Consider the following 108,586-nt stretch of genomic DNA (forward strand, 5'->3'; position numbering starts at 1 on the left):
GTGCCGGTTCACTGCGATTGCTGCCCGGGATCCAGCCTAAAAAACCCGATTATCATCAAAACCTGTGAAAACTTCGGATCTTATTGGGAGCGATGGTCAATGCCAGCATGCCTTTTTGGTCACGGAACTCGTGCCAAGTTCAGGAGGTCAAAGTCGGCACAGGTAAACTCCTGCATATCGAGACGAAATAGAGGAGGCAGTAATGAAGAGATTACTTGCAGCGGGCGTTTCTGCGAGCCTTGCCGTTCTGGTTTCTGGTGCTGCATGGGCCACACCCTTATCTCAGACACTGAACAGTATCGGAGTTTATGGAAACGTCACGGGAGTGAGTAACGATGGCGGCAGCACGACCGGCGGTATCGGTTTTCGCGCTTCCGTTTATCGCGATAACTTTCTGTTTTCTGCCAATTATAGGCACGATTTCGGAGCGGCCTTCCAGAATTCCTCTGGCGGTGATACCAACGCAGTCAATGTCAAGGGCGCTTATCTTGTACCCTTGAACGAAGATTTTGCCGTTGGTCCTTACTTGTCCTATCAGTACACCCGTTTTACCCTGAATGACCCGGTCGGAGCCTTTCACTACACCAACAACGCCATCGGCGGGGGAGGGTATGCAGCCTTTCACCAAGGCCCGCTGACCGTCACGGGAAATGTCGGGTATCTCTCCGGAGTGTCTGCCACGTACAGCTATACCAATGGTGGGTATCGTCAAGCCTTCACCAGTGCGAACGGCTCCGCCAACGTGCTCCAACTGGGTATGCAGGCGGATTACCAGGTATCCGGACCCTGGTACGCCTTCACCGGTTTCAAGTGGGATCGCTATATGCACCACGGCGATTTCAATCTGCTCCAGGGAAATGTTGGGCTCGGTTACAGCTTCTGAGCTCCGGATTTACCCGGCGTAAACCACAGCCTTTACTTCTGCCGCAGGAATGCGGCAGTTTTTTTGCCAATCAGCCCAGGCGTGGTTCACGACGACGATCGGTGTGCCGCTCCGATTCCGGTTCAGACGGACCGTTCGCCCAGAGGCGAATTGCCCATATGAAAGCCACCAACCAGAATACCAGGGTCCATCCCAGCAAGACGTTCATGGCGATAAGTCCAGAACGGGGGCTTCCTGCAGCCCAGGAAAGGAGGCTTGGCAGCAGATAGATGACGATCCCCAAACCGGTGCCCAGAAGCAACAGGACGTCAAAGCCCTGAGGACTATAGAACAGCCAATGTATCATGTTTATCCTTTTCTCTGCGGCTAGTCAGACGGCCCCATCGAGGAGCTTTTCCGCCTGCCGAGCGGTATTCCGATGACCATCTCGCGCCGCCATTTTCCAGTAATGGACGGCCAAGTCGGCATTTTTTGGTACCCCCCAGCCGTGGGCGTAGGCATCGCCGAGTTCGAGTTGTGCCGGAGCACTCAGATGCTTGGCCGCCCGTCGCCACCAATGTATCGCTTTGGCAAGATTCTGTGGTACTCCATTGCCGGCCGCATAGTCGAGACCCAGACGATACTGGGCCGGAGCGTACCCCTCACGGGCGCTGCGCCGAAGCTGCTGCAGTTGCGTGCCCCCCCCAGGGGACACCGGGGTGGCAGCGGGCGCGGCCCAGACTTCCGGTGCACAAAGCAGGCAACACGCAACGCCCCAGGAAAATGCCTTCCGGCTTACTCTGAACATCAGTCCTCCATTTTGTTCCGTGCCGTTCCCCGATGGATCGTGGTCCGACCTTGGTCCGTCACTGCAGTTTCACGTAACGAGCAGCCCGGCACAAGGTAGTCGGGATTGATATCCTGCATACGTGCCTGACTCCGCGTCTGGCAGACATAGGTAGAAACATTGGCATGGGCTATATAACCCGTTTCGGCAACAGCGGCGGCCGAAAATGCCGCCAGAATAAGCGAGACGACCATCGCCAGGTGGCCCCGTGTCCGTCTCATGCGGTGTTCGTTCTGTTTTTTGAGTCTACGGATCATGTCTCCACCAGATATACCTTTGTCCAAAAGAAGGGATACACGCCGATAGGACCATCAAAAATCGCTGTGGTTCGCACATAAAAAAAGGGCCCGGAGGCCCTTTCCGCAGATCCTGTAGGATCAGCTCTTCTTGGCTTCGGCGTGCTTGACCATGGGCTTGTGCACGACCTTCTTGGCGGCCATCTTGTGCATGGGGGCCTTGTGCGCCACCTTCTTCTTCATCGGGGCCTTGTGCATCGGAGCCTTGTGCATTTCGGACTTGGCGGGAGCCTTGGCGGTTTCCTTGGCGGGAGCGGTGGTGGCGGCGAAGGCGGAAGACACGGCAAAGACCGAGATCAGGGCGACAACCACAGCGGAAGTTTTAACGGACATGATACATCTCCTCATGGAAAGTGTGGTACAGCACTCCTTCTTAAGCATACATCGTGCCAATTTCCTTGAACATTGATTTTAATAGAATAATAGGGGTGGTCGTAAGGTTGGAGTGGTGATTTTTTGTCGGGTGCCGGCGACGTCGGCGCTGCGGATGCGCCTATCTGATGTAAAAACCTGATTCCTCCGTGTCGGGAGCTTGCGACAGTGCCCCATGAGAGCCCAAGCCTTGCAACTCGGCGAAGTGGCGGTATGGTTCACACTCGCGCAGGAGCTCCCTATGTGTGCCAAGGGCGATGAGATGCCCGGCATCCAGGACGGCGATGCGATGGGCGTGGACGATGGTCGCCAAGCGATGTGCAGCCACCAGGGTGGTACGGTCGGCAGTCAAGAGCGCCAGCGCTTCCTGTATGAGCCGCTCGTTTTCCGCGTCCAGGGCACTGGTGGCCTCATCCAGAATGAGTATGCGTGGATCGCGCAGAAGCGCGCGGGCGATGGCAATGCGCTGGCGCTGACCGCCAGAAAGCGCCACCCCTTTTTCGCCGACGTGGGTCTGCAGTCCCTGAGGGAGTCGCTCGGCAAACTCGTCCACCCGCGCCGCCTGTACCGCCCGGCGGAGGGCCGCTTCCGTAGCCTCGGGTCGGGCCATGCGGATATTGTCGGCAATGCTCATGGAGAAAATCACCGCCTGTTGGGGGACGATGGCGATCTGGCGACGCAGCTCATGCAGGCGCAAGGCCCGCAGATCCTGGCCGTCCAGCAGGATGTGTCCGGTCTCGGGTAGATAATGGCGCAGGAGCAGGCTGAAGAGCGTGCTCTTGCCGGCTCCGGAGGCGCCCACCAGGGCCAGGGTCTCGCCCGGGGCGACATCGAGGTCGATGTGGTGCAGTGCGGCGATGTCGGGGCGACTGGGATAGCGGAAGGAAACGTCGACGAAGCGCAGACTGGCAGGGGGATTCTTGTGGCTGACGGCGACCGGAATGGGGGGCTCCACGGCGCTGGCTCTGGTCTCCTCGGGAGTTTCGTCCAGCAGGGCCAGGAGGCGTTCCGTAGCGCCAGCCAGGCGCCCCAACTGTCCCCACAGGCTGCCCAGGGTGGACAGGCTCGAGGTGGCCATGAGGGCGTAGATGAGGAAGGCAGCAAGCATGCCCATTTGGGCGCGGCCGTGCACCACCAGCCAGCCGCCCAAGTACAACATGACGCTGAGCAGACCGAATATCAGTGCGCCGCTGACCAGGCTGGCGCCGACCTGAACGCGAATCCGTCGCCGCACCTGCTCCAACAGATGGACGATATCGGCGCGGTAGCGCGCCTCCGCTGCCGTCTCCTGGGTCATGGCTTGTACCACCCGGATACCGTTCAGACTTTCTTCGGTGTGCGCCGACAGGTCGGCAAGGTAATCCTGTTCAAGCCGGCTGTAATGCCGCTGCAGACGGCCTGCACGCAGATTGATCCACACCAGGGGTGGCAGGATCAGGAAGCCCGGCAGCACCAAGAGAGGAAGCGTGGTCACCATCAGCAGCAACGCACCCACCAGGGTCAGACCACTTTGCAGGGCGCCGCCGAGTACACCGGCAAGGCCAAAGCGCAGGATGGTGACGTCGCTGCTGAGCCGGGAGATGACCTCACCGGTACGGAAGCTCTCGTAGAAGGGCGCGGGTAGCCGCAGGACGTGGGCAAAGACCTGCTGCCGCAGATCGGCGACGATACCCTGGCCGATCCAGGTGGCCAGGGCCTCGCGCGCGGCCCGCGCGGTGACGGTAAAAAGGCCGAGAATGAACAGGACGATGCTGGCGATAAGCAGCATCCGGGTCTGGACGATGCCGTGGTCCAGTAGGAACCGAGCGCCTTGCGGCAAGGCGAGACTCCCAGCAGCACTCAGCAGGAGCGATAGCAGATAGAGGGCAAAGAGTCCGTAGCGACCGCGCAGGAAAGGCAGGAGCTTCAGCAGAACCGAAAAGTTCTTGGTGGTGGGTCGTTGCCAGGGGTTGGCAGCCACGACGTCCTAACCTCTCTCGGTAGACGGCGCCACGGGGACACCTGCGGCGCCGTGGCGGCGGTGTTCCCGCCGCGCCACTGTTCAGTGATCCTCGCGGAAGATCTTGTCCACCCGCGCCTGCGCCCGCGGCTTGATCACCAGGCGATCGACATTGACGTGGGCCGGCAGGGAGAGTATCCAGCGCACGGCTTCGGCAATATCCTCGGCATGCAGGGGCTCGAGCCCAGCATACACGGCGCGTGCCCGTTCGCTGTCGCCGGCAAAACGCACCAGCGAAAATTCCGTCTCTGCCAGACCCGGGTCGATTTCCGTCACCCGAATGGGCAAACCGAGCCATTCCAGGCGCATGGTCTCGCTGATGGCGCGCACGGCGTGTTTGCAGGCCGTATATCCCGAACCACCGGGGTAGGTCTCGGAGCCGGCAACGGAGCCGATGTTGATGACCGTCGCCAAGGGTGCAGCGCGCAGTTGCGGCCACAGTGCCTTGGTGACTCGCGCAAGACCGAGGACGTTGCTCTGCCACATCTGCTCCCAGTGTTCCTCGCGGAATTCGGTGATGGGCTCGAGGCCCAAGGCACCACCGGCATTGTTGACGAGTACGTGTACCGGCCCCGGGACGCTGCGCGCGAATTCCGCCACGGAAGCGCTGGAGGCGACATCCAGCACCTTGGGGATGCCGCCGTGCTGGGCGGCCAGTTGCTCCAGACGCTCCCTGCGCCGGGCTGCCCAGATCACCTGGTAGCCCTCCCGTAGCAGCACCTGGGCGATGGCCGCACCAAAGCCTGAGGAAGCTCCGGTCACGACAGCCGTTTTGCGTTCTGGTGTGGTCATGTCTCTTGCCGGTTCAGTGGAGATCTGCGCACAGGGCCTGACGCACGGGCTCCGGCGGCAATACCTGCGTCTGGTACAGCGGATGGTCGACACCAAAGTGCAGGGGCGCGCCATCCAGGGCCTGGCGTTTCTGTTCGGCATTCAGCTGAAAACGCAGAAAATGCACAGCGGAGGTTTTGTCCTCCGTCGCCCGCGACAGGTCTTCGTCGGCAATGGCGTAGACGCGCTCACCTTCACCGATCTGCACCCAAACGCGGTGCTCGATCCCGACGAGTTCGCGGCAGCGCTGCTGGCGTTCTGCGCGATCCGGATATTCCAGCATGAAGGTGGCCTTCCAGTTGTCGCCATCAGGAATCAAAGGATTGTAGGCCGCCAACTCCTCCTCGATGGCCGCCGGCTCGAAGATCCGCTCGACACGCAGCATCTCCTGCACCTGGTATTGGATGCTCAGGCGGTCTTCGAAGTAAAGGGTGGCGTGCTCGCCGAGGGGCAGGCGACGCCGACTCTTGTGCTCCATGACCTGCTGGCGAAATCCGGCGCGCTTTTCGGCGTAGTGCTCCAGGCTCCAGAGATCGGCACGTTGCAGCTTTTCCATGATCAGTCCTCCAATCCGTAAGCATAGGCCAACATACGCCAGGGAGTCTTGGGCCGTGGTGCTTCGTCCATTCCCCAGAGTTCACGAATCTGTTCTGCGGCCAGCGGACAGTCGCTGCCCCAGTGGTCCGGGCCGGCTTCTTTCATCTGCCGGGCGATGGGACGTCCAATCTTGCAGGCATGGGCGTGGAATTCGGCCTTGACGGTGTAGGTGCCATCGTGGCCGGAACAGCGCTCGATCACCTCCACTTCGGTGTCCGGTATGAGACTCAGGATCTCGCGGGCCTTGGCGCCGATGTTCTGTACCCGCTGATGGCAGGCGGCGTGGTGCATCACCCTGCCCAGGCTGTGCTTGAAATCCGTGCGCAGAAGGCCCTCCCTGTGGCGCAGGGACAGGTATTCCATGGGGTCGAAGATGCGACTCTGGACACGCCGCACATCGGCGTCGTCGGGAAAGAGCAGGGGCAATTCCTGCTTGAACATGAGCACACAGGAGGGGATGGGGGCGACGATGTCGAAACCGTCCTCCACCAACCGCAGCAATTGCGGAACATTGGCCTCCTTGGCCCGCCGCACCGCCTCCAGATCGCCCAGTTCCAGTTTCGGCATGCCGCAGCAGCGCTCTTTCTCCACCAGCCGCAGGGCAATACCGTTGTGGCGATAGACGCGGGCTAGGTCGGTGGCAATCGTCGGGTCGTTGTGCTCGCCGTAGCAGGTGGTGAAGAGAGCAACCTTACCGCTGGTCCGCTCACCTGCGCGCACCTCCACCTCGCCGTCTTCGGCCAGGAGTTGGGTGAGTCGCGGACGCGCAATCTCCTCGGCAAAGTCCGGCAGTGGCGCATCCTTGGCGATGCCGATGGCCTGTTCCATGCTGGCGCGTACCCGGGGCGACCGATTGAGGCGGTTGATGGTGGCCGATACCACAGGAATGCCGGCAAGATGGCCCAGCAGGTCCGTGGAGGTAAGGGCCTGATCGCGCAGGGAGGCACCGTGCTCGCGATAGTGTACGGCCTTGGCGCGCAGCATCAGATGCGGGAAGTCCACCTCCCACTCGTGAGGAGGGACGTAGGGGCATTTGGTCATGAAGCACAGATCGCAGAGGAAGCACTGCTCAGCGACCTTGTAAAAATCTTTTTTGTCGACGCCATCCAACTCCAGGGTCGGCGAGTTGTCGATGAGATCGAAGAGGGTGGGAAAGGCTTGACAAAGGCTGACGCAACGGCGGCAGGTGTGGCAGATGTCGAATACCCGTTCCAGCTCGGCATCCAGTTTATCGTGCTGGAAAAATTCCTCGGACTGCCAGGGGATGGGATGGCGATAAGGCGTCTTGTCCGCCGGCGCCTTCGCGCTCGCGTTGGATTGGTCCGCAGCCATGGTGGTGCTCCATAGGTCGGTGCGAGCGCCGTTGCCAGCGCCCGCGGGCACGTGTGGATCAGCCCAACTCGTCGAGGGCCTTCTGGAAACGATTGGCGTGCGAGCGCTCCGCCTTTGCCAGGGTCTCGAACCAGTCGGCAATCTCGTCAAAGCCTTCTTCCCGCGCGACCTTGGCCATGCCCGGATACATGTCGCTGTACTCGTGGGTCTCCCCGGCCACCGCACTCTTCAGGTTGGCGTGGGTATCACCAAAGGGCTCATTGGTGGCAGGATCGCCGACCTTCTCCAGGTATTCCAGGTGGCCAAAGGCGTGGCCCGTTTCGCCTTCGGCGGTGGAGCGGAATACGGCCGAGACGTCGTTGTATCCCTCCACGTCGGCCTTGGATGCAAAGTAGAGATAGCGTCGATTGGCCATGGACTCGCCATGAAAGGCCTCTACCAGGTTGGCCGCCGTCTTGCTGCCTTTGAGTTCCATTGCGTTTCCTCCATAGGTCAGATGGGACATCCCCGTTTTCACAGGTGATCTGAGTCTAGACTGTGTATAAGCGGACGTCAAGGAAGATGGAACCCCCGTGCCAGCCGTCGTCTGATGCTCGGAACGTTCCACGACGTTCCGGCCTGCTTCAGTCAGTCCCAGTGCCCGTGTGGGGTGCCCAAAACGGCGATGACCTCGATTCCCAGGGTGACGGCGACGGTGTTTTTTGTGCTCACAGGGCCGAGTTTGTGGATGCTCGCGGGATTGACGGCCGTTCTGGTCATCGTCCTTGGGATATATCGCGCCGTGGGACCCGGGCGGATGTTGCTGGCCGCCCTTATTGCCTTTTCCTGACCTGCGCGCCGCCGATCACACCCGTCCGCGGGGTGAATCCGGGCCGTCGCTCGGGTACTAGCCACCAACGCTGCGCAGTTGTGCGCGCCAGTTGCGCGCTTTCACCGTTTGTACCTGGCGTCCGGGCAGACCGAAGCTCTCCCGCAGGAAGCACCAGCCATACAGACCCACCATCTGCAGCAGTGCGACGGCCAGTACGCCGATGAAGAGCGCCGCAGGCTCCGTGTGCAGGCGCGCCGTCAGGAACTGGCTCAAACCCTGCAGGGCCAGGCTTGCCAACAAAAACCCAAGCCAGACACGAACGTTGATGAGCACGGCCTGAAAACCCGCCAGCAGGGCGATATAGCCCGTGCGCGTGATTCCTGCCACCACCACGCCCACCGACAGCAGCAGGAAGACGTTACCGAGGAGGACTTGGGCATTCCCGAGGCTATTGCTGATGAGGGACCGCAGCCAGAGGGGGAGGGCGTCCCAGGCTGGGGTATGCAGGTGGTGGAGGCTGGCTGCCGTGGATAGGTGATCCTGGGCCAGAATGGCCCCGAGATACTGCCGCAGCGCCAGCATCAGCAGCAAGAGGACCAGGAGCAGGACGGCCAGATCCAGGATGAGACGCAGCAAGGGCCACCAGGGCACATGACCTAGGCGACGCAGCACCGGAAGCAGGCCCGTCTCGCCGCTGTGCACTGCCATGGTAATGGCAAAGATCAGGGTCATTTCCACACAGGCGATGGGTATGCCCAGCAACAGCGGTTGCCAGGCGGTATTTACGGCAGCAAGGGCGCCGAAGAGCAGAAGGAAGACCGCAGGACTGCTTGCCATGAGATCCCAGGATTCTCGCCACCAACGGCGGATCCATCCGGGCTCCACGGGCTGGGGCTTCAACAGGGCACTCACTCCGGCGACCGTCCACGTACCTGCAGCCGCAGTCTCCCCCGCGCCAGGGTCGCGTCCAGTTCTGCCCCAAGGCCAACGCTACGACTGTCGCGCACGATTTGGCCATCGCCATCTCGAAGAATGGAGAAACCGCGCTGGAGCACCGCCTCCGGATTCAGCAATTGCAGGGCGTTGCGCAATTGCTGCAGGCGCTGCTGCTGGTGTTCCAGGCGCAGGCCCATGGCCCGCTCCAGGGCCTTACGCTGGTTCAGCAGGTTGCGCTCGCCCTGCAAGAGGAGGTGTTGCGGGTGGTGGCTGCGCCGCCGACGGTCAAGATTTGCCAGCCGCTCGCGTGCTTCCCACAAGCGTCGGCGCACGGCTTGGCGCAAACGCTGTTGCAGGCCAGCAAGCCGGTGTTGCCCGTGGTCCAGGGCCTGGCGCGGGTCACGCAGACGCAAGCGCAAGTGATCCAGACGCTGCGTTTCCTCGCGCAGCCGCCGGACCATGGCCCGTGTCAGCTGTTGTTTGAGTTTCTCGATGCGGTCGCGAATCTCTATGCCATCGGGGCTTGCCGCCTCCGCCGCAGCCGTTGGCGTCGGTGCGCGGAGATCCGCAGCAAAGTCGGCGATGGTGAAGTCGATCTCGTGGCCGATACCCGTTACCACCGGCAGGGGACAGGCCCGGATCGCGCGCGCGACGGATTCCTCATTGAAACACCACAGATCTTCCGCACTACCACCGCCGCGGGCGAGTATGACGAGATCTTCCTGCGCCCGCTGCCCTGCGCGCTGCAGTGCGGCACAGATCTGGGCTGCAGCCTGATCGCCCTGGACCAATACCGGGTAGACGACGATTTCCAGCACTGGCCAGCGTCGGGCAAGGGTCACCCGGATGTCGTGCAGGGCGGCGCCGCTGGCGGAACTGATGACCGCCACGCGCCGCGGCCAGGCTGGCAAGGGACGCTTGAGTTCCGGGGCGAAGAGCCCCTCCGCCGCCAATTTTTCTTTCAGGGCGGCAAAGCGTGCCTGGAGATCCCCTGCACCCACCGCCGTGAGGCTTTCGATGAGTAGCTGAAAATCCCCGCGTCCCTCGTACAGGGTGGGCTGGGCCAGCACCTGCACCTGGAGACCGTCTTTTGGGCGCAGGCGGCACAGGGCATTGCGCGCCCGGAACATGGCACAACGGACCTGCGCCCGGTCGTCCTTGAGGGAAAAATACCAGTGTCCCGAGGCCGGCTGCACAAAATTGGAGATCTCACCCGTCACGCGCAGCAGCGGAAAATTACCCTCCAGAATCTCACGCACACTGCGATTCAATTCGCTGACGCTCAGTGCCGGGATTTCCGCCTCATTCGTCATGCTCGATCCTCCAAGCCTTGCCCTTGGCCATCACTAAGCCCGTTTTCGGGTCAGCGCGCCCTTGACCCATACCGATGCAGCATTTATGGTCAGCCTAACACGAATCTTCGGCAAACGACGAGAAAGGAGGCCCCATGGCCGTAGTAGAATTGACCCAGGAAAACTTCGAGGCGACGGTAACGGGCAACGACATGGTACTCGTCGATTTCTGGGCCCCGTGGTGTGCACCCTGTCGCGCCTTTGCACCGATTTTCGAGGCAGCCTCAGAAAAGCACCCCGATGTCGTCTTTGCCAAGGTAAACACGGATGTCGAGCAGGAGCTTGCGGGAGCTTTCCAGATTCGCTCGATACCGACCCTCACCATCTTTCGCCAGCAGATCGGCATCTTTTCCCAGGCCGGTTCACTGCCGGCCAGCGCCCTGGAAGAGGTGATCCAGCAGGCCTTGGCGCTGGACATGGACCAGGTGCGTAAGGAAATCGCCGCCCAGCAAAACGGCCAGGGCGAACCCTCCGCCTGACTGAGCAGCGCGGCTGGGCGCCCGGTGTTTCAGGTGCCCGTGAGTATCTGCACCAGCATCAGGGCCAGCAGAGCGATCACCGCCGAGGTCAGGCCGGTGCGCAGGGGCATGAACCAGGACGGCAGTTGAATTCTGGAACGCAGGCGCCGGTCCGCCAGCCACTGGGCGATGAAGCCCGCGATCAGTATGAGGATGGCGGTGCCGGGCGTCCACCATAGCGCCATGAAGCCCCACAGGGCTGGGATGACGCTCCAGAGCAGGAGCATGGGAGCCTCGCGCTGTCCTTCCCGGTCCAGGGCCAGTCCCCAGTGTATGGCCCCCAGAAAGCTCAGGATAATGGCAGCGTAAAGATTGCCCAGGGTTGCGGCAACGATGCCATAGCCTTTGAAGAAGGCAAGATTCGCCAACACCAGCGGCAGGATGCCGCTCCAGCCCAGGATCCGGGCCATTCCCTTGCTGTCATTCATGGTCGGTGGACTCCGCTGGATGGGCGACCTGCGTCGATTGGCTAGGGCTACTGCTGCCAATCCCGGCCGGCTGGATATTGGTGAAACCGATGACCACCAGTCCCACCATGGCAGCCGCCCACAGTAACAGGAACAGGCCCAGGAGCAGGGTACCCGTCTTGGGACGTTTCATGATTTCCATCTCCCGAGGTTACCAGGCGCTGACATGGCGGACGCCCAGAAAGTGCATGTTCAGAGGGATCTCTATTCGCCGCGTCTGCTTGCGCAACTGCTCCGAGAAGGGCGTGTAGGGAAAGGATAGGCGGATTATACGCTCGGCGGCGGCATCCAGGGCCGGATTGCCGGAGGACTGATCGACCACGATGCGCTCGAGGTCTCCCTTTGGATTCAGTACCACCGTAACCTTCAGATTTCCCACCATCTCACCAGGATAGTTGAGATCCCCAATACGCTCCAGCTTCTGGATCCAGCCGGCAATGTAGAAGTCGGCCACGGGGCCCGTGGGATTCTTGAACTTGGGCAAGGGCGGACTCGCCGTCGCCTGGCGCGCCGCCTGATCCATCTGTTGCTCCAGGGTGCCGAGATTGATGCGTGGCGGAGCCGTTTCTGCCCGGGCGCTGGGAGTGCTGGCGGGAGTCGCGGGCGCCTTGTTGGGCCGCGGCAGGGGTCTCGGAGCCGGGGTATGGGAGATTTGCGGTTGTACCGGCTCCCGACTCTGGACCCGCGGCCTCGGCTTCACCGTGGGCCTGGGCTCGACTTCAGGCCGTAGTTCCGTCTTAGGCGTCGTCCGTGCCGGCGGGACGGCTTTTGGTCGGGCGACGCTGGGCCGGCTGGGTGCTGCGGGCTGCGGCATGATCTGAAAGGTCTTGTTCTGGATCTCGTTGCTTTTCAGACGCAGGGGGTGGGGTGGAGCCACGTGGACCCACAAGGCCAGGAAGAGGGCCAACAGCGCAGCCGAGAGCACGAGCCAAGGGAGCAGGCTCTCGCTCCAGTGCGGTTTTTCTTCCGGAACCAGAAAAAAGAAAGGTCGTTCAGCGCTAAGCAAGGACGCTACACCTCGGCCAGCTGTCGTGGATCTGCATGGTAGCTAGCTTGAGGCATCGTCTCGCGTGAGTAAAGGGAGTATCGGCGTGCACATGCCCATCACTGTGGGCGGCGCAGTTCCCGCAATTCCGGCAGGCGCTGTGCCCAGAGCAGGAAAAAATACAGCGCGATGGCACTACCGATGAGCAGGAGCAGGTGTACCAGCCGATCCCACAGGCCCCAATGCAGCCACTGCGCATGGGCTCCCCGACCCCACCAGAGAAACAGACCCATGGCGCCAGAGGCAAGGCTCGTCTGCCGCAGGAATCTCCACCAACCCGGGAAGGGGCGATAGACGCCATCGCGGCTCAGGCGTCGCGCCAGGAGGATGGAATTCACGAGCGCCGCCAGGGTGGTGGCCAAGGCCAGCCCCAGTTGCCGAAAGTGCCAAGCGAGCATGAGACTGACGACCACGTTGACCAGCACGCTGATGACACCGAAGCGTACCGGCGTCCGGGTGTCCTGACGTGCGTAAAAGGCGGGGGCAAGAACCCGGGCGGCGATGATGGGAACGATGCCGAGGCCGTAGCCCACCAGACTCAGGGCGCTCTGTGCAGCATCCTCGGCGGTGTAGGCGCCGTAGTGAAAGAGGGTGATGAGCAGGGGTTCGGCCAGCAGCACGAGGCCCAGGGTAGCGGGAAAGCCCACGAGCCAGGTCCAGCGCAGACCCCAATCCAACGTTGCCGGAAACTCGGAGGAGCCGCTTGCAGCCTGACGCGACAGCATCGGCAAGACCACGGTGCCCAAGGCTACACCGAAGACCCCCAGAGGGAACTCCACCAAGCGGTCCGAGTAATACAGGTAGGACACGACATTGGCGCCCACCAGGGAGGCGAGGATGGTGTTCAGAAAGAGGTTGACCTGTGCCACCGAGGCGCCGAAGGCGGCGGGTCCCATGAGTCGCAGCACCTTGGCCACTCCCGGGTCGCGTCGGCGCAGGCGCGGCCAGTGCAGATGGCCGATACCGCGCAAGGCCGGAATCTGAAAGAGCAACTGCGCCACCCCGCCCAGGGTAACCCCCCAAGCCACCGCCACCGCCGGTTGCGCGCTGTGCGGTGCCCACAATAGGGCGGCGCCAATGATACCCAGATTCAGAAAGACCGGGCTGAAGGCGGGTACCGTAAAATGTCCATAGGTATTGAGGACTGCTCCCGCGAGGGCTACCAGAGAGACCAGGAAGAGATAGGGAAAGGTGATGCGCAGCAATTCGACGGTCAAATGAAACTTGCTGGCATCCGCTGCAAAGCCGGGCGCAATGAGCAGTACCAGGATAGGGGCGGCGACGATGCCGATGACCGTCACCACCACCAGGGTAAGGGCCAGCCAGCCGCTGACATCCTCCACGAAGGCGCGGGTATCGGCAGGACTGCGCTGGCTGCGGTATTCCCCGAGCACCGGGATGAAGGCCTGCGAGAATGCCCCCTCACCAAATAGACGCCGAAACAGGTTGGGTATGCGTAGCGCAACGAAGAAGGCGTCGGCCATGGGGCCGGCACCAAAGAGGTGAGCCAGGACGATATCGCGGACAAAACCCAGGATTCGCGACAGCAGGGTATTGCTGCCCACTTTGAGAACACTTTTCAGGTTCCGGGACACGAAAGCAGAGACTTAAGGCCGAGGGGTGGTGGCAGTGGCCGCCGCGGGCTCGAGACCAAGGTCCGGCTGCAGTTGCCACAGGGACAGGATGTCCGGTTCCTTGCCCTGGAGCAGGGCGCTGTAGATGGCCGCATTGCTCAGCACCGCCTGCACGTAGTCGCGGGTCTGTTGGTACGGAATGTTGGCTGCGAAAATGGCTCCGCCCCAGGGGCCTGGCTCTGGGCTCCAGCGCTGGAGCCAGCGCTGGACGGCGCCTGGCCCGGCATTGTAGGCGGCCGCAGCCAGTGGCAACGCCCCTTGAAACCGGTGGAGCAGGTGTGCCAGATAGGCACTGCCGATATCCAGATTCCCGCTATTGCTGTGCAGGTCGGCGCCGGCGAGGGTCGGGTCACGACCTTTGATCCAGGCCGCCGTAGCCGGCATGACCTGCATGAGTCCCTGCGCGCCTGCCGACGAGGCAATACCCGGAGCGAAGCCCGACTCCTGCCGGATCAGACCGGCCACGAAGGCCGGGTCCAGGGCATGGTCTTGCGCCGCTGCAAGAATGGCGCGGGGAAAGGGTAGCACATAGCCCTGCCGCCAGTCGCCATCCTTGGGAACCCGAGTGCTGGCATTGATGACCAGTAGCCAGGCCTGTCGGTCCGCAGCGGCAGCCGCCGCCGAGCGAATAGCGTTGGCGTCGGACAAGCCATCGAGGACGTGCTGCCACTCGGCCAGGGCGTCAAAATACAGGCCGAGCTGGTACAGGGTAATGGCGCGTCGGAAATCCCCCCGGCTGGTCAGCGCTGGCGTAGCCTTTGGAGCCGGATCCGCGCTGGGTTCCGGCAAGCGCAGGGGGCGCCCCAGCGCCGCCAGGGAAAGCTGGCCGGCGTAGTCCCAGGGCCATGCCAGCCGGGCAAAGGTTGCCCGCGCCGCATCCACACGCCCCTGCTGCCATTGGGCAAAGGCATTCCAGAATTGCCACTCGCCGCGCTTACGCTGTGCCGTCGACATCCGTGCATAGGCGCGCTCCACCAGGGGCCAATCGCGGGCGCGCAAGGCGGCACGGATCATCCAGGCCAGCACCTCGTCGCTGGGTCGATAGTCGGGATCGCTGCGATAGGCCTCGGCATACCAGGTTGCTGCCTCGAGGTGCAGCTGCCGTGCCCCGCTCCAGGCCGCCTCGTACAGGATTTCAGCGCGCAGCGCCGCGGGCAGCCCCTGCCCCCGACTCGAGGAAATCCAGGCTACGGCGCGTTCCGGTTGCTGATAGGCGAGTTGCAACCAGGCGAGCGTAATAAGCTGCCGAGCGACCGCAGGTTCCGTACCCGCAGCCTCTGGAGCGGTCCGCGTCACGATCCACGCGCCGGGGTCCTGTATCAGTTTCGGCAGGTTGCGCGCTGCCGATGGCGGCAGAAAGGGAGCAAACTGCAAAGCTTGCTGGAAGAACCCTTCGCGAAAAAAGCGTTGCAATTGCTGCCAAAGTGCCGACTGCGGTATCTGGCCGGCGGCCAGCGCCGTTTTCGCCAGGCCGTTGCAGGCCCGGTCGGAGGGCGAGGCAGCACGCCACAGGAGCAAGGGCGGCTCCAGATCCACCGCGGAGCTCAGCAAGGGGTCGCTGGCAGCGTAGCAGCGCAGACTGATGAGCCGCGGCGTGGGCCCCTGGCGATAGACCTTGGCAAAGTCGGCCCAGTCCTGACGCTTGCCCAGTTGCAGGAGCCACTGGCGACGCAACAGTTCTGGTGCCACTCCCGAGGGAAATTGATGAATGTATGCCTCATACTGGCTCTGGGTGAGGGTGGACAGACGTGGCTGCAGAGCCCAGTAGCCCACCCAGGATCCCATGTAGGTCTGGGCGAGGTCGGGCAGGGCGCTCGCCGCTGGTAGATAGTCCTTGTTGGCGAAGCCCTCCGCCGCTTGCCGTAGTAGCTGCTGCTGAGCCGCCGTGAGTTCGGTCCCGGCCGTGACCAGTGCCGGGAGCAACACGGTGCATGTCACAGCAAGGCCGAGAAAGAACTTCAGCGGGCGGCGTGGCCGGGACATGGTCAGCGTTGGCGCAGATGTAACCAGCGGCTGAGGTGCTTGCTGACGGATGCCAAGCGGTTGGGGTGATCCTCGGCCAGGGGGCCGACGTGCAGATTGAGGGGCTCACAGTGGTCCTTGCCGTGGCAGATGACCCCGTGTGACTGACAGTTGGCCCCGGCCGCCTTGAGGATCTCCACCATCTGTTCTTCGGCTTCTGCACCGCAGCGCCCGTCGTATTGAATGAGTGCCAGATGTTTTTCCGGGATGTGGTCGATGTGTCCGCCCATTTCTTCGAATTGCTTGAGTTTTTCCAGAGCGGCTGGGGTCACGCCGTGGAGCGCACCACTGATGATGAAGCGGGGTGGGCGTTTGGGCTCAGCGTTTTGCATCGTGCATGTACCTCCTGGGAGTCACCCGTCGGGTCGGGTTCCCGTATCGGGATCGCCACCATGATGCCACCTTGTGCCTCGCCGAAAAAGCCTCGCTCCGGCCTGTGGCGACCAGAGCGCCGCCGGGCGAGCGCGCAGAGCGATGAAAAGCGCGGCACCCAGTGTGCCGACAAAAAATCCCAGAGGCCAGTTGCTCCAGTAAGACAGCGCGATGGCCGACCAGACCAGGATCTCGGCCAGGACCATGCTGAGCAGGAACGCGCGGGCGGGCTTCGCACTGAGGCGTTGCGCTGCGGCGGCGGGAGCCACCAGCAGGGTGAAGACCAGCAGGGTGCCGACGACGGGCAAAGCCGTTGCCGTGACGATGGCCAGTAACCCCAGGAAGAGCCAGTCCATGCCAGCACGGCTCAACCCACAGATCGCTGCCAGATCCGCGGACGTAGATTGCAGGAGCAGTGGACGAAAACTCAACACGCAGAGCGTCAAAACCAGAACGCAGACCACCGCCGTCGGCGCCAGCGCGCTGTGCGGGATGCCCAGCACCTCGCCGAAGAGCAGGGCGTAGACCGCAGGCGCATAGGCGCCCGAAAGACTCAGCAAGAGCGCCCCCAGGGCGAGAAAACTACTGAGGAGTAGACCGATGGCTAAATCCCTGGGACCGAGGCGCGCCCCCTGCTGCACGAAGAGCACCCCGAGAAAAGCGAAACCGAGCAGGCCCACCAGGGGATTGATACCGGTCAAAACCGCCGCCGCCCCCCCGGGAAAGGCGCTCAACGGTAGGGCGTGGGCAGCAAAGACGGAGCGACGGATGACGGTGAAATAGCCCATGGCCCCTGCCGCCAAGGCGAGAAAGCTCGCGGCTATCCAGGTGGGGAGCATGTAGCTTGCGAACATCAGCAGTCCTTCGCGCAGCCGCTGGGCGGCGGCATCGCTGCCGCCCAGATTTTTCTGCCGCGCTGCGCCGCCCACAGGCTTGCGCCCAGATATTCCAGCAGCGTGAGCAGCACGATGAAAAAGCTGACGGGCCAGGATGCGCCGGAGAACCAGTAGTAGCTCTGCCACGATAAAAAGATTCCAAGGACGACGGCGAGCGTGGCAAGGCCTGCCGCCCAGACAAATGCCCAGACCGGGCGCGTCGCCAATTGCAGAGCGGCACCGGCTGGGCCGAGGAGCAAGGCCGTGGCCAATATCGCGCCGATGGTCATGGCGGAGATGGCGGCGGCGAGCCCGAGGAGGAGAAGGTACAGTATCTCGAGAATGGCGACGGGAATGCCTTGTGCCCGGGCGAGATCCGCGTCCGCGGCGATGAGGAGGAGCGGCCGAAAGCCGAGGGTGATGGCACTTAAGGTGCCCAGGGTAAGCAGGAGCACTGGGGGCACGAGGCCCGGAGAGACGGCAAAGAGCGAGCCAAAGAGTACCGTCACGGTACTGCCGGAGGCGCTGGTCGTGGTCATGGCAAGGTAGAGAAACAGTGCCGTGAGGCCGAGACCCGCCCCCAGCACGATGCCCGTGGCCAGATCGCGCTCGCGTGCCTCGCGCAGACCCAGCCAGCCCATGGCCAGGGCGGCAAGCCAGGCCATGCCGAGAAATCCCCACAGGGCCGAAATACCCAAGAGAAAGGAGGCGGCGCCTCCGGCGCTACTGATATCGCCCAGGGCGTGACCGGCGAAGGCATGGCCGCGCAGAAGGGTGAAAACGCCAAGGCTCGCATTGATCAGCGCGGCGGATATCCCCATCAGCAACGCGGTGCGCACCGCCGAGTTGGCGAAAAGGGCGCCCCAGTCCACCGTCAGTGCTGCGGACATGCGCCGTGTTCCCTCGGCGGTGGCGGCGGCAGTTCGGTACCCGCGTGCCGCAGTTCGCCGGGGCCATCCGGGGAGTCCGGCAGTACCAGATAGCGGCCGTGGTGGCGCAGGACCGACACCGGATAGCCATAAAGGCGACTGAGCACCTCGGGGCGCACCACCTCGTCCACGGTGCCCGCAGCTGCACGCCCACCCACCAGATATACCAGTCGATCCAGCACCGGTAAAAGCGGATTCATGTCGTGTGCCGTGACCAGGACCGTGATCCCATGCTCGCGGACCAGCCTGCCCAAGAGTTGGATCAGGCTCGTGGTGCTGCGGAAATCCAGATTTGCCAAAGGCTCGTCCAACAGCAGCAGCTGCGGTTGGCGCACCAGGGCGTGAGCGATGACGGCGCGCTGCTGCTGTCCCCCGGAAAGTTGCCCCAGGCGTTGTTGGGCAAAGGATTCCGCGCCAACGGCCGCCAGTGCCGCTTCGGTGGCGGCCCGATAGCGTCGGCGCCGCCAGGGTAGACCAAAGTGTCTGCCACTGATGCCGAGTTCCACCAGATCGCGGGTACGCAGCGGCAGTTGCGGGTCGAAGGCAATTTTCTGGGGAACGTAGCCCACAACATCGCGCATCGCCCCCACTGTCCCGCCGGCAAGGCGGATCGCCCCGGAGGAAATCCTCTGAAGACCCAGGATGCTGCGCAGGAGGGTAGTCTTGCCCGCACCGTTCTCACCGATGAGACCGCACAGGACACCCCCCTCCAGACTCAGGCTCAGTCCCTCTAAAACCTGTCGGCCGCCCAGGCGCACGCCAAGGTTTTCGATCTCGAGGAGCGTCTTTCCAGACGCTGGAGGGAGGGAGTGGGACATGCTACATCGCTATGCAACCAAGTTGCGCGATGATTCACCCTCAGGCATCCCGCGTCAAGGTCATTCTCGGCGACGGGAGATCGGCAGGCGGCCCGCTCCCGCCCACTGCCCCTGTTCCCCACTTCCGCTCGTCGGCCTTCCGGCAGCGTCAGGACGCGGCATCCGCAAGCCTGGCGGGCAGGTTGGGCTGTCGCGGCAGGAACGCGGCCAGCAGGCCGATGAGGGGCAGGAAGGCACAGATCTCGTAGACGCGCACGATACCCCAGAGATCCGCCAGTTGCCCCAGTGCTGCGGCACCGATCCCCCCGAGACCAAAGGCGAGCCCGAAGAAGAGGCCAGAGATGGTGCCCACCTTGCCCGGTACGAGCTCCTGGGCGTAGACGACGATGGCGGGAAAGGCCGAGGCGAGCAGGAAACCGATGATCAGGGTAAGCACCGCACTGGCAGTAAGGCCCACATAAGGGAGGGCCAGGGTAAAGGGTGCTATGCCCAGCAGAGACACCCAAATGACGGTCTTGCGACCAATACGATCGCCAATGGGGCCGCCCAGGAGGGTACCCGCAGCCACCGCCGCCAGGAAGAGGAACAGATGCATCTGCGCCTCACGCACCGGTATGGCAAAGCGCTGGACCAGATAGAAGATGAGATAGCTGCTGATGCTGGTGAGATACAGGAACTTGGAAAACATCAGGGCTACCAGGATGGCGAGGCTGCGGCGCACCTGCGCGCGCGGCAATGCCTGCCGATCCTGGCTGGCACGCCGATGGCGAGGCTGGCGATGCTGATGCTGGTACCAGCGCCCGACGAAGCTGAGGATGACGATGGCCGCCAAAGCCACCGCCGAGAACCAGGAGAGACTGTGCTGCCCATTGGGCATGACGATGAAGGCGGCCAGCAAAGGACCGGTCGCTGAACCCACATTGCCGCCCACCTGAAAGATGGATTGTGCGAGCCCGTGCCGTCCTCCCGAGGCCATGCGCGCCACTCTGGACGACTCCGGATGGAAAACGGAAGAGCCCAGGCCAATCATGGCCGCCGCCAGCAGCAGAACGGGGTAGCTGGGTGCCACCGAGAGCAGCAGCAGACCGAAAAACGTCGACACCATGCCCAAGGGCAAGGAGTAGGGCATGGGGTGCGCGTCGGTGTAGCGGCCCACCAGAGGTTGGATGATGGATGCCGTCAGTTGATACGCCAGGGTAATCAGTCCAATCTGCGCAAAACTGAGATCGAAGTGACCCTTGAAGAGGGGATACACCGCCAGCATCAGGGACTGGATACTGTCGTTGAGAAAGTGAGAAACGCTGATGGCGCCCAACACCTCGAAGCGTGTGCGCTCGGCGGGATCGCGGTAAAGCTGGCTCTCCTGGACAATTTCGTTGGTGGACATGCCTTGGCTCGGTGCGAGAGGATGGAACAAAGGGCGCAGTGTAGAACGACCTTTTGATACCGTCCAGTCGGTGTCTTGCGCGTCGGCACGGCCCGTCGCCTTTTGCTGACGACCGCAGCCCGGGACGGGTATCATCCGGTAACAGGACAGGGGAGGACGCCATGGCAGCTTTCGGAACCAGTGGATTGCGGGGTTTGGTGGAAGAGTTGGACGACCGCCTCGTCTACCGCTACGTACGAGCCTTCTTGCGGTATCTGGAGGACCTTCGTGAGTTCGCGCCGGGCAGCGAGGCCATCCTGGGAGGCGATCTGCGACCGAGCACCCCGGCGATACTCGAAGCCGCCTGGGCGGCGGTGGACGATGCCGGCGGCGAGCCCCGCTTCGCCGGTTACCTGCCGACCCCAGCCCTGGCCCTGGCCGGCTTCACGCGAAAGGTTCCGTCCCTCATGGTGACGGGCAGTCACATTCCCTTCGACCGCAACGGCATCAAGTTCAATCGGGTACAGGGTGAGCTCGGCAAGGCCGATGAGGCGGGCATTCTTGCCCACCTTGCGGCCGTCCCTGAACCCGAGAGAGACGGGCGCGGAGCTCTGCGCCACAGGCCGGTTTTGCCTGCACCCGAGTCTTCCTTCACGCTCGACTATCTCCGTCGTTACCGGGATTGTCTGGATTCCCGGGCCCTGGCGGGGCTGCGCATCGGCATCTATCAGCATTCCGGTGTGGCCCGTGACCTTCTGGAAACGCTCCTCGCCGGGTTCGGTGCCCAGATCATCCCTCTGGGACGGACGGAGGACTTCGTTCCCATGGATACGGAAGCCCTGCGGGCGGAAGACCGGGAGCGGGCGGCCCGCTGGGTGCGCATGCACGCCCTCGATGCCCTGGTCAGCACCGACGGCGATGCCGACCGGCCGATGCTGGCCGATGAGTGCGGCAACTGGTGGCGCGGCGATCTTCTCGGCCTGGTCAGCGCCCGTATCCTGGCTGCCGATGCCGTGGTGACGCCCGTCTCCAGCAATACCGCCCTGGAGCGGAGCGGCTTTTTTGCCCATGTCCTGCGCACCCGCATCGGCTCGCCCTACGTCATTGCCGCCATGGACGAGGCGCGGGCCCAGGGTTACCAGCGTATCGTCGGTTATGAAGCCAACGGCGGTCTGCTCCTGGGCTCGGAGATTCCCTGGGAAAAGGGCAGACTCGCGGCCCTGCCGACTCGGGATGCCGTCCTGCCCCTGCTCGCCGTTCTGCGCGAGGCGCGGCGTCGCGAACAGCCCCTCTCCAGTCTGCTGGATACCTTGCCGCAGCGCTTCACCAGCAGTGATCGCCTGCAGGACTTCCCCACCGAGGTCAGTCATCGACGCCTGCAACGCTATCGTGCGGCGGATGGCCGCGCGCTTTTTGGCCGGGATTTTGGTGATCTCTGTGGTGGCGAGCCGCTCCGGCTGGATCACAGCGATGGCGTTCGCGCATTTTTTGCCAGCGGCGACATCCTCCATTTGCGGCCCTCGGGTAATGCCCCGGAGCTGCGTTGCTACACCGAGGCTGATTCGGTCACGCGCGCCGAAGCACTGTTGCAGGGAGCGCTGACGCGACTGGCGCGTTGGCGTCAGCCGGAGGAGGCCTGATTGCCGCGCCGCTCCGGGAGCCTGGTGCTGTACCTCGGTCTGGGTCTGCTGCTACTGGCCCTGTTTCTGATGGTGCTGCGCTATCTGGGCGTGGTTTTTGCCACCAGTGCCAAGGCCCAGCTCGCCCTGCAGGCGGACAATGCCGAAGCACTGGTACTGCTGCACCTGGCGCAGATCCTCAATTGGGTCCGCTGGCGCTGGATTGCCGACATTCTTGCCGCTGGAGTGCTCTTGACCTTGTGGGATAGCCTGCAGGGCCTCCGGTCGCGTTTATGGCCTCCGCGCCAGGACTGAGCCTCGGGGGACGCAGGCAGGTAAACCGACCCCCGCTCAGGCCTGCGGCAGCCGGGATCCGCTTCCCTCCCGCCGCGCCATGAGTGTGGGCAGATCCTCAAGATTCCAGGCGGCGACGAAGGCCGCCAGGGTGAGCGCCGCGGCAATGCCGAAATCCCAGTGCAGAGCGTGGACGATGTGCGCAGCGGCACGGCCATCGGATGCTGCCGACGTGCTCCCCAAAAAGTGGGTGAACACCGCACCAAAGCCGGCCACCCCCAAGGTCCCGCCCAGAGAGCGGAAGAGCGATACCGTCGCTGTGGCCACGCCCAGATGGCGATGGGGGAGCGCCCATTGGGCCGATAGCACCATGACCTGCATGGTCGAGCCCAGCCCCACGCCGAGCAGGATCAGAGCGCCATCGATCTGCCAAAAGGGCGTCTGCACCGCAATGTGCGAGAGCCACCAGAGCGCGATAGCCGTCAACAGGGTCCCGAGGATCGGCACCCACCGGAATTTTTGATGTTTGCTGATCCAACGCCCGCTGAAGATCGAGGTCAAGAGCATACCCACCAGCAGGAAAAGCATTTCCAGACCCGATTCCGTCGGTGTGAAGGCGCGCACCGTCTGATAATAGGTGGGTAAAAAGCTGATGGATCCAAGCATTGCCGTGCCCACGAAAAAGGACACGATGACACTCGCGCTGAAGGTCTTATGCCGGAAAAAACCTAAAGGTAAAATGGGCTCTGGATGGCGCGGGCTCCAGTAAAAAATCCCCCAGAGACTCGCCAGTATCGTCACAAGGAGGATCCAGTGCCAGGGTCCGGTATTTTGCAATTCCGTGAGCAGTACCAGAGCAGACAGGCCCAGGAATAGGGAAGCGGCACCGACGATATCGAAAGGAAAGCGTTTTCTTGGGGTTTTCGGAAATGCCCAGTGGATGATGATCAGGCAAAATAGGCCAAAGGGGATGTTGATGTAGAAGATCCAGCGCCAGCCCAGATGCTGGACGACGAATCCGCCCAGAAAAGGCCCGATCAGGGTCGCCAGGCCAAAAGCGGCGCCCACCAGACCCTGGTACTTGCCGCGCTGCTCCAGCGGCAGGAAGTCGGCGATGCTGGCAATGGCGGTGACCAGGATGCCGCCGCCACCAAGACCCTGCAGAGCCCGAAAGCACACCAAGCTTTCGAGACTCCAGGCCAGCCCCGAGAAAATCGAACCCACCAGAAAGAAAGCCACCGCAAAACTCAACACCAGCTTGCGCCCCATCAGATCGCCGACCTTGCCGTAAATGGGCAGTGAAACCGTAGAACTCAGTAGATAAGCGGTAATTACCCAGGGGAGGTGAGCGAGTCCGTGCAAATCCACGGCGATGGTTGGCAAGGCCGTGGCCACGACGGTCTGATCCATGGCCGCAAGGAATATGGCGGACAGTACCGCCAAGAACATGCTCTTTTGCGCCAAGGACAAACGATAAGGTGCAGACATGGACCATCCCGGATCGACAGACAATGACGACGATGCTAACACAAAGGACACGACCGAGAGGATGGAAAGCGGCCTCAGGCTGCAGTCTTTTGGCGCCGAGTTGCTTAACGTCGCCAAGGCGTCACCACGGCGATGGGCATGAGTCGCGCTACCAACGGTGCCGTGGCGTTGGAAGCACGCCCCCGGATTGATCCCGCATAGTGACCGATACGGTCGTGCCATACTCGGCTATAGCTGACTGCGCTGCCGCCGTCACCACAGGATGGCTGGAGTATATCACGACGTCGCGCTGGTGCATTGCGACCGACTGCGTCTGTCCGAGGCTTTGCCAAATTTTTTCATAAGGGTTGCGAGCGCGCCTGGGACCTTGCTCCATCCGACGGGTACGCATAGGTTTGGTCAACCGTTGGCTAGCGCGCAGGACACCATGCTGAAAGTGAACATGTGCGAAGCGAAGACCCAGCTCTCTAAACTCGTGGAACGTGTGCTGGCGGGGGAAAGCGTGATCATCGCGAAGTTTGGAATGCCGGTGGTGCGTCTCGTCCCCACGTCTATCGAACATCGGCAACGACGCCCGGGACTGTTCGAAGGAAAAATTCGTATGGCGCCGGATTTTGACCAAACCAGAGAGGAAATTTCGTCGGGGTTCGAGCGCGAGTGAGTCAGCTGCTGCTGGACACGCATTCTTTTCTTTGGTGGCTCGAAAATGATGCTGCATTGGGGGAGCGGGCTCGCGCGGAGATTGCTTGTGCCGAAAATCCGGTTTTTGTCTCTGCCGCGAGTTTTTGGGAAATCGGTACCAAAAGGTCTCCAGGAAAATTGGAGGCCCCAGGCGATCTGCAAGATGTTTTGTCGGAGGATAATTTTCTGGGGCTTCCACTTCAGGTAGCGCATGCGGCGTTGGCTGGAGTTTTGCCGCTGCACCATCGCGGTCCTTTTGATCGGATGCTCGTCGCGCAGTCGATGATCGAGGACTTACCGTTGGTTACGGCTGATCGTCAACTACACGTTTACGATATTCCTATTCTCGATGCCTGCTCCTGATCCGCTAAAAACACCCCCATTGCGCGTTTGGCTGGAGCGACGCCTAGCCCTGGATGGCTTTTTACGGCATCCCCCAGGGAGGCTCTGAACTGGCCTCCTGATACAATGGGCTGACCGAGTTGCGAGGAGACGCCATCCACGACCGGGCAGATGACCTCTGCCGAAGAACCCAGCCTGTCGCGGCGCCGAAAGCAGACCAAGCGGGAACGCTTTTTGGCTGAGATGGATGCGGTGGTTCGCTGGGCCGGACTTGTGGCCTTGATTGAACCGCACTATCCCACGGGGGCCATCGGTGGTCCTTGCGGACCGGGGCTACGATCATCCTCGTGTGCATGACACGCTGGCGGCCCGAGGCATCCGAAACGCTGTAGCGCGTCGACGTTTTCCTGGTCAGAAAACGGGATTGGCCGCTCTCAAACGCTATAACCGCGCTATTGCCCGGATCCGTGCCCGGGGTGAGCATGTCTTTCGGGCGCTCAACTGACCACGCTCTTTGCCTTGGCCAACTTGCACATGCTGCGCAGATATCCACTGGCCGAGTAGTGAGTGGTGCGTCCAGATTCTAGGAATCTCCCAGAAAATGGTGGTATTTCGATCGGACATGGGCCTCATGGCGTCGTTTTTTGCGATTCCGGATCAGCGACGGTGTCTTTTTCGACTAAATCGGACCTTCCCTCGTCGCTGGGGTACTTCTGCGCTACCCCGTATATATCGGGCGGCGTGGACCCATCGAGGCGGAAACAGCCGTGGCGGAACTCATCTGTTGGAAGCATTTGCGTCAGGGGCGCAGGTATTGGTGGCGCAAGCCCTATCGCTGGATCCTGCGGCGGGTCATTGGCGTGCGTTGAGCCGCGACGCTTCGGTCTTGACCACCCGGATAGGTGCGACAAGGCGCATGGGGCAAGGGGACGGTGTTGCCGTTACGTGAACGCATCTCCGTATTCCTAAGGGCTCTGGGCTCATCGCGCTCTTGGATAGCCAGGAAGCGAGACGCAACAGGACGCTTCGCCGCCTGGCGATCGCTAAAAATTCAGCGATTCAATATGGTGCCCAGGGCCGGACTCGAACCGGCACGGCATAAGCCGAGGGATTTTAAGTCCCTTGCGTCTACCGATTTCGCCACCTGGGCGCGCAGTCAATGACGGGCTTCATTCACGCAGGTACCCTGTGCAGATGGGAGGATACTCGGCACAGAGCAAGTATGATGATGACAGACCGCGATGCCCTTTCCAAGACTTGACCCGGTGTGGCTCGGGTTCTGCGCCGGACAGGGGAGAGGTTCGCCTGCGGTACTTGAGCACGTACCCGGGTACGGTGATATCACTGGGGTATCTACCGTCCGCCGGAGTATGATCATGTCCATGGTATCGCGTGTCGCTGAAAAAACGGGAGTCATTGGTGCTGTTGTGGGCAGTTTCAGTTGTGCTGCCTGTTTTCCTGCCGCGGCGAGTCTCGGTGCGGCCATCGGCTTGGGCTTCTTGAGCCAGTGGGAAGGCCTCTTCATGCACTGGTTGATCCCAAGCTTTGCAGCCTTGGCCCTGCTTGCCAATTTGTTGGGCTGGTTCGCTCACCGGCGATGGCAACGCACCGTGCTCACCTGTCTCGGTCCATTTCTGGTGCTCCTCGGAGTTTTTGGGATGACTCAGCATTTCCTGGTGCGCGACTGGTCTCGCGGACTGTTTTACTCGGGCCTGATCCTGATGATCCTTTTTTCGCTGTGGGATTTCTTCTGGCCTGCTCAGCCTCGCTGCACTTCCGAGGTCTGCAAGAGTCCAGAGCAATCGCGCTGAGAATCCTCGAGTCCTGCCCTGGTTGCGCGGCTCGCGCGGATGCGCAATCAGAGCTTACCGGATACGGGTCGCCTTCACCCAACCCTCTGGAGAGGCGTCCCTTTGCAGAGCGCCTGCCCGGATCGCCGCTGCACCTCGGCCGGTCGTGAGCGTGCTGTCGATCTTTGCTGGGCGTATTGACCAAGCGGCCTTGGTTGTGGATGGTAGCTCGGCGGTCAACGCGCGAGGAATCCGGGGAATACGATGACGAAAAGTGTGCCTTATGCGGATGTCATCATCGTTGGCGGTGGGATAAGTGGTCTATATGCTGCCCGGCTGCTAACGGACCTGGGGGTGGATTGGCGCTTGTTGGAGGGCAGGAACCGAATGGGCGGTCGAATTCTGTCCGTGGTTCCTCCACGCGCTGTGAACCCGATCCACCCGACCCAGGCACCCGGTTTTGATCTTGGACCGTCCTGGTTTTGGCCGGAATACCAGGGCGATCTGGCTCGACTCGTGGAGCAGCTGCAACTCGAGACTTTTCCCGAATTTGAGACCGGTGAGATGGTGGTCGAGCGCCTTGCGACGCCTGCGCCGTATCGTGTACCCGGCTATTCTTCCGCACCACAATCCTGGCGACTGGCAGGCGGTATGGGTGCACTGGTAACCAGGCTGCAGGACGGACTGAAGGGCGACCGTATGCATCTGGGGCAAGTCCTACACAGGTTGGAAATTTGCGGAGAGCAGATAGTCCTCACCACCCGAAACGAGAAGGGAGAAACGAAGCAGTGGCAGGGTGGTACGATTCTGCTGGCACTGCCGCCGCGCCTTGCTGCCCAGACCCTGGATTTTCAACCCGCGCTGCCTCAGTACCTGGTGGAAGACTGGTCTGCAGTACCCACGTGGATGGCGCCCCACGCTAAATATGTGGCCCTCTACGATAAACCCTTCTGGCGCGAGCAGGGCCTGTCGGGTGAGGCTCGGAGCGTTCTTGGACCGCTGCAGGAAATCCACGATGCCTCTGCGCCCGATGGGCCGTTTGGACTGTTCGGTTTTTTGGGGCTGCCGGCGCGAGATCGTCGCAGTCTCACGGAGCCACTTCTGCTGGAGGCCTGTCGCGAGCAGCTCGGTCGCCTTTTCGGGATGGCGGCAACGGGGCCCGTGACTGAGTATTACAAGGATTGGGCAGCTGACCCATTCACCGCGACCGCAGCCGATACCCACATCGGCGATGGCCATGTGCCAGCTCCCAGAGCCGCTCCCGAGGAAGGTCCTTGGGCGGGCCGTATTTACGCCATCGGAAGCGAATGGGCGAGGGAGTTCCCGGGCTACGTGGCGGGTGCTCTTGAGAGCGCAACGATTGGAGTAAACCGGATCTGCCTGAACCGTGAGGACAGGAACCGGTAGCGCCGGAAAGCAGGTTTTCGTCTTCCCATCTGAGGCCCGGTATACTCGTTTGCCGCTAACTAGCGGGGTACGATTGGTAAAACGGCAACCCCGTTTCCTATTATAGGAGCGCGAAAACCTTGCCTGCCATGACCTTTTTCCTGAAGGTCGCCAGCCGTCTTCTTAAAAGTTCTGTTCGACGCTTTTTTCGAAGCTACGCACTTCGGGACTAGAAGCGCTTTACCGGAGGGCAAGTCAACCCTAACAAATCAGCGAGAGCATATACACCATGGCATTCATATTGCTTGTTGGAGGCGGTCATCGACTCGACAGGCAGGGATGATCATGAACTTTAGAATATTCGTATTATGCTGCGGTATTTTGTTTGGCGTTATGATGGGCGTCGGTCAGGCAGGTACTCTGTCGGATGCGCAGGCGATCTCTGGCCTGCATGCCGCAAAGGCCGTTTTTCTGGTCAATGTAAAAAACCCGGACGCCCTCTACCATGTCGTCAAGGTTATCGAGCTAACACGCAAGCAGCTCGAACAGCAGAAGGTCGCGCCCCATTTCATCGTGGTCTTTATTGGTCCCGACGTCGCCTTCCTGACAAAAGATCGCAGAGGGATTCCATATACCGATGAACGCGCTGTCGCTGGTATACAGCATGAGATTGAACGGTTTGCTAGGAAAGGGATTCAATTCCAGGCCTGTGGCGTCGCTCTAAAAGGCATGGACATACATCCCTCCATGCTCATATCCACGGTGCAACCTGTGGAGAGTGGATTCATTTCGGTCATCGCTTATCAAGAAAAAGGATATGCCTTGGTTCCAGTATATTGATGTGCGATTAGAGAAAATCCAATAGTTGCCCGGGCAGCAGACGCTAAATCTATATACCCGGGCTATTGGTGGAACTCTGCGCTATCAAACAGCTCCGGGTATGCTCTTCAAAGCCGCGATGACCACAGAGTCGATCCGATTTGCAATAGTGTCGGCGGAAGTCTTCTGGGTATAAGCGATCCGTTCCGGATAGACAATCGTCGTCGTCCCGTTCTTCGCGAACACCGTAAGATCCAATGGACAGACGGCCGCGGATTTCCAATGGCTGTTCAGCAACTGGCTGAAGAACATGGGGTTACAGAAGACAAAGGCCTGCACGTCGGTGAACTTGCCCTGGTTGAGATCGGGGATATGCAGCACCTTCTCCTTGGCTTCGATCCGTTTCAGCACGTCCAGATGCATTACCACCTTGAAGTGGTGTGCAGTCAGCGCGCGCTCCAACTCGGGTACGACCCGGCGGAGAGGAGCGTGTATATTTTCTACATACAAGTCGCCGGCAAGGGCTGACGAGCTGAAAGCCATAGCCACTGCGACGCCGGCGATAATCTTTACGGAAAGATGCATTTCGTTCCTCCAGAATATGAGTGGAAAATTATACAACTAACATCTGTTGTTCCCATCTGGGCATGTGCCCAGAGGAACATTGTGCCATTTGGCCCCAACCTCAATGGTAATCTGAGGTTCTGCGTTAGTGGCATAAATCATGCTTTCACGAATTTGCGATTAACACAAGACCAAAGGAGAGGACACCATGAACGTTTCTGTCGTCGCGAAACGACGAGTCGCCGCTGCGCTGGCTGTTTCCTTGATTGCCATGAATGCCGGCACGGTTTCAGCAGCAAACTGGTTCAAGATTCAGGACACCAACGCCAAGAAGGTACCGTTGATCTCGGGTTTCATTGAACCAGACGTATTCGCGATGGCAGGTACTCCAGTAGCGATTTATAATCCGGTTCTCAAAAAATACGTAGAAGCTGTACCACATGTGAATTTGGTAGGCCCAAACTTTACACAAAGTACGACTGGGATCATCCAGCGAGCGCGTCTCATGATTCGGGGCTGGATCGACCCCCATATTTCGTACTTCTTTGCTGGTGAGTTTGGAAACAACGCTGCTACCGACGTGCGTGGGCATTACCAGCCGCAGTTGCAGGACGGGCGATTCACCTTCAGCGGCTATATTCCGGGTATCCGGGTAGAGGCGGGGATAATTCGAGCTCCCAGCGCCGAAGATGCCATGAACGGGTACATGAGTTATAATTACGTTGTTTTCCCAACGGTAATAAATCAACTCATGCTGCAGCCATTTTACGCAGCGCGGCCGTCTTCACCCTATGCTGCAGGCCCCAGCGGCTCAGTTCTCGTACCTTCCAGTGAATCCTTGGGAGTGAATGCCTTTCGTTACCCGGGTATCCAACTGTTCGATTGGAAAACTTGGGGCCATTGGCAGATCGCGTATGCAGCCATGGTTGGCATGTACGGCAGCGTTGCCGCCGGGAATCTTTCCAATAGCCCCCTATATGCTGCCCGATTGCAGGGTTCGTACATCTTTGGTGGGCACGGTCCGTTCCGAAGTGATGTGACGGCGTGGATCTGGTATCAGAACGCCCAGCCAGACTACCTGGGACATGCGTATAATATGCAGCGTGAAGGCGCGGGTTTCCAGTATCTAGATGGTTATATGCATCGCTGGGGCCGTCGCCTTAAATTCGAGTACATGCGGGGGAATGGCTGGATTTCTGCGCCGGCGGCCTTCAGCCAGGCAATTGGCCTCCAACCGGCTCTATACAACAACCAGCTGTATACGAATATCAGCAACTCGGCCTATGGATATTATGTGGAGGGTGGAGTATTTCTTACTAAACGAATTGAAGCGGATGTCCGCTACGATTACTACAATCGCCTCCCCAATCTGGAAGCTGCCGGACAGGAGCGCGTCTTCAAGACGTGGGCACTGGCTCTACAGTATCACTTCACGCCAATCACAAAGTTGATGGCAGGATACTATTTCCGGACCGTAGACGCCCCGGGAGTTGCTCCGAACACGCCGGGAGCCGCCGTAAGTGCCGCTACCGATAATGAATTTGCCATGCAGGCCATGATCAGTTTCTGAACCAGGGAGATCAAACGAATGCAATACCAGTTTGCACAGGCCATGAAAACTCTGATGCTGTAGCGATACTCATGCTCTTGGAGTGGAGTAGCCACGGCGATGTATCGATGATGAAGATTTACTTGACATCCAGCCTTGCTCACGATCATCCTTTGCTAGTCGCAAACTGGTCGTTCAGGTCAGTCAGGATAATCCAGCCCGTTGGGATCTGGTGTTGAATACTACCCAGAATATACTGAATTACTTTGGGCAGGAGAAAGTCCAGATCGTCATCGTTGCCTTTGGGCCCGGTCTCAAGTTTCTGCTGGCCAATAGCCCGGTGAAGCAAAGGATTGCCGCGTTGGATGCGGAGGGCGTCGAATTTGACGCCTGCCACAACACCATGCTGCAGTTCCAGAAGAAGCTGGGGCATATGCCCGAATTGGTCCCATCGGCTGTTGTTGTGCCTGCAGGAATCGTGCGGATCATGCAGTTGGAGAGTCATGGATTTGATTACGTTAAGCCCTGAAATACAGCTGCCTTGGCAGGATTGCCACAGTTAATAGAGTGCCGACCGGTAGAAGAGGCGAGATTGATGTGGGCGCTTTGGAGAGATTGTTGAGATGGAAAAATTTGATTCGGGGCTCGCCATAGATCAGGCTATGCTGGAATTTACACCGCCAGCCGAGGTGATTCGGCCACACGGGCGGAACGTGGACATGCAGCGCAAGACGAATGGCGTCCTGGTTGCCGCATTTCTCTGTTCTCTATGCGTATCAACGGCCTACGCCAATGTATCGTTGACTCCTCAGCGCTGGGATACCTACGCACTGCAGGGATCACACAATGCATATTACCCGTCAGGCTTTCCGGCACGGTCGTGGACATTTGTGGTTCCGGGCGCGAGAAACATAAATCGCAAAATCGTGCGCAGCCCAATCACTATCCGCGACCTCGTGGGGTTTCCGATAGGGGTCTCCGTAGTTGGTGGGGTGGTGTACGCGCCCAACGACAACGGTTACCTCTACGCGCTTAATGCAAAGGATGGCCACCTGCGGTGGGCAGCGAATGCCTACGGGCAGATCATGACGACACCCCTGGTCGAGACCGTAAAAAGTCAGAAACTCGCATATATTGGTGTGGGTAATTCGGTTTTTGCTTATAGCCAAGCCAAGCGGTTTGGTATTCCCGGGGCGCATGTCGTTCGTGGCACGGACGTTTCGGCAATCGAGGCTATTGATACTAACGACGGTATGCTCCGATGGGTGTATCCTACCAAGGGCGAGGATATGCCTACACCAGTGTTCGTGAACGGAAAGATAATTTTTGGTAATGGAGACGGGCACGTATATGCGCTGGGGGCTGAGAATGGCACGCTTTTATGGAAAACGAGCATTGATTCCTTCGTCAGTATGTCCTCGGCGACGCCTGCAGATGGCGGTCAGATCGTTGTTTTGGGTGGTACGCATCCCAGTGCCATCTATGGGATCAGCAGTGTTTCCGGGAAAATACTTTGGAAGGTATACCCGCGCGGAATATATTCGAGCAGCGGAGGCGATGGTACCTGGGCAGCTCAAGGTAATGTGGTAGTAGGTCAGATAGAAATCCACCGCGCGGCTCAAGCAAAGGGGATGTCCTCGTCCGAGGAAATTGCCTTGAACGCCAGGAGTGGGCACGTTCTGTGGTCAAAGGTCCTTGGCTCCGGGAAAGTTCCACCACGCAACAAGGATGCGGTTCCCACAGTCGTGGACGGCACCATTTTCACCGGAAGCCCGGTCACCCACGACGAGTATGCCATGGCCTTGGAATCGGGCAGGATCTTGTGGAAAGTCCATTTGTCGGCGGGCATGAAGGCGGCGCCATTGGTGCTGAAGGATCGCGTGATCCAACCCACGGGCAACGGAGACCTGTATGCCTTGGACAAGCAGACCGGAGCGGTGGAAAACATCTATCGCAATCGGTGCGGTGGATTCGGCCCACAAAATGGCGTTGTGATAGGAAGCACGTATTTTATCGGGTCAAACGCCGGCTGCGTGGAGGCGATACCGACCTCGGAGATTCTGGACAGACACCGAGGGTGATTGCCGTCCACGTTCGGCGAGATTAGGAGGTCGCTGAAAAAATATTGAAAAATCTCTTTTGATTGGGATATTCGGTCACAAAACCCCGGGAAACAGGCGCGGGCGCAGCTGTTTTGTTGTTTTTCTGAGCTTTTGGTAGCCCTTGGACGGATTCCGGACGCACGAATCCCATCAAGCCACTGCCAGTCGCGCCATCCGCACGAGGTTGTACGCGGTGGCCGCCAAGGAGAAGTGCAGACCGACCCGTTCCAAACCACGGAATCGGGTTTTCCGCATCCCTCCCACAGTCTTCATCCAGCCGAAGATGGATTCTATCCGCCGCCGGACGTGGATGCTCATGGCATAGCCCCGGTGGCGAGTAGTCCGGGCATCGATGGCCGAGCCTTTCCGCTTGCGGGCTACATGAGGGGTCACATTCCGGTCCCGGAGATCCTGAACAAAGCCGTGACGGTCATAGCCCTTGTCGGCACCGAGGGTGATGCGCTGGTTCCCGCCCAGATCATCCACCAATTGGGTAGCGGCATCCACTTCTGCCGTGCCATCGGCGGTGGTCACCTGTTCCCCGGCAATCAATCCATGCCGATTATCCATGAGCACATGACCCAGGTAGGCCAGACGGGACGCCTCTCCGGGAGCCTTCTTGTACAGCCGGGCATCGGGGTCCGTCACCGATGCGTGGGTCTCATTGCTGCGCTCCTGGCCCCGGAAGTCGGAGCCATCACCGCTACGATCTTCGGGATCCTTGGGCTGAAAGGATTTCTGCGAGGCCCAGGCCTCCAACAGCGTACCATCGACGGAGAAATGCTCTTCGGAGAGCAGATTCTGGCCGCGAGCCTGTTCCAGTACGGATCGGAAGAATTCCCGTACCGTCCCGTGATCCAGCAACCGATCGCGATTCTTAGTAAAGACCGTGGGCACCCAGACCTCGTCGTCCATTCCCAAACCGACAAACCAGCGGAACAGCAGGTTGTAGTTGAGTTGCTCCATCAGCTGCCGTTCCGAGCGGATGCTGTAGAAGACCTGCAGGAGCAGTGCGCGCAGGAGAAACTCCGGGGGAATGGAGGGGCGACCGTAGCTCGAGTACATCGTGCTGAAGTGGCTATCCATCTCCGCTAGGGACCGCTCCACGATAGCCCGGATCGCTCTCAGCGGATGGTCCTGGGGCACCCGTTGCTCCGGGGAAACGTAGCTGAATAACCCTTGAGTCTCTACCTTGGCTCCACGCATCTTTCCACCCCCCGCTGCACCATTTTGCCCAGTATACCACCGACTTTTTCAGCAGCTTCTTAGACCTGCCATCCCGCGCTCAAAAACGAAGTGCGTCGCCCGCGCCCAGTAGGCCCTCCCAGGCCTGCTGGGCGCGCAGACCCAGGCGTTGCGCCCAGGAACTGGGGCCTGACGCGCGCACGGCCAGGACCCTGCCGCGGTCCGCGGCTTCCTGGATCACGGTATCGCTGGTCGCTAAACGATCCACGAGACCAAGCTCCTGGGCGCGGATGCCGAGCCAAGCCTCGCCGGTGGCGACCTGCTCCAGATCGAGGCTTGGCCGATACTCGGCGACGAAGTGGCGGAACATGGCGTGGATATCCTCTAGTTCTTCCCGGAGCTTCTGTCGCCCAGCATCGGTGTTCTCACCAAAGAGCGTTACGGTGCGTTTGTACTTGCCGGCGGTGAATTGCTCGAAATCGATATGGCGTTCACGCAGCCAGCGGTTGAAGTTGGGGATCTGCGCCACCACGCCAATGGAGCCGACGAGCGCGAAGGGGCTCGCGACGATCTCGTGCGCGGTGACGGCCATGAGATAACCGCCGCTGGCGGCCACTTGGTCCACCAGGACCGTGAGATGCAATTGTGCTGCGCGTAGACGGAGGAGCTGGGCAGCGGCAAGGCCATAGGCATTGACCATGCCGCCACCGCTTTCCAGACGCAGAAGGACGCGATCGCCAGGGCGAGCGGCGGCGAGGATGGCGCTCACCTCCTCGCGCAGACTGGCCACGGCCGAGGCACGCAGATCGCCCTTGAAATCCAGGACAAAGGTACAGTCACCCACCTGCGCGGCTTCGTCCTTGGCGTGGCGCTTACGCGCCTTGGCAGCGGCCTTGGCCGAGGCCTTGTCCAGCCGTTGCTGCTCGACGAGGGCGCCGTTGCGCCGCAATTGGGCACGCAGGTCCGTCACCTGGATCCGCGCTCCGGGTTGCCGCATTCCCTTGCGACCGAGAAAGATCAGCCCGCCGGCGAGTATCAGCAGGGCCAAGACGATGGTCGCCGTTTCTGCCAGAAAGACGAGATAGTGGGTCAACATGGAGTCCTCAGGGGTCGGGTTTGATAAGGGGGGCGGCCGCACGCACCGAACGGGCAAGGAGCGCCTTGCTTGAAAGCCATTAAGGTAGGGTCTACCATCCAGAACATAGCGAGGAGGTTGCGAGAGTCCATGCTGCACGTCAAGTTCTTTGCCAGCGTTCGCGAGCGGGTAGGTCGTTCCCAGATGGACTTGCCCTGGTCGGAGGGGATGACGGTGACCGCTGCCCTGCAGGCTGTGGAAGAGGCCTCGGGGGTGACATTGCACGGGCAACACCTGCTTGCCGCCCGCAATCAGCATCACGTGACCTTTGCCGAGCCCCTTGCCGATGGTGATGAAGTGGCTTTTTTCCCGCCCGTGACCGGAGGCTGAGTGCTGGTCCGAGTGCAGGAAACGGACTTCGATCCCGCCGAGATCCTTACGGCTGAGCTTCCCAACGCCTGCGGCGCCGTGGTCAGTTTCGTCGGCACCGTGCGGGATTACAGCGAGTCCAGCGACATCCTCGCCCTGGAGATCGAGCATTATCCGGGCATGACCGAGCGCGAACTTCAGCGTTTGCAGCAAGAGGCGGCGCGGCGCTTTGCCATTCTCGACAGCGCTATCGTGCACCGTTTCGGTCGCTTGGGGCCCAGTGAGCGTATCGTTCTCGTGGCGGTGTGGTCCAGCCACCGCGCCGCTGCCTTCGATGCCTGTCGCTTTCTCATCGACGTTCTCAAGACCTCGGCGCCTTTCTGGAAGAAAGAGATCACCCCAACCGGCGCGCGCTGGGTGACGGATTGCCCCGGCTGTCGGGCCGGCACGCGCCACGGCCACGTCCATCCCGACGTTCTACAGGAGTCCTGACCCGTGCCCAGCTTTGATGTCGTTTCGGAAATCGACCTCCAGGAAGTGGACAACGCGCTGAATACCACGCGCAAGGAGATCGGCACGCGTTACGATTTCAAGGGCAGCAAGGCCAGTATCGAACGTAAGGATCACGAACTCATCCTGCTGGCGGAAGACGAGTACAAGCTGGGGCAGATGCTGGACCTGCTGGCGGCCCGCCTGGTCAGACGCGGCGTCGATCTGAAGGCACTGGATTACGGGGCGGTGGAAACGGTGGGGGGCGGTCTGGAGCGGCAGGTGGTCCGCCTTAAGGCGGGCATTGCCGCGGAGGTGGGCAAGCGCATGATCAAGCATCTGAAAGACGGCAAATTCAAGGCGCAGGCCAGCATCCAGGGCGAGCAACTGCGGGTCAGTGGCAAGAGCCGGGATGAACTGCAGGCAGCCATTGCCGCCTTGCGCGCCGAGGATTTTGGCCAGCCTCTGCAATTCACCAACTTCCGCGACTGAACATGGACGGCAGCGGTCAGAGCATTCGCCGTTTCCTGCGCGCCCACTATCGGGGAGCCGTTGCTACCCTCGCTGCCGGCGACGGAGTGCCCTACGCGTCGGTGGTGCACTATGCCTGCGATCAGCAAGGAAGGCCCTGGTTTCTGTTTTCGGACCTGGCGGTGCACAGCCACGATCTGGCCGCGGATCAGCGCGCCTCGCTCCTGGTCTGGGAAGATGGACCCGATCTCATGGCCCTGCCGCGTGCGACCTTTCTCGGATGCATCGCTCGTGCCGACCCCGATCCGGCGCTGGAGGGGCGGCTGATGACCCTGCTGCCGGGCGCCGAGTCCTACCTCGACATGCCCGATTTTCGCTTCTATCGTCTGGAATGTGCCCGGGTGCGCTGGATCGGGGGTTTTGGCAGCATGGGTTGGCTCCAGAGCGAGACCGACTTTCTCCTGCCGGTGGCGCGGGAGCTGGAACTGCAGGAGGCGGCGGCCGTCGCCCACATGAACGCTGACCACGGCGATGCCCTCGCCGATTACTGGCGCATGGCCTCGGGACAGACGGCTGGGGCGCCGGTTCGGCTTCTGGCCCTGGACGCCGAGGGTATGGATCTGGGCTGCGGTTCCGAACGGTTGCGCCTGGATTTTCCGAGCCCAGTGGCAACGCCCATGCAGTGGCGTGAGCAGCTGGTGGCCATGGCGCGACAGGCGCGCAGTCCACACCCATGACCGTGGCGGCGCGAGCCACACCATTGCGCGCCTGGCACCTGGCCCAGGGTGCGCGCATGGTGGAGTTCGCCGACTGGGAGCTGCCCCTGCACTACGGTTCCCAGCTTGCCGAGCATGCCGCCGTGCGGGAAGCCGCCGGGCTTTTCGACGTATCGCACATGCGGCCTCTGGACGTTTCCGGACCGCAGGCGAGGGACTTCCTCCGCTATGCCTTGGCCAACGATGTCGCCCGTCTCGACGGACAGGACGGCAAGGCGCTTTACACCGTCATGGTGCAGGAGGATGGAGGGATTCTCGACGATCTCATCGTTACCCGGCGCACCGCGCGGGAGTATCGTCTGGTGCTCAACGCGGCGCGTGCCGAGAGTGATACGGTTCATCTGCGCTGCCTTGCGCGTCGGTGGGCCGGTTCCCAGCGCGCTGCCCCAGAAATTCAGGAACGTCCAGACCTTGGCATTCTCGCCTGCCAGGGGCCCGTGGCGGCTCGGCAGTTGGCCGCAGTGCTGGATTTCCCGGAGTTGCTGCAGCGCAAACCCTTCAGTACCCTGGAACGCGACCAACTGTTTCTCTCGCGCACCGGTTACACGGGCGAGGACGGTTTCGAAATCATCGCGCCTGGGGATCGGCTGCTGGGCCTGGCGGACGCCCTGGTCGCCGCGGGGGTGAAGCCGGCCGGACTCGCAGCCCGAGATAGTCTGCGCCTCGAGGCTGGGCTGAATCTCTATGGACAGGATATGACCGTCGCCGACAGTCCGGCACGCAGCAACCTCGATTGGACCGTCGATCTGCGTGACCCGGAGCGGGAGTTCCTGGGACGGTCGGCCCTGGCCGCCGAGCGCGCTCAGGGGGCTAGGCAGGCCCTGCGCGGGCTTATCCTGAAGGATGGCATTGCCCGTGCGGGTTGTGCCGTTTCAAGCCGCGAGGGCCTTCCCCTCGGACAGGTTACGAGCGGACTTTTTGCCCCGAGCCTGCGCCGTGGTATCGCCCTGGCGCGCCTGACGTCCGACACCCCACTCGGCGCCACGGTCTTCGTATCCCTTCGGGGGCGGGAGCACGTCGCCCTCGTCGTTCAACCCCCTTTCTGGCGGCGCGGCCGCCCCTGTCACGATGTCGAGGAGCGGATACGTGAGCACGATACCTGAGCAGTTGCGTTACAGTGAGACCCATGAGTGGGTGGAAGATCTTGGCTCCGGTCGTTACCGCGTCGGTATCACCCATCACGCTCAGGAGCTCTTGGGTGACCTGGTCTACGTGGAACTGCCAGAGAGCGGTCGCGAGGTCCAGGCGGGCACGAGCTGCGGTGTACTCGAGTCCGTCAAAGCCGCCTCCGATCTTTTCGCGCCGCTGACGGGGGTGGTGGTGGAGCGTAACGAGGCGCTCAGCGAGCACCCGGAATGGCTCAATGAAGATCCCTATGGCCGCGCCTGGCTCATGGTGCTGGAAGCCCCGCCCGGTTCCACCGCCGAGCTGCTGGATGCGGCAGGTTACCGGCGGCTTATCGAGGGGCAGTAAATGCCGTACATCCCCCACGACGCGGAGGAGACGGCGGCGATGCTGGCGGCTATCGATGCGGGCAGCATCGATGCGCTTTTCGACGAGATTCCGGAGCACCTGCAGGGTATTCCTCAGGGCTTACCCGAGGGGCTCTCGGAGATGGCCCTGGCGCGGGAGTTCGAGGCGCTGGCTGGAGCTCAGCCGCTCCTGCGCTGTTTTGCGGGGGCCGGCGCCTACGCCCACCACATTCCCGCCACCGTAGCGGAGCTCATTGGACGCGGTGAGTTCTACTCCGCTTACACGCCCTATCAGGCGGAGGCAAGTCAGGGTACGCTTCAGGTCATTTTTGAGTTTCAGACCTACATCTGCCGGCTGACTGGGATGGAGGTCGCCAATGCCTCCCTCTACGATGGTGCCAGTGCGCTCTTCGAGGCCTGTCTCATGGCCCTGCGCTTGCGGCCGGAGCGGCGCAGCATCCTCGTGCCAAAGCACTTGTTACCCAATTGGCGTGAGGTGCTGGACAGCCTGCTGCCTCTGCAGAACATCCGCTGCATCGAGATGGACGTCGATCCGCATCGGGGCACTATGCAAGTACCGGCGCAGGCCCCGGCCGATGCCGCTGCCCTCATCATTCCGCAGATCAATGCCTTGGGTCTTCTGGAGGATGTCGACGCTCTGCAACGCTGGGCCAAGACACAGGGCCTGCTGAGCATTGCCGTCGTTCAGCCGCTGAGCCTTGCCCTGCTGAAGGAGCCCGGCCTCTGGGGTGAGGGTGGTGCCGATATCGTGGTCGGTGAGGCGCAGGCCCTGGGGATTCCCCTGAGTGGCGGTGGCCCCTACTGCGGCATCTTTGCCTGTCGCCGGGGGATGGTCCGGCAGATGCCGGGGCGGCTCGTGGCGAGGACCCGCGATGGATCCGGCAGGGTCGGATATTGCCTTACCCTGCAGGCGCGCGAACAGCATATTCGCCGTGGTCAGGCAACGAGTAATGTCTGTACCAATCAGGGCTTGATGGTGACAGCCGCGACCATCGCGATGGCTACCCTGGGCGCTCGCGGATTACAGGAGGCCGCCATCCAGAGTCACGAAAAAGCCAGTGCCTTGCTCTCTGCCCTGCTGCGTTTCGAGGGTGTGGAGCGTGTCTGGGATGGGCCCTTCTTCAACGAATTTGTGCTGCGTTTCCCCAAGCCCGCCGCCCAGCTGCGCGATGCGCTCTTGGCGGACGGAATCCTTGCTGGAGTACCTCTGGCAGATCTGGGCCTTGGCGAGGCTGGTGATCTGCTCATCGCTGGTACCGAGATGGTGACGGACGAAGACATCGATGCCTACTGCGCGGCGCTTGGCCGATTTCTGGAGCACTGAGTCATGGATACGATTTTTCATCTCAGCGAACGGCGCGATGCGACGCCGCCGGAGGTGGACATCCCCGCGGCCTATCGGCGGCAGGAGCCCCTCGACCTGCCCAATCCCAGTGAACTGGAGGCCCTGCGTCATTACACCCTTCTGAGTCAGAAGAATTTTGCCATCGATACCCACTTCTATCCCCTGGGTTCCTGCACCATGAAGTACAACCCACGGATAGCCCATCGTCTGGCGAATCTGGCCGGTTTCGCTCGCGTCCATCCAGCTACGCCCGCGTCCGCACAGCAAGGTCTTTTGCACCTGCTCTGGGATTTGCAAAATGGTCTTGCACAGCTCACTCAGATGGCGGCCGTGAGTCTGACACCGGCAGCGGGCGCCCAGGGTGAGCTGGCGGGCGTCGCCATGATCCGCGCCTATCACCATGCTCGCGGCGACCTTGGGCGTCGGCGCATGCTCATCCCGAGCGCCGCCCACGGCACTAATCCGGCCAGCGCGCGCATGGCGGGTTTCACGGTCACCGAACTACCCACCCGTGCCGACGGCGATCTGGATCTGGCCGCGCTGGAGCGTGAGCTGGGTCCGGATGTGGCCGGGATCATGCTCACCAATCCCTCCACCCTGGGGGTCTTCGAACGCCAGATCGAGACCATCGCCGAACGGGTCCACCAGGCTGGCGCGCTGCTCTATTACGATGGCGCGAATCTCAATGCCATTTTGGGACGGGTGGCACCAGGGCGCATGGGGTTCGATGTCATGCATCTCAACCTGCATAAGACCTTTGCCACTCCCCATGGAGGCGGTGGGCCCGGCTCGGGCGCGGTGGCTGCCGCCGCCCATCTGGAGCCATACCTGCCTCTGCCGCGGGTGCAGCGTGAGGCGGATGGTAGCTGGCGCTGGCTCGATCGCGTCGATTGTCCCCAGAGTATTGGGCGTCTCAGCGCCCATGCCGGCAATATCGGAGTCCTGCTGCGTGCCCAGGCCTATCTGCGGCGCCTGGGTGGCAGCGGGGCACATCGCGTCTCTGCCTACGCCGTCCTCAACGCCAATTATCTGTTCAAGGAGTTGCAGCGAGTGGGATATCGAGCCGCTTTTCCGCAGCGCCGCGCCAGTCACGAGTTCTTGCTGACGGTGGAGGACCTTCGCCAGCAAACGGGTGTGCGCGCCCTGGATGTGGCCAAGCGCTTGCTGGATTTTGGCATCTACGCGCCGACCATCTATTTCCCCCAGCTCGTGCCGGAATGCCTGCTCATCGAGCCAACGGAAACGGAAAGCAAGGCGACGCTGGATCGTTTTGTCGCGGTGATGGCGCAGATCCGGCAGGAGGCTTTGGAGCAGCCGGAACTGCTCAAGGATGCCCCGCACCAGTTGACGGTGGGACGCCTGGATGAGGCCTGGGCGGCACGCCATCTGGAACTGGTCCAAGGCCGATGCTGAGCGCACAGACCGCAAGCTCCCCGAAGGAGCTTCTGCAGCAGCTGGCTACCGCCGTTCTCGACAAGGAACGGGCCCTGCGCCTGGTGGTGGCTGCCTTGCTGGGGGATGGTCACGTCCTGCTGGAAGACCTGCCGGGGGTGGGCAAGACGACCCTGGCCCTGGCCCTGGCCCGCTCCCTGGGTCTTGCCTTCGCGCGCATTCAGATGACCTCCGATCTGCTTCCGGGCGACATCTTGGGAGGCACGACCTTCGATCCCAACGCGCGGCGGTTCGTTTTCCGCCCCGGGCCCATTTTCCACTCCGTGGTTTTGGTGGACGAAATCAATCGGGCCTCGCCCCGGGCGCAGTCAGCGCTTCTGGAGGCCATGGCCGAGGGACAGGTATCCCTGGATGGCCAGACCTATCCGCTGCCGGATCCTTTTTTTGTCATAGCCACCCAGAATCCCATGGAACATCAAGGGGTCTTCCCCCTTCCGGAAAGTCAGCTGGATCGCTTCAGCATCATTCTTTCCCTGGGCTACCCCTCGGCGGCGGCGGAGGCTCGCCTCTTGGCGGGGGAACTCACGCGCGTCGATGCGCTCGCGCCGGTGGCCGATGCCGTCACCGTGCAGGTCTGGCGACAGGCGGTGAGCCAGGTATTCCTGAGCACGGAGATCCGGCAGATGCTGCTGGACCTTGCGCACCGCAGTCGTGGCGATGGGCGTATCCGCCTGGGTCTCTCGCCGCGGGGACTGCTGGCCTTGCGGCGCATGGTGCAGGCCTGGGCCTTTCTGGATGGGCGCGATTTTGTCGAGCCGGGAGATCTGCGTGCCGTAACGCTGCCCGTGCTCGCCCATCGTCTGCTGCTGCGGGAACCAGGCTCGGCAGCGCAGATGGCCGTTGCCCTGATGCAGGAGTGTTGGGGTTTCGGGCCGTGAGTCGTCCGCCGCGCGAGGTACGCCTGTCGCGTGCCGGCAAGGTCTTCGTGGTTTTTACCGTGGCGGTGGGCTTCGCCGCCGTCAATACCGGCAACAATATCCTCTTTCTCCTGGTCTCCCTGATGCTCGCCATCATGATCCTCTCGGGTCTGGCGGCTCTGCTGAATCTCTGGCGGATCGATGTGCACGTCCCTCCCGGCCAGCTGCTGAACGCAGGTGAGGCGGCGGTGCTGCAGATCGAGCTGCGCAATGACCGGCCTTGGGGGGCGTGGCTGTTGGAGCTTCAGCTTGGTCCGGCGCGGGTTTCCTGGCCGTACCTGGGGGCAAGGACGACGGTGTCCATTTCCCTGCCCTGGACGGCCGCGGAGCGCGGCCAACCGCCTTTGCCGGACCTGCTGCTCGGCTCATCCTTTCCCTTCGCCTTCGTCTGGCGGGGACGCTACCGTGCCATCCCCAGCGCCCATTGGCCCTGGGTTGCCCCGGCGCCCAGCCGCTGGGATGTCACGCTGCCAACGCAGGACGTGGATGGTGCACAGCTGGACCATGGTGCTGGAGGGCAGGGGGATCTGCTCTGGTTGCGTCCCCGCGAGGAGCGCGAACCGCTCCAGCGCGTCTTGTGGCGGCGCTGCGTCTGGCGGGATCCGGAGATCGGGTTGGCGGCTTATCTTCCGGTCGTGGTGCGGGAGCGGGATGCGGACGAGGAAGTCTGGGTCCTCGACTGGAATGCACCGGCGCTGGCGGCATGGAATACGGAAGAACGGCTGCGGGCTTTGCGTGCCGGCCTGGATCGCGCCGTGGCCGAAGGTCGGGCGTGGAGCCTGCGCTTGCCGGGTTTTTCCGTGGATGGCCGTGCCGGGCAAGGGCAGCTGCGCGCGTTGGAAGCACTGGCGCGCCAAAGGCCCTTGCCTCCTTACCCACCGGTGGATCGCCGGCGCGCAGCAGCGCCCTGGTCACGACTGTCGGCGTGGCAGCGGGGTGCGCGTGCGTCCTGACGGGCGTGGCCGGATTCCCCCCGCGCTCGTGGCGGGCATCGCCCTCGTGCTGTTTCTGGCCATTGGTAGCGATGCCCTGCAATGGCCCTTGCTGCTGTGGCTGCCAGCAACGCTCTGGAGCCTGTGGGCAGGCCCCTCGGAGCGTCCTTTTCCGCTGTCCGGGCGCCTGCGTTTCGTCGCCCTCCTCAGCCTGATGCTGGTGGCCGTCGCTGTGGCGGGTCTGGGCAACTGGCTGGTCATGGCCAGCCAAATCCTCATCCTTGCCCTGACCTTCAAGGCATTGGAGCTGCGCGAACTGCGCGACGTCTATCAAGTCGCCGCCCTGGTCCTGCTGGGTCTGGGCATTGCCGCCTGGCTGCGGGTCGATCTTTCCCTCGGGCTCTATCTGCTGCTGGAGGTGCTGCTCGTTCCTCTGGCGCTGCTCTGGCAGGGTTACTGGGATGCCTGTCGGGGGCAACTTGCCCGTGTCGTCGGTTCCAGCCGGGAGCAGCTCGTACCCTTGCGCCGCCTGGTCCTTTTCGACCTGGGCTTCATGTTCCTGTTGCTCCCGGTGCTGGCGCTCTTCTTTCTACTGCTGCCGCGCACCCCCACGCCGCTGTGGCACTGGGGAGCGGCAGCGGGCACGGCGGTATCGGGTTTTCAGGCAAGGCTAGATCCCCGTGACATCCGCGAACTCAGTCTGGATCCGGCCGTTGCCTTTCGCGCGCGCATCCAGGGTGCGGTTCCACCTCCCGCCGAGCTCTACTGGCAAGGGGCCATTCTCTGGCGCGACGATGGCGGCGCCAACTGGAGTCGTGGACTGCCGCCAAGGTCCGATTTTGCCGGCGTGCAGCAAGCCGATCCCCGACTGGGCGGGGCCTCGTGGCGGGAGACTATTTTACTGAGCTCTGGGGAGCATGAGTTTCTCTTCAGTCTGGGGCAGATGCAGTCTGTGCAGAGTTCGCGCCCCGTGGAGCGTCTGCCCGATGGGGCCTGGCGTCTGCGCGAGCCGAGTCACGAGCCACTGCGCTACGAGGCATTGGCAAGCCCCGACACTGGGGCTTCCACCTTACCGGACTCCTTGCGCAAGGTCGCCCTACAATTGCCAGCCAGGGTGGATCCGCAGGTGCTTGCCCTGGCCCGGCGCTTGCGCGGTGCCGATGCCGGGGCCAGTGTTGCCCACATACTGCACTGGTTTGCCACCGCCGACTTCCGCTACAGCCTGAAGGCGCCGGCAGCGTATCCCCATGGGCAGAGTCTTAGCGATTTTCTGCTGCGAACCCACGAAGGCTACTGCGAATACTACGCTGCCGGTTTGGCCCTGCTGTTGCGCCTCGATGGTGTGCCGGCGCGCGTGGTCGTAGGGTATCGGGGCGGTGAATACAATCCGGTGGGCGCTTTTTGGGTGGTGCGTCAGAACATGGCGCATGCCTGGGTACAGGCTTGGCTACCGGGGCGTGGTTGGGTCCGCCTCGACGCAACCCCTGCGGCACCCAGCGGTACCACGGCGGGCGCTGCCGCGGCGGGCCGGGACCGGGCGTTGTCCGGCACCGATTCCCTGTGGAACTGGCTGCAGTGGCAGTGGCTCAACTGGGTGATTCAACTCACGCCTGCCAAGCAGCGCAGCCTCTGGTCTGCCGGGGGCAGCGTGCTGCAGGGCCTTGCCCACTGGCAGACGCCAAAACTGCGGAAGATGCCCACCCTCTGGCAGCACGGTGGTCACGACACGCTACGGGCTTTGGGACTGCTGACGGTGGCGGGCATGGTGCTCATACTTGCCCTGGTATGGCGCCGGATTGGCAGGAGAGGCGTCGAGTTCTGGCAGCAGCGCGCGCGCCGACGACTGGCGCGGGCCGGTTTTGGGGACTCCCGACCGGGCACGGAGTTCGTCGCCCTGGCGCAAAGGTCGATCCCAGCGCCGCAGCGGCAGGCGCTGGTAGAACTCATTCGTCGGCAACGCTACGGACCGCGAGCCGACCGTGCCGGAGATTTGGCCTTGAAGCGTGGGCTAAGGGCCATTCGCCGCCATCCGAGCGCAGATCCGCAGTAGCGCAAAGCCCTTGCGGTCAGTCTTCGCTGGGAGCGTGTTCCAGGCGTCGACCGCCTTCCAGATAGATGCGTTGATCGGCAAGGCGGGTCGTGCGCGGGCGGTGGGCGACGATGATGATGGTTTTCTGGCCATGCAGGGCCTCGATGGTCTCGGCGATGCGCTCCTCACTCTCGCTGTCGAGATTGCTGGTCGCCTCGTCGAGGACGAGGACCGGGCGCTCCAGATACAGAGCGCGGGCAATGGCAAGGCGTTGCCGCTGCCCACCGGAAAGGTTGCTGCCCTGACCCTGGATGACGGCATCGAGCCCGCCTTGGGCCTGCAAAAAATCCCAGGCATGGGCAGAACGCGCCGCCCGTTCGGCACGTGCGCGATCTGGCTCGGGATCGCCGAAGCTGATGTTTTCCAGGGCCGTTCCGGAAAACAGGATGGGTTCTTGGGCAACAAAGGCGAAGCAGCGGCGATAGGCGGCGAGGGACAGCTGCTCCAGATCTTTTCCCCCGAGCCGGATACTGCCGGCCGTGGGCGGAATCAGGCCCAGCAGGACGCGGACGAAACTGGTCTTGCCGCTGCCGCTTCGGCCGAGTAGGGCAACGGTCTGTCCCGGTGCAATATCCACGTCCAGGCCGCGCAGCACCAGTTCATCGCCGAGGCGCAGTTGCAGACCGCGACATTGCCAGTGACCCCAGGAGGGAAGCGGTGTCTTGTCGGTGTCGAGCGTTTCCGGCTCTGGATCCTGGTCGAGCCAGGCAAACAGGCGATCGGCAGCGGACAATCCCTGTTGCAGCTGATTGTTGGCCGAGGACAGCTGCCGCAGCGGTTCGTAGATCATGCCCAGCGCCGCAAGAAAGCTGAAAAAGGCACCGGCGCTCATGGCCCCGCTGACCACTTGGCTGCCGCCGAGGTAAATGATGGCGGCAATGCCCAGGGCCGCAATCATCTCCATCACCGGCACACTGGCCTTCTGGATGCGCACCATCTGCATCATCAGGCGATAGTAGCGCTCGGCCAGTTCGTGGAATCCCCGTGCCGCGAAGCTCTCGGCACCGGTGGTCTTGATGACCTCGATGCCGCGCAGACTCTGGGAGAATTGGTCCAGAATCTCGCCCATCTGCACCTGTTGATGTTGCCCGCGCTGGCGCAGTTTCTGACCAAAGCGGATCAAGGGGTAAAAGGCCAGGGGAAGTGTGGCCAGGCTGATGAGGGCCAATTGCCAGCTCATGTACAGCACCACCGCGATGAGCGCGAGGATCTGAAAGGCCGACAGGAAGAAGCGCGCCAGTACCGTCAGACCCTGCTGCAGCAGGGTGAGGTCGAGACTCATACGCGACAGAGTGGCGCCGTGGCTTTGCTGGATGATCTGGCGCAAGGGCAGACGCAGGGTGTGGTGGAACAGGGCTTCGCGCAGTTGGCGCAGGATCTGTTCCTCGATGCGTGCAAGTACCACGGCCTGAAAATAATCGGCGAGGCCCTTGACGGCGTAGATCACGACGACTCCCGCTGGCAACCAGAGGAGCATCTGGGCCTGCCGGTCGATGAAGATGCGATCGAGGACCGGCTTGATGTAATAGGCGAGGGCGCCGGTGGCCAGGCCCGATATGGCCATGAGCACCATGGCCCCGGCGATGGCGCCGCGGTGAGGTCGCAGCAGGCGGATGAGGCGCCGAAAACTCGGCGAGTGCAGCGCCCCGGGCGCCGGAGCGTTCACTCTTCCAGGAGAGCGCGCTTGTCTTTTACCTTGGCCCAGTCGTCGGCATCCGCCGGTGCCGCCTTTTTCTGGATGATGGGGGGCCAGGTTTTAGCCAGGCGGGCGTTGATCTCCAGGAATTCTTCCTGGCCCTCGGGGAGGTCATCGTCCCGGAAGATGGCCTCTGCCGGGCATTCCGGCTCACAGAGGGTGCAATCGATGCACTCATCGGGATCGATCACCAAAAAATTGGGTCCCTCGCGAAAACAGTCCACGGGACAGACATCCACACAGTCGGTGTACTTGCACTTGATACAGGACTCGGTAACCACGTAGGTCATGGATGGAAACTCCTGAGCATGGGCCTGGGCCCGGACCGGCAACCCGGGCGAGCCCGTCATTCTATCCCAAGGGTTGCCCGCGGCGCATCACCTGGGGCGAGGTGTGCGCCCCGAAGGTCAGTAATAGACCGGGATCACCCCGCTGGCCAGGGTCTGGATGGCCTCGCCAGCGCTCACCATCTTGGCCTCTGGAATGAAGTGCTCCGCCTCGAGGCCGCGCTTCTTGAAGCAGCCGGCGCAGATCCAGATGCGCGCACCTTGATCCACCAGCGCCTGCCGCAATGCTTTCAGGGCCGGGAAGGTGGGTTCCTGCAGCCCGTCCAGATAGCCATCGCCGCGGGCCAGGTGCACCCCATCGAGGCTCAGGAACAGGGTAACTTCATGGCCCTCGGTAAGGGCATTCTTGGCCAGGACCATGCCGACGGTGGCGCGATCGAGGTCGTTGGCGCCGTGGGTGACGTTGACAAAGAAGTGTGCCATGGGAGCTCCTTGGAGGTTGCGTAAGTGTATTAGACTAACCTGATGTTGTTGCCGCCGCAAGGGAGACAAACGCTGCCGTTTGCGCTATAAATGGTTTCCCCAAAAAATGGCAAGGAGAGTATCCATGGCAGTATTGGTCAGCAGAAAGGCACCGGATTTCGTCGCCCCGGCGGTAATGCCCAACAACGAAATTCAGGAGCAATTCCACTTCTCTCAGTATATTCACGACAAGTATGCGGTGCTGTTTTTCTATCCCCTGGATTTTACTTTTGTCTGTCCTTCCGAAATTCTTGCCTTCCACCATCGTCTGGCCGAATTCAAAAAGCGCAATACGGTGGTCGTCTCCTGCAGCGTGGACTCGCACTATACCCATCTTGCCTGGAAAAAGACGCCAGAGTCCGCCGGCGGCATCGGTGCCGTGGAGTTTCCCATGGTGGCGGATCTGACCAAGAGCATTGCCCGCGACTACGACGTGCTCATCAACGATAGTGTGGCCTTGCGTGGGTCCTTTCTCATCGACCGTCAAGGTATAGTGCGCCACCAGGTGGTCAACGACCTGCCTTTGGGTCGGAACATCGATGAGATGATCCGTATGGTGGATGCCCTGCAGTTCTTCGAGGAACATGGCGAGGTCTGTCCGGCGCAGTGGGAGAAGGGCAAGCCCGGCATGAGGGCGAGCTCCGAGGGCGTGGCCGAGTTCCTGGCCAAGCACGCCAAGGAGCTTTGAGCCGCCAATCGTGGCATTGATCGCCGAGCTCCGCTGACGTGCTGCTGCTGCGCCGGTCCCTGGCGTCGGTGCGGGAACCCCGCCTGTACCTGAGCATGGAGCGGAGCTATTTGTCTCTGGTCAAGTTCCTGTTCATAGCCTTTGCCACGGGTATTCTGGCCAAAAAATTCACCTTTCTGTTGTTGGTTCTGCGTTTGCCGAGCTTGCTGCATTTTTTTGATGATCTCTACACCCTTTTGACCTGGCCGTCGTTATTATTGTTGTATGCGGTATTCCTGCTCTTTGCCTCGGATTTGCGTTATGTCGACCGTGGTGGTGTGGTTGCCGCGCGCGAGGTCGAGGATCCTCGCGTCTATTGCTCTGCGGAGCGGACTCTGCTGTCCTGGCTGCGCACGGGCATCAGTATCATCGTCTTTGGCTTCGTCATCGAGAAGTTCGATTTCTTCCTCAGCAAGCTTGCGTATATCCTGCATCGCAAAATAGCCTTGGCCAGCACCTTCGCGGGCATGGATCTTTTTTTCATCGGTCTTGGCATGATCACCCTGGTCTGTGGCTTCTGGAGTTTTTTTGCGACCTTGGCGCAGGTGGAGGCCGGGGTGTATCGCCCGCATTTCTGGATCTATGGCGTCTATGGTCTGGCGCTCTTGCTGACCTTGCTGGGGATGACCCGCCTGTTGTGGATTCTGGGCTTTTCGGCATGACCGCCGTGGTATCGGCGCCGCTCGCGGGCAACTCGGCCAAGACCCTGTCCGTCGCCCCCATGCTGGATTGGACCGACCGGCACTGTCGCTATTTTTTGCGTCTGATCTGTCCAAGCTGCGTGCTGTATACGGAGATGATCCACACCAGCGCCCTGGTGCTGGGCAAATCGCCCGAGCGTTATCTGGCCTTCACCGCTGCGGAGCAGCCCCTCGTCCTGCAACTGGGAGGGGACGATCCCGAGGCCATGGCTCGGGCGGCGATCTTGGCGCGGGATTACGGATATACCGGCGTCAACCTCAACGTAGGCTGCCCCTCAACCCGGGTACAGCGCGGAAATTTTGGTGCCTGCCTCATGCTCACGCCGGCTCTGGTGCGGGAGATCATCGACGCACTGGCGGGCAGTGGCCTACCCGTCAGTGTCAAGCATCGCCTTGGCCTGGATCGGCAGGAAGACTACGGCCAACTTGCGGATTTTGTCGCCCAGGTGGCTGCCGGCAGTTGCCGCCACTTTGTCGTCCACGCCCGCAATGCCTGGTTGCGTGGGCTCAGCCCCGCTGCCAATCGCACCATTCCACCCCTGCGCTGGGACTGGGTGGCGCGCCTGAAGGAAGATTTTCCGGGCTTGCGCTTCGAGCTCAACGGTGGTCTGGATACGGTGCCCAAGGTAGAGGCGCAGTGGTCACGGGTGGATGGCGTCATGATCGGACGGGCCGCTTACCACCGACCCCTCTTTCTGACGGAGTTGGAGCTTGCTCTGGGGCGGCGGCAGGCGCCGGCGCGGCGTGCCGAGGTGTTCGCGGCCCTATTGGCCTACACCGAGGATTGGGGTGCGGCGCTACCGGCACCGCGCCTGACCCGCCATCTGCACGGGTTTTTCTTCGGTGAGCCCGGTGCCAATGCCTGGCGCCAATTCCTGGGCTGCGCCCGACCGGATCAGAGTGCGGCGCAGTTCTTTCGGGAAAACTCCGCGCGCCTGGCCCAGTTTGGCCTTACGCTCGCGTAGCTCGAGGTCTGCGCCTTGGGCTGGACGGGCAGTGGTCCCGGGCGCAGAATCGCCGGCCATGGACGCAACACCCCCCCACACCCGTAAATGGGTAGCCTTCGACCTCGACGGCACCCTGACCCGGCGCGAGACCATGCCCTTTTTCCTTCGGGAGGCACTGGGAACCCCGCGCTTCCTGGCTCTGGTGCTGCGCAGCCTACCGGAGCTCGGAGCCTATGGGCTTGGGCGTCTGCGCAACGATGCCGTCAAGGAGATCGTCCTGCGCCGCAGTCTTGGCGGGCGCGCGCTGGAGGACCTGCGGCCGGTGGCGGCGCGTTTTGCCGAACAGACCTTGCCCCGATTGCTGAGTGGCCCGGTGTGGGCGCGCGCGCAGGAGCATCGGGCGCGCGGCCATGGTCTGATCCTGGTGACCGCGACCCTCGGCCTCTACGCCGAAACCTGGGCGGCGGCCGCCGGTTTCGATGCCACCATCGCCACCGAGCTGGAGTTGGATGATGCCGGGTGCATCACCGGTCGCCTGCGCGGCGCCAATTGCTATGGCCCGGAGAAGGCGCGCCGTCTGCAGGATTTTCTGCGCGGACGGTCGCTGCACTGGGCGTACGGTAACAGCCGCGGCGATGCGGAAATGCTCGGTATGGCCAGGCAAGCCGTGTGGGTAGGGCCGCAGCAGCACCGCGGGCAGGCCCTGCCGCCGCTGGCCGACACGGATTAAGTCTCGGGTTCGGACCGATCGCGCAGCAGAAAGGAAAGAAAGCGCTCCGCGACCGCTGGCAGCCGTTTGTTGCGGCGATGGACGACATGCCAGTGACGGCGAATGGGGAAACCCGCGACATCGAGGATGGCGACATCGCCAGCGGCCACCTCGGCAGCGACAGTGTTGCGCGACAGCACGCTGAGTCCCAGACCACCGGCCACCAGTTGCTTGACCGCCTCGTTGCTGCTCATGGTCATGCGCACCCGCAGTGAATGCCGCGCTCGCGAAAGAAGTTCTCCGCCGTCATGCGGGTGCCGGAACCTTCCTCCCGGAGGATGAAGGACTCTTCGCCTATGCGTTCGGGCGCGATGGCCGAGGCCCGGGTCAGGGGATGATCGGCGGGTGCGATGAGGACGATGGGATTGTCCAGGAAGGGATACGCCGTCCCCGGGAAGCCCTCGGGAACCTGCCCCATGATGTACAGATCGTCCAGATTCTGTTTGAGACGCTCGAGGATGCTGTCGCGGTTGACGATCTCCAGGCGCACCTCGATCCCGGGATACTCCTGGCAGAAGGCACCCACCAGGCGCGGCGCGAAGTACTCCGCCGTGGTGATGATGGCCAGACGCAGGAGCCCCCGTTCGACGTTGCGATGGGCGTCCAGTTCCTGGGTGAGGCTTTCGAGCCGGCGCAGGATATCGCGTCCGGCCCGCTCCACCGCCTCGCCGCTGGCGGTCAGAAAAAGCTTCTTACCCACCTGCTCGTACAGGGGTGCGCCCGCGTACTCCGCCAATTGCTTGATCTGGATGGACAGCGCCGCCGGCGTCTGGTGCAATTCCCGAGCGGCGCGGGTCATGTTAAGGTGACGCGCAAGCACCGTGAAGATACGCAACTGGTGCAGGGTGACGTGGCGAAGGGACATGATTTTGTTATACCAAAAGGTAACGTTAACTTCTTTTTACTTTACCTTAGGTATTGGCCTTTGTACATTCGCTGGTGGATGCAGTTTCGCAGGTCGATTGGATTGATATCTTAGGAGGGATCTATGGCTGGTAAATATGAAGCCGGCGTCAAGGAGTACCGCCACACGTACTGGGCTCCTGACTACGTGCCTTTGGACTCGGACATCCTGGCGTGTTTCAAAATCGTTCCACAGCCCGGAGTCGATCGGGAAGAGGCGGCCGCTGCCGTAGCCGCAGAATCCTCCACCGGTACCTGGACCACGGTCTGGACCGACCTGCTGACGGACATGGATTACTACAAGGGCCGGGCCTATCGCATCGAGGACGTGCCCGGCGACGACACCGCCTTCTACGCCTTCATCGCCTACCCCATCGATCTCTTCGAGGAAGGTTCCGTCGTAAACGTCTTCACCTCCCTCGTGGGCAACGTTTTCGGCTTCAAGGCGGTGCGCTCCCTGCGTCTGGAAGACGTGCGCTTCCCCCTGCACTACGTGATGACCTGCAATGGTCCGGCGCATGGCATCCAGGTAGAGCGCGACAAGATGGACAAGTACGGTCGCCCGCTGTTGGGCTGCACCATCAAGCCCAAGCTCGGTCTGTCGGCCAAGAATTATGGCCGCGCCGTCTATGAGGCCCTGCGCGGTGGCCTGGACTTCACCAAGGACGACGAGAACGTCAACTCCCAGCCCTTCATGCGCTGGCGCGATCGCTTCCTCTTCGTGGCCGACGCCATTCGCAACGCTGAGGCCCAGACCGGTGAGCGCAAGGGGCACTACCTCAACGTCACCGCGCCCTCTCCGGAGGAGATGTACGAGCGCGCCGAGTTCGCCAAGGAACTGGGCATGCCCATCATCATGCACGACTTCCTGACGGGTGGCTTCTGCGCCAATACGGGTCTCGCCCGCTGGTGTCGCAAGAATGGTGTGCTTCTGCACATCCACCGCGCCATGCACGCCGTCATCGATCGCAACCCCCACCACGGCATCCATTTCCGCGTGCTGACCAAGGCCCTGCGCCTGTCCGGCGGCGATCACCTGCATACCGGTACCGTGGTGGGCAAACTGGAAGGCGACCGCGCCTCGACCTTGGGCTGGATCGACCTGCTGCGGGAATCCTACATCCCCGAAGACCGCAGCCGTGGCATCTTCTTCGATCAGGACTGGGGCTCCATGCCCGGCGCATTTGCCGTTGCCTCGGGCGGTATCCACGTTTGGCACATGCCCGCTCTGGTGAACATCTTCGGTGACGATTCCGTGTTGCAGTTCGGCGGCGGTACCTTGGGCCACCCCTGGGGCAATGCCGCTGGCGCGGCGGCCAACCGTGTCGCCCTGGAGGCCTGCGTCGAGGCCCGTAACCGCGGGGTGGAGATCGAGAAGGAGGGCAAGGAGGTGCTCATGAATGCGGCGCGCCACTCCCCTGAGCTCAAGATCGCCCTGGAGACCTGGAAGGAAATCAAGTTCGAGTTCGACACTGTCGACAAGCTCGACGTCCAGAACCGCTGATTGTCCCCATTCGCCTAGCTAGTCAGGAAGGAGTTTGTCATGGCCGAAGTGCAAGAATACAAGCAGGTCCGGCGGTATGAGACCTTTTCGTACCTGCCGCCCTTTTCCGCGGAGCAGGTGCGGGCCCAGATCCAGTACATCATCGCCCAGGGCTGGAATCCGGCGGTGGAACACATCGAGCCCAACCGTCCCTTTACCTACTACTGGTACATGTGGAAGCTGCCGATGTTCGGCGAGCGCAATGTCGATGCCGTCCTGGCGGAGTTGGAGGCCTGCCGGCGCGAGTACCCGAACCACCTGATCCGTCTCATCGGTTACGACAATTACACCCAGAGTCAGGGTTTGTCTTTCGTCGTCTATCGCGGTTCCTGAGGTCACAGGTAGGGGTCGCGGGTAGATCTACCGTCGCGGTGTCTGCCCGCTGCCCAGAAAGGGGGCATCATGTCTGATTCATCCGCAAGAGGCCGTCTGCAGGGCCGTGCGCTGGCCCAGCAAAGGCGGCGTGAGCAGGCCCTGCGTAAGCAGCACGGCCGGCTAGAAGGGGCGCGCCCTTCAGCAGCGCCCAAAGTTCAGCCGACGGTGGCCGTGACACCGGTGGTGCCCTCGGGCCCTGCCGACGCCGATCTCCGAGTGGAGCCGCAGTTGCAGGCGGCCAAGCCGGGCGGACGGGAGCGTGCGCAGCAACACCGGGCACAGCGTTGTGCTGGCGCCCTGTGCTGGTCGGATCCCGAGCAGCGTCGGCGCCACCGCGGTCAGCGCGCGGCGGCCAATCCGGTTCCGCGCGCTGCGGACACGGTGGGCGACGGTGCTGCGGATTCGGTTCGCGAAACCGTGCCACCCCTGGTCCCAGGTGTGGAAGAGCGCTTTTTGGACGCCGTCTGCGAAATGGGTGAGGCCCAGCCCGATAGTTTTGGCTGGCGGCAGAATTCCGTGCGTAAATTGTGCAAGGCGCGGCGTCAGTCCCTGGCGCAGCGCGGCAAGGTGGCATTGACGGTGATGCGCGGATTGAGTTCCGCCGCCGCACGGCTGCGTTACCTCGAGACGGGTAACGCCCACGAGTTCGCCCGACTCCATCGGCAGGAACTGGCGCAGAAGGGGCGGGGTGCCCTGCCTCCGGCAAAGCCCACGGGGCAGCAGCGCTCGCGCAAGTATCGGGTGCCTGCCAAGGTGGAGGTGGGTACCACCCTGGCCGGGAGCGAAGTGACGGGCACCCAGGTGGAGCGGATCCCCGCCGTCACCGGTAATGAGCCGGGATCGTGTCGGGTCATCACCGGTACGGAATACGTGGGTAGTGAACAGTACTCCCGCTTCTGCGCTACCCAGCCCTCCGCCAACCCAGCCAAGGTGGGTGTGGGACGCACCAGTCGCGGTCTCGGGGTCAGCGGAACGCAGGTCGGTCGCGCCGTTGCCGTTACCGGTGACGAGGCCGGCAGCTGCAAGACGGTGACGGGTACGGAGTATCTCAGTCTGGAGAATTTCCAGAGTTTTTGCCGCAGCGATCTGCCCCCGCGGCCGGAGAAGGTCGTCATTGGACATTCCCAGCAGCGTCAGTTGCCGGTATCCGGATCGGACGAGGCGCGAATCAATCGTGTGACCGGGTCCGAGCCCGGCGCGAATGCCCGCATCACCGGCTCCCAGTATGCCGAAACCGGTGTCGCCCGGATGACCATCAATGGCAAGGCGGCTCCGCGCAAGGTCAGTGAAACGCATACGGTCCGAGGCGAAGTGGTCACGGGTACGGCGGTGGACAGCAGTCCGAAGATCACCGGTCTCGAGCCCGGTACCTGCCGTGTCGTAACCGGCACGGAGTACCTCAGTACCGAGACCTTCCAGACGCTCTGTCGCACGCGCCCAGAGCCGACGGAACCGCCCAAGGTGGAGGTGTCCAGTACGCAGCATGGACAGCGGATTACCGGAAATCTTGTGGATCGGTCGGAAAAGGTCACGGGCAACGAGCCCGGCAGCTGTGCCCGGGTTACGGGAACCGGTTACAGCAATCCGCAGTTGTGCGGGGGCGGTGTAGATAAGGTGCATGCCATGACGAGCCTCAGTGGTAGCGTCATGACCGGTACCGGGATGGATCGCCTCCCAAAAACGACCGGTGACGAGCGTGGAGGGTGCTGGCCCGTCACCGGAACAGAGTACTACGGGCGTGAGCACTACGCCCAATGCGCAAGCACCCCGCAGCCCGAGGCGCCGAAAACCGTTTTGAGCCGCACGGGCAAAGGTCAGTGGGTAACGGGACCCGCCATGGGGCCCGATGAGGCCGTTACCGGCAATGAAGCCGGCGCCAACAGCGTTGTCAGCGGCACCCCCTACAGTGGCGAAGAGCTGGAAGAACGGACCGGACAGGAGGTCGTGAATCCCATGCAGAGCCAAGCGGCCGAAAGCGGCAGCGAACACCCCGGCGCGTCCGGCTGTACCGGCTGTTCCTGCCAGGAGCGCATGCGTGATCTGGAGGCGCGCCTTGCGGCGCTGCAAGAACAGCTTGCCGCGAGTCGTACCAGCGCCGGTAGCGAGCCTGCGCCGGTTGCGCCGGCCAGTCGCCGCTTTGTCCCGGCGCCAGCGGCTCCGGTGTCACCGTCGGCCTCGGAGGTGGGTGCCTCGGACTTCAGTATCGTGACCCCGGCCCGTCAGGGGCGTAGCCGAATCACCGGTAACACCGGTACGGGCGGCAAGGTGACGGGCCCGGTCAATCTCGGTCGTGGTCTCATCACCGGCACACCGGAGTTTCGCAGCGGCACGGAGCTTGCTCGGGCACCGCAGCCCCTGCCCGTTCCCCAGGAGGATGTGTCGGCACCGGCCGCTGGGTCCTGGCGGGTCACGGGCGATGACTGGAGTCGTAACGAACGGGTCACTGGCACGGAAGGCCCCTGGGCGCGAGGGCGCAACCTCACCCAGCGCGGTCCTCTGCGCAGCTGTGTGATGGCGGCGGCGATCAACAAGGGACAGGAGTTGGCCGCTCCGGTGCCCGATAGTCGGATTACCGGCAGCAGCGGTAACTCGCGCAAGGGGTCCACGGTGACCTACTCGGGAGGAGCGCGCGGATGAGTTCCCGAGTCGCCGCCCTCCGGCCCGTCCGCCGTGGTAGACGGATCTGAGCATGGACACCCGGAAAGCCTTTGCCTTGCGGCAAGCGCGGGCCAACGGCGCGCGCCAACCCGCCCCCATCGGAATGGGGATGGGACGGCCGACGCCATCGTGGTTCCCGAGTGGAGCGGCCCACGCCCTTGCCCACGGGCTCGAGCACGCCGCCTGCCCCAGTCTGCCCGAACGTGGTTGTCGGCATGCCCTGGTGCAGCCTTCAGAGAACGCGCGGTTGGCAGAGATCGAGAAAAGCGTCAAGGGCAGTTTCGATGCCATCGTTCCGGCCCTGAAATCCATGGCTGCTCTGGGGCGGGGTCCGGATTTTCCCGAACAGGCACAGCAACTGGCACGGCAGGAGTTGGGCTTTGAGTTTCCGCAGGAGGTTCTGGAGCGGGCCTGGGTACGCGGTCCGGAACTGGGTAGGCTCTACGCCGAGGGGACCTTCATGGCTCTCGAACGGGCGGTGTGCGAGTTCGGCGCGCGGATCCAGACGGAGCTTCGGGCAGCGCAGAACCTGGACGCCTTCCTCGTGGATTGTGGCTTCCACGCCCTCAACGTATCGGCCTGTGCCGATGGCCGGCTCAAGGGGCTGTTCCCCTTCATCCTGCGTCTGCCCGATTCGCCACTGGTGTCGCGCAGTGCCTTTGCCGGGACGCTCTTTGATATCGAGGAAGACGTGCGCCACTGGCAGGCGGCTGAATTACGGCGTTTTCGTGAGGGCTATCCCACTACGGCCGATGCCCAGACGCGCTATCTCAAGATCGCGGTCTACCACGGCAGTTCCGTGGACCCGCAGCACCAAGGCTGTGCCGCCCACGGTAGTAACCTGCATGCGGCCATCGAGGCAGCTCTGGAACGGCTCTACCAGTTCCGCATGGCCATCGAGAATGCCTTTTGCTGCGGTGCCAGTACCGACCTGTTGCTCATTGGCGTGGACACCGATACCGATGCCATACGCATCCACATTCCCGATGCGCACGGTGACCTCAGTCCGCACCGCTACGTAGACAATGCGGAGCTCTATAGGCATACGTTGGGCCTCGACGCCGATCAGGCCCGGCTCGCGGTGTACGAGGCCATTCGTGCCGCTAGCGCCAGCGATGGTTGGGGTAAGGGCGAGGGCATGCCCCACGATGGTATGCGCCGGCTCATAGCCACCCTGCTCATCAACAATATGAGCCAGATCGAGTATGTTGGCGAGTACTATGGTGGCTGGTACGGCGACGGCGGGCACGCAGAGCGCTTCATCGGCGTGGGCAATGGCTTTCAGGAAGTCCAGGTGCGCAACCTTGCCTACTACGCCCACGTCGATACGGTGGAGGAGGGCGCAGCGGACCTGGATGTGGGTATCAAGATCTTTCGCAAACTCAATCTGGAGAAAGGTTTGCCCATCCCCATGGCGCTGCGTTATCGCTTCGACAGCCGTGTGCCTGGTAGTCGTGAGCGGGTGGAGCGCAAGGTGCAGCGCATGGCGGCGGCCTTGCGTAACCGCTACGCGAGCCTGGTGGAGACGGATCGTTTGATCCTATGGGGCGGGATTCAAGACCTGCCCCTGGGGAGTCCCATGGAAGAGGTGGATCTTCGATGAAGATCATGCGTGTGGAAAAAACGCTGGTATCTACCAACCGGATTGCGGAGATGGGCCATCGTCCGCTGCTCGTGGTGCAGGAAAAGGAGGGAGGCCCGCGTTCCGTGGCGGTGGATTCGGTGGGTTGCATTCCGGGTGACTGGGTCATCTGCGTCGGTTCTTCGGCAGCTCGGGAGGCGGCAGGCAGCAAGGAATACCCCTCGGACCTCACCATCATCGGCATCATCGATAACTGGGATCCGAGCTGAGGGGCCATCGTGGAGATCATGCGCGTGGTATCGGACCTGGTGGTCACCCGCCGTATCCCCGGACTCAAGCAAAGCTCGTTGCGGGTGCTGGCGGATGCCAGCGGCAAATTGAGTGTGGCCACGGACCCCGTGGGGGTGCCGGAGGGCAAGTGGGTGTTCACGGTGTCGGGTTCGGCGGCACGCTATGCGCAAGGCGATTTTGAAGTACTGACGGATCTCACCATTGGCGGGATCATCGATTTTTGGGAGCCGTAAGGCATTGCAGTCTGGACAGGAGGGACGGAAATGGCAGATGTAACGGGTATTGCACTGGGTATGATCGAGACCCGCGGTTTGGTGCCGGCCATCGAGGCGGCGGATGCCATGACCAAGGCGGCGGAAGTGCGCCTGATTGGTCGCCAGTTTGTGGGTGGCGGTTACGTCACCGTGCTGGTACGTGGTGAGACGGGTGCGGTGAATGCGGCGGTACGCGCGGGTGCCGATGCCTGCGAGCGGGTGGGTGACGGTTTGGTGGCGGCGCACATCATTGCCCGCGTGCACTCCGAGGTGGAGAACATCCTGCCCAAGGCGCCCAGCGCTTGAGCCTTGGCAAAATTTGCTGACTGACGAACAGGAGATCGGAAAATGGCAGATGTAACGGGTATTGCACTGGGTATGATCGAGACCCGCGGTTTGGTGCCGGCCATCGAGGCGGCGGATGCCATGACCAAGGCGGCGGAAGTGCGCCTGATTGGTCGCCAGTTTGTGGGTGGCGGTTACGTCACCGTGCTGGTACGTGGTGAGACGGGTGCGGTGAATGCGGCGGTACGCGCGGGTGCCGATGCCTGCGAGCGGGTGGGTGACGGTTTGGTGGCGGCGCACATCATTGCCCGCGTGCACTCCGAGGTGGAGAACATCCTGCCCAAGGCACCCACCGCCTGATGGTGGGATCCAGGGCAGGGAGAAGGGCCCGGTGCACGACCATGGGGCCTGTATCCCAAGACCGGTTGTGGATCACCCATTGCGCTGCGTGCCACCCAGCGGTGCACGCACGAGGAGAGTGAGATGGTAGCTGTTACAGGCGTTGCGTTGGGTATGATCGAGACCCGCGGTTTGGTGCCGGCCATCGAGGCGGCGGATGCCATGACCAAGGCGGCGGAAGTGCGCCTGATTGGTCGCCAGTTTGTGGGTGGCGGTTACGTCACCGTGCTGGTACGTGGTGAGACGGGTGCGGTGAATGCGGCGGTACGCGCGGGTGCCGATGCCTGCGAGCGGGTGGGTGACGGTTTGGTGGCGGCGCACATCATTGCCCGCGTGCACTCCGAGGTGGAGCACATCCTGCCCAAGGCGCCCAGTGCCGAGGGAAGCGGTCGCGACGGTGATGTGACCGGCAATCTCAGCTGATCGGGGTGCTCGGGATGCGCAATCATCCACGCATCATCGGTCTTTTGGGACAGGCCCTGAATCACGAATTCACGGCCATCCAGCAGTATCTGACGCAGGCCAGCCTCTGCACGCTGTGGGGTGAAGGGGCTTGGGCCCAGAACTTTCGGGAGGAATCGCGGGAAGAACTGGGTCATGCCGATCTGCTCAGTCAGCGTCTGCTGCTGCTGGGTGTGGCGCCCAACGCGGCGCAGCTACGCCCGCCGCGCCCCGGTCGGGATCTGTGGGAGATGCTGCAGCAGGATGCGGAGCTCGAGTGGCGGGCTGTGGAGCTCTACGCCGAGGCCGAGGCGGTGGCCAACCGTCTGCGCGATCCGGAATCTGCGGCCCTCTTTGCGCGGCTATGCCGGGACGAACAGGAACATCTGCAGCATCTGCAGGAGACCCTGGGCGGGCTCGGCGCGGGAGGTGGAAGATGACGGACAAGGCCAGTGCATCCTGTCCCGAAGGCTGGGAGCTGCAAAAGCGCCCCCTGGCCTGGAACCGGCGGCTGGACTTTGCGGACTACGGTGAGACCCGAGATTTTCTGGATCGTCTCGCTGAGCGCTCCGAGGCCTGTGGCTATTATCCCAATCTCAATTTTGCGCGGACCTACGTGGTGGTATCCATCCAGTTCGACGAAGACGCGGTGGATGGGCCGCGACGCGAGCTGGTCAACGCGGTTCAGGAGTGCGAGCGCAGCGCCCGGGGCAAAGCGTGACTTCCGGAGCTGTCCTGCGGATTGCGGTTTTCAACGGCAAGGGCGGCTGCGGCAAGACGACACTGGCGTGGAATCTTGCCATGGGCCTGGGTCGGCGGGCCGCCACCTTGCTGCTGGATGCCGATCCACAGGGGAGCCTGGCGTACTGGGCAGAGTGGTCCGGGCGGGACGGCATCGCCGTCACGGTGCAAGAGTGGGGCGCGACAATGGATGCCGGTCCATATGCCTTCGTCGTCACCGACTGCGCCCCGCGCCTGGAGGCGGAAGAGCTGGCGGAGATCGTGGCTGGCGCCGATCTCGTGCTGCTGCCGGTCCTGCCCTCGCCCCTGGATCTGTGGGCCAGTCGGCGCAGTGCGGACTGGATTCGGGAGCAGCAGGAGCGGCGTCCGAGTCTGCGCGCCGCCTTTGTCCTCAATCAAGTGGAGGCGCAGAGCGCGCTCTCCCGGGCAGCACAGGTGGCCATCGCCGAACTGGGTCTGCCGGTGCTGCAGGCGGCTCTGCATCGCCGCGCGGTCTATCGCAGTGCGGCCCTGGAGGGCCTGAGTGTCTATCACATGGGTAAGCGCGCCAGTGCCGCGCAGGCGGAGCTGGAAAGCCTCATCGAGGAGATCGTGAAATGAGCAGTCTGGAAGACAAGCTAAGTGCCAGTATGCAGGGTCCACGGCGTAGCAGTACCCGGACCGCGGCCTCGGACAAGGCGGCAGAAGCAGCGCCAGTGAAACCGGCAACGACGACCCGTGCGTCGAGCAAGGCGCCAGCCAAAGGCCGTGTCGAGGTGGAGGATCTCAATGCGGGGGGTGGCCGTAGCCTGAACCCGCCGCGCATCTGGCCGGACTGATGGCCTCGTTGGTGGCACCGACAGCGGCGTCGGCGGCTCGCCGCTTCCCGCTCGTGCATCGCGCTTAGGCCATGGCCATCCAACTCTCGGATTATCCCGATATCCTCGAAGCCCTTGGCGATCACGCCGCCGAGCTTTTGGCCTCGCAGTGGCATGAGGCTGCGCGGGTCTTCAGTCACTCGGCGCTGGAAGCCTATCTCCAGGGTGCCGTCAGCCTCAAGGCCCTGGGGCGGGGTAGCGACCTCGTGCTCGCCTACATCGAGAGCGCCCCGCAGGTGGCGCGGGAGATCGGCGAGCAGGCCGTGTTCGAGATGCTGTCGGCGGCCATCCGTATGTTTTCCAAGACCAGCGCCGAGGTCCTGACGCTGTTCTTCTCCAGCGCTCCCTTCGTTGCCCGCCGTCTGGGGGAGATCGAGCTCTTCCGTGGTTATCTGCTCCTTTTGGATCAGCTTCTGGCACAGGCGCCGCGCGGGGTCCGTCCCATGCTCGGGAAGATCGAGGCGTTGCTGGAGCAGATGACCCTGGGCGGTCTGCGTCGTTGGGCCGCCTGGGGGATTTCCGCCTACCGCAACGATTTTGCCGCCCAGGCCGAGTATTTCGGGCTGCAGAGCGAGCAGTCGCGAGCGGTACTGCAGCAGGAGCGCCGCGGTCTGTTGTTCATCGATGTGCAGCGGCGCCTGATCATGTATCTGCGCGCCCTCTGGGGCCGCGATTTCTTTCTGCGTCCCACCTCCGGTGACTTCGAGACGCGCCAGGGTTATCGACCCTACATCGAGCAGTACTTCATCCACGTCCCGGACGCCTACGACGACTGGGAGAATGCCCATGGGCAGCGGGTGACGGCCCTGGAGCTTTTTCGCGCCGCCGTTGCCCACGCGGCGGCCCATGTGGTGCTTTCCCAATACGACCTGCGTCTGGAACTCGCGCCGGCGGAGCAGAAGCTCTGGATCGGCTTGCTGGAAGATGCCTGGGTGGAACGGGAAGCCATGGCCCGCTTTCCCGGACTCCTGCCCCTGTGGCAGCGCCTCCTGCAGGTGCCGGCAACACAGGAGCGTGAGCGCGAGGCCGCCTTCCCGGCGGTCCTCGATCGCTGTGCCCTGGCCTTGCTGGACCCCGACTACGGCGATGACCACCCCCTGGTCGCCCGCGCCCGCTCGGCCTTTGCCGCCTTGCTCGCCGCACAGCCCCAGGATGCCAGTGCCCGCTATACGGAGATCCTCCAACGCGCTCAGGAGCTTGCCGCGGCGGCGGCAGAGGCCGGATTGGAGCTCCCCGGATACGGCGATGACGGCGCTATCCTATACCGGGACGACAACCGCTATCTGTGGACGGCGCCGGCGTCGCAGCTGGGCGATATCCTTGCCGGAGGCCCGCCCCAGGTGCGCAAGTATGTGAGCCTCATGGAGATGATCAACGCCGTCGACGTCGAGACGGCGGGGGACGATGCCCAGGAAATCTGGGTGCTGGCCACGGAATTTTTTGACGACGACGGGACGACCTTCAACGAGCGCGAGGGCAAGGCGCCGGTCTCCCAGCCCGTGAGTTATCCGGAGTGGGACTATCAGACCCAACTGGAGAGGCCGCTTTGGGTGACGCTTTACGAGAAACGGCCAAAGATGGGCGACCCCGAGGTCATCCATGCCTTTTTGGAAGCGCAGAAGCCGCTGGTGCAGCGACTCAAGAAACTCATAGAGGCGGTGCAACCGCAAGGGGTCATTCGCCAGCGCAAGGTGGAGGATGGCGACGAGATCGACATCAATGCCGCGGTCCTCGCCTTTACGGATATCCGCATGGGGCAGCAGCCCGATCCGCGCATCGGGATCCGCACCCGTCTGCACACGCGCGATCTATCGGTGCTGCTGCTCATCGATCTGTCGGAGTCCACCAACGACCGCCTGCGTTCGCGCAGCGAGGGCGACGTTACGGTGCTGCAGCTGGCGCGGGAGGCGGCGGTACTTTTGGCCGAGGCACTGGAGCGTATCGGTGATCCCTTCATGCTCTGCGGTTTCGATTCCAACGGCCGCCACGATGTGGAGTTCTATACCTTCAAGGATTTTGCCGCGGAGTACGACGACAAGGTCAAAGGTCGCCTGGCCGGCATGACGGGTCAGTTGTCCACCCGTATGGGTGCTGCCCTGCGCCACGCGGGCCACCTGCTGGATCAGCAGCCAAGTCAGAAAAAACTGTTGCTGTTGTTGACCGATGGCGAGCCCTCGGATAACGACGTACGGGATCCCCAGTACCTGCGCTTCGATGCCAAAAAAGCGGTGGAAGAGCTGGCGCGTCGCGGAATTCGGACCTTTTGTCTGTCCCTGGACCCTTACGCGGACGAATACGTCTCGCGTATCTTCGGTGCGCGCAACTATCTGGTTCTGGATCATATAGACCGTCTGCCCGAGCGACTCCCGCAACTGTATCTGGCGATGACCAAATAGTTTTTACGTTTATAAAAGGTATCATTAACTTCTTTTTGCTTTACCTTAGGTATCGCGCTGGTTAGCATAGCTTTGGCGTGGGCCGCTGTCGGCACGGTCCGGAACGACAGGAGGATGTGGATGGACTCCATTGCCCTGGTAATACCGCTGTTGCCCCTGCTTTCGGCCCTTACGATCTTGGCCTTTCTGCGTGGGCGCAAGAAGGCGGCCGCGCGGGTCAGTGTGGCGACCTTGACCCTGGCTTTCCTGCTGGCCGCCTTCTTTTTGGGTCGCCACCTCTGGGGAGCCAAAGATGTGCTCCTGCACTCTCCCGGCCTCTGGGGCAGCCTGTGGCTGGATCCCCTGAGCCTCATCCTGTGGACCTTCGTCTCGGGTATCAGCCTCATCGTGCACGTCTATTCGGTGCGCTACATGGTCGAGGAACCGGGTTACCCGCGCTTTTTCGCCATGCTCGATCTCATGACGGCGGTGATCCTGCTGATGGTGGCGGCGGGGGATCTCATCAGCCTGGTGATCGCGTGGTTTTTGGTGGGTGTGGTGCTCTATTTTCTGCTGGGCCACGATCCGACGCGTCCGGCGGCCGGTCGTTATGCCTTCTGGACCCAGATCACCTACCGGGTGGGCGACGTGCCGCTCTGGTTTGCCGCCCTCATCCTCATCCAGAGCTACCATAGCGTGTCGCTGCCGGTCATTTTTGCGCGCATCGGCGAGGATCCCCATGTGCTGCTCTGGGGTCTGCCGGTGCCGGAGCTCTGCGGTTTTCTTTTAGCTCTTGCCGCCTTCGCCCGGTCGGCGCAGTTCCTTCTGCACACCTGGCTGCCCTACACCATGGACGGACCGACCCCGGTATCTGCCCTCATGCACGCGGGTATCGTCAATGCTGGGGGTTTCCTGTTCAACCGCTTCGCGCCTTTGTATGAGCATGCGGGCTGGGCCTTGCACTGGGCCTTTTTCGTGGGGCTCGTCACAGCGGTGGTGGGTTCGGCGCTCATGCTCATCCAGAACGATATCAAGCGGTCCCTGGGGTACTCCACCATGGGGCAGATGGGCTTCATGGTCATGGAATGCGGCCTGGGTGCCTTCCCTCTGGCGGTTTTTCACCTCATCGCCCACGGCTTCTTCAAGGCCTCCCTGTTTCTCGGGTCCGGTGGTGTCATCGGTGAGGCGCGCCAGCGCGATGGCGTGCCGCCGGATCCCGTCTACACCTCGGTGGTGGAGCGGCGGCCCATCAAGCCATCGCGTCTGCCCTGGCTGGTGGCGGCTTCCTTGACGGTACTGGTGCCGGTCATCGTCATTGGTCTATCGCACTTTTTTGTGGCGGAACGCCTTTTTTACGAGCAGGGCGTCATCATCCTGCTGTTCTTTGGCTGGGTGACCGGTGCCCAGGCCCTGTTTGCCGCCCACAAGCTATCGCAGAAGGACCCGTGGCGGCTGATGAGCGGTATTCTGGTCTCCTTTGTGATCATCGTCATCGGCTACACCCTCATCAGCCATTACTTTGGCGACTTTCTCTATCCCGATCGGGCCGAAAGTCTGCGCCTCTACGAAGCCGCCAGTATTCAGCACCTGTCCTTCGATCTTTTGGCGTTGCTGCTCGCCTTCATTTTCGTGGGCGGCTGGATGTTGACCTTTTTCCGCGAGAGTCTCGACTGGGGAAGGCGCCCGGGCGGGCGTTGGTACGGATGGTACCTTGGCGTGTATGCGCTCCTGTCCCGTGAACTGTACGTTGCCGACCTCTATCAGCGCGCCAGTCAGATCCTCCTGCAGTGGTCCCGTCGCTTCAATGTCTGGCTGGGATGGTGCTGACATGCTCGCGCTGATCACGATCTTCGCGGCCTTTCTGCTGCCGCTCTTTCCCCTGAGCTGGGTATTCAACCGCCTGCTGGACAGTTTGCCCATGGCCGCGGCAAGGGCACTGGCGGTACTGGCTCTGCCGCAATTGGGCCTGTTGTTGTTGCAGCACGGGGTGGCACCCTGGATGCTGGCGGCCTCCCAGCGCCGTGCGCTGGTGGCACTGGCCCTATTCTCGGCACTTTTTTACGCCTTTCGCGCCCTCAGCACCCGGGATCTCTTCATCTGGACCCGGCTGAACCTAAGCTCTGGCCTGGCGGTGCTGTGGGTTGCCTGGGCCATGGGCACGGCCATACCGGTGCTGCAGATCCTGGCACTGACCTGGAGCGTGCCGGCCGCCTTGCTTACCCTTTTGAGCGCTGCCCTGGCAGCGCGTCTTGGGGGTGCCTATCTCGGGCTCGTGGGCAATCTGGTGGAACCGCTGCCACGCCTGACGGCCAGTATCGTGGCTACGGCGCTGGCCCTGCTGGCGACCCCCATTTTCCCGTCCTTTTTCGTGCTCTTCGGCACGGCCATGCAGTTGCCCCTGTCCTGGATCCTACCTTTGCTCCTGCTGTTGCTGCTCTGGGGCTGGTCCTGCGGTCGGCTTTTTCAGGATCTGCTCTTTGGCACCTATCGGGGAGAGGTGGTGGAGGACCTGAGCGTGGGCAGCAGTCTGACGATTGTCGTGGTGCTTTTGGGCCTGCTGGTGCTGGGGCTGTACGGTAGCGGAGGTGTCCTGTGAGCCTGGATCTCGGAGATCGTCTGCGGGTGCGCGCCATGGTCTATGTGGCCAGCGAGCCCATCCCGCGTTTCTGGCCCATGCGCACCTTCATTCACCACAACCCCCTATACGGTCTGGAGGATCGTCCCTTTGCCGAGGCCGTTGCCCAAGCTTCGGAGCTTTTTCACGCCCGAGGTTATCTCCCGCGGAGCCAGTATCGGGAATACCTGGCCGCGGGCAGGGTAGACGCGCACGCCCTGCGCCAGGGCATGCACCGCTTCCTCGCCGAAAAAGGCGCGCAAGTGCCCGGGGTGGACCTGGAGGAGTGGTTGTGGGCCCTGAGTACCCGCTATCCGGGTGAACGCGTCGTCCAGGCGGGTGACTGGATCGATGGTGTCGGCCTGCGGGCGGCGCTGCAGGGGGAAGCGCTGCCGCCCCTGGGGGATGAAGAGGCCGTGGACACGGCCCTGCTGGAGCTGCTGGAGGCACGTCTTCCGCCGCAATTGCCGGTATATCTACAGGTGGACCAGCTCTACGGCAGCCAGATTGGGGATAGCCTCGACGATCTATTGACCAAGAGCTGTCTCGACTTTTTCGACGAGGGACAGTCGGCCTGGCAGGCGCCGGGGCGCGAGGCGGGTTTCTTTCAGTCGTGGAAGGCCATTGCCCGGCGCAATGTGCGCTTTCTGTTGCGTGGCCTGCACCTGCGGCAGTTGCTGGCGCAGGAGGATACCCCCGAGGGCACCATCGCCCAGATTCTGCGGCAGCTGGAGGTGCCGGAGACGGCCTGGCAGGACTACATTACCCGCGAGCTCACCCGCATGCACGGCTGGGCCGGGTTCATCCGCTACCGCAGCACCGCCAAACACTACTACTGGGCGCAACGGTATCCGGCGGATCTCGTGGATTTTCTGGCGGTGCGCATGGTCCTGGGCCTGGCCTTGTTGCAGGAGGCCGGACGCCACCAGGGCAGCCCGGTGAGCTACCGCGCCCTGCGCGCGTCCTGGCAGGAGCGGCCGCGTCTGGCCTATCTGCGCAGTGAGTTGCACTCCGCCAGGATTTTACCCGCCTGGGCGCAGCGTATCGATGGGTTGCTCAGTCGGCCAAGGGCGCACGCTATCGACTCGGTGGCGGCGGAATATATCGGTGCGCGACGCCAGTTTGAGCTGGACAGCCAGCGCAAGCGGCTCATGGAACTGGCCCGGGTGGTGGGAGGCGATGCGGAGCAGGCTCTGCGCGGCCTCAAAAGCGAAGATCTGCAGACACTGCGCCGGCTTCTGCGCGAATGGGAGGCGCGGGAAGGCTACGTCTGGCTGCAGGCCATGGAGTCGCACTACATCACGGCCCTCGTGGACCAGCTGCGGGTGCCGCAGCCGGCCAGTCCCAAACGCCCGTTCGCCCAGGCCCTTTTCTGTATCGATGTGCGCTCCGAGCCCATGCGCCGGCAACTGGAGGCACTGGGCGACTATCAGACCTTCGGTATTGCCGGATTCTTCGGTGTACCCCTGGGCTACCTGGAATTTGGCAAGGGTAGTGAGATGCATCTCTGCCCCGCAGTGCAGACCCCCAAGAATCTCGTGCTGGAGATCCCGGCGGATCTGGAGCTGGAGGAAGAGGCCCTTTACGGCGCCCTGGAGCACGTGCTGCACGATCTGAAGAGCTCGGTGTTGTCGCCTTTCGTGGCGGTGGAGGCCATCGGTCTGCTATTCAGTCTCGGCCTCATCGGCAAGACGCTGCTGCCGCTGGGCTACCATCACTGGCACGCCCGTCTGCACAGCGAAAAACCCATCACCCGGCTGCTGTTGGACAAGCTCAGCCCCGATCAGGCCGACTCCATCGTCCGCGCCATCCAGCGCGCCATGATCGTCAAGGCCCTGGCCCGGGAGCTGCGTATCTCGCGGGATCAGGTCACGGACGGCGAGGTGCGGGAACTGCGCGAGATCGCTCTGGGTCACCAGAGTGGTCCGAGCTTCCTCGTCCGGCAACGGAATCTGTCGCCGGCGGAGGAGGCGGCCTTCGTCGACAAACTGCGCGAGATCTACCGGGTCAACCACGCCGAAACCAGCCTGCAGATGGAGCGCCTGGGTCGTATTGGTTTCAGTCTCGAAGAGCAGGTGCGTTACGTGCTGCAGGCCCTGCTGTCCATTGGTCTCGATCGCAATTTTTCGCGCTTCGTCCTGCTGGTGGGCCACGAAAGCCGCAGCGAGAACAACCCCTACGAATCGGCCCTGGATTGCGGCGCCTGCGGCGGCGGGCGCGGTCTACCCAATGCCCGAGCTTTAGCGCACATGGCCAACAAGCCCGAGGTGCGGCGCCTGCTGCGGGAGCGGGGCGTGGTCATTCCCGAGGATACCTGGTTCCTGCCGGCGGTCCATAACACCACCACGGATGCGGTGGAACTCCACGATCTGGATCTCTTGCCGGCACGGCATCTGCTCTATCTCGAGCGTCTGCGCAATGGGCTGTCGGCGGCGACCCGCCGCTGTGCTGCCCAGCGCATGCCGTTGTTGGGAGCGCCAGCGGAACTTGCCGCCGAGCCCTTTGCGGCGGCGGCGCTGGCGCAGCGCCAGGCCCACGACTGGTCGCAGGTGCGGCCGGAGTGGGGTCTTGCACGCAACGTCTATGCCATCGTCGGGCGCCGTGCCTTGACGGAGGGGGTGGATCTGGACGCCCGCGCTTTCCTGCAGTCCTACGACTATCGGCTGGACCCGCGCGGGCGGCTGCTGGAGAATATCCTGACGGGTCCCCTGGTGGTGGGCGAATGGATCAATCTGGAGCACTATTTTTCGGTGGTGGATACGGAAAGCTATGGCAGCGGCAGCAAGGTCTACCACAACGTCGCTGGACGCTTTGGGGTCATGACCGGCAATCAGAGCGATCTACGCACCGGTCTGCCCATCCAGACGGTCATGAAGGACGGCAAGCCCTATCACGAGCCGGTACGCCTCATTGCCCTGGTGGAGGCCCCCCTGGCCTTTGCCCAGCGCACCGTGGAGCGCATTGCCAAGGTCAAATCCCTCATTGGCGGAGGCTGGGTGCGCCTGCTGATCCTTGACCCAGAGGACGATTACCGGGTACACGTCCTCACGGACGATGGGTTCGTGGTTCATCCCCACAGTCCACTACGGCCGTCATCGGTCCATCCGACATCCGCCCCCATACTGGAGCACATCCCATGAAATCCCTGAATCTCAGTCCGCTCAAGAAACTCGAGATCATTCTCGAGGGCGCCCATAAGGATTTCGCCACGGATCTTCTGGATCGCGCCGGCGTGCAGGGCTATACCATCGTCGGCAATCTGTCCGGAAAGGGCAGCCACGGCATTTACGAGGGGCACGTCATGTTCAATGAGGACGACGTCCTCATTATGATCATCGTAGCTGTGCCCGAGGAACTGGTAGCCCCCATCCTCGAGGGCTTCGCGCCCTTCTTCGACAAACACACGGGGGTGGTTTTCGTCTCCGACATCCAGGTCAGCCGCCTGGTGAAATTCCGGAGCGAACGTTCGTCCACCAGCAACTGAGCACGAGGTATATCATGACCGATTTGGCCAGCGCCTATCTCATCGAGAAGGAGCCCTATTACAAAGAGGTGGACGACGAGATCGCCCTCTACGAGGCGGCCTATGCGGCGCGCCTGCCCATGATGGTGAAAGGACCGACGGGTTGCGGCAAGTCGCGTTTCATCGAATACATGGCCTGGCGTCTGAAACGGCCCCTCATCAGTGTGGCCTGCAACGAGGACATGACGGCATCGGATCTCGTGGGGCGTTTCCTCTTGGACAAGGACGGGACCAAGTGGCAGGACGGGCCGCTGACCCTGGCGGCGCGCATCGGTGCCATCTGTTATCTCGATGAAGTGGTGGAGGCGCGCCAGGATACCACCGTGGTCATCCATCCCCTCACCGATCATCGGCGCACCTTGCCGCTGGACAAGAAAGGGGAACTGGTGCACGCCCACCCCGATTTTCAGCTGGTAATCTCCTATAATCCCGGTTATCAGTCCTCCATGAAGGATCTGAAGCAATCCACCAAGCAGCGCTTTGGCGCCCTGGATTTCAACTATCCGGAGCGCGATCTGGAGATCGAGATCGTCGCCCACGAATCGGGTGTGAGTACCGACGTGGCGGGCAAACTAGTGTCCATCGCCGAGCGCTCCCGCAATCTCAAGGGGCATGGTTTGGATGAAGGATTGTCCACGCGTATGCTCATCTACGCTGGCGCGCTGATCCAGAAAGGTATCGCGCCCATCACGGCGTGTAGCGTGGCCCTGGTGCGACCCATCACCGACGATCCCGACATGCGCGACGCTCTGGACGCCGCCGTCACTACCTTTTTCTGAGCTTTTCCTTCACCTGCACGGCGGCGCGCCCATTCCGCGGATGAGCGCGGCGGCCGCCGGCTCAGGGTTGGGCCTGGACGCGACCCTCGCGAAGGATCCACTCTCGGCTTTTGGCCAGGAGCCGGTGGATGGAGCGTTCGCGATTGTAGGCAGGTACCTGGGTCAGGGGTACCCAACGCAGTTCATGGGATTCGTCGTTGCCGGGAATGGGTATGGCGTCGTCGATTTCCACGAGGAAGCGGATGTCCAGGTGTTGATGCTCCGCCTCGCGCCGGTTGGCGGGGATGCGATGGATATCGATATCGAAGACATCCGCGAGCAGCAAGTGGATCCGTTCCGGCGCCAGGGCTGTCTCCTCACTACACTCCTTGAGTGCCACCCGCAGTATGTCCTCATCGCCGTCGGCGTGTCCGCCCGGTTGAAACCACTGACCGAGCTTGCGGTGGAGCATCAGCAGGACCGCGGAGCGACCGGGGTTGATGACCCAGGTGGAACCCGTAATGTGTAGACCCGGGGTGTCCCTGCGGAAGCAGTCAGCGCCGCTGCGCAGGAGCAGACAGCCGCGTCGGGCATAGGCGCCCTCCTCGGGGTAGCGGCTGCGGTAGTGACAAAGGCGTTCTTGCAGCGTGTGGCGATCCATGGGGCTCAAGTCCAGGAGGGATTTTCGACGGCGTGAATGGCCGCGGCCGCCGCCTCGTCCACGTCGGCTTCGCGTCCGGCAATGATCATACGGCCATAGGCGCCCACGGCGCGGACATCCACGAGGGTGATATTGGCAGCCTTTTCGGCCTGGTTGGCGGCATAGATGATATAGCCGGCGGGTTCCGTCTCGAGAATGAACATGCTCTGCTCCGGTAGGATCATGGAGCCCCGGCGATTCTGGCGATTGATGAGCACGGTGTGGTCGGGCATCATGCCGCGGATGATTTCGTTCCAGGTGATGCGGCAGGCCTTGCGGTCGCGCTGATCGGCACCCATGCGCTGCAGTACCGCCCGACCTGCCTCGCGCACATCGCTCTGGTCGCGATGGTGGATGACCATGGCACCGAACTCGCGCTCGATGACCAACTGCGACAGATGCACCCGGGTGGCCTTGAGGGCTATGTCCGTCAGGCGATGCACGGCCATGCCCGGGGACACCTCCACCCACAGGGCCGCATCCCCCGGCACGGGCAGGAAACCCTGGGAGACCGTAGCGATGTAGGCAGCAAGCTGGGGCTGAAGGGAATCGATGTAGACGTAGGTGCGTAGTTGGATCATGGGCCCTGGTGCGCAATATGCAGGCACTATGATACCGCGTCACGCGCTTGGTCTCCAGAGAATTGGCCTGGCACGCCTATGGATCCGTTCAGGAATGGAAGGAAAAAAGCCGTGTTGCGAAAAAAACGCCTCGTCTTGGAAATACTGTTGTGGTCGGGCCTCGTTTTGGGAGTGTATTTTTTCAGTCAGTGGCGCGGCGCGGCAACGGCGCAGGTGCAGCGGCTGCCGCCCTTGCTGGTGACGAGTCTGGGTGGCGAGCCGCAGGTGCTCGCCCCCCAACCGGGCCAGGCCATGCTCGTCAATTTCTGGTCGCCCGATTGTCCACCCTGTCTGGCCGAGACCCCGGCACTGGTAGCCCTGGACAAAATCTTTGCGGGGCCGCACCTGCGCGTTGTCGGCATTGCCACCGCTGGCAGCAGCGCCGAGGGCGTCCGCGACGTCGCCCGACGCTTCGCCATACCCTATCCTCTCTACCTGGACAGGGAAGGGGAGGCCAGCCGCAGTGTCGGCGGGGTCCTCCTGACGCCAACCACCCTACTGGTGAACGGTCACGGTGAGATCGTCGGACGCTTCGTGGGCGCCATCTCCTTGCCGGTAATCTTTTGGAGACTGCTCTGGCTCGGCTGAGCCGCGCAGCCGTGGACCGGTAAGCACCGGCGGGTGCTTGCGGCTCTGGCCGTCCCAGGCGAAGCGCCCCTGCGCCCGCTCGCGCCGATCGTAGTGACGCAGGATCTCCTGCCAGCGACGCCGGGTACCCTCGGGGTCCCGACGCGCCATGGCGAGCATGGCAAAGCCGTCGTCCTCCCAGCCACAAACTTCTTGAATTTCCGCAGGCCAGCGCTGGAAGTAGCTTTCCCGCATGAGGGTCGAGCCCAGCTCCGCGAGATCCTTGGATACCCCCAGGCTCAACGCCCGTTCCCGCCATTCATCCCATTCCAACTCAGTGTCGTTTTCATTGCCCATAGCCCGCACCCCCGCTCTAGCGTATCTCGCCGTGCTTCCGCATACCTCTTAAGGTGTAGTCAAGAATGGCGCGCAAGTCAAATCAAAGCACCCAGGGGTATTTTTAGTGTTTCCATAGATTGTGTTTATCATTTATTGGCGACGTCATTCAGAAGTTTTCTGACCTTCGACAATTTTCCTTACTATACTGAAAGCGTAGATACCGATGCGACAAAACGGGAGTGTCTGAATGCTTTCCTCTATGAGCTTTCCGCGCTATGGAGACAAGGAGAATTCCGATTTTTTCGAACGCTGGTTGCCACGAATACTGGAAGACAGGGACCGCGAAGGGTTAACGGAGAATATCCGCAGGATAGACGCCTTGATGCTTACGGTGGAGCCAGGGCACTCCGCTGCTTACGTGCATGAGTTGTGTCTGATGACCCCCTACGATTATCAGTCGACTCTGGAGAGCGAGCAACATTCGACCCACATACTGCGCATCGATCAAAATGCCCCGGATCTTTTGGTGAGGGAAGTCAAGGATCCGGAATTGCGCGGGATCTTCCGCAGCCTCAACGAAGTTTATCCCATCGGTGCCAAAAGGCCGAATTCGCGGTACATGGGCGAGGTCTTTCAGGTGGAGGATCTAGACAGCCTGGTCGCCACGCAGAAGGCCCGGGAAGTGCGCTTTTTCAACGCCGATCAGATTCGCCAGTTGGAGCTTCCGACCAACATGGCCATCGTCAAGCCCTCACCCTACACCCACAACATCGTCGCCTACTGGGAGCGGCCCGAGGGCAGCGAGCGGCGCTATGCCTTGGGTAAGGCCGTCGTGCGACCGGACATGGAGCACGCCTACCTCAAGGCCAAGGAGCAGCGTGAGGCCCTGGGTATCCAGCGATTACTGCTGCCCATCGATCATCTGGCCACGCGTATCTACAGCCAGAATCGCGAGGTTGCGATCCTGGAATATTTGACCCTGTCCAGTTACTACTATTGGGGGTCCTACGATATCCCCGATCAAAACTCTTCCACCAATGTGACGAAGAGTGTGCATTACGAGGATGTACTGCGCAGCCCCGCCAAGGTGTTCACCGCAGCCAATCATCCCTATTTCTGCAATCATCTCATCGGTAAGCCCTCGCCAACGGAATCCTTTGCCCGCAATTTTGGACCCCGACTGCACCACATTGCCGTGGCCATCCCCGATGGACGCACGGCAGATCAACTCAATATCGATTACGTCGTCAATTCCCTGCGTGAGAGTGGACAGAAATTCCTGCTGGAAGTCATCGGCTCGGAACGGGAGGGACTCAAGCAGATATTCTCCAGCGCTTCCGAACATTCGTCCCTGATCATTGAATATGTCCAGCGTTTTCACGGTTTTCAGGGATTTTTTGCCAAGGAGAACGTGGCGGATCTCACCGCCGCTGCGGGTGCCGATGAGACCCTGCGCAGCCTCGAGACGGAGTCGCGCGGATGAGCGCGGCGCAATTGGAACCTGCGGTGGAGGACGTCGTGGCCGCCCTGCCACCGGCACAGCGGGACGAGCGCGAGGTGGTCACCCAGCTGCTGCAGGGGCTGGAGGGTCTGGACTGGCAGCCCATCGCCGAGCGTGCCAGGCCCTGGCTCAGGGCCATGCGCGCCGAGGCGACGCCCTTCTGGGCACTGGAATCGCTCCTGAGCGAGTATCCCATCAGTAGCAGCGAGGGTCTGGCGCTGATGCGGCTGGCGGAGGCGCTGCTGCGGGTGCCGGATCAGGCAACGGCGGATGTGCTCCTCACGGATCAATTGTCCCGTGTCGATTTTCGGGAACAGGGCGATGCGAGCCTCATGCATCGGCTCAGCAATCAGGTACTGCGTCTGTCGCGTCGGATTCTCAGTCGGCAGGAGTCGGATCGCCTCAGTGAACGCCTGGGCAAGCGCGTGGTGGTACAGGGTGCGCTGCGCGCCATCACCCTGCTGGGACGGCAGTTTGTACTGGGCGAGACCCTTGCCGCGGCACGGACCCAGGCGGCGCAGACCTGCTCCCATTACCCCAGCCTGCGTTTTTCCTACGATATGCTGGGGGAGGGCGCGCGTAATGCGGCGGACGCGGCGCGCTACACCCAAGCCTACCGCGATGCGCTGCTCGCCCTGGCCAAACAGCCGGCGGGCCGCAGGGGGCCGGAGGACCGCGACGGTATTTCCATCAAGCTCTCCGCCTTGCATCCGCGCTTCGAGGAGAGTCAGAGGCAGCGCCTGTGGCGCGAGCTCCTGCCGGTGCTGGTGGATCTTGCCGAACTGGCGGCGGCTGGCAACTTGGGTCTGACCCTGGACGCGGAAGAAAGTGACCGGCTGGAATTGCAGCTGGACCTTCTCGACGCCCTGCAGGCGCATCTTCATGGTCAGGTACAGACCGCTGGTTGGCAGGGGCTGGGACTCGCTCTGCAGGCCTATCAGAGCCGCGCCGCCGACGCCCTGGAGTACGTGGTGGCCAATACGCGGCGGCATCGCGGGCGGTTGATGCTGCGGCTGGTCAAGGGTGCCTACTGGGATACGGAAATCAAGCGCGCCCAGGAAATGGGACTGGATGGCTATCCGGTCTTTACCCACAAGCACCATACGGATGTCAGCTATCTGGCCTGCGCCCGCCGCATGCTGGGGTATGCCGACGGCCCCGGCGCGCCTCTGTACGCGCAGTTTGCCACCCACAATGCCACCAGTATCGCGGCCGTTCTGGAAATGGCCGCGGGGCTACCGGCGCCACAGTTCGAGATGCAGCGACTGCACGGAATGGGAGAGCGTCTCTACGACCTGCTCATGGATCGGCAGGTCATTCCGCGGCTGCGAATCTATGCCCCCGTGGGACCTTACCGGGAGCTCCTGCCCTATCTGGTGCGCCGGGTGCTGGAAAATGGCGCCAGCACGTCCTTCATCCATCTGCTCGCCAGTGGCACGGGGGATGCCGCCGAGTTGCTGCTGAGGAGTCCTCTCTGGGCCGCCGACGCCCCCGCCTTGCCTTTGCCGCGGGCCATCTACGGCACTCTGCACGGCGAGGTGCGGCCCAACAGCGCTGGCATCGATCTGCCCTATGCCCGCGCCCGCGCCGGAATCGCGGCCAGGGCGCGCAGCATCGTGATTACGCCGCCAGCGGATGTCGACCCCGAGGCGGCGCAAGCCATCGTCCGGGAACTGGATGCGGCCCAGCCCGCCTGGGACGCCCTCGGGGTATCGGCGCGCGCGCAAATGCTCTGGCGTGCCGCCGATCTGCTGGAGGAGCGGCGGGAGTACTTCATCGCCCTGATTCAACGGGAGGGGCACAAGACCCTGGGCGATGCCGTGGCAGAATTGCGCGAAGCAGCCGACTACTGTCGTTACTATGCCCTGCAGGCAAAGCATCTCCTGGCGACACAGAAGCTGCCGGGGCCAACGGGTGAGGAAAACCGTTGGTCCTGCCGCGGTCGGGGTGTTTTCGTCTGCATCAGTCCTTGGAACTTTCCGCTCGCCATTTTCACCGGTCAGGTGGTGGCCGCCCTTGTCACCGGTAATACCGTTGCTGCCAAGCCGGCGGAGCAGACCCGCGCCATCGCCGCGGCCATGGTGGATCTGCTCCGGGAGGCGGGGGTGCCGCCATCGGCTCTGCGCCTCGTGCCCGGCCCAGGCCACAGTGTCGGAGCCGCCCTGGTGGCGCATCCGCAGGTGGCGGGTGTGGTGTTCACGGGTTCTACTTCCGTCGCCAAGGGTATCCAGAGGGCGCTGGCTGCCAAGGATGGCCCCATCGTCCCCCTCATCGCCGAGACCGGGGGCATCAATTGCATGATCGTCGATTCCTCGGCCTTGCCCGAGCAGGTCGTCGATGCCGTTCTACGCTCGGCCTTTCAGTCCGCCGGCCAGCGCTGTTCGGCGCTGCGGGTGTTGTGCGTGCAAAAGGAGCTGGCGGAGCGCCTCCTGCCCATGCTCCAGGGTGCCATGGACGCGCTGTCCATCGGATCGGCCCTGGATTTTGCCACCGACGTGCCGCCCGTCATCGATGCCGGGGCGCAGCGCGCCCTCTGCCAGCAAATGGGGGAGTTGGAGCGCACGGGTGCCCGTCTCCTGCATCGCTGCGCCTGGCCCGAGGCCCTGCGGAAAGGGGCCGAACCCGGTGGGTCTGTCCTGCATTTGGACCATCGCGACGATCGCGGCCAGATCCAGCACTTCGTGGCGCCCAGCCTTTATGCCATCGACGATCTGACCGCATTCCGGGAGGAGATCTTCGGTCCCGTCCTGCAGGTTTGCGTCTGGGAGTCTGGCAAGTTGGAAAACTTGCTGGAGCAGATCCGGTCCCTGGGCTACGGGCTCACCCTGGGGGTGCAGACGCGCATCGACGATCGCGCCCGGACCATAGCGGCGCGCTGTCGGGTTGGCAATGTCTATGTCAACCGCAGCATGATCGGCGCGGTGGTTGGAGTGCAGCCTTTCGGTGGCGAGGGTTTGAGCGGTACCGGGCCAAAGGCCGGTGGCCCTCTTTACCTGAGCCGTATGGTGGCTGAGCAGACCATCGCTATCGATCTCACGGCGGCGGGGGGTAATGCCGGCCTCCTGGCCCAGGGAAAATGGTAGCCGCGACCCTGTTGCAACGCTGGGCACGCTGGAGTCTGCCAAGCCTCGGTGCTCTGCTTGGCTTTCTTGGCAGTTATCTGGCCCTGTATCTGGATCCATGGTGGTTCGTGCTGGCGGCGTTGGGCTGGGGAATCGTTCTGCTCGGCATATACGATGTCTGCCAAAAGCAGTCGGCCCTGCTCGCCAACTATCCGGTGCTGGCGCGGCTGCGCGGGCTTGCCCTGGATCTGCGACCCTTTTTTCGCTCCTACGTCGTGGAGGACGATCAGGAGGGGCGGCCCTACAGCTACGAGTCGCGCAGCCTCGTCTACCGGCGTGCTGCGGGTATATCGAGCACGCATCCCTTCGGCACCCAGCTCGATACCTATCGCGAGGGCTTCAACTGGATCACCCATTCCATGGCCCCTGTCAATCGCCCAGCAGAGAAGCCGCGGGTGTTGGTGGGCGCCGAAGGTACAGAGCTACCCTACAGTGCCTCGGTGTTCAATATATCGGCCTTGAGTTTTGGGGCCATCTCTGGCCGGGCCATCGAATCCCTGGCCCTTGGAGCGCGCCTCGGCAACTTTTATCTGGATACGGGTGAGGGCGGAATCAGCAGCTACCACCGTCGCTCTGGTGGCGATCTGGTCTTTGAGATCGGCTCGGGCTACTTCGGGTGTCGCGACGATGGCGGTCGTTTCGATGCCCATGCCTTTGCCGAGCAGGCCCGCCAGGAATCCGTGCGGATGACCGAGATCAAGCTCAGCCAAGGGGCCAAGCCGGGCCACGGTGGGGTGTTGCCGGCAGCCAAGGTCAGTCCGGAGGTGGCGGCAGCCCGCGGCATCCCGGTACACCGGGAATGTCGGTCGCCACGCGCCCACTCCGCCTTTTCCACGCCCGTGGAACTGGTTGAGTTTGCAGCGGAGATGCGGCGTCTGTCCGGAGGCAAGCCCGTGGGAATCAAATTCTGCGTCGGGCAGATTCACGAGGTCTGAGCGTCTCCAGATCCCGTCCTCTGGATCGCATTTGGGAGTTTCTCCCGGAGGGAGCGCTTCTGGACGAAGCTGGCAAGACCAGTTATGCCTTCTGGTGGCGAGCGGCGGACCCGGAAAGCTTCAAGCCACGCCTGGATCTCTCTGTGGTACGCAATACCGTGCCGCGCCTGGCCTCCCTGCGTTAGCACGGCGCCCCATTTCGCGGGATAATCGAATAGGGATGTGGCTGCGACGGGGGCGAAAATGCGGTGGTTGCGGGGTCGTAGTCTCTTTGCGCAGACGGCCTGGACCTTGGGTCTCGGTATCGTGGTCCTGCAGACCTTTTCCCTCCTGGCCGTGGTCTTCACGGTGCTCTATCCCCTGGCCCAGCGCTCGGCCGAGGACCTTGCCGGGCTGCTGATCATCAGTGCCCAGACCTACGAGCGTCTGCCCTTGCCCGAGCGCGGCAACTTTGCCCGGAGTCTGCGCCAGGACAACGGCATCGTCATCGGCTTGCCGCCGCGCGAGCTGTCCCTTGGTGAAGCCCACGGGCACCTCTACGGCCGTCTGTTGTCGCGCATCCTGTCGCTACGTCTGCAGCAGCGCATCCCCGTCTACACCGTCGATCGCCCCGTCCCGACCTTGTGGGTGAGGATCCCGGGCAAGCAGGGTGCCGTGTGGTTGCACTTCGACCGACGGCGTCTGGCCAGTTCCTTGCCTCTGGCCACCATCGTCATTCTGCTCCTGTCCACCCTGGCGCTGCTGATCCTCAGCATCATTCTCGTGCGTCGGGTGATCCGTCCTCTGGCGGTGCTGGCGGATGCCCTGCGGCGCTCCTGGAAGGCGCCGCTGCCCGAGCTTCCCCCGGGCGGTCCCCGGGAGTTTGCCGACCTGTTGGAGATCTTCGCCAACATGCGTACGCGCCTGAAGGCCATGATCGATCATCAGTCCCTCCTCCTGGTGGGGGTCTCCCACGACCTGCGCTCGCCGCTGGCGCGCCTGCGCATGGCTTGGGAACTTTTGCCCGCCAGCACGCCCAGCAAGCTGCGCGACGGCATGCTGCAGGATATGGAGCGTATGGGGGAACTGCTGTCTCAATCACTGAGCCTCGGCAGGGGCCTGACGGCACGCGTCGCCGACCTCGACCTCATCGCTCTGCTCCATGAAGTGCGTGCCGACTTCGAGCGGGCGGGTGGACGGTGGCAGGAGGATCTGCCCCGACGTTATCCCTTTCGCGGCGATTACGATGCCCTGCGGCGCTTGCTCAACAATATCCTGGACAATGCGCGCCGGTACGGTGGTGGCCAGGTGCGGGTGCGATTACTGCGCGGTGGTGGACGGGGATTACTGCGGATCTGCGATTCGGGGCCCGGGGTTCCGGAGGCGGACCTGGAGAAGCTTTTCGAGCCTTTCTACCGCGGCGACGATGCCCGCGGGCACGAGGAGGGGAGTGGTCTAGGGCTGGCCATCGCCCGCCAGTTGGCCGAGGCACAGGACATGACCCTGCGCCTGTACAATGCGAGCCCCACGGGGGGGCTCTGCGTCGAGTTGGCCTGGCCTGTGGGTTGAGTCCTGACCGGGGTTCAGGGCAGGACGCTGCGGCTCACGGCAAGAAGATTCAGGGTACGCTGATCGCGAATCCGGTAATATACCCGGCTCGCTACCTTACGCGCCAGGACCAGACCGCTGTCCTGGAGCATGGCCAGATGCTGCGAGGCGTTGCTGTGGCTGGTGTTGATGGCCTTGACCAGATTCTGCATGCTCATCTCCCCTTTGCTCAGCAGGCAGATGATCTTGTAGCGCAGCGGGTGGGCAATGGCCTTGATGGCGCTGGCCACGCGCGGAATTTCGCGATCGCTGAGAACGACTTCTTTCATGGCAGACTCCTTTCGTTTCCGGTGACCTCTATTGACCCCTTGGTATAAGCAGTTTTCGTGCCATCTCTGAGGGCTTCGTGCAAGTGGTTGTTTGGACGTCCCGGATTCCGCTTCGGCGATCTTCCTGGAGGGCGGCGACCTGTAGCCCGTCGGCTACGGGATCTGGCTCCGGGCTGCGCGAGGTCCAGAGGGAGCACGCTTTCCGCTGTGGGTTGTGGGCGACAGCGCCATCAGATCTGGTTACGCCAGTACTGGTCTTCCTTGTCCATGATGCGGGTAGCCTCGTCCGGCCCCCAGCTGCCGGCAGGGTAGGTAATGATGTAGTCCACCTCCCGCCCCCAGGCCTTGATGATGGGATCCACTACCCGCCAGGCCCATTCCACCTCGTCAAAGCGGATGAAGAGGGCCTTGTCGCCCTCCATCACATCCAGGAGCAGGGCCTCATAGGCGTCCAGTTCCTCTTCACCGTCACGCCGGTAGGAGGCATTCAGTTGCACCGGCCGCACGCGCATCTCCAGCCCTGGTTCCTTGACATAGATCTCGATCTTGAGGCTCTCGGGCTCCAGGGAAAGCAGAATCCAGTTGGGTTCGATGCGCTCTATGGGGGTTTCGCGAAAGAGCTGCTGGGGGGTGTGGCGAAAGCGGATGGCAACGCTGGAGGTCTTGGCCGGTAGACGCTTGCCCGTGCGCAGGTAGAAAGGCACGCCGCGCCAGCGCCAGTTGTCGATATAGAACTTGGCGGCGACAAAGGTTTCCGTCACCGAGTTCTTGGCTACCCCCGCCTCATCGGCATAACCGGGCACATGCTGCTCCTCGATCACCCCCGGGCCATATTGGGCACGCAGGGCGTGGGCGTGGACGGCGGATTTGGGGATGGGGCGGATGGAACGGAGCACCTTCACCTTCTCGTCGCGCAGGGCGTCCGCCTCCAGGGAGGGCGGCGGCTCCATGGCTACCAGGGTCAGGATCTGCATGAGGTGATTCTGCACCATGTCGCGCAGAGCCCCGGCCTGATCGTAATAACCGGCACGGTTCTCGATGCCGCCGCTCTCGGCCACGGTAATCTGCACGTGATCGATGTAATTGCGGTTCCAGATGGCCTCGATGGGCAGATTGGCAAAGCGGAAGACCAGGAGGTTCTGGACGATCTCCTTGCCCAGGTAGTGGTCGATGCGGTAGATCTGCTCTTCCTTGAAGTGGCGGTGCAACTGCTCATTGAGCTGCATGGCGCTTTCCAGATCGTCGCCGAAGGGTTTTTCGATGACGATCCGGGTGTCGGCCTCCTTGTTGAAACCAGCAGCGGACAGCTGCTGCACCACGGGTACGAAGTCCGCGGGGCGGATGGCCAGGTAGAAGATGCTGGGGTCTGGCTCCGTACTACCCTTGGGCGTCAGGATCTTGCGCAGTTTCTGGTAGGCCGCGGGATCGTGGATTTCACCTTCCACATAGTGAAAATGCGTGCAGAAGTCGGCAAAGTGGTCGGCCGTGAAGCCTTCGGCGTAGTGCTCCAACTGCTCCTTGAGAAACTCCTGCCAGGCCTTGTCGTTCCAGGGACGACGGCCAAAGGCGATGATGCGCATTTCCGGCGGCAGACGACCGGCGCACTTGAGGTGATAGAGTGCCGGCAGGAGTTTCTTGGAGGCGAGATCGCCCGTGGAACCAAAGATGACGAACTGGCAGATGCAGTGCTCGTCCATACGCTCAATGCTCCTTTTCGACGGCGTGGCCGCCAAACCGATTGCGCATCATGGCCAGGAGCTTGGCAGCGTAGTCGTCGCGCCCCTGACTTGCCCAGCGCATCTGCAGGGCAAGGGTGATGACCGGCGCAGGTACTTTTTGTGCCAGGGCGGCCTGGGCCGTCCACAGGCCTTCCCCAGAGTCGGCGACGATGGGGGCGATATCCTGAAGCTCCTGATCCTGGGCCAGAGTCGCTGCCGTCAGGTCCAGCAACCAGGAACGTACGACACTACCGTAACGCCACATTTCGCTGATCTTGGCCAGGTCCAGACCGAACTCCTCCTTGCCCCGGAGGATGGCGAAGCCCTCGGCGAGGGCTTGCATCATGCCGTACTCGATGCCGTTGTGGACCATCTTCACGAAATGGCCGCTGCCCACGGGCCCGCAGTGCAGCCAGCCGCGGTCGCTCGCCGGTGCCAGGATCTTCAGAAAAGGCTCCACCAGGGCGACGGCCTCTTTCTTGCCGCCCACCATCAGGGCATATCCCTCTTGCAGACCCCAAACACCACCGGACACGCCGGCGTCCACGTAGTGAATTCCCCGCGCCTCTACGTCCTTGGCCTCGTTCATGGAGTCCGCATAAAAGGCGTTGGCCCCATTCACCAGAAGGTCGCCGGGCGCGAGCAAGGGTAGCAACTCCTGCACATGCTCAGCCGTCGCTGCACCCGCCGGCAGCATCAGCCAGACGACACGCGGATGGGGCAGGTGCTGCACGAGATCCGCAAGACTCGCCGCCGCCTCCATGCCGGTCTCCTTGGCCAAGGCCTGGGCCTTTTCCGGGTGACGGTTGTAGGCCACGACGCGCGCCCCCCCCCGATGCAGACGTCGGGCCATGTTGGCCCCCATGCGCCCCAGCCCCACCATGCCGATCGCTTCCTTGCTCATCGCTGCTCCTTCGTCGCGCGGACACAAAATCGCTACAAGCTGCTATGATCTGCACCCAGTATAGACAATATCCATGAGGAGAAGCCGAAGATGGCCCTGGTTTTGGGGACGCCGCTCGCCAGCGGCGCAACACGCCTGCTCTTGCTGGGTGCAGGCGAGCTGGGTAAGGAATTCTTGATTGCGGCGCAGCGCCTGGGTCTGGAGACCATTGCCGTGGATCGCTATGCCGACGCACCGGCCATGCAGGTCGCCCACCGTGCCCACGTGCGCGACATGACCGACGCCGATGCCATCCTCGCCGTCGTGCGTCGCGAACGCCCGCACTTTCTGGTACCGGAGATCGAGGCCATCGCTACCGATGCCTTGGTCCGCATCGAGAGCGAGCGCCTGGCGACGGTGGTTCCCTCGGCGCGTGCCGTGCAGCTGACCATGGACCGCGAGGGTATCCGCCGACTGGCAGCGGAAGATCTGGGGCTCCCCACCTCACCCTACGCCTTCGCCGACTCCCGCGAAGGGCTGCAGGCTGCTGCCGACGCCCTCGGTTTTCCCTGTGTGGTCAAACCGGTGATGTCCTCCAGCGGCAAGGGGCAGTCCGTGGTGCACTCCGCCGCGGATCTGGCGGTGGCCTGGGAGACGGCGCGGGCGGCCGGTCGGGTAGCTGGCCAGCGGGTCATCGTCGAGGCCTTCGTGGAGTTCGACTTTGAGATCACCCTGCTCACCATCCGCAGCGCCTCGGGTACCCATTTCTGTCCGCCCATCGGCCACCGTCAGGAAGCGGGGGACTACGTCGAGTCCTGGCAGCCCCAGGCCATGAGCCCTGAGGCTCTGAAGCGGGCACAGGAGATGGCCCGGGCCGTCACCGACGATCTTGGTGGACGTGGACTCTTTGGCGTGGAATTTTTTGTGCGCGGGGATGAGGTACTGTTCAGCGAGCTCTCGCCACGGCCCCACGACACCGGCTTCGTCACCCTTGCCAGCCAGCGCCAGAGCGAATTCGAGCTGCACCTGCGCGCCATCCTCGGTCTGCCCGTGGACCCCGGCTTTCGCCGGCCCAGTGCCTCGGCGGTGATCCGGGGGGAGGGGCTGGGTTGGGGCCCCGCATACGCCGGTGTGCCGGAAGCCTTGCGCGTGCCCGAAAGCGATCTGCGTCTGTTCGGCAAGCCCTTTGCCGGCAAGTTGCGGCGCCTGGGCGTGGCCTTGGCCAGCGCGGAAACGGTCGAACAGGCGCGGGAGCGGGCAGGGCGCGCGGCGGCGGCGGTGCGGGCGCGACCAGCCTGATCCTTGGCAACGGGCTGATGGCCAGTTCCACGGGGCGCCGCCGGCGCCCCATGTCGTATCAGGCGGAAACGAAGGCGGCGATGCGATCCAGGGCGAGGCGTAGATTCTCGTCGCTGGTGGCAAAAGACAGGCGCAGGTGTCCGGGACTGCCGAAGGCCGAGCCCGGCACCAGGGCAACGCCGGCCTCCAGCAGGGCCTCGGCTAGTTCCAGATCGTCCTTGAGTCCCTTGCGGGCGATGACCTGGTGAAATCCTGGAAAGCTGTAAAAGGTACCATCGGAGGGTAGGACCTCGACACCCGGCAGCTCGCGCAGGCGATGGAAAACGTAATCGTGGCGTCGCTCGAAAACCCGCAACATGGGCCGAATATACTCGTCGCCGCTGTCGATAGCGGCCTGGGCTGCCACCTGGGCAATGGAAGTGGGATTGGAGGTACTCTGGGACTGCACGGTGTGCATGGCGGCGATGAGCTCCCGTGGGCCGCCGCAGTAGCCGATGCGCCAGCCCGTCATGGCGTAGGCCTTGGACACCCCGTTGAGCACGATGCAGCGCTCGGCAAGATCCGGGCAGACATTGGCCAGGTTGACGAACTTCCCATCGCCAAAAAGAATTTTCTCGTACATGTCGTCGCTGGCGATGAGAATGCCCGGGTGCTCCCGCAGGACTGCACCCAGAGCGGCGAGTTCTGCCGCGCTGTAGGCCACCCCCGAAGGATTGGAGGGGCTATTGATGACCAGCAGCCGCGTTCTCGGGGTAATGGCCGCAGCAAGCTGTGCCGGGCCGATCTTGAAGTGCTCACGGGCGTTTGTCGCGAGGATCACCGGCTTGCCTTCGGCCAGCAGGACCATATCGGGATAGGACACCCAGTAGGGTGCCGGCACGATGACCTCATCGCCGGGGTCGAGGAGCGCCTGACACAGATTGAAAAAGCTCTGCTTGCCGCCCACCGACACCAGAATCTGCTCCGGCTCGTAATGCAGGCCGTTGTCGCGGGCAAACTTGGCGATGATGGCCGCCTTCAGTTCCGGTGTACCGCCCACCGGGGTGTATTTGGTAAAGCCGCGGTGGATCGCCTCGATGGCCGCCGACTTGATGGCGTCCGGCGTATCGAAATCCGGCTCACCCGCGCCCAGACTGACGATGTCGCGCCCCTGCCGACGGAGCTGCGCGGCGCGGGCCGTGACGGCCAGAGTAGGGGAGGGTCGGACGGCCCCAACGCGGTGAGAGAGGCGGATTTCCACGGTGCAAGACTCCAGTCCCAGGATGAGCGCGGTGACAAGACAAGGGGCAAGATTCTAAGGGACTGTCCCCAAAAATCAACCGCAAATGCTCATCGTGACTGCAGACGGCGGCGCGTGGGCAGTGATCTGGGTTGGCAGCTGCCCTGGACCCCCTACAACACGATAGTCGGAAACGAACTAAAGTATTGAAGCATGGTCCGAAGAACGTAGACGGCGAGCGCGAAGGGGAGGTGGCATGAGCGGTTACGAAGAGAGCGCGGCCTGGTTGCGGCGTGCCCAGACGGATCTGCAGGCCTTCGTGGAGGCCCTCGCCGATCGGCTGGAGGGTGATATGCCTGGGCTCGTGGAGGTGGAGCGCAAGCGCGAGGGGCTTTTCTCGGGCAAACGGCAGGTAGTGGAGATGCGCGTCCACGTCGACGGCTACGACTACATCCTCAGTCGGGATGGGGCGCGAGTGCTGACCCGGCGCTCCCGTGTGGTGCGCGGCGTGGTGCTGCGCCACGAAGATCTGCCGCTGCAGGACTGGTTGCAGGGTCTCGTTCAGGATGTGGGCAAACTTTCGGGCCAGATGCAGGGAGTAAGTCAGGCCCTCCACGATTTTCTGTTGCACTAGGGAGCACGGGCATGTCTCTGTGGGATCGCATCAAGCGCGGTGTGGAAGAGGCGGCACAGGACGCCGAAGCGGCCGTGCACAATCTCGGTCAGCAACTGGCTCCCCAGATCAAGCAACAGAGCGCGGAGGAGATGCAGCGCGCGGGCGAATGGCAGGCCGCCCTGAGCGCCCGCCGCCTACCCAGTTTTGTGGAGGGACGGCTGCGGGCCACGGCAAGCCGCCAGTTACCCTGGATCAGTAGCGGCAGTGTGGCCGCACTCCTCATGGAACGCTCCCACGGCATCAGGCCTCTGGGTATGGTCAGTGGCAACTGTTGGTACCATTTTGGCTACTCCTGGACCCAGGGGCATCACGATGGTTGGCGCAGTGCCGTTGCCCGGATGCAGCTGGAGGCCGTGGCCATGGGTGCCAATGCCGTGGTGGATGTGCGCATGCGCGTGCATCGGGGCGAAAGCCAGGACATGGATTTCGGTCTCGTCGGCACGGCCGTGCGTATTCAGGATCTACCGCCCGCGGCGGAGCCCGCCGTGGCTACGGTACCGGCCCTGGAATTCGTACGCCTGTTGGAGGACGGTGTGGTCCCGGTGGGCATATCCATCGGCGCCTACTACGACTGGTACCAGCCTTTCCTGGGAACGGCCCTGGATCAGGCGGGACAGATGGCACCCTTCGGCGCCGCCTTTCAGAATCTCGAAATCACGGACCTGTCGAGTTTTCAGGAAAACGTGCGGCGGCGCGCCCTGTACGATCTGCAGCAGGATGGGCAGCGGCTCGGTGCTGGAGTGCTCGCGCACACCCATTTCTGGCAGGTACTGCGTTTTGCAGGCGATCAGGATCAACCCCAGCGCTACCTCTGTCGCCACATCGCCATTGGCACCGCTGTGAGCTACGAGCGCCAGCAAGCGCCACGGCACGAGCTGCAACCGGTCTTGTCCCTGGGCGACCGTCCCCTCAAACCTTTCACCCCCACCGTCAAGGATCTCGTATGAGCGAAGACACACTGGCACCCCATGCGGTAGAACGACTCAAGGGGCTACGCTCCCAGGGCAGTCACGAGGGTATTTTTACCTCGGATCTTTCCGTCAACGAGTTTGTCATGGTGCGCAAGGCCGAATTCGAGCCCCTGGGCCTGGTGGTCGGCTCGTGCATCTACCACATGGGTATCCAGTACGGCAACTGGAACCAGAACATGGAGATGGATGTCCTCTCCCAGGCCATGTACCAGGCCAGGGAGCTGGCCATCAGCCGCATGGAACAGGAGGCGATCCTGCTCCAGGCCGATGGCATCGTCGGTGTGCGTCTGGAGGTCAAGCGAATGGAGTGGGATCCGGACATCCTCGAATTCATGGCCATCGGCACGGCCATCGCGCACCGCAGCGGCGCTCCCGGTTTCAAGGGCGTGGGCGGCAAGCCCTTCACCAGCGATCTTTCCGGCCAGGATTTCTGGATGCTGCTGCAGGCAGGCTACCGGCCCATGGAAATGGTGATGGGTTCCTGCGTCTACCACGTCGCCCACCAGGGCGTCCTGCGCTCCATGGGCAACATCGGCCGCAACACGGAATTGGAGCAGTTCACCCAGGCCATGTACGACGCGCGCGAGCTGGCCATGGAGCGGATGCAGCACGAGGCGCAGGAGGCCGAGGCAGACGGTATCACCGGGGTGCAGCTGCACGAGGGCAGCCACAACTGGAAGCCACACATCATCGAATTTTTTGCCGTCGGCACGGCCGTCAAGGCCATGGACGGCGCCGACGCCAAGGTGGACGAACTGCGCCCGCAGTTGGTCCTGCCGGTCAACGATTGAGCCCCAAGGGCAAGGAGCAGCCGGATGTCCCTCTTCAAACACGCCAGTGAAATCCTGCAGGCCAGGATCAATCATTTTCTCAACAATGCCGAGGACCCGTCGGAGACCCTGGACCTGTCCTACGAAAAAATGCTGTCCAGTCTGCAGGAGACCAAGCGGCACCTCGCCGACGTGGTCACCGAAAAGGTCTCCCTGGAAAATCAGATGACTGAAGCCCAGAAGGCCGCCGATCGTGCCGAGGCCGATGCGCGCACGGCTTTGGCGGCCAATCGCGAAGACCTGGCCAAGGCGGAGCTTGCGCAGAAGCAGTCGGCCCTGGAAAAACTGCAGTCCCTCAAGGACGCCCACGACCAGATTGCCGCCCAGGCGGACAAACTGACGGATTACGAGCGCAAGCTGCAGGATCGCATCGAACAGTTCCGCAGCCAGAAAGAGGTCATGAAGGGCGAGATGCTCGCAGCCAAGTCGGAGGTGGCCGCGGGTGAGGCCTTGTCTGGCATTGGCAAGGGCATGGACGACGCCGGCGAGGCCATGCAGCGGGCCATGGATCGGACCAAGCAGATGCAGGCCAAGGCCGCGGCGGTGGACGGACTGATGGCCTCGGGCGCGCTTTCCGATCCGCTGGATCCCCGCAGTCAGACGGATCGCGAGATGGATAAGCTGCGGGAAAGTGGCGGGGTGGATGCCGATCTCGCACGCCTCAAGGCGGAAATGGCCAAAGGTTCGACGCCCGAGGGCAAGGCCGAGGCGGACTCCGATACCGCCTCCCACTGAGACTTTCGCAAAGTGGGCGGCTGTGGCAGGATTTGCGGATGGAAAGCAGAACCATCGCGGGGACAGTGCCATGAGCCAGACGGATCCGGTGGAGATTGGCGAGTTTCTCAAGCAGCATCACCTGGCCAAATCCCTGACCCTCGAGGAAATTCACACCCTCGCCCAGTACGTGACCCACGCCCGCTTTGCGCAGAATCAGGTCATTGCGGAGTGGGGTACCCTGGGCGAGGCGCTCTTTTTCTGTGTCCGGGGAGAGATGGCCATCGTTCACCACAGTGCGGACGGTGGGGAGGTGGAGGTGGTGCGCGTCGGGGAAGGGCAGATGGCCGGTGAGATGTCCTTCTTCGACCGCCAGCCGCGCAGCGCCAGGATCGTTGCCAAAGCGGCGGACACCCAGGTGCTGGCCCTCACCCGGGCACATTATCAGCGGCTCAAGGTGGAGCAGCCCTACATCACCACCAACATATTGGAACAGGTCATCATCAGCCTTGACCACCTGTTCCGCAATCTCTCCCAGGAGTACTCGGACTTTTCCAGCTACATCTACGGTAAAAGCGGGCAGGGCTGAGCGGCAGGCGCAGGGGCTTCAGTCGTCGCGGCGCAGCAGCTGCGCGATTCGGCGCAACCGAACCAGAGGATCGTCCAGGACCAAGAGGCGCTGTTTTTCGGCGGCGGGGGCGGGCAAGGCTTGAGCGAGAATCATGCCGGCGGTGCTGGCATCGAGGCTTGCGGCAAGATCCTCTCCGAGGATTTCCACGAGAATGGGTTTGAGCCATTCGTGCTCGAACTCCAGAGGAAGCTTGGGTTCCTCCACCCAGTAACGCGGTCGTCCCTCACTCACCGGGCTCTCGCGGCGCCAGTCCAGCACCGTGAAGCGGCTGCGGCCCTCCACCTCGATGAGCAGTACCCCGTCATCGCTGTCCCAGTCGACGATGTGGGCCAACGTACCCACCGTCTCCGGCTCACCCTCCGCGCCGCCGGGGGCGTTGAGGCAGATACCGAAGTCCCGCTGCTCGCGCAGACAGCGACTGACCATGTCCAGATAGCGGGGTTCAAAGACGCGCAGGCCCATCCGGGCTCTGGGAAAGAGCACCGTGCTGAGCAAGAATAGGGGGATCCACGTTTCGGAATCGTTTTCCATCATGTCCTCACTCCCGCATCGCCATGACCCTTGATCTGCAAGCACCTGCCCTGTCCGTGTACGTGCATCTGCCCTGGTGTCTGGCCAAATGTCCCTACTGCGATTTCAATTCCTATGCCGCCCCGGAATTTCCGGCGGAGCATTATGTGGATGCCCTCATTGCCGACCTCGAACGGGAGCTGCCGCGGATCTGGGGACGGCCGGTGCACAGCATCTTCCTGGGAGGCGGCACACCCAGCCTGTTTCCGCCCGAGAGCATTGCCCGTCTGCTCTCGGAGCTGCGTGCCCGCCTGCGCCTGATGCCCGGTCTCGAGGTCAGCCTGGAGGCCAATCCCGGAGCCAGCGAGGCGGCGCGTTTCCGCGCCTTTCGCCAGGCGGGGATCACGCGCCTGTCCCTGGGGGTGCAGTCCTTTGACGACGGTTTTCTGGCCCGACTCGGCCGCATTCACGACGGCCGAGCGGCCATGGCGGCGGTGTCCGCCATTTTGGAGGCGGGCTTTGCCAGCTGGAACCTGGACCTCATCTTTGCTTTGCCGGGGCAAGACCTGGCAGCGGCCCTGGCCGATCTGGAGCGGGCACTGGCCTATGCGCCCCCGCACCTTTCCCTGTATCAACTCACCCTGGAGGCCGGCACTCCCTTTGCACGCCAGGCCCCATCGGGGCTGCCCGGGGAAGATCTGGCCGCGGACATGGAACTGGCCCTGCGCGAGCGGCTGCAGGAGGCGGGACTTGCGCGCTATGAGATTTCTGCCCACGCCCGCCCGGGACAGGAATGCTGGCACAATCGGAATTATTGGCGCTTTGGCGACTACGTGGGTATCGGGGCTGGCGCGCACGGCAAGATCACCCTGCCGGGCCAGGGTATCTGGCGCAGCCAGAAGCCGGCGCGACCGGAGTCCTACCTGAGCGATGCCTTGGGTCCTGCTGCACAGATCGGACGCGGCCACTGGGTAGCGCCGGCGGAGCGACCCTTCGAGTTTCTGCTCAACACCCTGCGCCTGCTGGAGGGCTTTAGCTGTGCGCAGTTTGAGGCCGGCACCGGTCTGCCCTGTCTGCAGATCGAGCCGCAACTGCGCCGTGCCCGGAAGGAGGGCCTGCTGACCTTTGAGGACGGGCGCTGGCGTCCCACGCGCTTTGGCTTGGATTGGCACAATGAGCTCTGCGGCCGTTTTCTGCCGCGCAGCCCCAGACGCCCAGCGACCCACGCCCATGAACCGAGCTAGTCGCGGCCCATGGCCTCGGCCTCATGACCGGTGATGGAGCCGTCCTTGAAGAGGTACTCGCGCAATTCCTGGTCCAACCGGGGCAGCTTGCGCCGCAGCCATTCCAGGACCATGGCGGCGTGCTCGATTTCCTCGTCGCGGTTGTGCTCCAGCACCGACTTCAGGCTGGGGTCGGTGCAGGCATCGGCGCGCTGCTGGTACCAGTCGACGGCCTCGAGCTCTTCCATCAGCGAGACGATGGCGCGGTGGATGTCGAGGGTGTCCTTGCTGAGCTTCTCAGGGGCTTCGTGCAGACCTTCGTGCGCCACGGCTTGACCCTCCTGTACAGTGATGAAGTTGCCTCGACAGCATAGACCAAGAAAGGTGCGGGAGACAAAGCCCGACGCTGTGCCGCGCCTGGGGTTGGCGCGGGTGCTGTCCAAATGGGGCCTGTGTTCACGGACGGTGGCAGCGCAATGGATCCGCGCCGGGCGGGTGGCGGTGGACGGGCGCATCGTCCGCGACCCCGAGGCGCCGCAGCGAGGTCTGGATCTGTGGATCAGCATCGATGGGATTCCCCAGCAACGGGCCCGACGCCAGGTGCTCATGCTGCATAAGAAAAGGGGAGTCGTGGTATCCCGCAGCGATGAGCGCGGTCGACCCACCGTCTTCGCCGATATACCGCAGGAGCCCTGGCTCGCGCCCATTGGCCGGCTGGATCGCGCCAGCAGCGGGCTGCTACTGTTCAGCAACGATCCGATCTGGAGTCAGCGTCTGCTTGACCCCGCCGGACATCTACCCAAAACCTACCGGGTGCAGATTCGCCCACCCTTGGCGGCCGAGGCGCTACACCATATCGCCACCGCATCGGTACTGGACGGACGACCTTGCCTGCCCATGGAAGTACGTGCGGTGGCCTGTGGCGGCAAGACGCAATGGCTGGAGTTCGTTCTGCAGGAAGGGCGCAATCGCCAGATCCGCCGCCTCCTGGAGGCCCAGGGGGTAGAGGTGTTGCGCCTCATTCGTATTGCCTTTGGTTCCGTGATCCTGGGAGATCTGGCCCCGGGCAGCTGGCGCTGGCTGAGCGAGGCGGAGATCACCGCGCTGGAATCCATGGGCAATGATGAGCTAAGAAAAACTTATGATACTTGACTATCTCATAATATACCTGTATGTTAGTTACAACTAATGTACTGATGGAATGGAGGTGAACGATGGAACTTTGGGAACTGGAGCGTGAGATGGATTTTGTCCGCGCGGTGCAGGAGGCGGAGGCGCGCGGTGCCGACTTCAGCCATGTCAGCGACGAGGAACTGCGGATGCAGTACCTGGCGGGTAAGGATCTGACCGAGTTGAGCGAAAAGCGCGCCGCCTGATCTTCAGGGACGGGCAGATCCCATCCAGGCCAGCCTTCGGGCTGGCCCTTTTTCTGTGGGCTTGCGGACCGACCGTTCGGTCGGTACACTGGGTGCGCTGAGAATCAGGAGCTTTCTCATGACGCAGACTTCCACGGTTTCCGGTCCAGGCAAGGGATCCGTCGTCACCATCACCATCGCGGTCATGTTGGCGGTGGTCATGCAGGTGCTCGATCTGACCATCGTCAATGTCGCGCTCACCTACATGCGTGGCTCCCTCCAGGCCAACAGCGATCAGATCACCTGGGTTCTGACCAGCTACATGGTGGCCAATGTCGTCATCCTGCCGCTGACGGGACTGCTGGTGGAGCGCTATGGACAGCGCACCGTCATGCTCTGGAGTGTGGTGGGGTTTGTCGTGGCCTCTGTGCTCTGTGGCCAGTCGCATAGCCTTCCGGAGATCGTCCTCTGGCGCCTCTTGCAGGGGGTGTTCGGCGCCTCTTTGGCGCCCGTTGGACAAACCATCATGCTCGGTGCCTATCCTCCGGAAAATCGCGGGCAAGCCATGGCCATCCTCGGCATGGGTATCATGTTGGGACCGATTCTGGGGCCAACCCTGGGTGGATATCTGACGGATACGCTCAGCTGGCGGTGGGTCTTTTACGTCAACGTCCCCTTTGGAATCCTTGCCTTCCTGCTCATGCAGGCCGTGCCCGATGGTGGTCGAAGCGACCATCCGCGGCCGGTGGACTGGCTTGGCTTCGGTCTCATGGCGTTGGGTCTCGGCGCGCTGCAGGCGGTCTTGAGCCTTGGTAATCAGGACGACTGGTTCAGCTCGCACACCATCATCATCCTGACGCTCGTGTCGGTGTTGGGTCTGGCCTTCTTCCTCTGGCGTTCCCTGGACATCCGCCACCCCGTGGTAAATCTGCGCCTGCTGCGCGATCGCAATCTCGCCATCGGCAGTATGGGCATCGCCATCTTTGGTCTGGCGCTCTTCGGCACCATGGTGATCTTGCCCATCATGCTCGAGGACTACCTGCGCTACGAGGCCTTTACCACGGGCCTCGTCATGGCGCCCCAGGGTCTCGGCGCCATGCTGGCCATGATGCTGGCAGGACGCCTTCTGGGACGCGGCATCAATCCGCGGGACATCGTCATCGTCGGGATTTTCTTCGGCGCCCTCGGAACCTGGTTTACCACCCTCTATAACCTCGATATCAGCATGGCCTGGGTCATCTGGCCTGCCTTCATCCGCGGTATCGGTTTCGGTTTTGTCACCATTCCGCTCTTTACCCTGGCCTTCAGTACCCTGGACAAATCGCAGCAGGCGGAAGGTTCGGGCATTTTCAATCTGATGCGGACCCTTGGCGGGAGTATCGGTATCGCCATCGTCTCGACGGTGATGACGGAGCAGAGGCAGGTCGCCTGGAACCAGATGGGCGGTCACATGAGCAATTTCAATCCGGCCATGAGGCATTATCTCAGTGCCGCGGGCCTGGACCGAGATCCCACCACCTGGCACATTCTGGGCCAGATCGTGCTGCTACCGCAGGCGGGCATGCGCGGTATCCTGGACGCCTTCGTTCTGGTGCTCTATGGCTTTTTGGTACTCTTGCCGCTTGTACTCTTTTTGAAAAAGCCAGCGGACAAGGCCGCCACCGCCGCACCTCCGGCGGAGTGAGGCACGTGATGGCGTTGCCCGTATGGATTCAGTGGGCGGCGGTGCGTTCCAGCTGTGGCGCACCCGGTAGCCACAGCGTGCGAGCAAAGCCCCAATCCAGGAGTTTGAGGCTCTGCCAGGATGCCTTCCAGAAACCGCGGGCTTCGTCGTGGAAGGAAGGAACGCCGAGGACCACGGCAATGAGCTTGACGCCATCCTGCGTTCCCGTGGCCACCAGACAGTGCCCTGCGGCATCGGTATAGCCACTCTTCATCCCCGTGATGAAAGGCACACGCCCCACCAAAAGATTGGGGTTGGGGTAGGTGATGCCGCCGTAGGTGAAATGCTCGTGCTGGAAGAAGGGCATGTACTGCGGGAACTGGGTCATGATGGCCCGGGTGAGCAGGGCAATATCGTAGGGGCTGGCGGTGTTGTTGGGATGCGGTAGGCCATCGGGGTCGTAGAATTGCGTGGAGAGCATCCCCAATTGGCGCGCCGTGCGGTTCATCTTGCGGACGAAGGCAGGCACACTGCCGGAAACGAGGTGCGCCGCTTCCACCGCGGCATCGTTGCCCGATGGTACGGTCATACCGAGGATCATCTGGGCGACGGTGAAGGGCACCCCGGCGCGCAGATCCATGGTGGATCCGCCCGTGTGCAGGGCCGCCGGGCAGGGTTTGAATTGCTGCTGCAAGCTCAGGTGCCCGCTCTGCAGATCTTGAAAGAGCAGGTAGAGGGTCATCAACTTGGTGATACTGGCAATGGCGTAGGGCCGATAGGCGTGCTTCGTTGCTAGAATCTGCCCGGTCTCGGCATTCATGAGAATGTAGGCCCGCGCATCGATGACGGGGAGCCCCGCCTGCACGATATTCTGTGCCCGTGCACTGGTGCTATGGAGCAGCATGGCGCAGGCAACCAGGGACAGGAGCAGTGGCACGATATGGGCCATCTGCGCTGCGGTCCAGCGGAGATACGGGACGGGCATGGCGTTTTTTGCTAGCATGGTCTTGCTCCGACCGGGCTTGGAGTAGGTTGGGAAGATGGACGTCCAGGTCTCTGGGATATTAGGCCCTTTTCTCTTTTCTGCCTAGCCCTGAGGGGGCTCAGGCTGGTCCTCGGGATCAAGAACAGGTAGACTGGTCGGTATGTTTACCCAACACTCCCTGGCTTGGTCTTCTCTGTGGCAGCATCCTGAGCTTCTCGGCATGGCCGCCCTCGTCGTGCTGTTGGCCTTTTATGTGCGCGCCGTCATCGGTTTTGGTTCGGGTCTCATTTCCGTCGCCCTGCTTGCGCTCATCTTTCCGGTCAAGGAAGTCGTGCCGGTGGTGCTGCTCCTGGATCTGGTGGGCTCCGTTCTGCTGGGCGCCTACGATTTTCACGAGATCCGCTGGCCGGAGTTGCGTTGGCTCGTGCCCGGCAGCCTCCTGGGTCTGGCCGCGGGCGCCTTCATCCTCGCCGATACCGATGCCCAGAGCCTGACCCGTTTCTTGGGACTCTTCATTCTGGCCTACGTGGTCTACGCCTTGGTTCTGAAGCCCGAGAAACTGCCCCGTCTGAGTCTGCCCTGGGGTTTACCCCTCGGCATCTTCGGTGGAGTCATCGGTAGTCTCTACGGCGGTGGCGGGCCGCCCATCGTTGCCTACCTGCAGATGCGTCATCTGGACAAGCGGGCCTTTCGCGCGACCTTTCAGGGTATTGCGCTTGCGGACAATATCGTGCGACTTTTTTTGTACATCGGATTGTCGCTGCTGACGCTGCCTCTGGCCATCAGCTTCGTGTTCCTCGTGCCACCCGTGCTGCTGGGCTTGTGGGCAGGCAACCGTCTGCACTTTCGTATTCCGCAGCGCGCTTTTTTGCTGTCCACTCTGGCCCTGCTGACCATCGTTGGAATTCAGTACCTCATCTGATATCGGGAGAACCATCGTGGCAAGAACCCCTCTGGATGAATTACGCAAACGCGCCCAGGGCGCACTGTCTCTGGATGTCGCTTTCATCGGCGTCGTCAACGGCCTCTTTTCTGCCCTGCACGACCTGGGCGGCGCGCAGGTTCAGGGCCTGGCAGAAAAAACGGGGATGGATGCCGGCTATCTGCAGCGCTGGTGCGACGCAGCCTACGCCTTTGGCTGGCTGGAGCGCAAAGGCGATGCATTCCTCCTGAGCGACGACGGAGCGGCCATGCGACCGGAGGCAGAGGACAGCACCATGGCCCTGGCCATTGGTGCCGTTTTGTCCGCCCACATGGCTGAGCGCGCAGCGGGGCTGATGCGTAGCGGTGAGCGTCCTGGTGAGAAAGTGCTGGCCGAACGCGAAACCATACTGCCCTGGTTTGGTGCCATGCTCGAGCACAACTTCCGGCGCAGCTTTGAAGAGAAGGTGCTGCCGGCCGTGCCCATTTTTGCGGAAATAAACGAACGCCAGGGGCTTGCCGTGGATCTTGGCTGCGGCAACGGCTGGTATCTGCGCGCGCTTCTGGGGCGTTGCCGCTCCCTGCGCGGCCTCGGGCTCGACGGTTTTGACGAAAACATACGTGAGGCCCAGCGCCTCGCCCAACGGGAGGGCCTCGGCGATCGTCTGCACTTTGCCCAGGGCGACATCCATCGCTTTGCACTACCGGAGCCCGCCGATCTCATCGCCATGAATCGCGCCCTGCACCACGTCTGGGAAGCGCGCGGCAGCCTCTTGGAGCGTTTGCACGGCGAACTGCGCCCCGGTGGGGCTCTGGTCATCTGGGAACCGTCCTGGCCCGAGGATACTGCGGTTTTGCGCGAGCCAGCGTATCGCACCATGGCCTTCCAGAACCTCTCCGAGCACATCCAGGGCAATCATTTCCTGCACCCTGAAGAAATTGCCGAGGCGCTAACCGCTGCCGGCTTTGCCGCCAGCATCCATCGCGTGGGTAGCGATGCGGTGGTGGTCGGCCGACGCCCCTGAGGGAGAGACCCGGGGCCATTGCTTTTTTCTGCCGCGCGCACTATCCTGCGGCGATATGGGGCGGTAGCTCAGCTGGGAGAGCGTCGCGTTCGCAATGCGAAGGTCGGGAGTTCGATCCTCCTCCGCTCCACCATACCTATGTGAGGGCTCGGATAGTCTCCGAGCCATTTTTTCGCCTGCGGTCCCCGCGCCGCGCGGGGTTCCGGCCAGCTGTGCTGCCGGGTGGCTGCCAGCCGGATCGTCGCGAATCGACCACGATCTCTGCCGGGCCCGTCCATATCCTCCGTTTGGCCTGCGGCTAGGACAAGTGCCGGTGTGCCTCCTGCCATTGGGGTAGTAGCGCCTCTACCCGGCTATAAAAACGGTTGTTGTGATGGCGCTCGTGAAAATGGACCAACTCGTGTACCACCACGTATTCCAGGCAGTGCTCCGGGTGGTGGATCAACTCGAGGTTCAGGGTGATACGGCGGGTGCGGGTGCTGCAGCTACCCCAGCGCGTTTTCATGGGGCGAATGTGCCAGGCGACCTCGGTAAGCCCAAGTGGGCGCCGGTACACCTCCACCAGCGGCGCAATGCGCAGCGCCAGTTGATCGTGGTAAAAGCTCTGCAGCAAATGGGCGCGCTCTGCGGCGGTACTGGGTTTTTGGGTCCATAGCCGCAGTTCCCCGTCAACCAGACGTACCGTCGACGACCTCGCACCGGACCGCACGCGCAGGGGATACGGCACGCCAAAGATCCGGATCCGCTCGCCGTCGGTAAAGCGGTTTTGATCCTGCTCTCTGGTAGCCAAAAGCCGCGCACGTTGGGTGTCGATCCACGCCCTGCGCTCATGGAGCAGGGCGAGTACCGCAGAAAGCGGCATCCCGAGGGGTGCGGTGACCTCGATATCGCCGCCAGGCGGGCGTATGCGTAGATAGCTGTGGCGATTGGGTTTGAACAATACGCGAACTTCAAGTCCACGCCAGACCAGGTGATTTTCCCTTCCCCTCCCGCGCAGCATGGGCAGGAAACTAGTCCGGATCGGGTAAGCAGGACCAGGCGACGCTCTCCCCCGCCCGCAGGGGCACCAGACGATCGCCGGCGAGATTCAGGGACTCGGGCATGGTCCAGGGGCGTCGCACCAGCCGGATGTGGTCGGTATTCTCGGGTAATCCATAAAAACGCGGACCGTTACGACTGGCAAAGGCTTCCAGTCGATCCAGAGCGTTGGCGGCAGCAAAAACCTCGGCGTACAGTTCGATGGCGGCCGGTGCGGAATAGATGCCGGCGCAGCCGCAGGCGGATTCCTTTTGCCCGCGCGGGTGCGGGGCGCTGTCCGTCCCCAGGAAGAACTCCGGCGCCCCGCTGGTGGCTGCTGCCACCAGGGCCTGGCGATGGCGTTCACGCTTCAACACCGGCAGGCAGTAGTGGTGCGGACGGATACCACCCTGAAAGAGGGCGTTGCGATTGTGAAGCAGGTGATGGACCGTGATGGTGGCGGCCAGCCGCTGGGAGTGGCCGCGCACGAAGTCCGCCGCCTCTGCCGTCGTGATGTGCTCGAGCACGACCTTGAGCCCCGGAAAGTCCGCCAGCACAGGCGTGAGTATCCGTTCGATGAATACGGCTTCGCGATCGAATATATCCACCTCGGGGTCGGTCACTTCGCCGTGTAGCAGGAGGGGCAGACCGTGTTTTTCCATGGCGGCGAGCACCGGATAGACCCGGCGGATGTCGCGAACGCCGTTCTCGGAATTGGTGGTCGCTCCCGCTGGATAATACTTGATACCGTGGACGAAACCGCTGTGTACCGCGGCCTCGATTTCCCCCACGGGCGTGGCTTCCGTGAGGTAGAGGGTCATGAGGGGTTGAAAATCGGAGGACGCCGGCAGGGCAGCCAGGATCCACTCACGATAGGCAGCGGCCGCAGCCACGGTGGTAACGGGCGGTTTCAGGTTGGGCATGACGATGGCGCGGGCAAAACATCGGGCCGTGGCCGGCAGGACGGCGGCGAGGAGTTCGTTGTCGCGTAGATGCAGATGCCAATCGTCGGGACGGATGAGCCGCAGTTGCTCCGTACCGGCGGACTCGTCTGCGGGTGGCACGGACGCAATCATGGCTGCGGGGGGGACGACTGCGCCGCCTGCGCGCGCAACTGTTGCTGGATCGCTTCCTGCTGGATCTGCAGCTGGTTGTCCTTCAGTCGCTGGGCCTCACGCCGTTGTTCCTGCTGCAGGGCGGATTCCTGCTGATCCAGCTCCATCTGATTCAGCTGCAACCGTTGCTCGTTGATGGCGCTTTGCAGCGCCAGTTGGGCCGGATCGTTCTGCGTGGCGGGCGCTATATACACCGATGCCTGCGTCATGCTCACCATACCGGCCACGAGCAGGGGAAGGGCTGCCCAGCAATGCCTACGTCCCATGGCTCTTCTCCCGAAGCGTGCACAGCCCCGGAGTATACCAGATCCCGACACCACCGAGATAAGCCCTCACTGCCTACGGCTCGCCGTCCGCAAACCGTTAGGCGCGACACGCTTCCAGGGTGGCTGTGCCTGGTGCTGGGCGAGCGCTTATCCCGAGAAAGTCGCACGGTTTACCTCGACTCCGTACCGGGCACCAGAAATACCGGCTCTTGGTCGGCGGGCATGGTGGCGAGCTCTTCTTCCGTCATCCGAGCGTAAATTTCGAGGAGATAACCCGTGGGATCGCGCAGCCAGAGTTCGTGCAGAGGTGTGCCGCGCCAGGTGCTGCGCGGCGGCTTGACCACCTCGGCACCGGCGGCCACGGCGCGATGGTAGGCGGCGATCACCGCTTCCTTGCTCCGCACTCCCAGGCCCACGTGGTAGAGGCTGTAGGTGTCGAGGGGCTCGTCCCGGTCGTTGACGAGAATCACCAGATTCAGGCAGAGATCGGGGACGATGAAGGTGCTGAAGCGCGCCGTCTGTTGTCTGGGCTCAACCCCGAAAAAGTCCCGATAGAAGGCCGTGCTGCGGGCAAGATCGGTTACCCGGAAGCTCAGATGAAATTCCTGGCGAGCGGGCACCAGGGGAGACAACTCGGTGGACATGCAGTAATCCTCAGGGTTCACTGTGACCAATGCGTTCCAGTTCCGTGCGCAGGCGACTGGGATCTTCGGCTAGCCATTCGGCGACGGGCAGTTGCAAAAGCGCCTCGATGCGATGGCGCAGGATTCGATAGGCTTTCTCGAAAGCGGCCTCGATTTCCGCCTCGCTGCCGGTCGCCTTGGCGGGATCGTCTACCCCCCAATGGGCGCGCAGGGCAGGGCCGAGATAGGCCGGGCAGGTCTCGCCAGCGGCACTGGCGCAGACGGTGATGACGATATCCGGGGTAGTGGGCAGATCGTCCCAGGACTTGCTGGCGAGACCTTCGGTAGAGAAGCCTTCCCGCTGCAGGAGGGCAACACTGCGCGGATGCACATAACCTGCCGGATGGCTGCCGGCGCTGCCGGCGTGGAGCCTGCCCTGGGCAAGGCCGTTGAGGGTGGCTTCGGCCAGGATGGAACGACAGGAGTTGCCGGTGCACAGAAAGAGGATCTCGGGGGTTTTCATCGGTGTCACCTCGGTGGGGCGGCGGAAGCGGTGGCTGCTGCGCTGGATTCGGACTCGTCGGGGATAGTGCAGGATTGGGTGCCGCGACAGCAGTTTTCGGTAAGGTAGGCGACCAGGGAGCGCACCACGGGCATCTGCGCCCGGTAGCGCTGGAAACGTCCCTCGCGGTGGACGATGACGAGATCGGCGTGCTGCAGAACCTTGAGGTGAAAGGATACGCCGTTGTGCAGTTGCCCGATCCGTTCGGCAATCTGGCCGGAGAAAAGGCCTTCCGGCTCGTGCTCCACCAGTAGGCGAAAAATGGCGAGCCGCACCGGCGAGGCCAGGGCCTCGAGGCGGGCGACAATGCGATCGCTGTGCTCTTCGGTCATGGGATTCCAATGGTTCAAGTTAGATTGAATTATTGACAAATGTTTTTGGCTCGTCAAGACTACCGGCAATTTCACCCAAGGAGTACAGGATGCTTGCCCTGGCCATCTTCGTTGTGACCCTGATCCTCGTCATCTGGCAGCCCAAGGGACTCCAGATCGGTTGGAGTGCCATGGGCGGTGCGGTCGTCGCCCTGGCCACCGGGGTCATCACCTGGAGCGATATTCCTGTGGTCTGGCATATCGTCTGGGATGCTACCTTTACCTTCGTCGCCCTCATCATCATCTCCCTGATTCTGGACGAAGCCGGTTTCTTCCATTGGGCGGCTCTGCACGTGGCGCGCTGGGGCGGTGGGCGTGGGCGTCGGCTCTTCCCCCTCATCGTCCTGCTGGGGGCGATGATTTCTGCCGTATTCGCCAACGACGGGGCGGCGCTGCTGCTCACCCCCATCGTCATGGCCATCCTGTTGCGGCTCGACTTCTCACCCAAGGCCACCTTCGCCTTTGTCATCGCCACCGGTTTTGTGGCCGATACCACCAGTCTGCCGCTGATGATCTCTAACCTCGTCAACATCGTCAGCGCCAATTATTTCAATATCACGTTTGATCGCTATGCCCTGGTGATGGTACCGGTGGATCTGGTGGCACTGGCGGCCACCCTGGGGGTGCTCTGGCTTTACTTTCGTCGCTCCGTGCCCGCGTCCTATCCTACCGCCCACCTCGACGCTCCGCGCACGGCCATCCAGGATCCTGTGGTCTTCCGTGCCGCCTTTCCGGTGCTGGTTTTGCTACTAATCGCCTACTTCGTTACCGCGCAGTGGCAGGTACCGGTATCGGTGGTGACGGGGGCTGGGGCGCTGATCCTCCTCGCTTTGGCCGGACGTTGGTTGCAGGGCGGGCGCGGCGCCCGCATTCCCGTACGCAAGGTCTTGCACGAGGCCCCCTGGCAGATCGTGATTTTCAGCCTCGGGATGTATCTGGTGGTCTATGGGCTGCGCAATGCCGGTTTGACCAACTATGTGGCCATGGCCCTGGCGTATCTGGCGGCACAAGGTACCGTTCTGGCGGCGATTGGGTCAGGCTTCCTGGCCGCGGCGCTGTCCTCGGTGATGAACAACATGCCGGCGGTTTTGGTGGGCGCCTTGGCCATCCACCAACTGCCGGTGGCCACGGATCCGTTGATACGGGAAATCTTCGTCTACGCCAACATCATCGGTTGCGATCTTGGCCCCAAGTTCACGCCCATCGGCAGTCTGGCCACCCTGCTCTGGCTGCATGTGCTGGGCCGCAAAGGCATGACCGTGACCTGGGGCCAATACATGCGCACCGGACTCCTCATCACCCCGCCGGTACTGTTCCTGACGCTGCTGGCCTTGGCGGCTTGGTTGCCACTACTCTGAAAAAGGCGTTTGAGAAATTTTGTCTTCCCTCGGGTCATGCGCGAACGGTTCGGCCATGGCCGGATGTTGCGACCCGGTGAGGTCCGCCACCGCAATCCCTGCCAAACGCGGCACACCTGCGCTTCCATGTTGCGGACTGCCGGGGAAGATCCTAGGTGGATTGCCGGCCAGATGGGGTATGAAGACGGGGTACGACTCGACTGGGGTAGGCTCATCAGGTGCCCCATGTCAACCCATCTGCCTAGAGCAGGACTCTCGCCCTTTGGTCACCATTGGATCAAAAGAACGGGGCGGCGAAGCATAGGGCTGGAAATGGCAATCTCATGGATGGTGCGAAAGGGGAGACTCGAACTCCCACGCCTTGCGGCGCTGGAACCTAAATCCAGTGCGTCTACCAATTCCGCCACTCTCGCCTTTACGCTATCTTAAGCACTAACCGCTCTTTTCACAACGACGAGGATCCCATGGCCAAGTCATCATCCCAACCCTCTCGGTTGCGTCGCCTTCTGGCTGTCGAGTCGGCGCGGATCATGGCGGAGGAGGGCATTGCGGACTACCGCTTTGCCAAGGAGAAGGCGGCCCGCCGCCTGGGTAGCGGCAGCACCCAGCAAGATTGGCCCAGCAACTCGGAGATCCAGGCCGAACTCAAGGCGCGGTTGCAGCTGTTTCACGGCGAATCCCAACCCCTCGAACTGCGCCGCCTTCGGGAGGTTGCGCTGGAGGCCATGGTCTGGCTCAAGGATTTTCGTCCCTTGCTGGCAGGTGCGGTACTCAACGGCACGGCCACGCGCCATAGCGCCATCGTTCTGCATCTCTTTGCCGATACCCCGGAGAGCGTCATCTTTTTTCTCATGGATCAGCAGGTGGCCTATGAAGAGGGCTGGCAGCGGCTGCATTTCGGCGACGAAGCGCCCCAGGAGTATCCCCAGATCCGCATGACCCGTGGGGGGGCAAAATTGCGTCTGGTCATCTTTGCTCCCGACGAGGATCGGCGCCGTCCGGCATCGGCGGTGGACGGTAAGCCTCTACAGCGGGTCAACGCCCAGCAGTTGCAACGTTTGCTGGATTCCGAGGCATCACTGCCCGCTTATTCCTGAGGTGTCGGTAAAACCTCTGGACTGGGCGTTGGACGAAGGTGCTGCCAACTTACCAGACTGAGGGCGATGAAGATGGCGATCATGCCCAGGCTTTCCCAGCCGCCCGGTACCTCGTCCAGCTGCCACCAGGCCGCGAGGACGCCGATGAGCGGCGCCAGCAGCATGGCCATGCCGGCTACCCCCGACGGTAGATGCTTGAGGGCATAGGCCCAAAGCAGGTAGGCAATGGCCGTACCCGGTATGACATTGTAGACTAGGGCGGCGGTGAAGAGCGGGCTCCACTGGATACGCAGGGGGTCTATCCAAAGGCTTACGACAATGAGACCGACGGCGCCCAAGGCCGTCTGCCAGAAAGTCGCGTTGAGGAGATCCTGGCCCGGTGGCATGTGGCGTTTTTGCCAGATGGCGGCCCCCGCCCACAGTAGGCCCGATAACAGCGCAAAGGCCGGTCCTTGCCAGGCGCCATGAAAATCCCACGGGCTCAATATGCACAAGAGCCCCAGTAGCGCCAGAAGGAGCGCTGGCCAATGCAGTCCGTGCAGACGCTCCCCCAAAAGTGGCCAAGCCAGCAGCATGAGCCAGATGGGCATCATGTACACGAGGATGGCCGTCTTTCCCGCGCCGCCATATTCCAGGGCCCAGAGGGTGAAACCCACAAAGCCTGTGCTCTGCAGCAGGCCAAAGGGCAGGACGTAGCGTAGGGGAGGTCGCCGCAGGGGACGTTTCAGGAGCAGTAGCAAGGGGAGGAGCACGACCGCCCCCAGGGCCACGCGTAGTGCCGCAAAGATCAGGGGTGGGCAGTCCTCTATGGCTACCTTCATGACCACCCAGTTGTAGCCCCAGATCAGGGCAATGGTGACGATGGCGGCAAGGGGAAGCCAGGGAGCAGGGGTCGGGGAGTGAGTGCGCATGAAAGTCCGCGGGCGGCCAAAAAAGATCGGGAAAGACCACCGCGCCGCTACGGTGGCCTCTCCCGTATCTTAGAATAGCCTAATGATGCACTTTGGCGCGATCGTAGGCAGCCGGCCACGGCCAGTCGACGCCCAACCGTGCGGCCGCCTGCAAGGGCCAGTATGGATTACGCAGCAGTTCCCGCGCCAGAGCCACGGCGTCCGCCTGTTCCGTGACGAGAATGTGCTCTGCCTGCATGGCCTCAGTGATGAGGCCGACGGCGACGGTAGGAATGCCGACGGCCCGACGGATGGCTGCGGCGAAGGGCGTCTGGAAGCCGGGGCCAGCGGGGATTTTCGCGTCTGGAGTCAGGCCGCCGCTACTGCAGTGTACGACATCCACGCCGCAGGCCTGGAGTTCCCGACTGAAGGCGATGGACTGCTCCAGATCCCAGCCTCCCTCCACCCAATCCGTGGCCGATATGCGCACCCAGAGGGGGAGCTCCTCGGGCCAGACGGCGCGTACCGCGGTCGCCACCTCCAGCGGAAAGCGCACACGTCCGGAAAAATCGCCGCCGTAAGCGTCGTCCCGTCGGTTGCTGATGGGGGAGAGGAAACTGTGCAGGAGATAGCCATGGGCCATGTGCAGTTCCAGCACCTGAAAGCCGGCCCGGTGCGCACGCCGGGCGGCCGCCACGAAGTCCGCCTTCACCCGCTCCATATCCTCTGTGCTGAGGGGACGGGGGATGGTGTGGGAAGGGCTGAAGGCCAATGCACTGGGGGCTACCGGCTGCCAGCCCAGTTCCGCCTCGGGTGGGATGGGTTGACCTCCATGGAAGGGGGCTGCCGTCGAGGCCTTGCGGCCCGCATGGGCGATCTGTATGCCGGCAACGGCACCTTGCTCCTGCAAAAAGCGAACGATGGGCGCCAGGGCGTCGGCCTGGACATCGTTCCAGATGCCCAGATCTTGTGGCGATATGCGACCTTCCGGACTTACCGCCGATGCCTCCACCAAAATGAGGCCTGCTCCGCCCACGGCACGACTGCCCAGGTGCACCCGGTGCCAGTCTCCGGCGACGCCATCGGGAGTCGAATACTGGCACATGGGGGCCATTACGATCCGGTTGCGTAAGGTGACGGAACGCAGTGTCCAGGGGGTGAACAGACGCTGGGTCACGCCTGCACTCCCAAGCCGCGCCCGAGATGCGCCAGGGTCATTTCCCAGCCCTCCTGCGCCGGTCCGGCGCGGTAGCTGTCGCGGCGGTCACTGAAGAAGCCGTGCGGGGCCTCCGGAAAGACCGTGAGCGTATAACGCTTCTTGGCGGTGCTCAGGGCCGCAGCGATGCGGCCATGCTCTTCCGGGGTAATGGAGCTGTCCTCGGCGCCGTAGAGCAGGAGCAGGGGAGCCTGCATCTGGTTCACGTGACCCAGGAGCGGCGGACGTCCGGCAGGGTCTTTATCCGGGGCGATACCGCCGCCGTAAAAAGCTACGGTCGCCGCCACGCGCTCAGCGAGCTGGGCATTGGCGAGGAAGGCATAGCGCCCACCCATACAAAAGCCCAGCACACCGACCTTTGGACCACGTACCTCAGGACGCTGGAGTACACTCGCCACGGTGGTTTGGGCTTCCGCCATGACCTGGTCGTCCTTGAGCGTGCGCAGGTGCCCGATGGCGCCGTCGAAGTCCGTGTATTCATAGACCTTGCCGTGATAGATGTCGGGCACGATGGCGCAGTAACCGGCCTTGGCGAGGCGCTCTGCCAGCTCTCGAAAATGCTCGTTCACGCCAAAGGCCTCGATGAATACGAGTACCGCGGGGTGCGGTCCAGGATTCGTGGGGCGCGCGTACCAGGCGCGAAGCGAAGGGTTCAGTTCCAGCCACTCGGATTGTATTGCAGACATGGAATCTCCTGTTGCTATTCACGGGGTGGGCGACACCATTATCCTACCGACCGATCGGTACTTTCGTAAAGTCTCTGGAGAGGGCTCGAATCCAGGACTCAGGGACGCAAGGAGCCCAGGTACAGGCGGAGCTGCCCAAGGCAGCGCCGGTACGCATCCACCGACTGGGCATTTTTGCCAAGACCGACGCAACCCTCGACTCCGGCAACGATGAACAGGGCCGCCTCAGCGGCGACGACATCGCCACGCACGTGACCCGCCTCCTGACCGCGTGCCAGGGCTTGGGCAAGCACCTCCGTCCAGCGCTCGAGGATCACCTGCAGGGCTTGGCGAAATTGCTCGTCCAGCGGGCTCATTTCTTGAATCAGGTTGTTGAGGGGGCAGCCGTAGCGCAAAACCCGTTCGTCCGCGCTGGCGATCTTGTCGCAGAGGATTTTGTCCAGTTGCTCCAGAGGGTCATCGCCCTCGCTGAGGGGCGCAAACCAGCGTCTTGCCAGATCGGGAGCGATTACGTCGTGCACCACCGCAAGGCCAAGTTCCTGCTTGGTGCCGAAGTGGTGGTACAGCGCGCCCTTGCTCACAGAGGTCTTGGCCAGGATGCGCTCCAGACTTGCCGCCTGAAAGCCGCATTCCAGTATCTCAGCGTAGGCTGCTGCGAGCAGGTCGTTGCGCGTCTGCTCCGGATTACGAGATTTTCTCAGTGTGTCCACCATGGTCTGATCAAAATACCGACCAATCGGTATTTCGTCAAGACCTTGTATGCGTCCACCACCTTTGGCACTGGGGCTGATGTTGCAGGAGGAAGGATAGCGGTGGTTGTTGGCCGAGTCGATGGTGTGGTCGTTCGGCGTTGTAGAAGACGAGCCACTCGGCGAGTTTTTGGTTGAAGCGGGCGAGGTCGGTGAAGAGCAGGTCTTCGTGGTAGTCGACGAAGGATTCCTGGATGGTGCGATTGAAGCGTTCGGCATGGGCATTCATTTTTGGGGTCTTGGGGTAGGTATACCAACGGGCGATCTGCTGTTCCGTGAGGGTTTGGGCGAAGCCCGCCTCAAACTCGGAGCCGTTGTCGGAGAGCAGCACCTGGGGCTTTTGCGGGAGCAGATCCAGGACGGCGGCGAGGGCCGCCTGGGTGTGGCGTGTGGCTTTGCTGGGTAAAGCGACGGCCAAGGCAAAGGCGCTGGCTGGATCGATGAAGGTGACGAGGTAGCGTTTCAGCCCGTCGCGAACCCGCTCGATAGTGTCCACCGCCAGGCACTGCAAGGCAGTGGTGGCCACCCCCTTGGGCTTGCGCGGCTTGCGAGAACGCCGCACAGGCTTGGGGCGACCACGGGCATCGAGGCGCGCGGGGCTGTGGCGCATTTTATCCGGTGCACGGGCGATGATTCTGCCGAGGGTGGACACCGATGGCAGCGCGATACCCTTCTCCGCACACCAGGGGCGCAGCAGGACGTGCAGCTTGTCCTTGCCGAGATTGGGGTGAAGGGTACGTAGCCGCCGAATTTCCGCTACCAGCCTGGGGTCGGTCTTGGGGCTGCGTCGGCGTTTGGGCGCGCTGGACTGGCTGGCCAGGGCGGCGGGATTGCCGCCTTCGGCCTTCAAGGCCGCTCGCCACCGATAGAGCGTCCTTCGGGACACCCCAAAGGCATCGCAGGCGGCCACCAAACCGTGTTTGTCCCAGAACTGTACAATTCTGAGTCGCTCTTGCGCATCTTTCGGAGTCATCTCCCAACGATGCCCCAAGCCCGCTACCCGGTAAAACCCTCGGATCCGGTACCCGACATGTTGAACCTGCATGGCACTCCTCCCTCGCCAAAGAAGTGCCAAAGGTTTGTGAACTTATGCACGCCTGCGCGGAGATCTGTTCCTACCGCTCCGCTGTTCGCAGAGGCGAGCATCCGGATACGTGGACGATTTCCGTCGGAGTGGTGCTTACGCCCTGAGCCTTCGTTCTCCCAACAGTCTGGACCGGGAGGAGGGATATCGGCTACCGACGCGGGAACTCGGGCGTGACATTTGGGTCTGTGCCTTTGAAGAGGCGCGGGAGCCGACACCGTGAGCGATAAAGAGCAATCACCCCAGAGCGAGTACGTGCAGGCACGCAGAATTCTCGGCGTCGCCCTGATCAGCGGTGCCGTCACCATCGGCAGCGCGCTATTGCTGTTATTGCTGTGGTGGCTGCGCTGATCGTCGCCAAGGCTACCCTATTCAACGCATCCCAACCCCCGTTTTTTGCGTATTAACAATGACCTCTTATTAAGAACTGGATCCAGGCGTCTTCCAACGCTTGCAAAAAATGCGTGTGGCCACCGTCCATAGTCGCTGGAGTGTGTTCAGGAGGTGAGCTGTGGCTGCGGAACGCGGTGGCG

General features: G+C 62.6%; 118 protein-coding genes, 3 tRNA genes and 3 pseudogenes (1 of these 124 only partly in view). 72 read left to right on the forward strand and 52 right to left on the reverse strand.

From position 1 onward, the window contains the following. Window positions 1-202 precede the first annotated feature (202 nt). Complete coding sequence (locus ACAty_RS04220; protein WP_226047682.1) at window positions 203-883, forward strand: hypothetical protein; 681 nt, start codon at window positions 203-205, stop codon at window positions 881-883. Between the two features lie 70 nt (window positions 884-953). Here the strand turns inward: ACAty_RS04220 and ACAty_RS04225 are convergent, their stop codons facing one another. The 9 genes from ACAty_RS04225 to ACAty_RS04265 all read right to left on the reverse strand — a co-directional run bounded on the left by ACAty_RS04225 (window position 954) and on the right by ACAty_RS04265 (window position 7,611). Continuing rightward, a complete protein-coding gene (locus ACAty_RS04225; protein ID WP_004867836.1) occupies window positions 954-1,229 on the reverse strand; it encodes a superinfection immunity protein in 276 nt (91 codons plus the stop codon). A gap of 24 nt (window positions 1,230-1,253) precedes the next feature. Next, the gene (locus ACAty_RS04230) at window positions 1,254-1,670 is read right to left on the reverse strand and encodes a tetratricopeptide repeat protein (protein WP_014002514.1); all 417 of its coding nucleotides are present in this window, start codon (window positions 1,668-1,670) and stop codon (window positions 1,254-1,256) included. After that, complete coding sequence (locus ACAty_RS04235; protein ID WP_038471658.1) at window positions 1,670-1,966, reverse strand: hypothetical protein; 297 nt, start codon at window positions 1,964-1,966, stop codon at window positions 1,670-1,672. The genes ACAty_RS04230 and ACAty_RS04235 overlap by 1 nt, the downstream gene beginning before the upstream one ends. 120 nt (window positions 1,967-2,086) lie before the next feature. Then, on the reverse strand, window positions 2,087-2,338 hold the full coding sequence (locus ACAty_RS04240) for a hypothetical protein (protein ID WP_004867830.1): 252 nt from the start codon (window positions 2,336-2,338) through the stop codon (window positions 2,087-2,089). A gap of 160 nt (window positions 2,339-2,498) precedes the next feature. Then, a complete protein-coding gene (locus ACAty_RS04245) occupies window positions 2,499-4,337 on the reverse strand; it encodes an ABC transporter ATP-binding protein (protein WP_004867826.1) in 1,839 nt (612 codons plus the stop codon). A gap of 81 nt (window positions 4,338-4,418) precedes the next feature. Beyond that, a complete protein-coding gene (locus ACAty_RS04250; protein ID WP_014002516.1) occupies window positions 4,419-5,168 on the reverse strand; it encodes an SDR family NAD(P)-dependent oxidoreductase in 750 nt (249 codons plus the stop codon). Between the two features lie 13 nt (window positions 5,169-5,181). Then, window positions 5,182-5,763, reverse strand: coding sequence for a DUF3501 family protein (locus tag ACAty_RS04255; RefSeq protein WP_004867820.1), 582 nt, complete (start codon window positions 5,761-5,763; stop codon window positions 5,182-5,184). Window positions 5,764-5,765: 2 nt separating this feature from the next. After that, a complete protein-coding gene (locus ACAty_RS04260; protein ID WP_004867817.1) occupies window positions 5,766-7,136 on the reverse strand; it encodes a heterodisulfide reductase-related iron-sulfur binding cluster in 1,371 nt (456 codons plus the stop codon). A 58-nt stretch (window positions 7,137-7,194) separates the two neighbouring features. Beyond that, window positions 7,195-7,611, reverse strand: coding sequence for a rubrerythrin family protein (locus ACAty_RS04265; protein ID WP_004867815.1), 417 nt, complete (start codon window positions 7,609-7,611; stop codon window positions 7,195-7,197). A gap of 114 nt (window positions 7,612-7,725) precedes the next feature. Here ACAty_RS04265 and ACAty_RS04270 point away from each other — a divergent pair, with 114 nt between their 5' ends. Continuing rightward, a complete protein-coding gene (locus tag ACAty_RS04270; protein WP_038471661.1) occupies window positions 7,726-7,965 on the forward strand; it encodes a hypothetical protein in 240 nt (79 codons plus the stop codon). 57 nt (window positions 7,966-8,022) lie between these two features. Here the strand turns inward: ACAty_RS04270 and ACAty_RS04275 are convergent, their stop codons facing one another. Then, a complete protein-coding gene (locus ACAty_RS04275; RefSeq protein WP_004871146.1) occupies window positions 8,023-8,859 on the reverse strand; it encodes a hypothetical protein in 837 nt (278 codons plus the stop codon). Then, window positions 8,856-10,196, reverse strand: a complete 1,341-nt coding sequence (gene xseA, locus ACAty_RS04280) for an exodeoxyribonuclease VII large subunit (protein ID WP_004871148.1) — start codon at window positions 10,194-10,196, stop codon at window positions 8,856-8,858. The genes ACAty_RS04275 and xseA overlap by 4 nt, the downstream gene beginning before the upstream one ends. A 134-nt stretch (window positions 10,197-10,330) precedes the next feature. Between xseA and trxA the strand changes: the two genes are divergently transcribed. After that, window positions 10,331-10,714, forward strand: a complete 384-nt coding sequence (gene trxA, locus ACAty_RS04285; protein WP_004871150.1) for a thioredoxin — start codon at window positions 10,331-10,333, stop codon at window positions 10,712-10,714. Between the two features lie 29 nt (window positions 10,715-10,743). On the opposite strand, the gene ACAty_RS04290 is transcribed toward trxA, so the two are convergent. The 10 genes from ACAty_RS04290 to ACAty_RS04335 all read right to left on the reverse strand — a co-directional run bounded on the left by ACAty_RS04290 (window position 10,744) and on the right by ACAty_RS04335 (window position 20,302). Beyond that, on the reverse strand, window positions 10,744-11,181 hold the full coding sequence (locus tag ACAty_RS04290; RefSeq protein WP_004871152.1) for a DUF3429 domain-containing protein: 438 nt from the start codon (window positions 11,179-11,181) through the stop codon (window positions 10,744-10,746). Beyond that, window positions 11,174-11,353 carry a hypothetical protein gene (locus ACAty_RS04295; RefSeq protein ID WP_004871154.1) on the reverse strand — a complete coding sequence of 60 codons (180 nt, stop codon included), beginning with the start codon at window positions 11,351-11,353 and terminating at the stop codon, window positions 11,174-11,176. Before ACAty_RS04295 ends, ACAty_RS04290 begins: the two co-directional genes overlap by 8 nt. Before the next feature lie 18 nt (window positions 11,354-11,371). Further along, window positions 11,372-12,226 (reverse strand): TonB family protein, encoded by an 855-nt coding sequence (locus ACAty_RS04300; protein ID WP_004871157.1) that lies wholly within the window; start codon window positions 12,224-12,226, stop codon window positions 11,372-11,374. Window positions 12,227-12,324: 98 nt separating this feature from the next. Beyond that, entirely contained in the window at window positions 12,325-13,860 is a 1,536-nt protein-coding gene (gene murJ, locus ACAty_RS04305) for a murein biosynthesis integral membrane protein MurJ (RefSeq protein ID WP_081254322.1), read from the reverse strand. Between the two features lie 12 nt (window positions 13,861-13,872). Continuing rightward, the gene (locus tag ACAty_RS04310; protein ID WP_226824521.1) at window positions 13,873-15,882 is read right to left on the reverse strand and encodes a lytic transglycosylase domain-containing protein; all 2,010 of its coding nucleotides are present in this window, start codon (window positions 15,880-15,882) and stop codon (window positions 13,873-13,875) included. A 2-nt stretch (window positions 15,883-15,884) separates the two neighbouring features. Next, window positions 15,885-16,253 (reverse strand): hypothetical protein, encoded by a 369-nt coding sequence (locus ACAty_RS04315; RefSeq protein ID WP_004871162.1) that lies wholly within the window; start codon window positions 16,251-16,253, stop codon window positions 15,885-15,887. A 21-nt stretch (window positions 16,254-16,274) separates the two neighbouring features. Then, the gene (locus tag ACAty_RS04320) at window positions 16,275-17,222 is read right to left on the reverse strand and encodes a metal ABC transporter permease (RefSeq protein ID WP_238323814.1); all 948 of its coding nucleotides are present in this window, start codon (window positions 17,220-17,222) and stop codon (window positions 16,275-16,277) included. Then, window positions 17,147-18,058: a metal ABC transporter permease gene (locus ACAty_RS04325; RefSeq protein WP_004871166.1), complete on the reverse strand. Its 912-nt coding sequence runs from the start codon at window positions 18,056-18,058 to the stop codon at window positions 17,147-17,149. The genes ACAty_RS04320 and ACAty_RS04325 overlap by 76 nt, the downstream gene beginning before the upstream one ends. Beyond that, window positions 18,043-18,915, reverse strand: coding sequence for a metal ABC transporter ATP-binding protein (locus tag ACAty_RS04330; RefSeq protein WP_226824522.1), 873 nt, complete (start codon window positions 18,913-18,915; stop codon window positions 18,043-18,045). Before ACAty_RS04330 ends, ACAty_RS04325 begins: the two co-directional genes overlap by 16 nt. 148 nt (window positions 18,916-19,063) lie before the next feature. Beyond that, window positions 19,064-20,302, reverse strand: a complete 1,239-nt coding sequence (locus tag ACAty_RS04335; RefSeq protein ID WP_004871170.1) for an MFS transporter — start codon at window positions 20,300-20,302, stop codon at window positions 19,064-19,066. A gap of 161 nt (window positions 20,303-20,463) precedes the next feature. Here ACAty_RS04335 and ACAty_RS04340 point away from each other — a divergent pair, with 161 nt between their 5' ends. Further along, the gene (locus tag ACAty_RS04340; protein WP_004871173.1) at window positions 20,464-21,921 is read left to right on the forward strand and encodes a phosphomannomutase; all 1,458 of its coding nucleotides are present in this window, start codon (window positions 20,464-20,466) and stop codon (window positions 21,919-21,921) included. Next, window positions 21,922-22,215 (forward strand): hypothetical protein, encoded by a 294-nt coding sequence (locus tag ACAty_RS04345; protein ID WP_004871174.1) that lies wholly within the window; start codon window positions 21,922-21,924, stop codon window positions 22,213-22,215. It begins immediately after the preceding gene. 36 nt (window positions 22,216-22,251) lie between these two features. On the opposite strand, the gene ACAty_RS04350 is transcribed toward ACAty_RS04345, so the two are convergent. Further along, the gene (locus tag ACAty_RS04350) at window positions 22,252-23,682 is read right to left on the reverse strand and encodes an MDR family MFS transporter (protein WP_004871175.1); all 1,431 of its coding nucleotides are present in this window, start codon (window positions 23,680-23,682) and stop codon (window positions 22,252-22,254) included. Window positions 23,683-24,109: 427 nt separating this feature from the next. Here ACAty_RS04350 and ACAty_RS04355 point away from each other — a divergent pair, with 427 nt between their 5' ends. The 4 genes and pseudogenes from ACAty_RS04355 to ACAty_RS16840 all read left to right on the forward strand — a co-directional run. Next, the gene (locus tag ACAty_RS04355) at window positions 24,110-24,343 is read left to right on the forward strand and encodes a type II toxin-antitoxin system Phd/YefM family antitoxin (protein ID WP_038472603.1); all 234 of its coding nucleotides are present in this window, start codon (window positions 24,110-24,112) and stop codon (window positions 24,341-24,343) included. After that, window positions 24,340-24,726, forward strand: coding sequence for a type II toxin-antitoxin system VapC family toxin (locus tag ACAty_RS04360; RefSeq protein WP_014002528.1), 387 nt, complete (start codon window positions 24,340-24,342; stop codon window positions 24,724-24,726). Before ACAty_RS04355 ends, ACAty_RS04360 begins: the two co-directional genes overlap by 4 nt. A gap of 150 nt (window positions 24,727-24,876) precedes the next feature. Continuing rightward, a pseudogene (locus tag ACAty_RS16355) lies at window positions 24,877-25,035 on the forward strand (IS5 family transposase); the annotation flags it as partial. Beyond that, window positions 25,022-25,269, forward strand: a pseudogene (locus tag ACAty_RS16840) (IS5 family transposase); the annotation flags it as partial. The pseudogenes ACAty_RS16355 and ACAty_RS16840, both read left to right, overlap by 14 nt. Window positions 25,270-25,770: 501 nt before the next feature. Here ACAty_RS16840 and ACAty_RS04370 read toward each other — a convergent pair. Beyond that, a tRNA-Leu gene (locus ACAty_RS04370) sits at window positions 25,771-25,855 on the reverse strand. Window positions 25,856-26,081: 226 nt separating this feature from the next. Between ACAty_RS04370 and merC the strand changes: the two genes are divergently transcribed. From merC to ACAty_RS04385, 3 genes are all read left to right on the forward strand, one after another. Further along, a complete protein-coding gene (gene merC / locus ACAty_RS04375; protein WP_004871179.1) occupies window positions 26,082-26,516 on the forward strand; it encodes an organomercurial transporter MerC in 435 nt (144 codons plus the stop codon). A gap of 243 nt (window positions 26,517-26,759) precedes the next feature. Further along, the gene (locus ACAty_RS04380; RefSeq protein ID WP_004871180.1) at window positions 26,760-27,902 is read left to right on the forward strand and encodes a flavin monoamine oxidase family protein; all 1,143 of its coding nucleotides are present in this window, start codon (window positions 26,760-26,762) and stop codon (window positions 27,900-27,902) included. 324 nt (window positions 27,903-28,226) lie between these two features. Beyond that, on the forward strand, window positions 28,227-28,721 hold the full coding sequence (locus ACAty_RS04385; RefSeq protein WP_038472609.1) for a DsrE family protein: 495 nt from the start codon (window positions 28,227-28,229) through the stop codon (window positions 28,719-28,721). Window positions 28,722-28,805: 84 nt separating this feature from the next. Here ACAty_RS04385 and ACAty_RS04390 read toward each other — a convergent pair whose 3' ends face one another. Then, the gene (locus ACAty_RS04390) at window positions 28,806-29,285 is read right to left on the reverse strand and encodes a DUF302 domain-containing protein (protein WP_038471664.1); all 480 of its coding nucleotides are present in this window, start codon (window positions 29,283-29,285) and stop codon (window positions 28,806-28,808) included. Between the two features lie 187 nt (window positions 29,286-29,472). Here ACAty_RS04390 and ACAty_RS04395 point away from each other — a divergent pair, with 187 nt between their 5' ends. The 3 genes from ACAty_RS04395 (at window position 29,473) to ACAty_RS04405 (ending at window position 32,894) form a co-directional block, all read left to right on the forward strand. Beyond that, the gene (locus ACAty_RS04395; protein WP_004871184.1) at window positions 29,473-30,834 is read left to right on the forward strand and encodes a hypothetical protein; all 1,362 of its coding nucleotides are present in this window, start codon (window positions 29,473-29,475) and stop codon (window positions 30,832-30,834) included. A 211-nt stretch (window positions 30,835-31,045) separates the two neighbouring features. Continuing rightward, window positions 31,046-31,342, forward strand: a complete 297-nt coding sequence (locus ACAty_RS04400) for a DsrE family protein (protein WP_004867408.1) — start codon at window positions 31,046-31,048, stop codon at window positions 31,340-31,342. Window positions 31,343-31,436: 94 nt separating this feature from the next. Beyond that, window positions 31,437-32,894 (forward strand): outer membrane protein assembly factor BamB family protein, encoded by a 1,458-nt coding sequence (locus ACAty_RS04405; protein ID WP_004867410.1) that lies wholly within the window; start codon window positions 31,437-31,439, stop codon window positions 32,892-32,894. A gap of 171 nt (window positions 32,895-33,065) precedes the next feature. Here the strand turns inward: ACAty_RS04405 and ACAty_RS04410 are convergent, their stop codons facing one another. Further along, window positions 33,066-34,121: an IS5 family transposase gene (locus tag ACAty_RS04410; protein WP_014002136.1), complete on the reverse strand. Its 1,056-nt coding sequence runs from the start codon at window positions 34,119-34,121 to the stop codon at window positions 33,066-33,068. Window positions 34,122-34,200: 79 nt separating this feature from the next. After that, on the reverse strand, window positions 34,201-35,196 hold the full coding sequence (sohB, locus tag ACAty_RS04415) for a protease SohB (RefSeq protein WP_004871194.1): 996 nt from the start codon (window positions 35,194-35,196) through the stop codon (window positions 34,201-34,203). 129 nt (window positions 35,197-35,325) lie between these two features. On the opposite strand from sohB, the gene ACAty_RS04420 reads away from it, so the two are divergent. Genes ACAty_RS04420 through ACAty_RS04470 form a run of 11 tightly spaced genes read left to right on the forward strand, consistent with a single transcriptional unit; the run spans window position 35,326 to window position 45,469 of the window. Beyond that, window positions 35,326-35,565, forward strand: coding sequence for a MoaD/ThiS family protein (locus ACAty_RS04420; RefSeq protein WP_004871196.1), 240 nt, complete (start codon window positions 35,326-35,328; stop codon window positions 35,563-35,565). Beyond that, window positions 35,566-36,036 (forward strand): molybdenum cofactor biosynthesis protein MoaE, encoded by a 471-nt coding sequence (locus ACAty_RS04425; protein ID WP_004871198.1) that lies wholly within the window; start codon window positions 35,566-35,568, stop codon window positions 36,034-36,036. 3 nt (window positions 36,037-36,039) lie between these two features. Further along, window positions 36,040-36,525: a YajQ family cyclic di-GMP-binding protein gene (locus tag ACAty_RS04430; protein WP_004871199.1), complete on the forward strand. Its 486-nt coding sequence runs from the start codon at window positions 36,040-36,042 to the stop codon at window positions 36,523-36,525. Between the two features lie 2 nt (window positions 36,526-36,527). Next, the gene (locus ACAty_RS04435; protein ID WP_004871201.1) at window positions 36,528-37,241 is read left to right on the forward strand and encodes a HugZ family pyridoxamine 5'-phosphate oxidase; all 714 of its coding nucleotides are present in this window, start codon (window positions 36,528-36,530) and stop codon (window positions 37,239-37,241) included. Further along, the gene (gene gcvT, locus ACAty_RS04440; protein ID WP_004871204.1) at window positions 37,238-38,383 is read left to right on the forward strand and encodes a glycine cleavage system aminomethyltransferase GcvT; all 1,146 of its coding nucleotides are present in this window, start codon (window positions 37,238-37,240) and stop codon (window positions 38,381-38,383) included. The genes ACAty_RS04435 and gcvT overlap by 4 nt, the downstream gene beginning before the upstream one ends. Continuing rightward, complete coding sequence (gene gcvH, locus ACAty_RS04445; protein ID WP_004871205.1) at window positions 38,367-38,753, forward strand: glycine cleavage system protein GcvH; 387 nt, start codon at window positions 38,367-38,369, stop codon at window positions 38,751-38,753. Before gcvT ends, gcvH begins: the two co-directional genes overlap by 17 nt. Continuing rightward, window positions 38,754-40,097, forward strand: coding sequence for an aminomethyl-transferring glycine dehydrogenase subunit GcvPA (gene gcvPA, locus ACAty_RS04450; RefSeq protein WP_038471668.1), 1,344 nt, complete (start codon window positions 38,754-38,756; stop codon window positions 40,095-40,097). It begins immediately after the preceding gene. Between the two features lie 3 nt (window positions 40,098-40,100). Further along, the gene (gene gcvPB, locus ACAty_RS04455) at window positions 40,101-41,531 is read left to right on the forward strand and encodes an aminomethyl-transferring glycine dehydrogenase subunit GcvPB (RefSeq protein ID WP_004871209.1); all 1,431 of its coding nucleotides are present in this window, start codon (window positions 40,101-40,103) and stop codon (window positions 41,529-41,531) included. Beyond that, the gene (locus ACAty_RS04460) at window positions 41,525-42,448 is read left to right on the forward strand and encodes an AAA family ATPase (RefSeq protein WP_004871210.1); all 924 of its coding nucleotides are present in this window, start codon (window positions 41,525-41,527) and stop codon (window positions 42,446-42,448) included. Before gcvPB ends, ACAty_RS04460 begins: the two co-directional genes overlap by 7 nt. Then, window positions 42,445-43,440 carry a hypothetical protein gene (locus tag ACAty_RS04465; protein WP_014002544.1) on the forward strand — a complete coding sequence of 332 codons (996 nt, stop codon included), beginning with the start codon at window positions 42,445-42,447 and terminating at the stop codon, window positions 43,438-43,440. Before ACAty_RS04460 ends, ACAty_RS04465 begins: the two co-directional genes overlap by 4 nt. Beyond that, window positions 43,424-45,469, forward strand: coding sequence for a transglutaminase family protein (locus ACAty_RS04470; protein WP_238323815.1), 2,046 nt, complete (start codon window positions 43,424-43,426; stop codon window positions 45,467-45,469). Before ACAty_RS04465 ends, ACAty_RS04470 begins: the two co-directional genes overlap by 17 nt. Before the next feature lie 16 nt (window positions 45,470-45,485). On the opposite strand, the gene ACAty_RS04475 is transcribed toward ACAty_RS04470, so the two are convergent. The 3 genes from ACAty_RS04475 to ACAty_RS04485 all read right to left on the reverse strand — a co-directional run bounded on the left by ACAty_RS04475 (window position 45,486) and on the right by ACAty_RS04485 (window position 47,974). Further along, window positions 45,486-47,174, reverse strand: a complete 1,689-nt coding sequence (locus ACAty_RS04475; protein ID WP_004871217.1) for an ABC transporter ATP-binding protein — start codon at window positions 47,172-47,174, stop codon at window positions 45,486-45,488. Further along, the gene (gene fdxA / locus ACAty_RS04480) at window positions 47,171-47,494 is read right to left on the reverse strand and encodes a ferredoxin FdxA (RefSeq protein ID WP_004871218.1); all 324 of its coding nucleotides are present in this window, start codon (window positions 47,492-47,494) and stop codon (window positions 47,171-47,173) included. The genes ACAty_RS04475 and fdxA overlap by 4 nt, the downstream gene beginning before the upstream one ends. Before the next feature lie 117 nt (window positions 47,495-47,611). Continuing rightward, complete coding sequence (locus tag ACAty_RS04485) at window positions 47,612-47,974, reverse strand: DsrE family protein (RefSeq protein ID WP_004871220.1); 363 nt, start codon at window positions 47,972-47,974, stop codon at window positions 47,612-47,614. Between the two features lie 124 nt (window positions 47,975-48,098). Here ACAty_RS04485 and ACAty_RS04490 point away from each other — a divergent pair, with 124 nt between their 5' ends. From ACAty_RS04490 to ACAty_RS04505, 4 genes are read left to right on the forward strand one after another with little or no spacing between them, the layout of a single operon-like run. After that, a complete protein-coding gene (locus ACAty_RS04490; protein WP_004871222.1) occupies window positions 48,099-48,701 on the forward strand; it encodes a peroxiredoxin in 603 nt (200 codons plus the stop codon). A gap of 38 nt (window positions 48,702-48,739) precedes the next feature. Beyond that, window positions 48,740-49,402, forward strand: a complete 663-nt coding sequence (locus ACAty_RS04495; RefSeq protein ID WP_004871224.1) for a YidH family protein — start codon at window positions 48,740-48,742, stop codon at window positions 49,400-49,402. Then, entirely contained in the window at window positions 49,399-50,406 is a 1,008-nt protein-coding gene (gene dusA / locus ACAty_RS04500; protein ID WP_004871225.1) for a tRNA dihydrouridine(20/20a) synthase DusA, read from the forward strand. Before ACAty_RS04495 ends, dusA begins: the two co-directional genes overlap by 4 nt. A gap of 58 nt (window positions 50,407-50,464) precedes the next feature. Further along, complete coding sequence (locus ACAty_RS04505) at window positions 50,465-51,118, forward strand: HAD-IB family hydrolase (protein WP_226047701.1); 654 nt, start codon at window positions 50,465-50,467, stop codon at window positions 51,116-51,118. On the opposite strand, the pseudogene ACAty_RS04510 reads toward ACAty_RS04505, so the two are convergent. Beyond that, a pseudogene (locus tag ACAty_RS04510) lies at window positions 51,115-52,022 on the reverse strand (LysR substrate-binding domain-containing protein). The gene ACAty_RS04505 and the pseudogene ACAty_RS04510 sit on opposite strands and share 4 nt — an antisense overlap. A gap of 123 nt (window positions 52,023-52,145) precedes the next feature. Here ACAty_RS04510 and ACAty_RS04515 point away from each other — a divergent pair. From ACAty_RS04515 to ACAty_RS04605, 19 genes are all read left to right on the forward strand, one after another. Then, window positions 52,146-53,564 (forward strand): form I ribulose bisphosphate carboxylase large subunit, encoded by a 1,419-nt coding sequence (locus tag ACAty_RS04515; protein WP_004871237.1) that lies wholly within the window; start codon window positions 52,146-52,148, stop codon window positions 53,562-53,564. Window positions 53,565-53,603: 39 nt separating this feature from the next. Continuing rightward, the gene (locus ACAty_RS04520) at window positions 53,604-53,936 is read left to right on the forward strand and encodes a ribulose bisphosphate carboxylase small subunit (RefSeq protein ID WP_004871240.1); all 333 of its coding nucleotides are present in this window, start codon (window positions 53,604-53,606) and stop codon (window positions 53,934-53,936) included. Between the two features lie 69 nt (window positions 53,937-54,005). Continuing rightward, window positions 54,006-56,615, forward strand: coding sequence for a CsoS2 family carboxysome shell protein (locus ACAty_RS04525; protein ID WP_226824282.1), 2,610 nt, complete (start codon window positions 54,006-54,008; stop codon window positions 56,613-56,615). Between the two features lie 52 nt (window positions 56,616-56,667). Beyond that, window positions 56,668-58,239 carry a carboxysome shell carbonic anhydrase gene (locus tag ACAty_RS04530; RefSeq protein WP_004871247.1) on the forward strand — a complete coding sequence of 524 codons (1,572 nt, stop codon included), beginning with the start codon at window positions 56,668-56,670 and terminating at the stop codon, window positions 58,237-58,239. Then, window positions 58,236-58,487, forward strand: coding sequence for a carboxysome peptide A (locus ACAty_RS04535; protein ID WP_004871250.1), 252 nt, complete (start codon window positions 58,236-58,238; stop codon window positions 58,485-58,487). Before ACAty_RS04530 ends, ACAty_RS04535 begins: the two co-directional genes overlap by 4 nt. An 18-nt stretch (window positions 58,488-58,505) precedes the next feature. Further along, entirely contained in the window at window positions 58,506-58,742 is a 237-nt protein-coding gene (locus ACAty_RS04540; RefSeq protein ID WP_226047700.1) for a carboxysome peptide B, read from the forward strand. Window positions 58,743-58,772: 30 nt separating this feature from the next. Further along, window positions 58,773-59,069 carry a BMC domain-containing protein gene (locus ACAty_RS04545; RefSeq protein WP_004871254.1) on the forward strand — a complete coding sequence of 99 codons (297 nt, stop codon included), beginning with the start codon at window positions 58,773-58,775 and terminating at the stop codon, window positions 59,067-59,069. 42 nt (window positions 59,070-59,111) lie between these two features. Then, entirely contained in the window at window positions 59,112-59,408 is a 297-nt protein-coding gene (locus ACAty_RS04550; protein ID WP_004871256.1) for a BMC domain-containing protein, read from the forward strand. 123 nt (window positions 59,409-59,531) lie between these two features. Beyond that, the gene (locus tag ACAty_RS04555; protein ID WP_038471671.1) at window positions 59,532-59,870 is read left to right on the forward strand and encodes a BMC domain-containing protein; all 339 of its coding nucleotides are present in this window, start codon (window positions 59,532-59,534) and stop codon (window positions 59,868-59,870) included. Between the two features lie 14 nt (window positions 59,871-59,884). Further along, on the forward strand, window positions 59,885-60,328 hold the full coding sequence (locus ACAty_RS04560; protein ID WP_004871261.1) for a ferritin-like domain-containing protein: 444 nt from the start codon (window positions 59,885-59,887) through the stop codon (window positions 60,326-60,328). Beyond that, window positions 60,325-60,609, forward strand: coding sequence for a hypothetical protein (locus tag ACAty_RS04565; RefSeq protein WP_004871264.1), 285 nt, complete (start codon window positions 60,325-60,327; stop codon window positions 60,607-60,609). Before ACAty_RS04560 ends, ACAty_RS04565 begins: the two co-directional genes overlap by 4 nt. After that, window positions 60,606-61,229, forward strand: coding sequence for a nucleotide-binding protein (locus tag ACAty_RS04570; protein ID WP_004871267.1), 624 nt, complete (start codon window positions 60,606-60,608; stop codon window positions 61,227-61,229). The genes ACAty_RS04565 and ACAty_RS04570 overlap by 4 nt, the downstream gene beginning before the upstream one ends. Beyond that, window positions 61,226-61,447 (forward strand): hypothetical protein, encoded by a 222-nt coding sequence (locus ACAty_RS04575; protein ID WP_004871270.1) that lies wholly within the window; start codon window positions 61,226-61,228, stop codon window positions 61,445-61,447. Before ACAty_RS04570 ends, ACAty_RS04575 begins: the two co-directional genes overlap by 4 nt. Window positions 61,448-61,518: 71 nt before the next feature. Then, window positions 61,519-63,882, forward strand: coding sequence for a nitric oxide reductase activation protein NorD (locus ACAty_RS04580; protein ID WP_004871273.1), 2,364 nt, complete (start codon window positions 61,519-61,521; stop codon window positions 63,880-63,882). Between the two features lie 120 nt (window positions 63,883-64,002). After that, window positions 64,003-65,688, forward strand: a complete 1,686-nt coding sequence (locus ACAty_RS04585) for an NADH-quinone oxidoreductase subunit 5 family protein (protein ID WP_004871276.1) — start codon at window positions 64,003-64,005, stop codon at window positions 65,686-65,688. A gap of 1 nt (window position 65,689) precedes the next feature. Further along, a complete protein-coding gene (locus ACAty_RS04590) occupies window positions 65,690-66,457 on the forward strand; it encodes a hypothetical protein (protein WP_004871278.1) in 768 nt (255 codons plus the stop codon). Next, the gene (locus tag ACAty_RS04595; protein ID WP_004871281.1) at window positions 66,454-69,615 is read left to right on the forward strand and encodes a DUF2309 domain-containing protein; all 3,162 of its coding nucleotides are present in this window, start codon (window positions 66,454-66,456) and stop codon (window positions 69,613-69,615) included. The genes ACAty_RS04590 and ACAty_RS04595 overlap by 4 nt, the downstream gene beginning before the upstream one ends. Further along, the gene (locus ACAty_RS04600) at window positions 69,612-69,959 is read left to right on the forward strand and encodes a P-II family nitrogen regulator (RefSeq protein ID WP_004871285.1); all 348 of its coding nucleotides are present in this window, start codon (window positions 69,612-69,614) and stop codon (window positions 69,957-69,959) included. The genes ACAty_RS04595 and ACAty_RS04600 overlap by 4 nt, the downstream gene beginning before the upstream one ends. Window positions 69,960-69,973: 14 nt before the next feature. Continuing rightward, window positions 69,974-70,777: a CbbQ/NirQ/NorQ/GpvN family protein gene (locus ACAty_RS04605; RefSeq protein WP_004871287.1), complete on the forward strand. Its 804-nt coding sequence runs from the start codon at window positions 69,974-69,976 to the stop codon at window positions 70,775-70,777. A gap of 61 nt (window positions 70,778-70,838) precedes the next feature. On the opposite strand, the gene ACAty_RS04610 is transcribed toward ACAty_RS04605, so the two are convergent. Next, window positions 70,839-71,417 (reverse strand): NUDIX hydrolase, encoded by a 579-nt coding sequence (locus tag ACAty_RS04610; protein WP_004871289.1) that lies wholly within the window; start codon window positions 71,415-71,417, stop codon window positions 70,839-70,841. Window positions 71,418-71,422: 5 nt separating this feature from the next. Then, entirely contained in the window at window positions 71,423-72,037 is a 615-nt protein-coding gene (locus ACAty_RS04615; RefSeq protein WP_004871291.1) for a BMC domain-containing protein, read from the reverse strand. A gap of 111 nt (window positions 72,038-72,148) precedes the next feature. Here ACAty_RS04615 and ACAty_RS04620 point away from each other — a divergent pair, with 111 nt between their 5' ends. Beyond that, window positions 72,149-72,664 (forward strand): TlpA family protein disulfide reductase, encoded by a 516-nt coding sequence (locus ACAty_RS04620; protein WP_004871295.1) that lies wholly within the window; start codon window positions 72,149-72,151, stop codon window positions 72,662-72,664. On the opposite strand, the gene ACAty_RS15785 is transcribed toward ACAty_RS04620, so the two are convergent. After that, window positions 72,572-73,000, reverse strand: coding sequence for a hypothetical protein (locus ACAty_RS15785; protein ID WP_064306308.1), 429 nt, complete (start codon window positions 72,998-73,000; stop codon window positions 72,572-72,574). The two genes, ACAty_RS04620 and ACAty_RS15785, sit on opposite strands and share 93 nt — an antisense overlap. 229 nt (window positions 73,001-73,229) lie before the next feature. Here ACAty_RS15785 and ACAty_RS04625 point away from each other — a divergent pair, with 229 nt between their 5' ends. The 4 genes from ACAty_RS04625 to ACAty_RS04640 all read left to right on the forward strand — a co-directional run bounded on the left by ACAty_RS04625 (window position 73,230) and on the right by ACAty_RS04640 (window position 80,088). After that, window positions 73,230-74,465: a hypothetical protein gene (locus ACAty_RS04625; protein ID WP_038471676.1), complete on the forward strand. Its 1,236-nt coding sequence runs from the start codon at window positions 73,230-73,232 to the stop codon at window positions 74,463-74,465. Beyond that, on the forward strand, window positions 74,462-77,566 hold the full coding sequence (locus ACAty_RS04630) for an L-glutamate gamma-semialdehyde dehydrogenase (RefSeq protein WP_004871300.1): 3,105 nt from the start codon (window positions 74,462-74,464) through the stop codon (window positions 77,564-77,566). Before ACAty_RS04625 ends, ACAty_RS04630 begins: the two co-directional genes overlap by 4 nt. Continuing rightward, window positions 77,560-78,540 carry an FMN-binding glutamate synthase family protein gene (locus ACAty_RS04635; RefSeq protein WP_004871302.1) on the forward strand — a complete coding sequence of 327 codons (981 nt, stop codon included), beginning with the start codon at window positions 77,560-77,562 and terminating at the stop codon, window positions 78,538-78,540. Before ACAty_RS04630 ends, ACAty_RS04635 begins: the two co-directional genes overlap by 7 nt. 243 nt (window positions 78,541-78,783) lie before the next feature. Beyond that, the gene (locus ACAty_RS04640) at window positions 78,784-80,088 is read left to right on the forward strand and encodes a sensor histidine kinase (RefSeq protein WP_004871306.1); all 1,305 of its coding nucleotides are present in this window, start codon (window positions 78,784-78,786) and stop codon (window positions 80,086-80,088) included. Between the two features lie 14 nt (window positions 80,089-80,102). On the opposite strand, the gene ACAty_RS04645 is transcribed toward ACAty_RS04640, so the two are convergent. The 3 genes from ACAty_RS04645 to gnd all read right to left on the reverse strand — a co-directional run bounded on the left by ACAty_RS04645 (window position 80,103) and on the right by gnd (window position 83,018). Continuing rightward, window positions 80,103-80,396, reverse strand: a complete 294-nt coding sequence (locus ACAty_RS04645; protein WP_004871309.1) for an ArsR/SmtB family transcription factor — start codon at window positions 80,394-80,396, stop codon at window positions 80,103-80,105. 230 nt (window positions 80,397-80,626) lie between these two features. Further along, window positions 80,627-82,093: a glucose-6-phosphate dehydrogenase gene (gene zwf, locus ACAty_RS04650; RefSeq protein ID WP_004871312.1), complete on the reverse strand. Its 1,467-nt coding sequence runs from the start codon at window positions 82,091-82,093 to the stop codon at window positions 80,627-80,629. Window positions 82,094-82,097: 4 nt separating this feature from the next. After that, a complete protein-coding gene (gene gnd, locus ACAty_RS04655; RefSeq protein WP_004871316.1) occupies window positions 82,098-83,018 on the reverse strand; it encodes a phosphogluconate dehydrogenase (NAD(+)-dependent, decarboxylating) in 921 nt (306 codons plus the stop codon). A 90-nt stretch (window positions 83,019-83,108) separates the two neighbouring features. On the opposite strand from gnd, the gene purT reads away from it, so the two are divergent. Then, a complete protein-coding gene (purT, locus tag ACAty_RS04660; RefSeq protein WP_004871317.1) occupies window positions 83,109-84,296 on the forward strand; it encodes a formate-dependent phosphoribosylglycinamide formyltransferase in 1,188 nt (395 codons plus the stop codon). Between the two features lie 58 nt (window positions 84,297-84,354). Here the strand turns inward: purT and ACAty_RS04665 are convergent, their stop codons facing one another. Next, the gene (locus tag ACAty_RS04665; protein ID WP_004871319.1) at window positions 84,355-85,536 is read right to left on the reverse strand and encodes a pyridoxal phosphate-dependent aminotransferase; all 1,182 of its coding nucleotides are present in this window, start codon (window positions 85,534-85,536) and stop codon (window positions 84,355-84,357) included. Between the two features lie 235 nt (window positions 85,537-85,771). Between ACAty_RS04665 and ACAty_RS04670 the strand changes: the two genes are divergently transcribed. The 5 genes from ACAty_RS04670 (at window position 85,772) to ACAty_RS04690 (ending at window position 89,295) form a co-directional block, all read left to right on the forward strand. Next, window positions 85,772-86,149, forward strand: coding sequence for a hypothetical protein (locus tag ACAty_RS04670; protein WP_004871327.1), 378 nt, complete (start codon window positions 85,772-85,774; stop codon window positions 86,147-86,149). Window positions 86,150-86,160: 11 nt separating this feature from the next. Continuing rightward, window positions 86,161-87,138: a heavy metal-binding domain-containing protein gene (locus ACAty_RS04675; RefSeq protein ID WP_004871328.1), complete on the forward strand. Its 978-nt coding sequence runs from the start codon at window positions 86,161-86,163 to the stop codon at window positions 87,136-87,138. Further along, window positions 87,135-87,953 carry a heavy metal-binding domain-containing protein gene (locus ACAty_RS04680; protein ID WP_004871330.1) on the forward strand — a complete coding sequence of 273 codons (819 nt, stop codon included), beginning with the start codon at window positions 87,135-87,137 and terminating at the stop codon, window positions 87,951-87,953. Before ACAty_RS04675 ends, ACAty_RS04680 begins: the two co-directional genes overlap by 4 nt. Window positions 87,954-87,977: 24 nt before the next feature. Then, window positions 87,978-88,727 (forward strand): PspA/IM30 family protein, encoded by a 750-nt coding sequence (locus ACAty_RS04685; protein WP_004871333.1) that lies wholly within the window; start codon window positions 87,978-87,980, stop codon window positions 88,725-88,727. Window positions 88,728-88,797: 70 nt separating this feature from the next. After that, the gene (locus ACAty_RS04690; RefSeq protein WP_004871335.1) at window positions 88,798-89,295 is read left to right on the forward strand and encodes a Crp/Fnr family transcriptional regulator; all 498 of its coding nucleotides are present in this window, start codon (window positions 88,798-88,800) and stop codon (window positions 89,293-89,295) included. Window positions 89,296-89,313: 18 nt separating this feature from the next. Here the strand turns inward: ACAty_RS04690 and ACAty_RS04695 are convergent, their stop codons facing one another. After that, window positions 89,314-89,871, reverse strand: a complete 558-nt coding sequence (locus tag ACAty_RS04695; RefSeq protein WP_004871340.1) for an LON peptidase substrate-binding domain-containing protein — start codon at window positions 89,869-89,871, stop codon at window positions 89,314-89,316. Window positions 89,872-89,891: 20 nt separating this feature from the next. Between ACAty_RS04695 and hemW the strand changes: the two genes are divergently transcribed. Beyond that, window positions 89,892-91,091, forward strand: a complete 1,200-nt coding sequence (gene hemW / locus ACAty_RS04700) for a radical SAM family heme chaperone HemW (RefSeq protein WP_004871343.1) — start codon at window positions 89,892-89,894, stop codon at window positions 91,089-91,091. Here the strand turns inward: hemW and ACAty_RS04705 are convergent. Further along, on the reverse strand, window positions 91,088-91,399 hold the full coding sequence (locus tag ACAty_RS04705) for an encapsulin-associated ferritin-like protein (protein ID WP_004871345.1): 312 nt from the start codon (window positions 91,397-91,399) through the stop codon (window positions 91,088-91,090). The genes hemW and ACAty_RS04705 overlap by 4 nt on opposite strands. Window positions 91,400-91,454: 55 nt before the next feature. On the opposite strand from ACAty_RS04705, the gene ACAty_RS04710 reads away from it, so the two are divergent. The 3 genes from ACAty_RS04710 to ACAty_RS04715 all read left to right on the forward strand — a co-directional run bounded on the left by ACAty_RS04710 (window position 91,455) and on the right by ACAty_RS04715 (window position 94,109). After that, window positions 91,455-92,222 carry a pseudouridine synthase gene (locus ACAty_RS04710; protein WP_226047699.1) on the forward strand — a complete coding sequence of 256 codons (768 nt, stop codon included), beginning with the start codon at window positions 91,455-91,457 and terminating at the stop codon, window positions 92,220-92,222. 62 nt (window positions 92,223-92,284) lie between these two features. Continuing rightward, on the forward strand, window positions 92,285-92,446 hold the full coding sequence (locus ACAty_RS16090; RefSeq protein WP_004871351.1) for a hypothetical protein: 162 nt from the start codon (window positions 92,285-92,287) through the stop codon (window positions 92,444-92,446). Window positions 92,447-92,564: 118 nt separating this feature from the next. Beyond that, window positions 92,565-94,109 (forward strand): DHA2 family efflux MFS transporter permease subunit, encoded by a 1,545-nt coding sequence (locus tag ACAty_RS04715; protein ID WP_004871354.1) that lies wholly within the window; start codon window positions 92,565-92,567, stop codon window positions 94,107-94,109. A gap of 28 nt (window positions 94,110-94,137) precedes the next feature. Here ACAty_RS04715 and ACAty_RS04720 read toward each other — a convergent pair whose 3' ends face one another. Beyond that, complete coding sequence (locus ACAty_RS04720; protein ID WP_014002554.1) at window positions 94,138-95,091, reverse strand: D-alanyl-D-alanine carboxypeptidase family protein; 954 nt, start codon at window positions 95,089-95,091, stop codon at window positions 94,138-94,140. A 142-nt stretch (window positions 95,092-95,233) separates the two neighbouring features. Here ACAty_RS04720 and ACAty_RS04725 point away from each other — a divergent pair, with 142 nt between their 5' ends. The 3 genes from ACAty_RS04725 to ACAty_RS04735 all read left to right on the forward strand — a co-directional run bounded on the left by ACAty_RS04725 (window position 95,234) and on the right by ACAty_RS04735 (window position 97,152). Continuing rightward, the gene (locus tag ACAty_RS04725) at window positions 95,234-95,995 is read left to right on the forward strand and encodes a sulfite exporter TauE/SafE family protein (RefSeq protein WP_004871360.1); all 762 of its coding nucleotides are present in this window, start codon (window positions 95,234-95,236) and stop codon (window positions 95,993-95,995) included. A gap of 16 nt (window positions 95,996-96,011) precedes the next feature. Then, window positions 96,012-97,019, forward strand: coding sequence for a class I SAM-dependent methyltransferase (locus ACAty_RS04730; RefSeq protein ID WP_004871364.1), 1,008 nt, complete (start codon window positions 96,012-96,014; stop codon window positions 97,017-97,019). Window positions 97,020-97,076: 57 nt separating this feature from the next. Then, window positions 97,077-97,152, forward strand: a tRNA-Ala gene (locus tag ACAty_RS04735). Window positions 97,153-97,317: 165 nt separating this feature from the next. On the opposite strand, the gene ACAty_RS04740 is transcribed toward ACAty_RS04735, so the two are convergent. From ACAty_RS04740 to ACAty_RS04765, 6 genes are all read right to left on the reverse strand, one after another. Beyond that, on the reverse strand, window positions 97,318-97,959 hold the full coding sequence (locus tag ACAty_RS04740; protein WP_004871368.1) for a M48 family metallopeptidase: 642 nt from the start codon (window positions 97,957-97,959) through the stop codon (window positions 97,318-97,320). Window positions 97,960-98,029: 70 nt separating this feature from the next. After that, entirely contained in the window at window positions 98,030-99,100 is a 1,071-nt protein-coding gene (gene pyrC / locus ACAty_RS04745; protein WP_004871371.1) for a dihydroorotase, read from the reverse strand. A gap of 8 nt (window positions 99,101-99,108) precedes the next feature. Beyond that, window positions 99,109-99,417, reverse strand: coding sequence for a hypothetical protein (locus tag ACAty_RS04750; RefSeq protein ID WP_004871373.1), 309 nt, complete (start codon window positions 99,415-99,417; stop codon window positions 99,109-99,111). A gap of 170 nt (window positions 99,418-99,587) precedes the next feature. Then, window positions 99,588-100,061, reverse strand: coding sequence for a glyoxalase/bleomycin resistance/dioxygenase family protein (locus ACAty_RS04755; protein ID WP_004871380.1), 474 nt, complete (start codon window positions 100,059-100,061; stop codon window positions 99,588-99,590). Window positions 100,062-100,071: 10 nt separating this feature from the next. Beyond that, window positions 100,072-100,563: an arsenate reductase ArsC gene (locus ACAty_RS04760; RefSeq protein ID WP_004871382.1), complete on the reverse strand. Its 492-nt coding sequence runs from the start codon at window positions 100,561-100,563 to the stop codon at window positions 100,072-100,074. 5 nt (window positions 100,564-100,568) lie between these two features. Next, window positions 100,569-100,934 (reverse strand): ArsR/SmtB family transcription factor, encoded by a 366-nt coding sequence (locus tag ACAty_RS04765; RefSeq protein ID WP_004871386.1) that lies wholly within the window; start codon window positions 100,932-100,934, stop codon window positions 100,569-100,571. Between the two features lie 89 nt (window positions 100,935-101,023). Here ACAty_RS04765 and ACAty_RS04770 point away from each other — a divergent pair, with 89 nt between their 5' ends. Next, entirely contained in the window at window positions 101,024-102,331 is a 1,308-nt protein-coding gene (locus ACAty_RS04770; protein WP_004871388.1) for an arsenic transporter, read from the forward strand. A gap of 328 nt (window positions 102,332-102,659) precedes the next feature. Here ACAty_RS04770 and ACAty_RS04775 read toward each other — a convergent pair. Further along, window positions 102,660-102,744, reverse strand: a tRNA-Leu gene (locus ACAty_RS04775). Between the two features lie 51 nt (window positions 102,745-102,795). Here ACAty_RS04775 and ACAty_RS04780 point away from each other — a divergent pair. Continuing rightward, window positions 102,796-103,428 (forward strand): hypothetical protein, encoded by a 633-nt coding sequence (locus ACAty_RS04780; RefSeq protein WP_038471681.1) that lies wholly within the window; start codon window positions 102,796-102,798, stop codon window positions 103,426-103,428. Here the strand turns inward: ACAty_RS04780 and ACAty_RS04785 are convergent. The 5 genes from ACAty_RS04785 to ACAty_RS04805 form a co-directional block, all read right to left on the reverse strand. Next, the gene (locus tag ACAty_RS04785) at window positions 103,419-104,339 is read right to left on the reverse strand and encodes a DMT family transporter (RefSeq protein ID WP_004871392.1); all 921 of its coding nucleotides are present in this window, start codon (window positions 104,337-104,339) and stop codon (window positions 103,419-103,421) included. The two genes, ACAty_RS04780 and ACAty_RS04785, sit on opposite strands and share 10 nt — an antisense overlap. A 79-nt stretch (window positions 104,340-104,418) precedes the next feature. Continuing rightward, window positions 104,419-105,495, reverse strand: coding sequence for an NADH:flavin oxidoreductase/NADH oxidase (locus ACAty_RS04790; protein WP_004871393.1), 1,077 nt, complete (start codon window positions 105,493-105,495; stop codon window positions 104,419-104,421). Beyond that, window positions 105,492-106,220 (reverse strand): dienelactone hydrolase family protein, encoded by a 729-nt coding sequence (locus ACAty_RS04795; protein ID WP_004871394.1) that lies wholly within the window; start codon window positions 106,218-106,220, stop codon window positions 105,492-105,494. Before ACAty_RS04795 ends, ACAty_RS04790 begins: the two co-directional genes overlap by 4 nt. A gap of 98 nt (window positions 106,221-106,318) precedes the next feature. Then, complete coding sequence (locus tag ACAty_RS04800) at window positions 106,319-106,933, reverse strand: TetR/AcrR family transcriptional regulator (protein WP_004871395.1); 615 nt, start codon at window positions 106,931-106,933, stop codon at window positions 106,319-106,321. Between the two features lie 34 nt (window positions 106,934-106,967). Continuing rightward, on the reverse strand, window positions 106,968-108,014 hold the full coding sequence (locus ACAty_RS04805; protein ID WP_038471690.1) for an integrase core domain-containing protein: 1,047 nt from the start codon (window positions 108,012-108,014) through the stop codon (window positions 106,968-106,970). 109 nt (window positions 108,015-108,123) lie between these two features. On the opposite strand from ACAty_RS04805, the gene ACAty_RS16095 reads away from it, so the two are divergent. From ACAty_RS16095 to ACAty_RS04810, 3 genes are all read left to right on the forward strand, one after another. Beyond that, complete coding sequence (locus ACAty_RS16095; protein ID WP_004871397.1) at window positions 108,124-108,276, forward strand: hypothetical protein; 153 nt, start codon at window positions 108,124-108,126, stop codon at window positions 108,274-108,276. Continuing rightward, window positions 108,273-108,404 (forward strand): hypothetical protein, encoded by a 132-nt coding sequence (locus ACAty_RS16620; protein WP_004871398.1) that lies wholly within the window; start codon window positions 108,273-108,275, stop codon window positions 108,402-108,404. Before ACAty_RS16095 ends, ACAty_RS16620 begins: the two co-directional genes overlap by 4 nt. Before the next feature lie 160 nt (window positions 108,405-108,564). Then, a protein-coding gene (locus tag ACAty_RS04810) for an SRPBCC family protein (protein WP_014002560.1) crosses the window boundary here: on the forward strand, window positions 108,565-108,586 show its beginning. 560 nt of this gene lie beyond the right edge of the window; only the first 22 of its 582 coding nucleotides appear in the window; the start codon lies at window positions 108,565-108,567; its stop codon lies beyond the right edge, outside the window.

Source organism: Acidithiobacillus caldus ATCC 51756 (assembly GCF_000175575.2).
GTDB classification, from domain to species: domain Bacteria; phylum Pseudomonadota; class Gammaproteobacteria; order Acidithiobacillales; family Acidithiobacillaceae; genus Acidithiobacillus_A; species Acidithiobacillus_A caldus.

What these genes read in the sequence shown, in the direction of transcription:
- ACAty_RS04220 (WP_226047682.1), top strand. Translation starts at nt 203, where the DNA reads ATGAAGAGATTACTTGCAGCGGGCGTTTCTGCGAGCCTTGCCGTTCTG.
- ACAty_RS04225 (WP_004867836.1), bottom strand. Translation starts at nt 1,229, where the DNA reads ATGATACATTGGCTGTTCTATAGTCCTCAGGGCTTTGACGTCCTGTTG.
- ACAty_RS04230 (WP_014002514.1), bottom strand. Translation starts at nt 1,670, where the DNA reads ATGTTCAGAGTAAGCCGGAAGGCATTTTCCTGGGGCGTTGCGTGTTGC.
- ACAty_RS04235 (WP_038471658.1), bottom strand. Translation starts at nt 1,966, where the DNA reads ATGATCCGTAGACTCAAAAAACAGAACGAACACCGCATGAGACGGACA.
- ACAty_RS04240 (WP_004867830.1), bottom strand. Translation starts at nt 2,338, where the DNA reads ATGTCCGTTAAAACTTCCGCTGTGGTTGTCGCCCTGATCTCGGTCTTT.
- ACAty_RS04250 (WP_014002516.1), bottom strand. Translation starts at nt 5,168, where the DNA reads ATGACCACACCAGAACGCAAAACGGCTGTCGTGACCGGAGCTTCCTCA.
- ACAty_RS04255 (WP_004867820.1), bottom strand. Translation starts at nt 5,763, where the DNA reads ATGGAAAAGCTGCAACGTGCCGATCTCTGGAGCCTGGAGCACTACGCC.
- ACAty_RS04260 (WP_004867817.1), bottom strand. Translation starts at nt 7,136, where the DNA reads ATGGCTGCGGACCAATCCAACGCGAGCGCGAAGGCGCCGGCGGACAAG.
- ACAty_RS04265 (WP_004867815.1), bottom strand. Translation starts at nt 7,611, where the DNA reads ATGGAACTCAAAGGCAGCAAGACGGCGGCCAACCTGGTAGAGGCCTTT.
- ACAty_RS04270 (WP_038471661.1), top strand. Translation starts at nt 7,726, where the DNA reads ATGCTCGGAACGTTCCACGACGTTCCGGCCTGCTTCAGTCAGTCCCAG.
- xseA (WP_004871148.1), bottom strand. Translation starts at nt 10,196, where the DNA reads ATGACGAATGAGGCGGAAATCCCGGCACTGAGCGTCAGCGAATTGAAT.
- trxA (WP_004871150.1), top strand. Translation starts at nt 10,331, where the DNA reads ATGGCCGTAGTAGAATTGACCCAGGAAAACTTCGAGGCGACGGTAACG.
- ACAty_RS04290 (WP_004871152.1), bottom strand. Translation starts at nt 11,181, where the DNA reads ATGAATGACAGCAAGGGAATGGCCCGGATCCTGGGCTGGAGCGGCATC.
- ACAty_RS04295 (WP_004871154.1), bottom strand. Translation starts at nt 11,353, where the DNA reads ATGAAACGTCCCAAGACGGGTACCCTGCTCCTGGGCCTGTTCCTGTTA.
- ACAty_RS04310 (WP_226824521.1), bottom strand. Translation starts at nt 15,882, where the DNA reads ATGTCCCGGCCACGCCGCCCGCTGAAGTTCTTTCTCGGCCTTGCTGTG.
- ACAty_RS04315 (WP_004871162.1), bottom strand. Translation starts at nt 16,253, where the DNA reads ATGCAAAACGCTGAGCCCAAACGCCCACCCCGCTTCATCATCAGTGGT.
- ACAty_RS04325 (WP_004871166.1), bottom strand. Translation starts at nt 18,058, where the DNA reads ATGTCCGCAGCACTGACGGTGGACTGGGGCGCCCTTTTCGCCAACTCG.
- ACAty_RS04330 (WP_226824522.1), bottom strand. Translation starts at nt 18,915, where the DNA reads ATGTCCCACTCCCTCCCTCCAGCGTCTGGAAAGACGCTCCTCGAGATC.
- ACAty_RS04335 (WP_004871170.1), bottom strand. Translation starts at nt 20,302, where the DNA reads ATGTCCACCAACGAAATTGTCCAGGAGAGCCAGCTTTACCGCGATCCC.
- ACAty_RS04340 (WP_004871173.1), top strand. Translation starts at nt 20,464, where the DNA reads ATGGCAGCTTTCGGAACCAGTGGATTGCGGGGTTTGGTGGAAGAGTTG.
- ACAty_RS04350 (WP_004871175.1), bottom strand. Translation starts at nt 23,682, where the DNA reads ATGTCTGCACCTTATCGTTTGTCCTTGGCGCAAAAGAGCATGTTCTTG.
- ACAty_RS04355 (WP_038472603.1), top strand. Translation starts at nt 24,110, where the DNA reads ATGCTGAAAGTGAACATGTGCGAAGCGAAGACCCAGCTCTCTAAACTC.
- merC (WP_004871179.1), top strand. Translation starts at nt 26,082, where the DNA reads ATGTCCATGGTATCGCGTGTCGCTGAAAAAACGGGAGTCATTGGTGCT.
- ACAty_RS04380 (WP_004871180.1), top strand. Translation starts at nt 26,760, where the DNA reads ATGACGAAAAGTGTGCCTTATGCGGATGTCATCATCGTTGGCGGTGGG.
- ACAty_RS04385 (WP_038472609.1), top strand. Translation starts at nt 28,227, where the DNA reads ATGAACTTTAGAATATTCGTATTATGCTGCGGTATTTTGTTTGGCGTT.
- ACAty_RS04390 (WP_038471664.1), bottom strand. Translation starts at nt 29,285, where the DNA reads ATGCATCTTTCCGTAAAGATTATCGCCGGCGTCGCAGTGGCTATGGCT.
- ACAty_RS04395 (WP_004871184.1), top strand. Translation starts at nt 29,473, where the DNA reads ATGAACGTTTCTGTCGTCGCGAAACGACGAGTCGCCGCTGCGCTGGCT.
- ACAty_RS04405 (WP_004867410.1), top strand. Translation starts at nt 31,437, where the DNA reads ATGGAAAAATTTGATTCGGGGCTCGCCATAGATCAGGCTATGCTGGAA.
- ACAty_RS04410 (WP_014002136.1), bottom strand. Translation starts at nt 34,121, where the DNA reads ATGCGTGGAGCCAAGGTAGAGACTCAAGGGTTATTCAGCTACGTTTCC.
- sohB (WP_004871194.1), bottom strand. Translation starts at nt 35,196, where the DNA reads ATGTTGACCCACTATCTCGTCTTTCTGGCAGAAACGGCGACCATCGTC.
- ACAty_RS04420 (WP_004871196.1), top strand. Translation starts at nt 35,326, where the DNA reads ATGCTGCACGTCAAGTTCTTTGCCAGCGTTCGCGAGCGGGTAGGTCGT.
- ACAty_RS04435 (WP_004871201.1), top strand. Translation starts at nt 36,528, where the DNA reads ATGGACGGCAGCGGTCAGAGCATTCGCCGTTTCCTGCGCGCCCACTAT.
- gcvT (WP_004871204.1), top strand. Translation starts at nt 37,238, where the DNA reads ATGACCGTGGCGGCGCGAGCCACACCATTGCGCGCCTGGCACCTGGCC.
- gcvPA (WP_038471668.1), top strand. Translation starts at nt 38,754, where the DNA reads ATGCCGTACATCCCCCACGACGCGGAGGAGACGGCGGCGATGCTGGCG.
- gcvPB (WP_004871209.1), top strand. Translation starts at nt 40,101, where the DNA reads ATGGATACGATTTTTCATCTCAGCGAACGGCGCGATGCGACGCCGCCG.
- ACAty_RS04460 (WP_004871210.1), top strand. Translation starts at nt 41,525, where the DNA reads ATGCTGAGCGCACAGACCGCAAGCTCCCCGAAGGAGCTTCTGCAGCAG.
- fdxA (WP_004871218.1), bottom strand. Translation starts at nt 47,494, where the DNA reads ATGACCTACGTGGTTACCGAGTCCTGTATCAAGTGCAAGTACACCGAC.
- ACAty_RS04485 (WP_004871220.1), bottom strand. Translation starts at nt 47,974, where the DNA reads ATGGCACACTTCTTTGTCAACGTCACCCACGGCGCCAACGACCTCGAT.
- ACAty_RS04490 (WP_004871222.1), top strand. Translation starts at nt 48,099, where the DNA reads ATGGCAGTATTGGTCAGCAGAAAGGCACCGGATTTCGTCGCCCCGGCG.
- dusA (WP_004871225.1), top strand. Translation starts at nt 49,399, where the DNA reads ATGACCGCCGTGGTATCGGCGCCGCTCGCGGGCAACTCGGCCAAGACC.
- ACAty_RS04505 (WP_226047701.1), top strand. Translation starts at nt 50,465, where the DNA reads ATGGACGCAACACCCCCCCACACCCGTAAATGGGTAGCCTTCGACCTC.
- ACAty_RS04515 (WP_004871237.1), top strand. Translation starts at nt 52,146, where the DNA reads ATGGCTGGTAAATATGAAGCCGGCGTCAAGGAGTACCGCCACACGTAC.
- ACAty_RS04520 (WP_004871240.1), top strand. Translation starts at nt 53,604, where the DNA reads ATGGCCGAAGTGCAAGAATACAAGCAGGTCCGGCGGTATGAGACCTTT.
- ACAty_RS04525 (WP_226824282.1), top strand. Translation starts at nt 54,006, where the DNA reads ATGTCTGATTCATCCGCAAGAGGCCGTCTGCAGGGCCGTGCGCTGGCC.
- ACAty_RS04530 (WP_004871247.1), top strand. Translation starts at nt 56,668, where the DNA reads ATGGACACCCGGAAAGCCTTTGCCTTGCGGCAAGCGCGGGCCAACGGC.
- ACAty_RS04535 (WP_004871250.1), top strand. Translation starts at nt 58,236, where the DNA reads ATGAAGATCATGCGTGTGGAAAAAACGCTGGTATCTACCAACCGGATT.
- ACAty_RS04540 (WP_226047700.1), top strand. Translation starts at nt 58,506, where the DNA reads ATGCGCGTGGTATCGGACCTGGTGGTCACCCGCCGTATCCCCGGACTC.
- ACAty_RS04545 (WP_004871254.1), top strand. Translation starts at nt 58,773, where the DNA reads ATGGCAGATGTAACGGGTATTGCACTGGGTATGATCGAGACCCGCGGT.
- ACAty_RS04550 (WP_004871256.1), top strand. Translation starts at nt 59,112, where the DNA reads ATGGCAGATGTAACGGGTATTGCACTGGGTATGATCGAGACCCGCGGT.
- ACAty_RS04555 (WP_038471671.1), top strand. Translation starts at nt 59,532, where the DNA reads ATGGTAGCTGTTACAGGCGTTGCGTTGGGTATGATCGAGACCCGCGGT.
- ACAty_RS04560 (WP_004871261.1), top strand. Translation starts at nt 59,885, where the DNA reads ATGCGCAATCATCCACGCATCATCGGTCTTTTGGGACAGGCCCTGAAT.
- ACAty_RS04565 (WP_004871264.1), top strand. Translation starts at nt 60,325, where the DNA reads ATGACGGACAAGGCCAGTGCATCCTGTCCCGAAGGCTGGGAGCTGCAA.
- ACAty_RS04575 (WP_004871270.1), top strand. Translation starts at nt 61,226, where the DNA reads ATGAGCAGTCTGGAAGACAAGCTAAGTGCCAGTATGCAGGGTCCACGG.
- ACAty_RS04580 (WP_004871273.1), top strand. Translation starts at nt 61,519, where the DNA reads ATGGCCATCCAACTCTCGGATTATCCCGATATCCTCGAAGCCCTTGGC.
- ACAty_RS04585 (WP_004871276.1), top strand. Translation starts at nt 64,003, where the DNA reads ATGGACTCCATTGCCCTGGTAATACCGCTGTTGCCCCTGCTTTCGGCC.
- ACAty_RS04590 (WP_004871278.1), top strand. Translation starts at nt 65,690, where the DNA reads ATGCTCGCGCTGATCACGATCTTCGCGGCCTTTCTGCTGCCGCTCTTT.
- ACAty_RS04600 (WP_004871285.1), top strand. Translation starts at nt 69,612, where the DNA reads ATGAAATCCCTGAATCTCAGTCCGCTCAAGAAACTCGAGATCATTCTC.
- ACAty_RS04605 (WP_004871287.1), top strand. Translation starts at nt 69,974, where the DNA reads ATGACCGATTTGGCCAGCGCCTATCTCATCGAGAAGGAGCCCTATTAC.
- ACAty_RS04610 (WP_004871289.1), bottom strand. Translation starts at nt 71,417, where the DNA reads ATGGATCGCCACACGCTGCAAGAACGCCTTTGTCACTACCGCAGCCGC.
- ACAty_RS04615 (WP_004871291.1), bottom strand. Translation starts at nt 72,037, where the DNA reads ATGATCCAACTACGCACCTACGTCTACATCGATTCCCTTCAGCCCCAG.
- ACAty_RS15785 (WP_064306308.1), bottom strand. Translation starts at nt 73,000, where the DNA reads ATGGGCAATGAAAACGACACTGAGTTGGAATGGGATGAATGGCGGGAA.
- ACAty_RS04625 (WP_038471676.1), top strand. Translation starts at nt 73,230, where the DNA reads ATGCTTTCCTCTATGAGCTTTCCGCGCTATGGAGACAAGGAGAATTCC.
- ACAty_RS04630 (WP_004871300.1), top strand. Translation starts at nt 74,462, where the DNA reads ATGAGCGCGGCGCAATTGGAACCTGCGGTGGAGGACGTCGTGGCCGCC.
- ACAty_RS04635 (WP_004871302.1), top strand. Translation starts at nt 77,560, where the DNA reads ATGGTAGCCGCGACCCTGTTGCAACGCTGGGCACGCTGGAGTCTGCCA.
- ACAty_RS04640 (WP_004871306.1), top strand. Translation starts at nt 78,784, where the DNA reads ATGCGGTGGTTGCGGGGTCGTAGTCTCTTTGCGCAGACGGCCTGGACC.
- ACAty_RS04645 (WP_004871309.1), bottom strand. Translation starts at nt 80,396, where the DNA reads ATGAAAGAAGTCGTTCTCAGCGATCGCGAAATTCCGCGCGTGGCCAGC.
- zwf (WP_004871312.1), bottom strand. Translation starts at nt 82,093, where the DNA reads ATGGACGAGCACTGCATCTGCCAGTTCGTCATCTTTGGTTCCACGGGC.
- gnd (WP_004871316.1), bottom strand. Translation starts at nt 83,018, where the DNA reads ATGAGCAAGGAAGCGATCGGCATGGTGGGGCTGGGGCGCATGGGGGCC.
- purT (WP_004871317.1), top strand. Translation starts at nt 83,109, where the DNA reads ATGGCCCTGGTTTTGGGGACGCCGCTCGCCAGCGGCGCAACACGCCTG.
- ACAty_RS04670 (WP_004871327.1), top strand. Translation starts at nt 85,772, where the DNA reads ATGAGCGGTTACGAAGAGAGCGCGGCCTGGTTGCGGCGTGCCCAGACG.
- ACAty_RS04675 (WP_004871328.1), top strand. Translation starts at nt 86,161, where the DNA reads ATGTCTCTGTGGGATCGCATCAAGCGCGGTGTGGAAGAGGCGGCACAG.
- ACAty_RS04680 (WP_004871330.1), top strand. Translation starts at nt 87,135, where the DNA reads ATGAGCGAAGACACACTGGCACCCCATGCGGTAGAACGACTCAAGGGG.
- ACAty_RS04685 (WP_004871333.1), top strand. Translation starts at nt 87,978, where the DNA reads ATGTCCCTCTTCAAACACGCCAGTGAAATCCTGCAGGCCAGGATCAAT.
- ACAty_RS04690 (WP_004871335.1), top strand. Translation starts at nt 88,798, where the DNA reads ATGAGCCAGACGGATCCGGTGGAGATTGGCGAGTTTCTCAAGCAGCAT.
- ACAty_RS04695 (WP_004871340.1), bottom strand. Translation starts at nt 89,871, where the DNA reads ATGATGGAAAACGATTCCGAAACGTGGATCCCCCTATTCTTGCTCAGC.
- hemW (WP_004871343.1), top strand. Translation starts at nt 89,892, where the DNA reads ATGACCCTTGATCTGCAAGCACCTGCCCTGTCCGTGTACGTGCATCTG.
- ACAty_RS16090 (WP_004871351.1), top strand. Translation starts at nt 92,285, where the DNA reads ATGGAACTTTGGGAACTGGAGCGTGAGATGGATTTTGTCCGCGCGGTG.
- ACAty_RS04715 (WP_004871354.1), top strand. Translation starts at nt 92,565, where the DNA reads ATGACGCAGACTTCCACGGTTTCCGGTCCAGGCAAGGGATCCGTCGTC.
- ACAty_RS04720 (WP_014002554.1), bottom strand. Translation starts at nt 95,091, where the DNA reads ATGCTAGCAAAAAACGCCATGCCCGTCCCGTATCTCCGCTGGACCGCA.
- ACAty_RS04725 (WP_004871360.1), top strand. Translation starts at nt 95,234, where the DNA reads ATGTTTACCCAACACTCCCTGGCTTGGTCTTCTCTGTGGCAGCATCCT.
- ACAty_RS04750 (WP_004871373.1), bottom strand. Translation starts at nt 99,417, where the DNA reads ATGGGACGTAGGCATTGCTGGGCAGCCCTTCCCCTGCTCGTGGCCGGT.
- ACAty_RS04755 (WP_004871380.1), bottom strand. Translation starts at nt 100,061, where the DNA reads ATGTCCACCGAGTTGTCTCCCCTGGTGCCCGCTCGCCAGGAATTTCAT.
- ACAty_RS04760 (WP_004871382.1), bottom strand. Translation starts at nt 100,563, where the DNA reads ATGAAAACCCCCGAGATCCTCTTTCTGTGCACCGGCAACTCCTGTCGT.
- ACAty_RS04765 (WP_004871386.1), bottom strand. Translation starts at nt 100,934, where the DNA reads ATGACCGAAGAGCACAGCGATCGCATTGTCGCCCGCCTCGAGGCCCTG.
- ACAty_RS04770 (WP_004871388.1), top strand. Translation starts at nt 101,024, where the DNA reads ATGCTTGCCCTGGCCATCTTCGTTGTGACCCTGATCCTCGTCATCTGG.
- ACAty_RS04780 (WP_038471681.1), top strand. Translation starts at nt 102,796, where the DNA reads ATGGCCAAGTCATCATCCCAACCCTCTCGGTTGCGTCGCCTTCTGGCT.
- ACAty_RS04785 (WP_004871392.1), bottom strand. Translation starts at nt 104,339, where the DNA reads ATGCGCACTCACTCCCCGACCCCTGCTCCCTGGCTTCCCCTTGCCGCC.
- ACAty_RS04795 (WP_004871394.1), bottom strand. Translation starts at nt 106,220, where the DNA reads ATGTCTGCAATACAATCCGAGTGGCTGGAACTGAACCCTTCGCTTCGC.
- ACAty_RS04800 (WP_004871395.1), bottom strand. Translation starts at nt 106,933, where the DNA reads ATGGTGGACACACTGAGAAAATCTCGTAATCCGGAGCAGACGCGCAAC.
- ACAty_RS04805 (WP_038471690.1), bottom strand. Translation starts at nt 108,014, where the DNA reads ATGCAGGTTCAACATGTCGGGTACCGGATCCGAGGGTTTTACCGGGTA.